This is a genomic window from Streptomonospora nanhaiensis, from assembly GCF_026642255.1.
GTDB lineage: Bacteria > Actinomycetota > Actinomycetes > Streptosporangiales > Streptosporangiaceae > Nocardiopsis > Nocardiopsis tropica.
This window is the reverse complement of record NZ_CP113264.1, coordinates 2,524,116-2,639,458: the sequence shown is the minus strand read 5'-3', so window position 1 is coordinate 2,639,458 and position 115,343 is coordinate 2,524,116. Positions and strand designations below refer to the sequence as shown.

83 protein-coding genes and 1 pseudogene (2 of these 84 cut by a window edge) are annotated in these 115,343 nt (G+C 72.2%); 52 read left to right on the top strand and 32 right to left on the bottom strand.

Annotated features, from left to right (window positions below):
* The 6 genes from OUQ99_RS11350 to OUQ99_RS11325 form a co-directional block, all read left to right on the top strand.
* Positions 1-2,187, top strand: the 3' portion of a protein-coding gene (locus tag OUQ99_RS11350) for an ADP-ribosyltransferase (RefSeq protein ID WP_267949403.1). It extends 11,202 nt beyond the left edge of the window; 2,187 of the gene's 13,389 nt are visible here — the last part of the coding sequence; its start codon lies beyond the left edge, outside the window; its stop codon occupies positions 2,185-2,187.
* Between the two features lie 13 nt (positions 2,188-2,200).
* On the top strand, positions 2,201-2,575 hold the full coding sequence (locus OUQ99_RS11345) for a hypothetical protein (protein ID WP_267949402.1): 375 nt from the start codon (positions 2,201-2,203) through the stop codon (positions 2,573-2,575).
* Between the two features lie 59 nt (positions 2,576-2,634).
* Positions 2,635-3,132, top strand: coding sequence for a hypothetical protein (locus OUQ99_RS11340; RefSeq protein WP_267949401.1), 498 nt, complete (start codon positions 2,635-2,637; stop codon positions 3,130-3,132).
* Between the two features lie 75 nt (positions 3,133-3,207).
* The gene (locus OUQ99_RS11335) at positions 3,208-3,456 is read left to right on the top strand and encodes a hypothetical protein (RefSeq protein ID WP_267949400.1); all 249 of its coding nucleotides are present in this window, start codon (positions 3,208-3,210) and stop codon (positions 3,454-3,456) included.
* Between the two features lie 82 nt (positions 3,457-3,538).
* On the top strand, positions 3,539-4,324 hold the full coding sequence (locus OUQ99_RS11330; protein ID WP_267949399.1) for an RNA ligase family protein: 786 nt from the start codon (positions 3,539-3,541) through the stop codon (positions 4,322-4,324).
* Complete coding sequence (locus tag OUQ99_RS11325) at positions 4,308-5,483, top strand: AAA family ATPase (protein ID WP_267949398.1); 1,176 nt, start codon at positions 4,308-4,310, stop codon at positions 5,481-5,483. Before OUQ99_RS11330 ends, OUQ99_RS11325 begins: the two co-directional genes overlap by 17 nt.
* Before the next feature lie 101 nt (positions 5,484-5,584).
* Here OUQ99_RS11325 and OUQ99_RS11320 read toward each other — a convergent pair whose 3' ends face one another.
* On the bottom strand, positions 5,585-6,796 hold the full coding sequence (locus OUQ99_RS11320) for a phosphatidylserine decarboxylase (protein ID WP_267949397.1): 1,212 nt from the start codon (positions 6,794-6,796) through the stop codon (positions 5,585-5,587).
* 653 nt (positions 6,797-7,449) lie between these two features.
* On the opposite strand from OUQ99_RS11320, the gene OUQ99_RS11315 reads away from it, so the two are divergent.
* Positions 7,450-9,027 carry a hypothetical protein gene (locus OUQ99_RS11315; protein WP_267949396.1) on the top strand — a complete coding sequence of 526 codons (1,578 nt, stop codon included), beginning with the start codon at positions 7,450-7,452 and terminating at the stop codon, positions 9,025-9,027.
* Positions 9,028-9,121: 94 nt separating this feature from the next.
* On the opposite strand, the gene OUQ99_RS11310 is transcribed toward OUQ99_RS11315, so the two are convergent.
* The 3 genes from OUQ99_RS11310 to OUQ99_RS11300 form a co-directional block, all read right to left on the bottom strand.
* Positions 9,122-10,213 carry an IS110 family transposase gene (locus tag OUQ99_RS11310; protein ID WP_267946180.1) on the bottom strand — a complete coding sequence of 364 codons (1,092 nt, stop codon included), beginning with the start codon at positions 10,211-10,213 and terminating at the stop codon, positions 9,122-9,124.
* 233 nt (positions 10,214-10,446) lie between these two features.
* Complete coding sequence (locus OUQ99_RS11305) at positions 10,447-10,902, bottom strand: GNAT family N-acetyltransferase (RefSeq protein WP_267950339.1); 456 nt, start codon at positions 10,900-10,902, stop codon at positions 10,447-10,449.
* 184 nt (positions 10,903-11,086) lie between these two features.
* Positions 11,087-11,917 carry a hypothetical protein gene (locus OUQ99_RS11300; RefSeq protein ID WP_267949395.1) on the bottom strand — a complete coding sequence of 277 codons (831 nt, stop codon included), beginning with the start codon at positions 11,915-11,917 and terminating at the stop codon, positions 11,087-11,089.
* Positions 11,918-12,123: 206 nt separating this feature from the next.
* Between OUQ99_RS11300 and OUQ99_RS11295 the strand changes: the two genes are divergently transcribed.
* Positions 12,124-13,896, top strand: a complete 1,773-nt coding sequence (locus OUQ99_RS11295; RefSeq protein WP_267949394.1) for a PD-(D/E)XK nuclease family protein — start codon at positions 12,124-12,126, stop codon at positions 13,894-13,896.
* 26 nt (positions 13,897-13,922) lie between these two features.
* On the opposite strand, the gene OUQ99_RS11290 is transcribed toward OUQ99_RS11295, so the two are convergent.
* The 3 genes from OUQ99_RS11290 to OUQ99_RS11280 all read right to left on the bottom strand — a co-directional run bounded on the left by OUQ99_RS11290 (position 13,923) and on the right by OUQ99_RS11280 (position 19,536).
* Positions 13,923-15,884, bottom strand: coding sequence for an ATP-binding cassette domain-containing protein (locus OUQ99_RS11290; protein WP_267949393.1), 1,962 nt, complete (start codon positions 15,882-15,884; stop codon positions 13,923-13,925).
* Between the two features lie 757 nt (positions 15,885-16,641).
* Entirely contained in the window at positions 16,642-17,862 is a 1,221-nt protein-coding gene (locus tag OUQ99_RS11285) for a CaiB/BaiF CoA transferase family protein (protein ID WP_267949392.1), read from the bottom strand.
* Positions 17,863-18,024: 162 nt separating this feature from the next.
* Positions 18,025-19,536, bottom strand: a complete 1,512-nt coding sequence (locus OUQ99_RS11280) for a carboxyl transferase domain-containing protein (protein WP_267949391.1) — start codon at positions 19,534-19,536, stop codon at positions 18,025-18,027.
* A 207-nt stretch (positions 19,537-19,743) separates the two neighbouring features.
* Here OUQ99_RS11280 and OUQ99_RS11275 point away from each other — a divergent pair, with 207 nt between their 5' ends.
* Positions 19,744-20,442, top strand: a complete 699-nt coding sequence (locus tag OUQ99_RS11275) for a FadR/GntR family transcriptional regulator (RefSeq protein ID WP_267949390.1) — start codon at positions 19,744-19,746, stop codon at positions 20,440-20,442.
* An 87-nt stretch (positions 20,443-20,529) separates the two neighbouring features.
* On the opposite strand, the gene OUQ99_RS11270 is transcribed toward OUQ99_RS11275, so the two are convergent.
* Positions 20,530-21,939 (bottom strand): SLC13 family permease, encoded by a 1,410-nt coding sequence (locus tag OUQ99_RS11270; RefSeq protein ID WP_267949389.1) that lies wholly within the window; start codon positions 21,937-21,939, stop codon positions 20,530-20,532.
* 619 nt (positions 21,940-22,558) lie between these two features.
* Here OUQ99_RS11270 and OUQ99_RS11265 point away from each other — a divergent pair.
* Positions 22,559-24,043, top strand: coding sequence for a hypothetical protein (locus OUQ99_RS11265; protein WP_267949388.1), 1,485 nt, complete (start codon positions 22,559-22,561; stop codon positions 24,041-24,043).
* A 41-nt stretch (positions 24,044-24,084) separates the two neighbouring features.
* Here OUQ99_RS11265 and OUQ99_RS11260 read toward each other — a convergent pair whose 3' ends face one another.
* Entirely contained in the window at positions 24,085-24,687 is a 603-nt protein-coding gene (locus OUQ99_RS11260) for a histidine phosphatase family protein (RefSeq protein WP_267949387.1), read from the bottom strand.
* A 122-nt stretch (positions 24,688-24,809) separates the two neighbouring features.
* Here OUQ99_RS11260 and OUQ99_RS11255 point away from each other — a divergent pair, with 122 nt between their 5' ends.
* Together OUQ99_RS11255 and OUQ99_RS11250 are read left to right on the top strand one after the other, a co-directional pair.
* Positions 24,810-26,018 carry a hypothetical protein gene (locus OUQ99_RS11255; RefSeq protein ID WP_267949386.1) on the top strand — a complete coding sequence of 403 codons (1,209 nt, stop codon included), beginning with the start codon at positions 24,810-24,812 and terminating at the stop codon, positions 26,016-26,018.
* Between the two features lie 142 nt (positions 26,019-26,160).
* Positions 26,161-26,898 (top strand): SDR family NAD(P)-dependent oxidoreductase, encoded by a 738-nt coding sequence (locus OUQ99_RS11250; protein WP_267949385.1) that lies wholly within the window; start codon positions 26,161-26,163, stop codon positions 26,896-26,898.
* A 54-nt stretch (positions 26,899-26,952) separates the two neighbouring features.
* Here OUQ99_RS11250 and OUQ99_RS11245 read toward each other — a convergent pair whose 3' ends face one another.
* From OUQ99_RS11245 to OUQ99_RS11235, 3 genes are read right to left on the bottom strand one after another with little or no spacing between them, the layout of a single operon-like run.
* Entirely contained in the window at positions 26,953-31,200 is a 4,248-nt protein-coding gene (locus OUQ99_RS11245) for an SbcC/MukB-like Walker B domain-containing protein (RefSeq protein WP_267949384.1), read from the bottom strand.
* Entirely contained in the window at positions 31,197-32,681 is a 1,485-nt protein-coding gene (locus tag OUQ99_RS11240; protein WP_267949383.1) for a DUF2398 family protein, read from the bottom strand. The genes OUQ99_RS11245 and OUQ99_RS11240 overlap by 4 nt, the downstream gene beginning before the upstream one ends.
* A complete protein-coding gene (locus OUQ99_RS11235) occupies positions 32,681-34,210 on the bottom strand; it encodes a TIGR02677 family protein (protein WP_267949382.1) in 1,530 nt (509 codons plus the stop codon). Before OUQ99_RS11235 ends, OUQ99_RS11240 begins: the two co-directional genes overlap by 1 nt.
* A gap of 274 nt (positions 34,211-34,484) precedes the next feature.
* Here OUQ99_RS11235 and OUQ99_RS11230 point away from each other — a divergent pair, with 274 nt between their 5' ends.
* The 9 genes from OUQ99_RS11230 to OUQ99_RS11190 all read left to right on the top strand — a co-directional run bounded on the left by OUQ99_RS11230 (position 34,485) and on the right by OUQ99_RS11190 (position 44,704).
* On the top strand, positions 34,485-35,849 hold the full coding sequence (locus OUQ99_RS11230) for a hypothetical protein (protein ID WP_267949381.1): 1,365 nt from the start codon (positions 34,485-34,487) through the stop codon (positions 35,847-35,849).
* Positions 35,850-36,078: 229 nt separating this feature from the next.
* Positions 36,079-36,582: a DoxX family protein gene (locus OUQ99_RS11225; protein WP_267949380.1), complete on the top strand. Its 504-nt coding sequence runs from the start codon at positions 36,079-36,081 to the stop codon at positions 36,580-36,582.
* A 177-nt stretch (positions 36,583-36,759) separates the two neighbouring features.
* Positions 36,760-37,890 (top strand): 2-keto-3-deoxygluconate permease, encoded by a 1,131-nt coding sequence (locus OUQ99_RS11220; RefSeq protein WP_267949379.1) that lies wholly within the window; start codon positions 36,760-36,762, stop codon positions 37,888-37,890.
* Entirely contained in the window at positions 37,887-39,086 is a 1,200-nt protein-coding gene (locus OUQ99_RS11215; protein WP_267949378.1) for a four-carbon acid sugar kinase family protein, read from the top strand. Before OUQ99_RS11220 ends, OUQ99_RS11215 begins: the two co-directional genes overlap by 4 nt.
* Positions 39,083-40,114: a 4-hydroxythreonine-4-phosphate dehydrogenase PdxA gene (gene pdxA, locus OUQ99_RS11210; RefSeq protein ID WP_267949377.1), complete on the top strand. Its 1,032-nt coding sequence runs from the start codon at positions 39,083-39,085 to the stop codon at positions 40,112-40,114. Before OUQ99_RS11215 ends, pdxA begins: the two co-directional genes overlap by 4 nt.
* Positions 40,115-40,352: 238 nt before the next feature.
* Positions 40,353-41,306: a GntR family transcriptional regulator gene (locus tag OUQ99_RS11205; RefSeq protein WP_267949376.1), complete on the top strand. Its 954-nt coding sequence runs from the start codon at positions 40,353-40,355 to the stop codon at positions 41,304-41,306.
* Between the two features lie 291 nt (positions 41,307-41,597).
* On the top strand, positions 41,598-41,894 hold the full coding sequence (locus OUQ99_RS11200; RefSeq protein WP_267949375.1) for a lactococcin 972 family bacteriocin: 297 nt from the start codon (positions 41,598-41,600) through the stop codon (positions 41,892-41,894).
* 69 nt (positions 41,895-41,963) lie between these two features.
* Positions 41,964-44,030 (top strand): hypothetical protein, encoded by a 2,067-nt coding sequence (locus OUQ99_RS11195; protein ID WP_267949374.1) that lies wholly within the window; start codon positions 41,964-41,966, stop codon positions 44,028-44,030.
* Between the two features lie 17 nt (positions 44,031-44,047).
* Positions 44,048-44,704, top strand: a complete 657-nt coding sequence (locus OUQ99_RS11190; RefSeq protein WP_267949373.1) for an ABC transporter ATP-binding protein — start codon at positions 44,048-44,050, stop codon at positions 44,702-44,704.
* 126 nt (positions 44,705-44,830) lie between these two features.
* Here the strand turns inward: OUQ99_RS11190 and OUQ99_RS11185 are convergent, their stop codons facing one another.
* Entirely contained in the window at positions 44,831-45,361 is a 531-nt protein-coding gene (locus OUQ99_RS11185) for a GNAT family N-acetyltransferase (RefSeq protein ID WP_267949372.1), read from the bottom strand.
* Between the two features lie 124 nt (positions 45,362-45,485).
* Between OUQ99_RS11185 and OUQ99_RS11180 the strand changes: the two genes are divergently transcribed.
* The 5 genes from OUQ99_RS11180 (at position 45,486) to OUQ99_RS11160 (ending at position 49,667) form a co-directional block, all read left to right on the top strand.
* The gene (locus OUQ99_RS11180) at positions 45,486-46,304 is read left to right on the top strand and encodes a metallophosphoesterase family protein (RefSeq protein ID WP_267949371.1); all 819 of its coding nucleotides are present in this window, start codon (positions 45,486-45,488) and stop codon (positions 46,302-46,304) included.
* A gap of 65 nt (positions 46,305-46,369) precedes the next feature.
* Positions 46,370-46,786, top strand: coding sequence for an SgcJ/EcaC family oxidoreductase (locus OUQ99_RS11175; RefSeq protein ID WP_267949370.1), 417 nt, complete (start codon positions 46,370-46,372; stop codon positions 46,784-46,786).
* A gap of 292 nt (positions 46,787-47,078) precedes the next feature.
* Positions 47,079-47,495, top strand: coding sequence for a hypothetical protein (locus OUQ99_RS11170; protein ID WP_267949369.1), 417 nt, complete (start codon positions 47,079-47,081; stop codon positions 47,493-47,495).
* A 222-nt stretch (positions 47,496-47,717) separates the two neighbouring features.
* Positions 47,718-48,032 carry a contact-dependent growth inhibition system immunity protein gene (locus OUQ99_RS11165; protein WP_267949368.1) on the top strand — a complete coding sequence of 105 codons (315 nt, stop codon included), beginning with the start codon at positions 47,718-47,720 and terminating at the stop codon, positions 48,030-48,032.
* A gap of 336 nt (positions 48,033-48,368) precedes the next feature.
* Positions 48,369-49,667, top strand: coding sequence for a purple acid phosphatase family protein (locus OUQ99_RS11160; protein ID WP_267949367.1), 1,299 nt, complete (start codon positions 48,369-48,371; stop codon positions 49,665-49,667).
* Positions 49,668-49,759: 92 nt separating this feature from the next.
* On the opposite strand, the gene OUQ99_RS11155 is transcribed toward OUQ99_RS11160, so the two are convergent.
* A complete protein-coding gene (locus OUQ99_RS11155; protein WP_267949366.1) occupies positions 49,760-53,467 on the bottom strand; it encodes a caspase, EACC1-associated type in 3,708 nt (1,235 codons plus the stop codon).
* Entirely contained in the window at positions 53,464-53,856 is a 393-nt protein-coding gene (locus OUQ99_RS11150; protein WP_267949365.1) for a hypothetical protein, read from the bottom strand. Before OUQ99_RS11150 ends, OUQ99_RS11155 begins: the two co-directional genes overlap by 4 nt.
* A gap of 262 nt (positions 53,857-54,118) precedes the next feature.
* Here OUQ99_RS11150 and OUQ99_RS11145 point away from each other — a divergent pair, with 262 nt between their 5' ends.
* Complete coding sequence (locus tag OUQ99_RS11145; protein WP_267949364.1) at positions 54,119-55,087, top strand: HNH endonuclease; 969 nt, start codon at positions 54,119-54,121, stop codon at positions 55,085-55,087.
* Positions 55,088-55,331: 244 nt separating this feature from the next.
* On the opposite strand, the gene OUQ99_RS11140 is transcribed toward OUQ99_RS11145, so the two are convergent.
* The 7 genes from OUQ99_RS11140 to OUQ99_RS11110 all read right to left on the bottom strand — a co-directional run bounded on the left by OUQ99_RS11140 (position 55,332) and on the right by OUQ99_RS11110 (position 64,583).
* Complete coding sequence (locus tag OUQ99_RS11140; RefSeq protein WP_267949363.1) at positions 55,332-56,360, bottom strand: alpha/beta hydrolase; 1,029 nt, start codon at positions 56,358-56,360, stop codon at positions 55,332-55,334.
* A gap of 303 nt (positions 56,361-56,663) precedes the next feature.
* Positions 56,664-59,231 (bottom strand): hypothetical protein, encoded by a 2,568-nt coding sequence (locus tag OUQ99_RS11135; RefSeq protein WP_267949362.1) that lies wholly within the window; start codon positions 59,229-59,231, stop codon positions 56,664-56,666.
* Positions 59,212-59,721 carry a hypothetical protein gene (locus OUQ99_RS11130; protein ID WP_267949361.1) on the bottom strand — a complete coding sequence of 170 codons (510 nt, stop codon included), beginning with the start codon at positions 59,719-59,721 and terminating at the stop codon, positions 59,212-59,214. The genes OUQ99_RS11135 and OUQ99_RS11130 overlap by 20 nt, the downstream gene beginning before the upstream one ends.
* Before the next feature lie 324 nt (positions 59,722-60,045).
* On the bottom strand, positions 60,046-60,654 hold the full coding sequence (gene idi, locus OUQ99_RS11125) for an isopentenyl-diphosphate Delta-isomerase (RefSeq protein WP_431061497.1): 609 nt from the start codon (positions 60,652-60,654) through the stop codon (positions 60,046-60,048).
* A 166-nt stretch (positions 60,655-60,820) separates the two neighbouring features.
* A complete protein-coding gene (locus OUQ99_RS11120; protein ID WP_267949360.1) occupies positions 60,821-61,681 on the bottom strand; it encodes a geranyl diphosphate 2-C-methyltransferase in 861 nt (286 codons plus the stop codon).
* An 86-nt stretch (positions 61,682-61,767) separates the two neighbouring features.
* Positions 61,768-63,144, bottom strand: a complete 1,377-nt coding sequence (locus OUQ99_RS11115) for a family 2 encapsulin nanocompartment cargo protein terpene cyclase (RefSeq protein WP_267949359.1) — start codon at positions 63,142-63,144, stop codon at positions 61,768-61,770.
* Between the two features lie 35 nt (positions 63,145-63,179).
* Entirely contained in the window at positions 63,180-64,583 is a 1,404-nt protein-coding gene (locus tag OUQ99_RS11110; protein ID WP_267949358.1) for a family 2B encapsulin nanocompartment shell protein, read from the bottom strand.
* 675 nt (positions 64,584-65,258) lie between these two features.
* Here OUQ99_RS11110 and OUQ99_RS11105 point away from each other — a divergent pair.
* The 4 genes from OUQ99_RS11105 (at position 65,259) to OUQ99_RS11090 (ending at position 72,534) form a co-directional block, all read left to right on the top strand.
* Entirely contained in the window at positions 65,259-66,491 is a 1,233-nt protein-coding gene (locus OUQ99_RS11105) for an MFS transporter (protein WP_267949357.1), read from the top strand.
* Between the two features lie 311 nt (positions 66,492-66,802).
* Positions 66,803-67,135: a hypothetical protein gene (locus OUQ99_RS11100; protein ID WP_267949356.1), complete on the top strand. Its 333-nt coding sequence runs from the start codon at positions 66,803-66,805 to the stop codon at positions 67,133-67,135.
* Between the two features lie 1,152 nt (positions 67,136-68,287).
* A complete protein-coding gene (locus OUQ99_RS11095; protein WP_267949355.1) occupies positions 68,288-71,311 on the top strand; it encodes an ATP-binding protein in 3,024 nt (1,007 codons plus the stop codon).
* Positions 71,308-72,534, top strand: a complete 1,227-nt coding sequence (locus tag OUQ99_RS11090; protein WP_267949354.1) for a response regulator — start codon at positions 71,308-71,310, stop codon at positions 72,532-72,534. The genes OUQ99_RS11095 and OUQ99_RS11090 overlap by 4 nt, the downstream gene beginning before the upstream one ends.
* Before the next feature lie 677 nt (positions 72,535-73,211).
* Here OUQ99_RS11090 and OUQ99_RS11080 read toward each other — a convergent pair.
* Both OUQ99_RS11080 and OUQ99_RS11075 read right to left on the bottom strand, forming a co-directional pair.
* Positions 73,212-73,844 carry a hypothetical protein gene (locus tag OUQ99_RS11080; RefSeq protein ID WP_267949353.1) on the bottom strand — a complete coding sequence of 211 codons (633 nt, stop codon included), beginning with the start codon at positions 73,842-73,844 and terminating at the stop codon, positions 73,212-73,214.
* A 38-nt stretch (positions 73,845-73,882) separates the two neighbouring features.
* Positions 73,883-75,005, bottom strand: a pseudogene (locus OUQ99_RS11075) (IS630 family transposase).
* A 786-nt stretch (positions 75,006-75,791) separates the two neighbouring features.
* On the opposite strand from OUQ99_RS11075, the gene OUQ99_RS11065 reads away from it, so the two are divergent.
* On the top strand, positions 75,792-76,262 hold the full coding sequence (locus tag OUQ99_RS11065; RefSeq protein ID WP_267949352.1) for a hypothetical protein: 471 nt from the start codon (positions 75,792-75,794) through the stop codon (positions 76,260-76,262).
* Between the two features lie 667 nt (positions 76,263-76,929).
* Here the strand turns inward: OUQ99_RS11065 and OUQ99_RS11060 are convergent.
* Complete coding sequence (locus tag OUQ99_RS11060; RefSeq protein WP_267949351.1) at positions 76,930-77,529, bottom strand: TetR/AcrR family transcriptional regulator; 600 nt, start codon at positions 77,527-77,529, stop codon at positions 76,930-76,932.
* Between the two features lie 231 nt (positions 77,530-77,760).
* Here OUQ99_RS11060 and OUQ99_RS11055 point away from each other — a divergent pair, with 231 nt between their 5' ends.
* From OUQ99_RS11055 to OUQ99_RS11040, 4 genes are read left to right on the top strand one after another with little or no spacing between them, the layout of a single operon-like run.
* A complete protein-coding gene (locus tag OUQ99_RS11055; RefSeq protein WP_378552506.1) occupies positions 77,761-78,471 on the top strand; it encodes an ABC transporter ATP-binding protein in 711 nt (236 codons plus the stop codon).
* A gap of 3 nt (positions 78,472-78,474) precedes the next feature.
* The gene (locus OUQ99_RS11050) at positions 78,475-81,429 is read left to right on the top strand and encodes an ABC transporter permease (RefSeq protein ID WP_267949349.1); all 2,955 of its coding nucleotides are present in this window, start codon (positions 78,475-78,477) and stop codon (positions 81,427-81,429) included.
* On the top strand, positions 81,416-82,723 hold the full coding sequence (locus OUQ99_RS11045) for an MFS transporter (RefSeq protein ID WP_267949348.1): 1,308 nt from the start codon (positions 81,416-81,418) through the stop codon (positions 82,721-82,723). The genes OUQ99_RS11050 and OUQ99_RS11045 overlap by 14 nt, the downstream gene beginning before the upstream one ends.
* Positions 82,720-83,763: a 3-oxoacyl-ACP synthase III family protein gene (locus OUQ99_RS11040; RefSeq protein WP_267949347.1), complete on the top strand. Its 1,044-nt coding sequence runs from the start codon at positions 82,720-82,722 to the stop codon at positions 83,761-83,763. Before OUQ99_RS11045 ends, OUQ99_RS11040 begins: the two co-directional genes overlap by 4 nt.
* Here OUQ99_RS11040 and OUQ99_RS11035 read toward each other — a convergent pair.
* Positions 83,752-84,030: an acyl carrier protein gene (locus tag OUQ99_RS11035; RefSeq protein ID WP_267949346.1), complete on the bottom strand. Its 279-nt coding sequence runs from the start codon at positions 84,028-84,030 to the stop codon at positions 83,752-83,754. The two genes, OUQ99_RS11040 and OUQ99_RS11035, sit on opposite strands and share 12 nt — an antisense overlap.
* A 120-nt stretch (positions 84,031-84,150) precedes the next feature.
* Between OUQ99_RS11035 and OUQ99_RS11030 the strand changes: the two genes are divergently transcribed.
* The 9 genes from OUQ99_RS11030 to OUQ99_RS10990 all read left to right on the top strand — a co-directional run bounded on the left by OUQ99_RS11030 (position 84,151) and on the right by OUQ99_RS10990 (position 93,061).
* The gene (locus OUQ99_RS11030) at positions 84,151-84,390 is read left to right on the top strand and encodes an acyl carrier protein (RefSeq protein WP_267949345.1); all 240 of its coding nucleotides are present in this window, start codon (positions 84,151-84,153) and stop codon (positions 84,388-84,390) included.
* The gene (locus OUQ99_RS11025; RefSeq protein ID WP_267949344.1) at positions 84,387-85,040 is read left to right on the top strand and encodes a GNAT family N-acetyltransferase; all 654 of its coding nucleotides are present in this window, start codon (positions 84,387-84,389) and stop codon (positions 85,038-85,040) included. The genes OUQ99_RS11030 and OUQ99_RS11025 overlap by 4 nt, the downstream gene beginning before the upstream one ends.
* 7 nt (positions 85,041-85,047) lie before the next feature.
* Positions 85,048-85,827: a 3-oxoacyl-ACP reductase family protein gene (locus OUQ99_RS11020; protein ID WP_267949343.1), complete on the top strand. Its 780-nt coding sequence runs from the start codon at positions 85,048-85,050 to the stop codon at positions 85,825-85,827.
* Complete coding sequence (locus OUQ99_RS11015; protein WP_267949342.1) at positions 85,824-86,771, top strand: ACP S-malonyltransferase; 948 nt, start codon at positions 85,824-85,826, stop codon at positions 86,769-86,771. The genes OUQ99_RS11020 and OUQ99_RS11015 overlap by 4 nt, the downstream gene beginning before the upstream one ends.
* The gene (locus OUQ99_RS11010; RefSeq protein ID WP_267949341.1) at positions 86,768-87,730 is read left to right on the top strand and encodes an ACP S-malonyltransferase; all 963 of its coding nucleotides are present in this window, start codon (positions 86,768-86,770) and stop codon (positions 87,728-87,730) included. The genes OUQ99_RS11015 and OUQ99_RS11010 overlap by 4 nt, the downstream gene beginning before the upstream one ends.
* A complete protein-coding gene (locus tag OUQ99_RS11005) occupies positions 87,727-89,097 on the top strand; it encodes a class I adenylate-forming enzyme family protein (RefSeq protein ID WP_267949340.1) in 1,371 nt (456 codons plus the stop codon). The genes OUQ99_RS11010 and OUQ99_RS11005 overlap by 4 nt, the downstream gene beginning before the upstream one ends.
* 528 nt (positions 89,098-89,625) lie before the next feature.
* Positions 89,626-90,993 (top strand): radical SAM/SPASM domain-containing protein, encoded by a 1,368-nt coding sequence (locus OUQ99_RS11000; protein WP_267949339.1) that lies wholly within the window; start codon positions 89,626-89,628, stop codon positions 90,991-90,993.
* Positions 90,990-91,976 carry a hypothetical protein gene (locus OUQ99_RS10995; protein ID WP_267949338.1) on the top strand — a complete coding sequence of 329 codons (987 nt, stop codon included), beginning with the start codon at positions 90,990-90,992 and terminating at the stop codon, positions 91,974-91,976. Before OUQ99_RS11000 ends, OUQ99_RS10995 begins: the two co-directional genes overlap by 4 nt.
* 218 nt (positions 91,977-92,194) lie before the next feature.
* Complete coding sequence (locus OUQ99_RS10990) at positions 92,195-93,061, top strand: JmjC domain-containing protein (RefSeq protein WP_267949337.1); 867 nt, start codon at positions 92,195-92,197, stop codon at positions 93,059-93,061.
* A 190-nt stretch (positions 93,062-93,251) separates the two neighbouring features.
* Here OUQ99_RS10990 and OUQ99_RS10985 read toward each other — a convergent pair whose 3' ends face one another.
* On the bottom strand, positions 93,252-96,089 hold the full coding sequence (locus tag OUQ99_RS10985; RefSeq protein ID WP_267949336.1) for an AfsR/SARP family transcriptional regulator: 2,838 nt from the start codon (positions 96,087-96,089) through the stop codon (positions 93,252-93,254).
* Between the two features lie 725 nt (positions 96,090-96,814).
* Here OUQ99_RS10985 and OUQ99_RS10980 point away from each other — a divergent pair.
* From OUQ99_RS10980 to OUQ99_RS10970, 3 genes are all read left to right on the top strand, one after another.
* Complete coding sequence (locus OUQ99_RS10980) at positions 96,815-98,635, top strand: BCCT family transporter (RefSeq protein WP_267949335.1); 1,821 nt, start codon at positions 96,815-96,817, stop codon at positions 98,633-98,635.
* 158 nt (positions 98,636-98,793) lie between these two features.
* Positions 98,794-100,446 (top strand): SWIM zinc finger family protein, encoded by a 1,653-nt coding sequence (locus OUQ99_RS10975; protein ID WP_267949334.1) that lies wholly within the window; start codon positions 98,794-98,796, stop codon positions 100,444-100,446.
* A 196-nt stretch (positions 100,447-100,642) separates the two neighbouring features.
* Positions 100,643-100,888, top strand: a complete 246-nt coding sequence (locus tag OUQ99_RS10970) for a hypothetical protein (protein WP_267949333.1) — start codon at positions 100,643-100,645, stop codon at positions 100,886-100,888.
* 171 nt (positions 100,889-101,059) lie between these two features.
* Here OUQ99_RS10970 and OUQ99_RS10965 read toward each other — a convergent pair whose 3' ends face one another.
* On the bottom strand, positions 101,060-102,436 hold the full coding sequence (locus OUQ99_RS10965) for a DUF2786 domain-containing protein (RefSeq protein ID WP_267949332.1): 1,377 nt from the start codon (positions 102,434-102,436) through the stop codon (positions 101,060-101,062).
* Between the two features lie 317 nt (positions 102,437-102,753).
* Here OUQ99_RS10965 and OUQ99_RS10960 point away from each other — a divergent pair, with 317 nt between their 5' ends.
* On the top strand, positions 102,754-104,409 hold the full coding sequence (locus OUQ99_RS10960; RefSeq protein ID WP_267949331.1) for a hypothetical protein: 1,656 nt from the start codon (positions 102,754-102,756) through the stop codon (positions 104,407-104,409).
* A gap of 26 nt (positions 104,410-104,435) precedes the next feature.
* Here the strand turns inward: OUQ99_RS10960 and OUQ99_RS10955 are convergent, their stop codons facing one another.
* The 4 genes from OUQ99_RS10955 to OUQ99_RS10940 form a co-directional block, all read right to left on the bottom strand.
* A complete protein-coding gene (locus tag OUQ99_RS10955; protein ID WP_267949330.1) occupies positions 104,436-106,070 on the bottom strand; it encodes a hypothetical protein in 1,635 nt (544 codons plus the stop codon).
* A 157-nt stretch (positions 106,071-106,227) separates the two neighbouring features.
* Positions 106,228-106,656, bottom strand: coding sequence for a YchJ family protein (locus tag OUQ99_RS10950; RefSeq protein WP_267949329.1), 429 nt, complete (start codon positions 106,654-106,656; stop codon positions 106,228-106,230).
* A gap of 102 nt (positions 106,657-106,758) precedes the next feature.
* On the bottom strand, positions 106,759-107,478 hold the full coding sequence (locus OUQ99_RS10945; RefSeq protein ID WP_267949328.1) for a DUF981 family protein: 720 nt from the start codon (positions 107,476-107,478) through the stop codon (positions 106,759-106,761).
* A gap of 175 nt (positions 107,479-107,653) precedes the next feature.
* Positions 107,654-108,508, bottom strand: a complete 855-nt coding sequence (locus tag OUQ99_RS10940) for an alpha/beta hydrolase (protein WP_267949327.1) — start codon at positions 108,506-108,508, stop codon at positions 107,654-107,656.
* A 759-nt stretch (positions 108,509-109,267) separates the two neighbouring features.
* Between OUQ99_RS10940 and OUQ99_RS10935 the strand changes: the two genes are divergently transcribed.
* The 3 genes in view from OUQ99_RS10935 to OUQ99_RS10925 are tightly spaced (at most 43 nt apart) and all read left to right on the top strand, a layout consistent with a single transcriptional unit that may run on beyond the window.
* Positions 109,268-111,583, top strand: coding sequence for a vWA domain-containing protein (locus OUQ99_RS10935; RefSeq protein WP_267949326.1), 2,316 nt, complete (start codon positions 109,268-109,270; stop codon positions 111,581-111,583).
* Positions 111,584-111,626: 43 nt separating this feature from the next.
* Positions 111,627-114,914 (top strand): tubulin-like doman-containing protein, encoded by a 3,288-nt coding sequence (locus tag OUQ99_RS10930; protein ID WP_267949325.1) that lies wholly within the window; start codon positions 111,627-111,629, stop codon positions 114,912-114,914.
* Positions 114,911-115,343, top strand: the start of a protein-coding gene (locus OUQ99_RS10925) for a hypothetical protein (protein ID WP_267949324.1). Its footprint extends 2,009 nt past the window's final position; 433 of the gene's 2,442 nt are visible here — the first part of the coding sequence; its start codon is at positions 114,911-114,913; its stop codon lies beyond the right edge, outside the window. The genes OUQ99_RS10930 and OUQ99_RS10925 overlap by 4 nt, the downstream gene beginning before the upstream one ends.

The following is a 115,343-nucleotide window of genomic DNA, read 5'->3' as shown; positions in this document are numbered from 1 at the left end:
GGCCCGCGGCCGTCGAACCACGAGATCGTCCTGCCCCGGGGAATGTCCTATCGCGTCACCGGCGCGGAGACGACCGCTCACGGCCTGCTGCTGTCCGCCGAGGCCGTCCTGCCGGAACAGGACGGCACCGCGTCCGGAGCCCGACCGCCGGCCGTGGAGAAAGCCCCTCCCGCGACCGTCGGTGAGGCCGGGCAGGACACGGCCGCTCCCGCCGGGGAGACGGGACACGCGGCCTCCGCGGACGCCTCCGCGGACGCCTCCGCGGACGCCTCCGCCACCGCCACCGGCCTCCCGGTCGGCACCGGTCCCGCCGACGACGGCAGGGGGTACGTCGACGACCAAGGCGTGCGGCGGTTCCGCTCCGTGGAGGAGGCCGACGCCTACGGCCGCTGGCTCCACGACCCGGCGAACAACCCGCACGCCTTCGACACCCTCCACGACCGGCAGCGCGACGACGTGCGCGGGTACACGGCGGACGGATGGCTCAACGTGATCGTCCGCGCCAACCTCTCGGCCGAACAGATCCAGGACAGCCTGGACGAGGTGCGGAATGAGACCCGCCTCCAGACCACCACGGACCCGATGGCGGCCCGCGGCTGGAGCCTGTACGAGCTGAACGACCTGTCCTGGCCCACCGTCGAGCGCCTTCGGGAACTCCTGGCGCAGGACCGGGTGCCCGAACACACCGCGGGTTTCGTCAGGTACATCCTCGACGCGCCGAACCCGGAGGCGGAACTGGCGGGCTGGTACGGGCACGCGGGTGGAGCCGGTGTCGTGGCGCGGTCCAACGGGAACGTGTTCCCCGCAGCGGCCGATGTGGCGGCGTTCCTGGAGCGCCTCGACCGGGCCGTCGACCGCCCCCTGCCCGAGACGGTCGAGATGGTCCGCGGCCTGTCCGAGGTCTCGTTCCTCGACGGGTTCCGGGACCTGGACCCCTACTCCCTGGTGGGCACCGTCCAGACCGAGCCCGGTTTCATGTCCATGTCCCTGGGCAACAAGCTGGCCGAACACCACCAGGCCGAATCCGGGCACGTCATCCACCTGACCGTGCCCGCGGGCAGCCGCGGCCTGTGGATCGGTGAGAGGAGCGACTACCCGGAGGAGCGCGAGGTCGTCCTCGCCCGGGGCACCACCTACCGGATCACCCGCGCGGGATGGGGCGGATCGTTCCAGCTGCCGGGCTTCTACATCGAAGCCGAGGTGGTGGTCCCGCCGCGGCCGGAGACCGTTCCGTCACCGGAGCAGCGGGTCGAGGACGCCTCGGACGTCAAGGTGTTCACCGTGCTGACCGAAACGGACACCACCGTGACCGGCCCCGAAGAAGCGGGACTCAGCAGTGGCGCCGAAGCCTTCCTGACCGCGCTCCTGGGGCTGGACACCGCCGCCGGCGCCGAAGCCGCGGCCGCCGCGGTCCACCCGGAGACCACCGCGGAGGGCTCCACCGCTCCCCCGGAGAACGGGACGCAGGCCGCCGGGCCGGACCTGCCCGACGACCGCCCCGGGCGGGTCGACCCCGACGGCGTGCGCCGGTTCGCCACCGACGGCGACGGCGCGGGATACGGGAAGCTCGTCCTCGGCGGCCGGTTCGCGTCCCTGACCCCGGAGCAGCAGGACTCCGCACGGGCCTACACGAAGAACGCGCAGTTCTACAACGACTTCTCCCGGCGGGCCAGCCCCGAGTCCCAGGTCATGCTGCTCAGCAAGCATCGGTTCTTCGGTTCATGGGTCGAGAAGTGGTTCGACGGGCACACGCCGACCCAGGAGAACGCCGAGAAGACCTGGGACCTCCTGCGCGAGGGGATGGAGCGGCTCGACCGGGCGATGGATCCGATCCCGGAAACGGTCGAGGTCCGGCGCTCGGTGTTCAGCGTGGGCTTCATGGCCCCGCCGGGGCGGCCCTTCCACGACCCCACGGACCTGATCGGCACGGAGTTCCTCGAACGGGGGTTCCTCTCGGGGTCGCTGGGGGTCGAGACCGTGAACCGGACCGCCGCCTACCAGTTCCACCTGGCCGTGCCCGCGGGGCACCCCGCCCTGTGGATCGGCGAGGACAGCGTGCAACGGTCGGAGAGGGAGCTGCTCCTGCCGCGCGGAACGCGCTTCAGGATCGACGACGCGCTCCAGGACCCCGACACCGGGCAGTGGGTCCTGCGGGTCACCGTGCTCCCGTTCACCCCGCGACCGTGACGAAGGAGGAGGGATGACCGACGAGGAGCAGGCCGCGCGGGACGAGTTCCGCCCCGAGTTCGCGGGCGCCGAGCCCCGGTTCGCCGCCGACACCGACGGGCCGGTGCTGCACGTGCCGGTGCTGCGGGAGGACGGGAGTGCGCTGGGCCGCCTCTGGGCTTCGCGGGACGGGGCCGCCGCGGGGTTCCTGCCCGTGCCCGGTCCGGCGGGGCTGAACGCCAAGGGCGCCTGGGTGCGCCGCCTGATCCTGGCCCGGGCCCAGGGGCTGGACGCCCTCGGCGCGCTGGCACGCTGGACCGGGGCCCCTCAGGACGACCGTGCCGGGGCGGTCCCGCCGGGGAGCGTGCCCGAGCACGCCGACCGCCTGGACGGGATCCCTCCCCCCTGATCCGGGCAGGACACCCGGTACCGCAGTGACAGCTGGAGACGAGAGGAAGTGGGGACGGCATGGACGGTGGGCACTCACCCGAGGACGGGTACCGAACGGACCGGGGCGGGGCGGAGCCCGATCCGTCCCGCGAGGCCGACGGCGCCGGGGACCCGGCCCGTGCGCCGGGCACGGGGCAGGGGGCGTTCGACCGGTGGAGCGACGAGGCGCTGGCCCCGGTGCTGGTCGGCCGCTCCTACGTCCCGACCACCGCGGGCCCCGTGCTGTACCTTCCCGTGCACCGGGACGATCGCCTCATCGGGTACCTGTGGGCCTCCGAGACCGAGGAGGCCAGTGACTTCCAGCCCCTCCTGCCGCCCGACACGGCGGGCAACGCCGCCCGCGGCTGGTGGACGATGGAACACGTGCGCCTGCGCGGTGAGGGGCTGACCGCGCTGGAGGCGCTCCGGTCCTGCGCCGGGAGGGTCGACGACCCCCATGGTGGAAGGGTGGACGCCGACGCCCCCGAGTCCCGTGCCCCGAGCCTGGAGGAACTGCGCGCTCTCGCCCGCGGCTGAGGCACCGGATCGACGACATCCGCACTCCGCTTCTCGTGGCCCGGTGCGGCGCCGGTCGGCACGGCCGCGTCCGGCGTGACCGGGATCTTCTCCGGACTGCTCGTCGACCGGCTCGACCGGCGCGTGGTGTCGGTGGTCTCGCACCTGCTGGGCGCGCTGTCCATGGTGGCGCCGCTGGTCGTCGAACTGGTGCGGGGCCCGGATCCGGCCGGGTTGCCGGCCCTGTCCGCGGCCGGTGCGGGCCCCTACAGCGAGGACGGCTGGGTCGAGGGGCACGCCGCGGCCGACGCCGCCTCCCCGGGCTCGCGCCGTCACCTGGCCTGAGCCCCGGCCCCGTGGCGCGCCGCGGCCGATGCCTGGGAAAACGGGTGGCGGCGCGGCGGCGCCGGCGTGTAGAACCGCACCCATGCGCAAGTACCCCCGAACCCGGCACATCCGCGGCTCCCGCCTCCAGGCGGGCGACCACGACCTGGCCGCCGTGCCCTTCGGGGAGCTGGCCGGCCGGCACCTGGTCGTGGAGGAGAAGCTCGACGGCGCCAACGCCGGCATCAGCTTCGGCCCCGGGGGCGCGCTCCTGCTGCAGAGCCGCGGCCACTACCTGACGGGCGGGCCCCGCGAGCGGCAGTTCGCCCCGTTCAAGGCGTGGGCCGCCGCCGTCGCCCACCTGCTGCGGCCGCGGCTCGGCGAGAGGTACGTGCTCTACGGCGAGTGGATGTACGCCAGGCACACCGTCTTCTACGACGCCCTCCCCCACTACTTCTGCGAGTTCGACGTGCTGGACACCCGGGAGGACGCGTTCCTGTCCACCCCGCGCCGCAGGGAGCTCCTGGAGGGGACCCCCGTGGTGTCGGTGCCCGTGCTGCACTCCGGCCCCCTGGACCGCCTGGAGGACCTGGTCTCCCTGGTGGGGGCCTCCACCTGCCGGACGGCCGGCTGGCGCGAGGCCCTGGCCCGGGCGGCGGTGGCGGGCGGCGCCGACCCGGAGCGGGCGCTGGCGGAGGGGGACGGCTCCGACCTGATGGAGGGCCTGTACGTCAAGGTAGAGGAGGGCGGCCGCACGGTCGACCGGTACAAGTGGGTGCGCCCCGGGTTCACGGCCGCCGTCCTGGACTCGGGCTCGCACTGGCTGGACCGGCCGGTGATCGCGAACGGCCTCGCCGAACCGGAGGTGCTCCATGCGGGTCTTCGCTGAGCTGTGCCCCGCTCCCCCGTACTGGGAGCTGGACTGGGACCGGGTCAGGGAGGCGTTCCCGTGGGTGCGCGACCTGGCGGGGGTGGAACAGGACCCGGTGCACCACGCCGAGGGCGACGTGGAGGTGCACACCCGGATGGCCTGCGAGGCCCTGTCCGGGCTGCCCGGCTGGCGGGCCAGGCCCGCGCCGGAGAGGGTGCGGCTGTTCGCCGCGGTCCTGCTCCACGACGTCGCCAAGCCCTACTGCACGCGCCGGGACGGGGACGGCCGGGTGACCGCGCACGGGCACTCGCGGCGCGGCGACCTGATGGTGCGCCGCCTGCTGTGGGAGGCGGGCCCGGACGGTTCGGCCCGGACGGGCCGGGCCACGGAGGCCGACAGCCTCGCCGCGGCCCGGTGGCGCGAGCACGTGGCGGCTCTGGTCCGCCACCACCAGGTGCCGTTCTGGGCGCTCGAACGCCCCGACCTGCGCCACATCGCCTTCCGGGTGAGCCTGCTCGCACGCAACGACGACCTGGTGCTGCTGGCCACGGCGGACATCCTCGGCCGGCACTGCGGCGACACCGCCGAGGTCCTGGACAGCATCGGCCTGTACGGCGAGTACTGCGCCGAGCAGCGCTGTCTGGACCGGCCGCGCGAGTTCCCCTCCGACCACGCGCGGTTCTGGTTCTTCCGCAAGCCCGACCGCGATCCGGACTACGCGGCCCACGACGACACCCGGTCGTCGGTGACCGTCATGTCGGGGCTGCCCGGGGCGGGCAAGGACACCTGGATCGCGCGCCACCTCCCGGACACACCGGTCGTGAGCCTGGACGCGCTGCGCACCGAACTGGGCGTGCGCCCGACCGCCGACCAGCGGCCGGTGGCCGTCGCCGCCCACGAGCGGGCCCGCGAGCACCTGCGCGCGGGGCGCCCGTTCGTGTGGAACGCCACCAACGTCTCCCGCCAGCTGCGCGACCAGTGCGTCGGCCTGGCCGCCGACTACCGGGCCCGTGTGGAGATCGTGTCCGTGGAGGCCCCGCCGGGGGTGCTGCGGGCGCGCCTGGACCGCAGGGAGTCCCCCGTCCCGGCCGCCGCGGTCGAAAGGCTGGTCCGCCGCTGGGAGTGCCCCGACCCCACCGAGGCGCACCGCCTCACCCTCGTCGCCTCCGGCGGGTAGCCGGGGCGCCGCGCACGCAGTGGCCGGTCCCGGCCCGGCAGCGGGCCGGGAGGGGCCGGCCCGCGGAGGCGTGGGGGCCGGTCGGGGCCGCCTCCCCGCGGTCAGGGGACGGTCCGGCGTCCGTTCGCGGGGGAGTCGGGGCGGAGCGTCCCCGGACGGCGTGCGGCAGGTCCGGTGAAGAGGGAGCGCGGCTTCCCCGGGTCCTCCATGAGCCCGATGCGCTGGCCCTGGAGCAGCTGGAGCGCGGGGAAGCAGCCCTTCTCGAACAGGAGGATGTTCAGCGAACCGCCGTACTTGAAGCATCCGACCTCCTCCCCCTTGGCGATCGCGACCGGGTTCTCCGGCCTGACGCGGGAGAGTTCGGGACGGAACTCGACGGAGGCGATCGAGTTGAGGCCGACGGGCACCATCCCGACGTGTCCGCGCGCCGCGTCCCCCGTGTCGATGACGAGGTAGCCCCGCCGGAACCTCTCGAACATGCTGTAGTCGTGGCCGTAGCCCACGTTCCCGTCGTTGAGCAGTCCGGGGAGGTCGCGCATGCCGTAGTAGACGCCGCCGATCCCGGAGTTGGACTCCACGACCTGTCCCGCGACCGGGGAGTGGTACCGGTGGTAGCCGTCGGGCATCAGGATGCAGGACACCGCGGTGCCCCCGACGAACCTGCCCGTGTACGCGGAGCCGTCGAGCAGCTCCCTGACGTTCATGGTGACCGTCTTGACCGGGATGCGCGTCTCCTCGGTCAGCTCGTTCACGATCATGTTGATGACGCAGTCGGCGGGGGCGACCACGACGGTGTCGTCCGCGGGTGCGTCGATCGGGCGTTTTCCGTCCTTCACCCTCCGGACGAAGAAGTCGTTGAAGTTCTTGAATCCACCAGGCGGCACGACATAGTCGTCCATCCTCGGCCCGAGCTGCCTCTTCCACTTCTCCACGAGCCCGAGCGATTTCTCGGAGTCCATGTAACGCCCTTGGAACTCGGTGAATAGGGCGGTCATCTCACATCCGGGACCGGAGGTGACGAAGACCATCCCGTAGTCGTTCTCGTAGTTGAGCCAGCTGAACTTCTCGATGAAGACGAGCCCGCTGTCGACCCCCGGCTCCCATTTGTCCCAGGCGCGAAAGAAGTCGCACAGGTCGTCGATCGTACTGTTTCGCCAGTCGTGCCGAACCTCGGGCCCGGTCCCCTCCGGGATCGGCTTCACGTTCTTGACCGCCGCGTCGAACATGGTGGCGAAACCCTCGTGATCCGCCACATACCAGCGCTGGAGCAGGTCGGTGAAGTCGTCGATGGTCTCGATGCGGTATTCTTTCATTTTTCCTCCCATACAGCCAATTGTCTGATTCGTGCATCTCGCACGACCGGAGGTCGGATGGGACGACTGCGCGAATTACACCTCCCGACCGGGGAAGCAACCCGAACACACGGAGAGGTGTTCGATTCTTCCGCCAATCGGCCCGGGAGGGTTCGCGGCACTCGGAATCGAGATATCCCCGCACTCCGGGACGCCCAACCGCCTCTTACCCAGCCCCTTTGCGCGCAATAAACACACCACTCCCGCAGGGGTCCCAATGGGGAAAAAGCGACTCTCTCCCGACAGAACGACACCCGGACTTCCGGAGGAGCCCGCCTTGCGGCCGCATCAGGACCTTGTGGGCAAAATGCCCCCGAAACAGAACTCCGCGTGAATTGCCGACAAAGAAAACAGGGCGGCTGCGCCGGTCGACGCGCCCCGGAGCCGACCCCTGCCGGGAGGGGCCGCGGAGCCGCGTGCGGGGCCGCGCAGCGCACCGCTCGGGCGCACACGCACCCGCCCGGCCCCGGGGCGGGCCCGACCGCGTCCCGCGCGCTGTTCCGCCGCATCCGCCCCGGCCCGTGGGCGATTTCGGCGTTCTCCCGCGCCACGACGCGCGGCACGGTTAGCCTGAGGCCCTTTCGGCGACTCACACCACTCCGGGTGATAGGGCAATGACTGATCGCATCTACTCCGCCGTGCGCGCGTGTCTGGAGTGGGCCGGGGGCGTCGACCCCCGCCCCGTCCTGGACCCCGACACCCTGCTCTTCCTCCTGACCGCGCACCTGGAGGCCGGTGCGCCCGACCCCGGCGACTGGTCCACCGCCGACGTGCACGACATCGCCCGCACCGTCCGGCACTGGGACCGGACGCCCGTCGGCCTCAGGGACACCTGGCTGACGTGGTGCGACTTCCTGGTGGAGAAGGGGGATCTGCTGTCCGCGGAGAGCCCCCGCAGGCTCCGCCGGGCCATCGCCTCGGTCGACCTCTCCCCGGGCGGGTCCTCCGGCGCCCGTGATCCGGCGGACGGGGCGGACGCGGCCCAGGACGTGCTGCCGCTCCTGGACCGGTTCGGCGTGGGGGAGGGCGGGAGTTCCGGGCCGCCGCGCCCGGTCGTGCCCGGGCGCCCGGAGGAGCTGGACGCGGCCGCGCGCCTGTGCCGCCCGCTGTCCGACGCCGTCCGCCTCACCGCCTGGGTGGGCGGCGGCAGGGACCTCCGTTCGGACGGGGACGACGATCTCACCCGGTCCGACACCGCCGGGGCCGCCGCCGCGCTGGGCCGGACGCCCGCCGAGGTGCGGTCGCTGTTCGCCGTCGCCCGCCACTGCGGCCTGCTGCGCACGACGTACACGCGCGTCCTGCCCGGGCGGGCCGCCCGGGCGCTCGCGGAGGAGGTCCCGGGCGCCCTCGCCGACGCCTGGTCGGACGCCCTGCTCACCATGGTCGGCGGGCCCGGGATGACGGCGTTCCTACTGCTCGCGGACCTGTTCTCGCACGGTGAGCCCCGTACGCCCGCCCAGCTGGCCGGGGTCCTCGTCCCCGGGGCCGCGCCCGGGGGCGAGGACCCCGGGCGCCGTTCCGCCCGGGTGCTCGACACCCTGGCAGCCCTGGGGGCCGTGGCCCCCGCCGTCGGAGGACGGTTCCGCGTGACCCGGCTCGGCGACCACTTCACGGTGCGCCAGCTGCGGCAGTCGGGGGCCGACGTCGCGGTCGCCCCGCCCCTCGACGGGATGGACGCCGAGGACGTGCTCGCGCTCGCGGACGGAGGGCGCCCCGTGGACGCCGAGGGGCTGGTGGAGGGGTGGCTAGCTGCCCGCGACACCGAGAGCGCCGTGTGCGACCTCTTGGAGGCCTGCGACGCGCCCGGCGACTGGCACCGCAGGCAGCGGGTGGCCGACGTCCTGTCGGCCCTGGACGAGGACCTCTCCCCCGTCCTCCGGCTGTACGTGCACCACCCCGTCCTGGGCGGGTGGGCGCGGGGGCTGCGCGGAGGTACGGACACCGACCCCCTGTCGCACCAGGCGGTGTGGGCCGTGCTCGACCGCTACGCGATCCGGCTCGACGCGGGCCGGCCGCTGCCGGAGTCGGACCGGGAGCGGTACGCGCGGTTCCCGGAGGAGTTCGCCCGGGCCGTGTGGCTGACCGGGCACCCGGTCTCCGACACGGTGCTGGACCGGATCTGCGGAGGGGCCCTGGGCGCGTCCCTGGCCGATGCGGCGCGCCGGGTCCGTCCCGCCCCGGCCGTCCCCTGAGGCGCCCGCCCCGCGCCTCCCCCGACGGCGGGGTCCGGGCGTCAGGTCCCCCGGCGGGACCGGACGCCCGGACAGGCGGATGCTCCTATGGATGTCAAGCAGCTTGAGCGAGGCCGCTGTCGATGGGACTTCGGTTGGTGGCCGTGTCACGCACCGACCGCGTCAGCACGCGGTAGACCTCCCGGGCCACATGGCGTTTGAGACAGCGCATGATGTCCTTCTTCGACAGGCCCTGCCCGGTGCGCCGCTCGACGTAGGCGCGGGTGCGCCCGTCCCAGCGCATCCGTACCAGCACGATGGTGTGCAGGGCGTGGTTGGCGGCCCGGTCACCGCCCCGGTTGAGCCGGTGCCGGTCCCGCCGCCCGGACGAGGCCGGCACCGGCGCGACCCCGCACAGGTGCGCGAACGCCGCTTCCGAGGCCAACCGGCCGGGGTTGTCCCCGGCCGTGGCCAACAGCTGCCCGGCCACGTCCGGCCCCACCCCCTTCAACTCCAGCAGCTCCGGGGCCGCCCGACGGGTCAGGGCCCCGAGCTCGGCGTCCAGACCGGCGAGCTCCTCCTCCAGAGCGATGATCCGCCTGCCCAGACGGCGCAGCGCGAACTTGACCGCCTGGGCGGGGTCGGCCAGATCCGCACCGGGCCGCAGTCGCGCGCACGTGGTGGCCAGCACCTTGGCCGAGAGCCCGCGCAGCCCCGCGCGCACCTGTTCAGGGGAGGTGATGACCAGTTGGCGGGCCTGGTTGATCGCCTGGGTGCGGGCCTTGACCGCCGAGCGGCGCACCACCCGCAGGGAGCGGACGGCCTCGACGACGCCGTCACGGGTCTTGGGGGTGCCGCAGGCCCGACCGGAGGCCACCGCGGTGGCGGCGGCGTAGGCGTCGATGGGGTCGGACTTGCCCTTCATCCGCCGCGTTTTGCGGTCGGGGCGGTCCACCTCCACCACTCTCAGGCCCTGGCGGGCCAGGTGACGGGAGAGCTCGGCGCCGTAGGCGCCGGTGCCCTCGACCCCGACCGCGGCCACGGTGCCGTGGGAGGACAGCCAGGACGACAGGTGGCGGTAGCCGGTGCCGGTGGCGGGGAACTCACGGTCGGCCAGGTGGCGGCCCAAGGGGTCGATCACGGCGGCGTGGTGGGTGTGGCCGTGGGTGTCCACGCCCGCTGTGACAACGAGGGGCTGATCGGTCATGCTGGTACCTGCCGTCCTGTCGCTGATCCCGGTGGGTGGCACGCGCCGGCCGGGCGGGCGGACAAGACTGTGGCGGGGCTTTTCGACCAAGCTCCTATGAGGTCACGGTCGCCCGTCCGGTCGCGTGCGGTGGCTTCCCCGGGCAGGCCGACGAATCCCCTGAAGGACAACCTGTCGGTGTCGGTCAGTCCGTGAGTCAGACCTACCGGAGAAGCCACCACACATCTTCACAGTCAGTCCTTGACCACGAGCTCGTAGGTCAGGAGTTCCACGTCCGGCAGCGGGGACAGGTCGCGGTCGGGCGCCCGCCGGAAGCCGCGCGCCCGGTAGACGTACTGTGCGGCGACCATCTCGGGCAGCGCCGACACCAGCAGCCGGGAGACCCCCTCCTCGCGCGCCCTGTCGACGAGGGCGTTCACCAGCGCCCGGCCGACCCCGAGCCCCCGGGCCCCGGGCGACACCGCGAACGCGCGCATCTCCGCCTCGTCCGCGTTGCGGGCGATCTCGCTCTCCGGTGACCACGGCTCGAACATGACCGTCCCCAGGAGCCGTTCGTCGTCCGCCGCCACCAGGACCTCGCCGCGGCCGTCCGCCCCCAGGAGCCGCAGCGCCTCGACGTGGGCCGGGTTGACGTTCACAAGGCCGTCGGCCGTGTAGGCCATCACGCGCAGTTCGCTGACGGCGTTCATCTCATCGGGAAGTACTCGACGCACGATCATGCACGTCATTCAACATGATGAGGGGGTGCCGGACGGGTCTTCGCCGCACCGCCCGGGGAGGGGAAAACGTCACCGTGAGTGACTTTTTACGGAGGTTTATCCCCAGCTTCCCCGGACGTGGAGCGGTGTTCCCCGTCCGGGGCGCCCGTCGCGCTCAGGTACCGCGGATGGCGGCGCACCCGTCGTCGCCGTCGCGGTGGGCCTCCAGGTCGTAGGCGTCCTCGACCGGACCCCGGGGTTGCTCCCCCTCGGCGAGCTCGTCCGGATAGGCGGGGACGACGTTGTACCCGTCCACGCAGTGCGCCGGTCCGGTCCCGCGCCACCAGTTCGGCCACGCCTCCAGGGCCCCGTCCCCGGTGTCGAAGAAGGACACCTCGCCGTAGTGCGTGGTGACCAGCCGCACCGACACGGGATCGCCCGGGCGCGCGACGGGGTGGACGATCGTGTACTCGGTGTTGACCGCCAGGTGGTCGGGGCCGCCCTCGGAGGACTCCTCCGCCCACATCCGGCCGTCCACCTTGACCACGTCGCCGATGGGCTCGGCGGTCCCGGGGGCGAGGTTGAAGACCACGTGCCGGCTGTCCAGGTCGCCGTTCTCGTGGCCGAGGTGGTTCATGTACCACTTCAGCGCCTGTTCGCCCAGCAGCCCGGTGAACTCGCTGTTGTCCTCGTCGAAGACCGCGTCGGGGTTCAGGTACACGGCGTCCAGGAGGTCCTGGGTGAGGCCGTAGGCCTCCTCCACCTGGGCGGCGGAGAAGGCGCCGACGGGCTCGGCCGGGGGCGGTTCGAATCCCTCGGCGTAGTCCTCGGCGGGGGTTCCCCCGAAGGGGTCGTCGCGGTCGACCTCGTCGTAGGAGCCCAGTCCGGAGACCGTCGGCGCGGGGGAGACGAACCACTCCAGGGCGTCCTGGACCTGGGCGCAGCCGGTGGCGGTGAGCAGGGCGAGCAGCGCGACCCAGCGGGTGGCGGCGGCGCGTCGTGACATGGGGGATGCCTGCGTTCTCTCCGAGTTTTCTGCGAACGATGTCCGCTTCGAGTGTTCTACCACCGCGCCCGGACAATTCGTCCACAGGCCGTTCGGCCCTGCGCCGACCGCCGGGAGCACGGCGTCTCCGAGGGCCCGGAGCGTTTGTCCACAGGCCTCCGGCGGGAGGGCCCGGATCGTGCCACCCTTCTCCCAGGGAGGACACCGTGACCGACCGGACCCGTGGCAGCGACGGCCAGGCAGCCGTCATCCGACTCTTGAGCAGTTCCGCGACCCTCGCCGCGGGCGGCTGCCCCACCTTCCGCCGCACGGAGGCCGACCACGCCGCGCGGCGGGATCCCGCCCCCCGCCCGCCGCCCCTCGCCGACTCCGCGCCCGCCGTCCTCGGCGCCGTCCTGGACCTGGTCGAACACCGGGGGCTGTCGCTCGGGGACGCGTGCTCGATGCTGCCCGCCCCCGGCGGGCGGTGCGCCGACGTGCTGGGCGAACGGGTGGCGCCGCCGCACCCGGGCCTGCTGGCCTGGGCGCGCCACGCCGCGCGGTCCTACCTCGACGGCCTGGCCGGGGACCGCGCGAGGGACGGCCTCGACCGCACTCCGGTGGCCGACTTCTGGGTGCGGCAGTACATGCCCGACCGGGGCGCCTCCCACGCCAGGCCCTACGAGGTGTGCGCGCGGGGGCGCGGGTACGCGTACCTGGACGGCGGGCAGCGGGTGCGGGAGCTGCGCGTCCCGGTCACGGGCCCGGCGGACGGCGGGAGCCTCCCCGACGCGGAGGTGGCCGTGGCCGCGTTCGTGCTGGCCACCGGCTCCGGGGTGGACCGCGACGCCTACGCGGGCCGCCCCGGACGCTACCGGGGCGGGGTCCCCTACCCCATGCGGGGGCGCCACGGCGGCCCGGCCGGTCCCCCCGACCGGGTGCGGGTGGTCCGGGCGTCGTGCCTGGACTCCTCCACCGCCGTGCTCTACGACGCCCCGGCCCGCGAGGCCGAGGGGTTCTTCTCCTCCTCCGGCAGGGAGCCCCTGCGCTCGGCCCTGGTCGGCGGGGCCCGGTCCCCGGGGGCCGACTGCCTGTCGTGCGGGGTGCGGACCGGCTGCGGACGCCTGCCCTCCGCCCCCGGGATCCTCGGCGTCCACGACCGCTCACGCCCCCGCAGGTCCTGGAGCGCAGCCGGGGGCCTGCGCTTCCGGGGCTGCCCGGCACGCGACCACTTCCACTCCCTCGGCCTCCCGGGGGACCCGCCGGAGGGCGCGCCGCCCGGGGCGGCCGGCGCCTCGGCCCGGGACCGCGCCGTCCGTGCCCGGCTGGAGCGGCTGCACGGGCGCCGACCGCGGAGGGCGTGCGGACCCGGCGACATCCCCGACGGTCCCGGGGACTGGGGTGCGGAGGGGTGGGCGCCCGGCCGCGGGGAGGCCCGCGCGGGCGCCGCCATGATCGCCGCCCACGTCGAGGTCTGCCCGCTGGACGGGCTCCGGTCCGGGAGCCATGTCCGGGTCGGGCGCACCGTGGCCGCCGACGACCCCCGAGCCGACGTCCTCGTCCTGGCCAGGCCCGACCTGCTGCTCCACCGGGACGGCGCCTGGAGCTGGCGGGACGTCGCGCCGACGACCGCGGGCCCGCCCCCGGACGAGCGCGGGCTCATGGCACGCGAGCCCGCGCTGGCCCTGGCCGTCCTGCTCTTCGCGTCCGGGGTGCTCCCCCTGGAGCCGGGGTCCGCGGTCGAACTGGAGGTCCTCACCCCCGACGGCGCCGACCTGCGCACCGTCGATCCCGGCGCCGCCCGGGTGAGGACCGAGGCGCGGGAGGTGGTCCACGGGCTCGCCGGTCCCTGGCACCGCGACCTGGAGCACGCCCCGACCCCGGGCAGGGTGTGCCGGGACTGCCCCTACCGCCGCTGGTGTCCGGCCTGGTCTGGGCACCGGCCTCCCGAACGGGTCCCGGGGGCGCGCCCCGGGGACCGCGGGCGGGAGGGGCGGTGACGGGCACGGCGCCACCGCCCCCGGGGTCAGGCGCTGTGGCGGCTCTCCGGAACGGACCACCGGTAGGCGGCGGCCTGGAGGTCCCACAGTTCCCGGTAGAGCCCGTCGGCCTCCAACAGGTCGGCGTGGGCGCCCTCCTCCACCACGCTGCCCTTGCTGAGGACGACGATGTGGTCGGCCATCCGCACGGACGCGAGGCGGTGCGTGATCAGGACGACGGCCGCCCCGGTGCGTCCGGCGTGGGCGTGCAGGGAGGCGAAGAAGGTGTGCTCGGCCCGGGCGTCGAGCGCCGCCGTGGGCTCGTCGGCGATGAGCAGGGGCGTGGCGTCGCCGTCGTCGCCCCGGTAGAAGCCCCTGGCCGCCGCCAGTCGCTGCCACTGGCCCCCGGACGGTTCGGCGCCGTCCACGAAGCGCTTGTCCAGCAGGGTGTCCCACCCGTGGGCGAGCTCCGCAACGACCGTGTCGGCACGCGCGGCGCGGGCCGCGCGCTCCAGGCGCCCGGGGTCGTCGCCGGGGCTGCTCATCACGACGTTGCGCCGGGCCGTCAGCGGCCAGTGGGTGTGGTCCTGGGCGATGACGGAGATGCGCCGCCGCAGACCGGTCCCGTCCACCCCGGCCAGGTCGGTGTCGTCCCAGCGGATCCTTCCGCTCTCCGGTGCGTACAGGCCGGACAGGAGCTTGGCCAGGGTGGTCTTGCCCGAGCCGTTCTCCCCCACGAGCGCCACGGTCCGGCCGCGCCGGAGGGTGAGGCTGACCTCGTCCAGGGCCGGCGCGTCCCCCTTCCCCCCGCTCGGGTAGGTGAAGGTGACGTTCTCGACCCGGATCTCCTCGAACCCCTCGGGGGCCGGTTCCGGTTCGGCCGGGGGCAGCCGCAGCGCGGCCTCCTCCTCGAAGGCGACGAAGTCGGAGAAGTACAGTCCGGACTCGTACACGTGCGTGAGGGAGGACAGGGCGTTGCCCAGCGCCCCCTGCGCGACCCGGATGGCGACCACGGCCGCGCCCGCGACGGCGATCTCCACGGTCCCGCCGACCAGCATCAGCCCCAGCACCGCGAACACGGCTCCGGAGGCGAGCCCGCCGGCGGCGCTGCCCGCCAGCCGGATCAGGGCCTGGCGGGTGGCCAGGCCGAGCTGGATGTCCAGCTCCCTGTCGGCGACCCTGTCGAACTCGGCGAGCAGGCGCCCCTCCATGGTGAACGAGCGGATCTCGGCCGCGTTGTCCCGGTTCACCATGATCTGTTCGAGCAGGAATTTGCGGCGGTGCCCGTCGGTGAAGGCCACGATCATCCGGTAGCGCATGCGCGCCGCCGCCGAGGAGCCCCACCACTGGGGCGCCATGGCCAGGAGCAGCAGCGGGAGGAGGGCGGGGTGCAGCACACCCAGGACGCCGACGGCGGCGGCGACCCCCACGGTCCCGGTGAGCACGTCGGCGGTGTGGCGGACCAGCGCGCCCGCCTCGTCGCTGCCGCGCGCGTAGCACCGGTAGAGGTGGTCGTGGAAGCCGCTGTCGTCGAAGGCCCGCAGCTCGACGGCGGTGCACCGGCTCAGCAGCCGCCTCTCCGCGGTGAGCACGACCTTGGGCTCCAGGCGGGCCTGGGCGCGCCCGGCGGCGGCCGAGCAGATCCCGCGCAGGGCCAGGGCCGCGGCGAGCACCAGCAGGGAGGGCAGCGCGGCCATGAGCCGGTCGGGGGTGGGCGCCGCCGCGAACAGCTCGCCGAGCACGCCGGTGGTGGCGACGAGCGCCCACGCGGTGGCCGCTCCCATGCCGATGTTGAGCGCGGTCGTCGCGAGGAGGTCCCGCGGGCTGCTCTGCCAGGCCAGCGCGGCGGCCTGGGCGGCCAGGGCCGGCATGCGGCGGGCGATCCGGGCCCAGGTGGCCTCGGCCGCCTGGGAGCCGAAGTGGCGCCAGACCGGGGTGGCCAGTTCGGGCAGGGACAGTCCCCCGCCGGTCTCGTCGTCGGTGACGGGTGGTTCCGTGGTTCGTGTCATGGAGTCCTCTGGTGGTCGGGAGCCGGTGCGCGCCCGTGTCCGGGCGCGCGGGAACGGCGGTCGCGCCGGGTGTGCGTCGCGACCTCCTCGGTGACCGGCGTCGAAGTGCTGCCGATCATGGACCCGCCGTGGGACGGTCGGAAGGGGATTTCGCGGTTGCGGTCGGACCGGATCCGGGCCCCCGCGAAGGCCCGGCGCGCACTCGCCCCGGGGGGTGGGAGACCCGGCCCGGGCACACGAATCGAAAACCTGTCGGAGGGTGCGGCCCGGATCGGCACCGGATACGGACCGCCCCGAAGCGGGCCGGTCCGTCACCGATCCAAGGCCCGCCGGTGCCCGGAACCCCGGGGGGCTCGCCGTCGGGGGCCGACCCGTGCCCGGAACCAGGGGTCCCGGGCGTCCGGGCGGTCGCCGGCCGGGGCGCACGGTGCCGCCGGGACCCGGCCACGGGACGCGGCGCACGCGGGAGAGCCGTCACGGTGCCGCCGGGACCGGCGTGGGTCCCGCGCAGAAGGCCGGGGCAGCCCGCCGGGGGCGCGCGCCGAACGGCCGCACCCGCGCCCGGAGGACGCTCGGTACGGCCGTTCGCATGGCCACCACGGTGGTCGTGGGGCCCGGGGGCAGGCCGGGGCCGGTGGAGTCGCGCTCGGCGCCCGTTCGCCGGGCGGGGGCCGTGCGCGGCGCCCGCTCCCCGGCGAGCCGGCCCGGTCGGAGGACCCGCGCCCCGTCTCCGGGGCAGTTCCGGGACCCCTCCGGGTCAGCCCACCGGCTCCGCCGCGGGCTCCCGCTCCCGCTCGACCTCGTCGAGCCAGGCCCGCACCGCGTCGTTGTGCTCGCCCAGGGCGGGGGGCGGCAGGTAGCCGCGTCCGAACTCCTCCGACTCACCGGGGTCGCGGGGGTCGAAGCGCAGGGCCGACCCGGGCAGCTCGACCTCGCCCAACACCGGGTGCTCGACCGACACCACCAGCCCCTGGGACCGCGTCTGGTCCCACTCGTAGACCTGGTCGACGGTGCGCACCGCGCCGCAGGGCACCCCGGCCCCGCCGATCCGGCTCAGCCACTCGTCGCGGGTCCCCTGGCCGAGGACCGCCTCGATCTCCGCGATCAGGGCCTCGCGGTGGGCGACGCGGGAGGCGTTGTCCCGGAACCTGGGGTCCTCGGCGTCCAGCCCGAGCAGCCCCGCGAACCGGGCCCACTGCGCCTCGCCGCCCACCGCCACCTGGAGCATCCCGTCCATGCAGGCGAAGGCGCCGTAGGGGGCGATGGAGGGGTGCTGGTTCCCCAGAGCCGAGGGCACCTCGCGCGCGACGGTCCAGCGCGTCCCCTGGAAGGCGTGCACGCCCACGATGGAGGAGAGCAGGGAGGTGCGCACCACCCGTCCGCGCCCGGTGCGGCCCCGCTCCACCAGGGCCGCGAGCACGCCCTGCGCCCCGTTCATCCCGGCCAGCACGTCGCCGATGGCCACGCCCGTCTTGGTCGGCTCCTTGGAGGAGGGGCCGGTCAGGCTCATCAGGCCGGCCTCCCCCTGGGCGATCTGGTCGTAGCCCGCCCGGCCGCCCTCGGGCCCGTCGTGCCCGAACCCGCTGATGGAGCAGACCACCAGGCGGGGGTTGAGCTCCTCCAGGCGGCCGACGGAGAAGCCGAGCCGGTCCAGGACGCCCGGCCGGAAGTTCTCCACCAGGACGTCGGCGGCGCGCACGAGCCGGGTGAGCTGCTCGACGCCGTCGTCGGACTTCAGGTCGAGTTCGATGGACTCCTTGTTGCGGTTGCAGGAGAGGAAGTAGGTGCTGATCCGCTCCTCCTCCGGTCCGACGAACGGCGGACCCCAGCCGCGGGTCTCGTCGCCCGTGCCCGGCTGCTCGACCTTGATCACCCTGGCCCCGAGGTCGCCGAGCAGCATCGCGGTGTGCGGCCCCGCGAGGGCCCGCGACAGATCCACGACCACGGTTCCCTTGAGCGGGCCTTCCGAGCGGTCCATGTTCCACCTCCGGTGTCGTTCTTCCTGTCCTGTGTCCGGCCGTCCCCGGCGGAGGGCGGGCCTGCCCGCCGGCTCCGGCCGGACACGCGTGTCGTGCGGGACGCCCCCGCGGGGGCGCGTCCCCGGCGGCCGGTCCACGCGGTCCGGCCGTCCGGTCCCGGGTCAGACACCCGCGCCGAGCAGCCGGTGGCGCCCGGTGCGTCCGGCGCCCGGGCCCTCCCCGGCGCGCGACCGCAGGGTCGAGAGTTCGTGGGCGACCGCGGCGCCGACACGGGCGCAGAGGGCCTCGCCGTCCTGGGCGGCGTCTCCCGCCTCGGCGATCACCCGGTCCACGACCCCTGTCGCCAGCAGGTCCGCGGAGCCGATGCCCTGGCTCTCGGCCAGCTCCTCCGCGCGGTCGACGGTGCGGTGCACGATCGCGCTCGCGCCCTCGGGCGGGAGGGGCGAGAGCCAGGCGTGCTGGGCGCACAGGACGCGGTCGGCGGGGAGCAGCGCGATCGCGCCCCCGCCGGTCCCCTCCCCCAGCAGCACCGACACGGTGGGGGTGGCGAGGGTGGCCATGTCCGCGAGGCAGTGGGCGATCTGGGCCGCCATGCCCCGTTCCTCGGCCTCTGCGGACAGCTCGGCGCCGGCGGTGTCGATGACGGTGACGAGCGGGAGCCGGAGCCCGGCCGCGAGGCGCATGCCCCTGCGTGCCTGGAGGAGGGCGGCCGGCCCCATCGGGGTCCGGGGGCCCTGCCTGCTGCGGTCCTGGCCGACCAGGACGCAGGGGCGTCCGCCGAACCTGGCCAGGGCCACCAGGAGGGTGGGGTCCTCGTCCCCCTCCCCGGTGCCGCGCAGGCGCACGACGTCGGTGGCGGCGTGGCGCAGCAGGTCGCGCACCCCCGGGCGCTCCTCGCGCCGGGACCGCAGGACGGAGTCCCAGGTGGGGACGCGGGAGGCGGGCGCGGCGGGCGGCGCGGCGGGGGGCGCGGCGGGGGGCCGGGCCTCGTCGGCGGTCCGGTCGAGCAGGACGTCGAGGGCCAGGACGGCGGCCCCGCGCAGCTCCTCCGGGGCCAGGACGGCGTCGACGAGGCCGTGTCGGCGGAGGTTCTCCGCGCGCTGGACCCCCTCGGGGAAGGCCTCGCCGTGGAGGGCCTCGTAGACGCGGGGGCCGAGGAAGCCGATGAGGGCGCCGGGCTCGGCCGCGGTCAGGTGCCCCAGGGAGCCCCAGGAGGCGAGTGCGCCGCCCGTGGTCGGGTGGCGCAGGTAGACGAGGTAGGGGAGCCCGGCGGCCTTGTGCGCGGTGATGGCGGCGGCGATCGGCGCCATGGACACGAAGGCGCGGGTCCCCTCCTGCATGCGGGTGCCGCCCGAGGCGGGTGCGGCCAGCAGGGGGATCCCCTCGGCGGTGGCGCGTTCGACGGCGTCCAGGAGCCGTTCGGCCGCGGCGAGCCCGACGGAGCCGGCGAGGAATCCGAACTCGCTGGCCACGACGGCGACGCGGTGTCCGCCCAGGCGGCCCTCCCCGGTGAGGACGGCCTCGTCGCACCCGCTCGCGGTGTGCGCGTCGGCCAGTGCTGCGGCGTAGGCCGGGTCGGGGCGCACGTCGGCGGGCGCGGTGTCCCAGGAGGCGTACGAGCCCGTGTCCAGGACGAGGTCGAGGAGTTCGTGAGCGGTGCGTCGGGTCCCCACAGCAACCTCCAAATGGTTCAGTGGCTAGGCCACTAGGCCTTAAAGCCAGGGTGGCACGCCCACCCCCCGTTTGTGAAGCCCTCCGCGCCCCCGATCGCCCTCCCGCGCGTCCGCCGCCACAGCCTGAGTCCCGGGGGCGCGGGGGCGGGATGCTCTAGCCTGGAAGGCCTCTGACACAGCCGGATGCGAAGACAGGAGCCACCGAGCGTGCCTGCCAAATCCCGACCCCGACCGCCGGCCCGACCCCGTCTGTACGAGCAGCTCGTGGAGCGGCTCGTCGAACACATGCGGGAGGCCGGACTGGGCGTCGGCGACCGGCTGCCGCCCGAGCGCGAGCTGGCCTCCGCGCTGGAGGTCAGCCGGGCCTCGGTGAGCCAGGCCCTGGTGGCCCTGGAGGTCCAGGGGGTCATCGAGGTCCGCCACGGCGACGGGGCGATCATCCGTCAGACCGTCTCCGAGCAGGGGGTCCTCGCCCTGCTGCGCGACCGGGCCAACCGGCGCGCGGAGATCATCGAGGCCCGCCAGGCGCTGGAGGTCAAGCTGGCCGAGCTGGCCGCCGAGCGCCGCACCCCCGAGGACCTGGCCTCCATCGACGCGGCCCTGGAGCTCATGCGCCAGGAGGTCGAGAACGGGGACCGGGGCGTCACCGGCGACGAGCGGTTCCACGCCGCGATCACCGCGGCGGCGCGTTCGCGCCTCCTGGCGCGGATGATGAACGAGCTGGCGCCGATGATCAGGGAGACCCGCCTGGAGTCCCTGTCCCAGCCCGACCGCCCCCAGGCCTCGCTCGACGGCCACGAGCGGATCGGCGCCGCCATCCACGCGGGGGACCCCAAGGCCGCCGCGGACGCGATGCGCGACCACCTCGTGCTGGTCTCCCGGGTGGTCGCACCGGTCACCCCGTGAGACTTCACCGGACCACAGGCCGAGCCTGTGGTCCGGTGGTCGGCCGCGGTGCGGCCCCGCACCGCGCCTCCGCCGGCGCGGGCCCGGTCACAGCAGGCCGGGCACGACCAGCACTCCCCAGGCGATCATCGGTCCCACCAGCACCACGATGGCGCTGTAGACGAGGATCTGCCGGTAGAACTTGTCCGGGTCCACCCCGGAGGCGTTGGCCAGCACCAGGGCGCCGTTGGTCGAGAAGGGGCTGACGTCGACGATGGTGGAGGAGACCGCCAGCGCCACGATCACGCCGGTCGCGCTGATCTCGCCCATCATGAGGAACGGGATCGCCAGCGGGATGGTCGCCCCCAGGATCGCGGTCGAGGACGCGAACGCCGACACGACGGCGCCGATGTAGCAGAGCACGAGCGCGACCAGGAGCGGCGCTCCCAGACTCGCCGCGGCGTCGCCGACGTAGTCGATGGTCCCGGCGCTCTCCATGACGCCGACGAACGTGAGCATGCCGGTGATCAGCAGCACCGTGGGCCAGCTGATCTGGGACAGCGCGTTCTTCTGGGCCTTGGGCGAGATCAGCGCCAGCACGACCGTCACGGACAGCGCGACGAAACCGACGTCGAGGCCGAAGCCCAGGGCGAGCACGCCGAGGACGACGATGCCGGCGATGGTGGCGAGCTGGTCGAACCGCACGGGCCCGCCCGCCGGACCGTCCGCGGACGCTTCGGCGGGGCCGTCCTCAGGCGGGTCCGCGGGTGCGCCGGCGGCAGAGGTCCCGGAGGGGCCTCCGGTGGCCACGGCGACGGAGCCGCCGACCGCGTCCGCGCCGGAGCCGGAGACCGCGGCGGCGCCCGTGCGCGCCGCGGCGTGCCCGGCGGCCTCGAACTCCTGCGCCCGCGCGCCGACCAGGCGGTTGCCGCCCAGGGAGACGAAGAGGACCAGCGCGATGCACAGGTTGAAGACGAGGTTGCCGAGGAAGAGGGTGAGCGGCGAGACCGCGAGCCCGCTGTCGGCGACGATGCCGTTGACCGTCGCGCCGTAGACGCTGACCGGGGAGAACCCGCCCCCCTGCGCGCCGTGGATCACCATCATGCCCATGAGCAGGGGGTTGATCCGGTACTTGACGGCGAAGCCCAGGGCGATGGGTGCGACGATGGCCACCGCCGCGGGGCTGAGGGCGCCCACGCCGGTCAGCAGGGCGCTGATGCCGAACATGATCCACGGGATGGCGACGACCCTGCCGCCGACCAGCCGCGTGGCGGCGCGTACGAGGAGGTCGATCGTCCCGTTGTTCTTGGCGATGGCGAAGAGGTAGGTGACGCCGACCAGTGTGAGGAAGAGGTCGGCGGGGAAACCGCCCAGGATGGCGTCGGTGTCCATGCCCAGGGCGAGGACGCCGACGAGGAAGGCCCCGACGAAGGCGAGGGCGCCGATGTTGATCGGCAGGACCGTGGCGATGACGAACATCGCCAGGAGGGCGAGGATGGTGAGGAGTTGCGGGGTCATGTCGTGTACCGATCAGACGAAAAGCAGGGCTGTGATCTGGCTCATACGGCTCAGTGGCCTAGCCAATATGCCTTTTGCCGACATGTCAACCCCCCGGTAGGACACTCCCGGGTCCGGGCGCCCCGTCCTCCCCGCGCGCGAAAGGTACGGTTGTTCCCCAGGTGGCGGCGGAACGTCCCCGGTGTCCACGCCATCGGACCCGCCGAATGTGGAACCGGTGACCCCAGGGACACGTCGTAACCCATGCCTGGTTCCCGCGACATGAGCGGGGCCAGATCCGGTCCGTCGAGCCCCGAGTTTCCCCTGCTCAACCCTCAATGACGGGACCGTCCCCCTCGCGGGGGAACAGCGTCGGCGCTGGTCGGCCACGCGCCGCACCGACCCGGTCCTGCCGCCGGTGGGAGAACCGTCCCTCCCCCGTCCCGGCCGGACCCGTGCCACGGGCCGCGGGTCCGGCGACCGCCCCGGTCCGCTCCCGAGGACCGCGGCGCCCCGATGCCGACCAACGCCCCGCGCCTCGCGTTCCCCGCCGCCGTTGTTCTCCGAAACGCCCCACGGGGCGACCCCGGAACGGTAGAAGGGGAAGGTCGGACAGCACGAGAGAGAACCGGGAGCGGACATGGCGTCGAACGAGACCTCGCACCTGGACCGCCGCGGCCCCGGCCGGGCCGCGGTCCGGCCGGTGTCACTGCTGCGACCGCAGGTGCTCGCCCAGGTCGCCCTGGGCACACCCCTGCTGTGCGACGCCCTGCGCCTGGCCCGGTGGAGCGCCCCGGCCACCCCCGTGTCCGGGCCCGGGGTGCCGAGCCCGGAGAGCGCCCGCGCCGCGATCGAGCGGTTCGGCCTGTGGCCGTACGGGCTCGTGCGCGACCGCGGCGCACGCGTGGCCTGGCTGCGGGGCCTGGGCTCGGCCTCGGACGCAGCGGAGTTCATGGCCCCCTGGCAGGCGGCCGTGGTCCTGGGCATGATCGAGGTCGACACCGCCCGGGCGCGCCCCGCTCCGGGGCTGGAGGACCGCGTCCACGACCCCGAGGAGGTCCTGGACTGGTGGATGCGGCTGTTCGAGGACGCCGTGCGGTACGCGCGCGCCGACCTCCTCGACCCGGATCCGCCGAGGGGGCACCGACCGGAGCTGCTGCCCGCGGTCCTGCTCCGCCTCTACGAGGGGCAGGACGGGGCCCGTGTCCCGCTGGCCTCGCTCGCCACGAGCGCACCGCCCTTCCCGGGAGCACCCCCGCTCCCCGCCGGCCCCGAACCGGACCCGGACCTGGTGCTCCACCTGCTGTGGCAGCTCTCCGACACCGGGGCGGTCATCCTCGGCACGGAGCAGGAGGCCCCGCCACCCGCGGATCGCGCGGCGGGCGGGGACCCCGGTCGCGGGGAGTGCGCGGACGGCCCTCCCGCCTCCCCCTCCGCGCAGGCGTCCGGCCCGCCGGCGCACCCCGACGTCGAACTGACCGACCTGGGCCGCTACGGCGTGCGCAGGCTGCTGCTCCGGCGCGGTGTCCGCGCCCCGCTGGCCGAGGACCTCGCCGTGACGGACGCCGCGGAGTTCCTGGACTCCCTGGCCCGCGTCCGCCCTGCCGACCAGGGCGCGCTGGTCGACCCCTGGCTGGCCCGGCGCTCCCCGGAGGAGGCGCTGGAGGAGATCGTCCGGGCGGTCGCCGATCCCCGCCTGACCCTGCGCAGGCGGACCGGGGCCTCGGTCCTGCACATGGTCAGCTCGCGCCTCGCGGGAAGGCTGCGGGCCATGCTGCGCGCCCCCGACCGGGTCGCGGCGGGCCTGGCCGCCCTCGTGCTCCTGTCCTCCCGGATGCTCCCCCAGGAGGAGATCGACGCGGTCCTGGACCGGTTCGGCCCGTGGCTCGTGCTGGACCTGGCCTCCGCGGCCGGGACCGGGGCGGACGACCTCGCCGCCGCGCTCGACTTCGCCTTCCCCTCCGGCCTCGACGCCTCCCTCCTGGAGAGCGCCGACCGCCTGTGGCTGTGCGGGCACCCGGACACCGTCCCCGCGCTGGAGGCGATCGGCCGCCTGCACCGGGACCCGCGGGTGGCCCGCGCCGCGCGCGGGGCCGCGGGCCGGACCCGGCTCCGGGGCCTGTGACGGGCCGGGCCCGCCGTCGGACGGCGCCCGGCGGGGCCGGGTCAGGCGGACGGCGCCAGGTTCCAGGAGGTGACCACCGGTCGGCCGTGCTCACGGCCGAGCGTGCCCACCGAGCCCGTGCCCAGGGCGAACAGCGCCCCCGCCCCCGGCTCCAGCCCCAGCCAGCGGGCGGTGAGCACGCGCAGGACGTGCCCGTGCGCCACCAGGGCCACGTCCGGGGCACCCTCCTCCCCCACCGACCGCGCGACCCCCTCCAGGACGCGGTCCACGCGCGCGCCGACCGCTTCCACGGCCTCCCCCGGGTGGTCCGGCCCGCCGGGGACGACGCCGTCGCGCCACAGGTCCCACCCGGGGCGCCCTCGCCGGATCTCGGCGGTGGTGATCCCCTCGTAGCCCCCGTAGTCCCACTCCCTCAGGTCCGGGTCGGCCGCGCCGCCGCCCAGCCCCGCCAGCTCGGCGGTGCGGACGGCGCGCGCCAGCGGGCTGACCACCGCCCTTCCGATGTCGCGGGCCTCCAGCAGGGGCCGCAGCCCCTCCGCCTGCCGTACGCCCTCCTCCGTGAGGGGGACGTCGGTCCACCCGGTGTGCCGGCGGTCCCGGCTCCACTCGGTCTGCCCGTGCCTGATCAGCACCAGTTCACCCATGCCGGGTTCCTGCCCCGCCGGACCCCGTCGGACTCCCCCGGGCGGAACCGCTCTGGCGCGCCGCCCGGTCACATTCGCCAGATGCCGGACACCGGCGCAGATTCGTCGCTACCCTCCTGACCATGACGCAGCACACCGCCACCAGTGACGCGCGGGACCCGTCCCCCGTGCCCCACGAGATCGCGCAGCCCCACTTCTTCCGGCCCAACGAGGACCTGGCCGCGGCCATGGAGTGCGCGCGCTGCGAGGAGCAGGGCATCACCACCCCGCCGGGAGGGGCGCCCCGGAGGCTGTCCAACGCGGAGCTGCGGGCGTTCAAGAAGGAGCGCAAGCGCGCACGGGAGGAGGCGCTGGCCAAGCCCCAGGCCAAGGTGCCGGTCGACCGCAAGCGCACCCTGCCGATCGGCCCCCACCACGCGGCGCTCCTGCGCGGGCTGTGGGCACGCCTGGCCGCGGAGGGCGTCGGCGCCACCCCCGACGGCCGCCTCCTGGGACTGACCTTCGCGGTGCGGGGCGCCGTCACGGGCCGGGCCAACTTCACCGGCCAGGACCTGCGGATGCTGCGCCTGGAGGACGCGCACGCCGCGCTCGTCGAGCTGACCTCGACCGGGTGGCTGGCCTCCACGCCGGAGGCGGTGATCGGGGCGGACGCCGCCAACCCCGCCCTGTGCGAGCTGCCGGGCCTGCGGGGCGACCTGTGGACGGTCGGCAACGGCGTGCGGTCCCGCGCCTCGGGATGGCTCTCCCAGGCGCTCGCCCACAAGAAGCTCCGCAAGAAGCCCAACCGGCTCCGGCTGGTCGCCGCCCACCTGGCCCTCCACGCGGACCCCTGCGGCTCCGTGTCCCTGCCCGCCGGGGACGTCGTGGCGGCCTGCGCCCTCTCCGGGGACGAAGAGCTGTCCGAACTCCTCACGTGGCTGGCCGAGGTGTCGTGGATCGAGGACGCCTCGGCCTCCGGCGGCGTCGTGGCCGCGCGGCTGACCGAGCTGACGCAGCCCCTGGCCGTGCGGCCCGAGCCGCCGAGGACCCCTCCCAAGCAGGTCCCGGCGACCACGCCGCTCGACGTGCCCGTCGCCGACCGTGCGCGCGACCTCCTCTCCGGTCGTGAGGCGGAGGTGGCCCGGTGGGTGGACGCCTACCGGGGCGAGCACGGGCACGGGCCCAGCTGGTCCGCGATCGGGGAGGCCTTCGGCTGGCCGCCGCGCCAGGCGCCGGACCACGACGTCACCCACGAGGTGTTCCGCCTGCTCCGCGCGGGGGGCTGGCTGACCGGCTTCGGCCTGCCCTTCGGCCTGCGTGCCGGGGAGGGGCGGGCGGGGAACGGATCCTGACACCCCGGCGCCGGGCCCCCCGGCCGCGCGGCCCCGTCCCCGGCCCCCGCCCGCGGAAGGACCCGGGGGCGGGGGCTAGGATGCCGCCCATGCCTCATCATCCGACGTCCGCCGCGCCCGCCCCGACCCCGGGGAGGGGCCGGTGAACCGGAACGTGCTGGTCACCGGGGCGGCCCGGGGCATCGGCCGGGCCGTCGCCCGGGCCTTCGCCGGGGCGGGCGACCGTGTGGCCGTCCACTGCGGGAACAGCGTGGAGGAGGCCGAGCGCACCCTCGCCGGCCTGCCCGGCGAGGGGCACGCGCTGTTCCGCGCCGACCTGCGCGACCCCGCGGCCACCGCCGACCTCGTCTCGGGGGTGGTCGCGGCCCTGGGCGGGATCGACGTGGTGGTCAACAACGCGGCCGTCAACACGGCCCACCCGGTCGCCGGTGTCTCCTACGAGGAGTGGCAGGAGGCCTGGCGGGCCACCCTGGACGTGAACGTGGTGGCCGCCGCCAACATCGGCTACCTCGCCGCCCGGCACATGATCGACCGCGGGGCCCCGGGGCACATCGTCAACGTCGGCTCGCGCGGCGCCTACAAGGGGGAGCCCGACCACCCGGCCTACGGGGCGAGCAAGGCCGCGCTGCACTCCCTGGGGCAGTCACTGGCCGCGGCCCTGGCCCCGCACGGCATCGCCGTCGCCTCCGTGGCCCCGGGGTTCGTGGCGACCGAGCGCGTCGCCGACCGGGTCACCGACGAGGTCCGCGCGCAGAGCCCGTTCGGGCGGGTGGCCGCGCCCGAGGAGGTGGCGGCGGCCGTCCTGTACCTGGCCTCGCCGGAGGCGGTGTGGTCCTCCGGCGCCGTCCTGGACGTCAACGGCGCCTCCCACCTGCGCTGACCGCCCCCGCCGCGCACCCCTCGGCGCACGGCGGCGCGGAACCGCTCCACCGCCTCACCCGCCGGTGTCCTCCAGGAGGGTCCCGGCTGCCGACAGCGGGGCGTAGCGGCTGGGGGTGAACCCGAGGAGCTCGGCCGCGAGCTCCTCGTTCCCGGCGAACCCCGCGTCGGCGTCGATCGTCTGGGTACCGTCCCAGAGCATGAACAGCGCCGAGACGGTGTGCGAGCCCTTGTCGTGGTGCATGTCGTAGTGGGAGGCCATGGGCACGCTGTCGTAGTGCACCCACAGGTCGTGCCCGGTCATGAACATGTCCAGGTCGAACGTGACCGTCAGCCCCATGAGCTCCGGCTTGTACCGGTCGTCGATCCCGGCGAACGCCTCGTCCAGCGCCACCATCCGCGGGCAGGTGGGGGACGCCGAGGTGTAGAGGGCGTTGGCGGCGGCGAACAGGGGCAGGTGGATCGCCGCGGACTTCTCGCCGCCGGACATCTGCTCGTGCTTGTTCTTGGTGAGGCGGACCTCGTCCTGGCCGGGGACGGCCATGCGCAGCTCGAACCGGTACCAGGCCCGGTAGTCCAGCACCGCGGCCAGGACCTGCTTGTAGGTGGCGCGGGGGTGCGCGGCGTGGTGGGCCCGGATCATCTGCCGCAGGACCTCCCGCAGACGTGTCAGGCCCGCCTGTCCCAGACCGGCGGCGTCGCGTTTGAGCAGCTGCGCCGCGAGGGCCTGGTCCTCGGTGAGGCGGTCCGACCGGCTCCAGCGGATGCCGATGCGCGTGCCCGAGGACATGGGCCGCGAGCGGGTGTCGCGGTCCATGCCGGCGACCAGGTCGCGGGCGACGCGCACGCGCTCGTGGATCTGCTGCGCGATACCGCTGAGCAGCTCGTCCTCCAGGACGCCGCGCTCCTCCTCCCGCAGGAGCGCGCCCTGGTCCTCGACGCGGTCGGCGATGGTGCGCGCGAAGGCGGAGACCGGGTTGCGGCCCGTCTCGTCGTTGACGAACACGGTGATGATCCCGCTCGTGCCGAAGTCGTGGTCGACGCGGTAGCCCTCCGCGTCGCCGCCCAGGGCGTCCTGGAAGGCGCGCAGGGCGTTGGAGACGCGGGTGGAGGCGGACTTGAGGTCGCCGTCGGTCACGGCGCGGCCCGGGTCGACCGCTTGCGCGAAGGCGTCGCTCAGCGCCACCGCGGCCGGCGGCAGGACGGCGCGGACGGCGTCCCGGGGGTCCGCGTCCCCCTCCGCGAGCACCTTCTCGGCGGCCTGTTCCGGCTCGGGCCACAGCCCCCGGTCCGGCCAGGCGGGCCCGGGCTCCACACCCAGGGTGGCGCGCAGGTCGGGGTGGGTCAGGGCCGCGAAGGCGTCGGCGTGCTCGAACAGGGCCGTGAAGGCGTCGGTGAGGGCCTTCTGCCCGTGTTCGAGGTCGCGGTCGGCGCGGATCATCGTCTCGTGCGCGGAGGACGCCCGCGCCCGGACCTCGCGCTGCTCCGCCTCGGCCCCGCGCAAGGACCCCCGCACGGCCTCCAGCTCGGCCATGATCTCGCGCACCGGGGCGCTGATGCCCTCCTCGCGGGCGGCGAGCTCCGCGACGGCCCGCTCGTGCTCGCGCAGGCGCTCCTCATGGCGTTCGCGGTCCTCCTCCAGCCGACCGCCCAGCCGGGCGATGGTCTCCCGGCGCCCGTCCAGGTCGGCGGTGTGCCGGGCGGCCTCGGCGCGGGCGGTGTGGAGGTCGCGGGCGGCAGCTGCGAAGTCGTCCACGGCCGAGGCCACGGCCTCGACGGCCTCCGGGCGCACGGGCAGGGCGCGTTCGGCGGCCACGGCGCGCACCTGGTGGCGGTGGGCGTCCACCTCGGCGACGGCGGAGTCGAGGGCGCGGCGCCGCTCCTCGCTCTCGCCGCGCGCGGAGGCCAGGAGGGTGGAGTGGTGCTCGACGCGGCGCACGGCGCGGTCGACCGGGGCGGTGTCGGGCAGGGCCGACCTCGCCCGGGTGAAGGCCTTGAGGAGTTCGCCCGCGCGGTCGAGGTCGTCGGAGAGCAGGGCGCCCTGCTCGGCGAGTTCGGCCAGGCGCGCGTCGCAGGCGGCGAGGCGCTCGCGGCGGCGGTGGGCCCGGTTGGTGGCGCCGATGAACTCGGGGACGTCCTTGGGGCAGGATCCCACGAGGAGGCCCTGGGCGAACCCGGCCCGGGCGGTGACGGTGTGCTCCGCCGGGGCGGCCCCCGAGGGCCCGGGGGCGTCCGCGCCGCCCGCGGCGCCGTCCAGGCGGACCGAGGCCAGGACGCGGGCGATCACGTCCTGGGGCACCAGGTCCTGCTGCTCGGGGACGAGCACCTCGGCGAGGGTGCGGCCCCCGTCCGCGACCGTCTCGCCGGCGGGCAGGAGGTAGGCGTCGGCCTCCCCCGCCTCCAGGGCCGCGCGGGTGGCGTCGGCGTCCGGGTGGACCCACGCGGTGAGCAGCCCGGCCCCGTCCAGCGCGCCCTCGACCGCCGCCGCGTCGGCGTCCGCGACGGTGTCGGCGAACCGGACGAGCCGCCACAGCGGGGCGCCGGGGCGGCCCTCCCGGGACGCGGTGCGCCGGTGGTCGGCGGGCGGGGCGTCGTCGCGCTCGGCGGCGATGTCCGCGCGTTCGCGGGTGAGGCGCGCGGTCTCCCCGTCCAGCCGCTCCCTTCGGTCCTCCAGGGTGCGCACGCGGCCGGCCGCGTCGAGGCGCTGCTGGTCGGTGTGCTCGCCGTAGACCTCGGCCAGGGCGGGGGTGCCGGGTTCGCCGAACCGTTCCAGCGCCTGCTCCAGGGCCTGGACGCAGGCGGCGCCGGTGACCGGGGAGGGGCCCTGCGCCCAGTGCCCGGCCCAGGCGGCGAGGGCGTCGGCGGCGGCGGCGCGCGCGGCGGCCAGGGCCTCGTCCGCCTCCCCGCACTCCTGCTCGCGCTGCTGTAGCCGCTCGTCTGCGCGGGCGGCGGCCCGGTCGGCCGCGGCGCGGGCGGTCTCCGCCCCGGCGAGCCCGCGGAGGCGTTCGCGCACCGCGTCCACGTCGGCGCGGCGGGCGGTGGCGCGGGCCCGTGCCGCGGAGGGCAGGTCGTCGCCGCTGTCGGCGGGCCCCTCCCCGTCGTGGGCCAGGCCGGCCCGGTCCGCGGCCTCGGCCAGTTCCGCGGCGAGTTCACCGGTGCGGGCGCGTACCCGTTCGAGGTCGTCGGCGACCTGGTCGGCCTCACGGCGCAGGGCGCCCACCTCGCCCGCCTGGACGTCCAGGCGGGCCTGCTGTTCGCGGAGTTCGCGGGCGGTCTCCGCGCTGTGGGCGCGCTCGACCTCCAGGGCGGCGTGGCTGCGGAACGCGTCGTCGGCCTCCAGCCCGCTCCTGCGCGCGGCCAGCTCGCGGACGCGGGCGTCGAGCTCCTCGGACCTCGCGGAGGCGGCGGCGTGCTCGACTGAGGCCCGTTCCCGGGTCCCGCGCGCCTCGGTGACGGCCGCCGCCCGCTCGGCGGCGTGGCCGGTGGCGGTGCGCAGGCGCGCGAGCCGGTGGCGGGCGTGCACGTCCAGGTAGGAGGCGTACTCGCCGGCGAAGGCGGTGGTCGCGGCGTGGGCGGTGGTCGCCTGGTCGAACCGGCGCTGGACGGCGGCCAGGTTGGTGAAGTCGCGGGCGGCCTGGTCCAGGAGGGTCTCGTCGAGGGGGCTCAGTCCGCTGGTGAGGGTCTCGGAGACCTTGTCGGGGTCCAGGTCCTTGGCCAGCAGGGGCCGGCGCAGCGCCAGGAGCAGGTCCAGGAGCTGGGTGTAGCGCTCGCCGAGCCCGAAGAGGCGTGCGTCCACGGCCTTGCGGTAGTCCGCGGCGGTGGCGTGCCAGGCGGCGTCGCCCAGGACGCCCTTGAGCTGGCGTTCGGTGAGCGGGCGCCCGTCGGAGGCGAGCAGGCCGAAGTCGACGCCCAGGCGCCGGTCGGTGACGAAGAACGAGGGGTTGACGCCGTCGCGGTGCTTGTGCGCGCGCAGTCCGATGACCAGCGTGGCGGTCTCGGTGCGGTCGCCGTCGGGGCGGGCGAACTCCATCCACACGTACCCGTACGCGGAGTCCTCACCCCGGTAGAGCAGGTTGGACTTCATGGTGCGGTTCTGGCCGCTGAAGGGGTCGAGGCGGCGTGCGTCGGTGTACCCGTCGAGCACGAACGGGAAGAGCACCTCCAGGGCCTTGGTCTTGCCCGAGCCGTTGTGCCCGCGCAGCACCAGGCGGCCGTCGGCGAACACGAACTCCTCGTCGACGTAGTCCCAGACGTTGATGACGCCGGCGCGGCTGGGCCGGAAGCGGTCGCTCCTGGAGGTCATCGGTTTCCTTCCGCGGGGGCGTGGGCGGCCGTGGGTTCGGGGGCCGGCCCGGGATCGTCGGGGGGTGCGGTCTCGGAGGGGGGCTGGTCGGCGGGGGCGGCCTCCGCGGGCGCCGGGTCCGCCAGCCCCAGGGGGAGCTGGCCGCTGTCGGCGCGCTCGGGCAGCGCGCCCTGGAGGTTGCGGTAGCGGGAGGCGGCGGGGAGCACCAGGGCCCCGCCCGGGACCGGCCGGACCAGGGAGAGCTCGGCGAGCAGCGCCAGGGCGGCGTCCAGGAGGCCGTAGGGGTCCTGCTGCCAGGCGCCGCCGAAGGAGGCCGCGCCGAACTCGGCGAAGAGCTCGTGGATCATCGTCTCCCACCGGGAGCGTTCGACCAGGGGGGCCTCCAGCCGCTCCGGCGGCCCCGCGCCGTCGTCCGCCCCGGGGGGCTCCGGCGTCCAGGCGAGTCCGGCGACGACCCCGTCGCGGGGCAGGCCCGCGTCGACCAGGCGGACCAGGGCGGCCTGGTCGGCGGGGAGCGGGGGCACGGGCAGCACCACCAGCGCCGCCAGGGACGTCTCCAGGAGGTCGGCGACCTTGGCGAGCAGGAGCCCGGCGGTGCGGTTGACCGCGCCGCCGCGCCCGGGGAAGGGGCGGTCGGTGAAGGTGCCCGCCGGGTCGGCGAGCAGGACCCCCTCCGCGCGGCGCTCCACCTTCAGGCCGGTGGCGCGGGCCAGCTCCTCGGCCGCGCCCCGCCCGCGCAGGACGTCGGCGACCTCGGGTTCGACGTCGGCGAAGTAGACGACGGGGCGCTCCACCAGGAGGCGCCGGGCCCGGCGGGCCGCCTGCTCGCGGGGGGAGGCCGCGGTCAGCGGTTCGGCGAGCAGTCCCGCCGCGCTGCCCAGGTGCTGGACCGGGCGGGCCGGCCGGAACAGCACCTCGCAGACCTCGTGGTCGATGTCGAAGAGCGCGTCTCCCTGGTCGCCGGTGGCCGCCCACGCCTCCAGCGAGCCGTCGGACAGGTGCAGGGCGCCCCGGTCGAGGAGCCAGTGGGCGGCGTCCACCAGCGCGGCCTTGTGCGATCCGTCGGTGGGGTCGTAGCCCAGGCCCTGGACCGCGTTGGCGGCGGGGGTGAGGCGGGCGACCAGGTCGGCGAGGCTGATCTCGATCTGGGAGCGCTGGAAGGAGGCCAGCAGCAGGCACAGGTAGGCGAGCCTGCGCCGGTCGAAGGGCCTGCCCCGGCGGGAGAAGGCCTGGGTCTGGGTGGGGTCCAGGGCGTCCAGCTCGCGGACCAGGCGCACGTGGTCGGTCGTGGCGATCAGGGTGTAGCCGAAGAGCCGGTGGAGGTCGGCGGCGAGCTCGTCGGCCCAGCGCAGCACCTGGTCGAGGACGCCGGGGCGGGGCCGCGAGGCGGTGATGAGGTCGCAGGTGAGGACGCGCCGCACGGCCTGCTGGTAGGAGCCGAGGTCGGCGGGGGCGACCGCGGGGGCGGAGGTTCGGGGCATCAGGGGTTCTTCGTTCGTGTCCGGTGGGCGGTCGCCTCCAGGCGCAGGCCCGGGAGGTGGATCCGGCCCTGGCTGGTGCGCACGGTGCTGCCCGCCGGGTCGGGGACCAGGCGGACCATGGTGCCGTCGCCCTCGCCGGAGGCCGAGGAGAGGCGTCCGGCGACGACGGTGCGCGCCTCCAGGGCGCGGGTGACCAGGCGCAGCAGGATACGCGTGTCGGTCTCGTCCAGCACACGGCCGTGGACGCCCTCCTCGACCAGGCGTTCGGCCGACCTGCGCTCGGACCCGCGGTCGGCGGCCTGCTTGCCGCGCAGGCGCGCCTGGGCCCCGGGGTTGCGCCGCACCGGCCTGGGCACGCCGGCCGTGGGCGCGGTGCCGCTGCGGAACAGGGTGACCGAGACCTCGACCCCGGGGGCGTCCCACCAGGTCAGGCCGGGGGAGATCTGTTCCTCGTCGTCGTGGGCGACGCCGAGGTGGCGGGCGGAGCGGACGTTGAACGCCGCTCCCATGAGGGCGTGGGCGGCGCCGTCGTCGGGGGTGTTGAACACCCAGGTGGCGAGGTGGCGCAGCTGGCTGGAGCGGTTGACGCCGCCGCGCTGGGCCTCGGTGATCTGCCGGAGCAGGGCGATCACGCCGGAGACGGCCGTCCTGGTGGCCGCGTGCAGTTCGGCGGCGCGCGCGGGGACGGCGTCGTCGGAGGAGAACCAGGCGCGCAGGGCCTGCCAGCGGCGCTCCCAGTCGGCGCGGCGCTCGGCGCGCTCCATGAAGGGGCGCTCGTCGGCGTCGGCGGCGCGGGAGAGGAGGGTGGCCAGACCGGTCTCCTCGACCTCGCGGACGGCGCGGTCCAGGCGGGGCAGGTGGCGGTCGAGCTCGGCCGTGAAGTCGGACATGTGCACCAGCAGGGCGTTCTTGTGGCGCAGGAAGACGTCCGGGGAGGCGTCGGTGGAGCGCAGGATCTCACCCAGGGTGACGTGGAACTGCGCCGATCGGCGCCCCATGTCCTCCATGGCCGAGTCCAGGCGGGCGAGCCTGCGGTGGACGTGCTCGGCCCGGCCGGTGCGGTTGGCCTCCGCGAGGGCGCGCAGGTCGTCCAGGACCTCGGAGAAGACCAGGCGGGACAGGTTGACGTCCTCGATGCGCGCGCCGAGCAGGTTCTCCACCGCCTGGTAGGCCCAGTAGCCCAGCTCGCTGAACTGGTAGACCGACTGGCGGTTGCGGTAGCGCACCAGGTTCCCGGCCCGGGAGGCGTCGTCGAAGCGGTGCACGACGCGGTCGGCGTGGAGCTCGTCCAGCCGGTCGCGCAGGCCGCGGTCGGGCGTGGGCACCTGGTCGTGCGCGGCGGCGAGCTCGCGCAGGGCCGCGGCGACGTCGTCGGGGGACACCTGCACCTGGTGGACCTCGCGCAGCCGGTCCATGGCGCGCAGGATCCACAGGTAGGTGACGTGGTCGTCGCGCCGGGTGAAGTTGAACAGCCGGAACCGGTCGCTGACCGCGAGGGAGTCCATGTCCAGGGCTCTGCGTTCGACCACGGGCCGCCCTTTCGGTGATGTGGGAGTGGTGCCGCCGGGGCGGAGGGGGTTCCGCCACACCATGACGCTACGTGACTGCGGGGGCAGGTGCGGACGTCCGGGCCGCTGTCCGCGGTCGACGGGGCCCGGTTCCCCGCGTCCGCCTCCGTGGGGCGTGAGGGGCCGGTGTGCCGGGCGCCACGGGGCGAACTTGGCGAATCCGCCACAACGCGTCCCACCGGCACGGTAGAAGAAGAGGAATCACGGTCCACACAAGAGAATCCATGAGCTCACCATGCCCTCCGACGAACCGGCGTCCCCGGACAGCCTGCGGCTCCCGGCCCGCCCCGTCTCGCTCCCTCCCCCGGAGGACCTCGCCCTCGCCGCACTCGCGTCCCCGCCCCTGCGCGACGCCCTCGGCCTGGCCCGCTGGTGCGGGCCGGCGACCCCCGTCTGCCCCAGGGGCCTGCCCGGGACCGCCGACGTGCGCGACGCCGTCCGGGAGTGCGGGCTGTGGCCCCGCGGCCTGGAGGACCACCCCCGCCGGCGCCGCAGATGGCTGGAGGGACTCGGCCCGGCGCCCGACGTGGAGGAGTTCGTCCGGCCGTGGCGGACCGCCGTCCGGCTCGGCCTGGTCGAGCTGGGGGCCGGGAACGCCCACCCCGCGCGGCGCCTGGAGCAGCACGCACGCTCCCCGGACCGGATCCTCGGCTGGTGGTCGCAGGTGTTCGAGGACGGTGTCGGGCAGGACCAGGACCCCCTCTCCCCCGCCGGCGCCGACGCCCTCCTCCCCCGGGCCCTGAGACTCCTCTACGAGGCCCCGGACGGCGCCCGCACCCCCCTGGAGACCCTGACCGGCGCGGGCCGGCCGGACCCCGGCGCGGTGCGGGAGGGCTCCGATCCCGCTGCCGACCGGCTCCTGCGCTCGCTGTGGCGGCTCACCGGCACCGGGGCGGTGGTCGTGGGGCGCCACGGCCACGGGAGCGGGGACGGCTCCCGCCCCTTCTGGGCGCGGCTGACGGGTCTGGGCCGGTTCGGGGTCAGACGGATCCTGCTCGCGGTGGGCGCTCCCGCCCCGCTGGCGGAGGACCTGGCGGGGGCGGGGGAACTCCTCGACGCCCTCGGCGCCCTGTCCCCGGAGGGCCGGCTGTGCTCGTTCGACGCGTGGCTGGAGCAGCGCACCCCCGCGCTCGCCCTGCGGGAGATCGCCGAGGCGGTGCGGGGACCGGGCCGCGCACAGCGCCGGTGGACGGGGGCGAAGGTCCTGGACACGACCAGTTCCGAGCTGGTGCCGGACCTGTGGTCCCTCCTCGGCTCCGGTGAGCCCACCGCCGTCGGCCTGGCCGCCTCCGTCCTCCTCTCCTCCGGCATGCTCGCCCGGCACGAGGTCGACCGGATCATGGACAGGCACGGAGCCCTGGTCGTCATCGACATGCTCGCGGCGGCGCTGGACCCCGACGAGGCCAACCTGCGCGCCTTCCTGACCGCCGAGTGCACGGAGGGCATCGAGGAGCTGATCCTCGACGACGTCGACCGCCTCCGGGCGGACCGCCACCCCGACACCGTCCCCGTCCTGGAGGCGATCGGCCGCCAGCACCCGGACCCGGGCGTCGCGGCCACCGCCCGCAGGGCCGTGGAGAGGCTGGCCTCCCCCTCCTGAGCCCGCGCCGGCCCCGGCCGCCGCTCCCGCCCGCCCTCCGCACCGTGGCCCGCGCCGCCCTCCGTCCGGACGGGCCCGGGCCCGCCTCTCCCACGGCCCGGCCCCCACCGCAGGTTCCGCCGCACGCCAAATATCGTTTTGCCTCCATCTTTCCATTGACAAGTTGGGGCGCCGCGAGGCAATCTTTCCAGTAGAAAGATTTCGGGACACCACCCACCGGAGGCCCGCCATGGAACCGCTCATCACCCTGATCGGCACCAACACCGCACTGCTCGCGCTGGGCGTGCTCGGCGTGCGGCCCCTGCGCTCCTGGTCGCGCGCCCTGCGCGGCGGACTCGCGGCCATGTTCACCCTGACCGGCGTGGCGCACTTCGTCGGGCTGCGCGAGGAGCTGGTCGCCATGGTCCCGCCCCTGCTGCCCGCGCCCGAGCTGCTGGTCACCGTCACCGGGGTGCTGGAGCTCGCCGGGGCCGCGGGCCTGCTGTGGGCGCGCACCTCGCCCTGGGCGGCGGCCGGACTCGGCGCGCTCATGGTCGCGATGTTCCCCGCGAACGTCTACTCGATCATGACCGGCGCGAGCGCGGGGTTCAGCGAGAGCCTGCCGGTCCGGACCGCCATGCAGGTGGTGTTCATCGCGGCGACCGTCGCCGTGGTCGTCCACCACCTGCGCGCCCGCCGGGCGGCGGCCGCCGCCGGAGACCGCGCCGAGACCCGGGAGGCCGTGCTGTCCTGACGGGCACGAACACCGACACGCGCCCTGTCACGCAGGGGATACGGCCGGGGCCACTGTGAAATCTTGTGGCCCCGGCTGACATCATCCCAAATTGTACGTACACTCTGTACGGACAAGATGAGTCCCGGTCCGGATCCTCCGAGGTCCCCGCCGGGACACCCCTGCGAACGGACACTCATGCGCGACGCCCACGGGAGCCTGGTGCCCCTCTACCACTGGATGAACAAGATCCCCGGCGGAGCCATGCTGGTCCCGCTGGTCCTGGGGTCGCTCATCGGAACCTTCGCCCCCGGGGCGCTGGACATCGGCAGCTTCACCACCGCGCTGTTCAAGGACAGCGCCCTGCCGCTGATCGCCCTCCTCATCTTCGCCACCGGCACACAGGTGACGCTCCGGACCGGCGGCCCCGTCCTGGCCGCCACCGGCGTGGTCCTGCTCGGCAAGAGCCTCATCCCCGGCCTGCTGATCGTCGGACTCGCCGTCTTCACCGGCCCGGACGGCATCCTCGGGGTGTCGATCCTGGCGCTGCTCGCCGCCACCACCAACGCCAACGGCGGACTGTGGCTCGCGATCACCGGCCAGTACGGACGCTCCCGCGACCGGGGCGCCTACATCGCGGGAGCCATCAACGACGGCCCGTTCATCGCCCTCCTGTTCATCGGCGCCTCGGGCCTGGGCCAGATCCCGGTGATGGCCCTCGTCGCCGCGATCATCCCGTTCCTGCTCGGCGTGGTCGTCGGCAACGTGGACGCGCAGTGGCGCGAGGTCCTCAAGCCCGTGCCCTCCATCGTGATCCCGTTCTTCGCCTTCGCGCTCGGCGCGGGCATCGACCTCGCCGACGTCGCCCGGGGCGGGCTGACCGGCATCCTGCTGGGCGTGGCCATCACCCTGTTCACCGGCGGCCTGGTCTACCTCGGCTACAAGCTGATCCTGCGCCGCGGCAAGGAGTCGGGCATCGGCTTCGCCGCCGGCACCGTCTCCGGCAACGCCGTCGCGACCCCCGCCATCGTGGCCGCCGCCGACCCGTCCTTCGCCGCCTACATGGGCACGGCGACCTCCCAGATCGCGGCCAGCGTGCTGGTCACCGCGATCCTGGCGCCGCTCGTGACCACCTGGGTCCTGCGCCGCGCCGGGGCCTCCCCCGCCGAGGCGGAGAAGGCCGAGGAGGCGGCCGAGGCCGAGAGGGCCCCGGCCGGCGGGGAGACCGCCGCCGGGGCGGAGACGGCGGCCACCGGCGCCGGCCGGGCGTCCGCCGCGGCACCCGCCGCCGGTACCGACACCACCGAGCAGAAGGAGTCCGACTCGTGAGCACCCCCGTCACACCGCGCGTCGCCGTCGTCGCGGACGACCTGACGGGCGCGGGCGACACCGCCGTGCAGTTCCTGCGGGCCGGGTGGAGCACGGAGCTCCAGCTCGACGCCGCGACCCCGAACGCCGAGGTCGTCGCCGTCAGCACCGACTCCCGCGCGTTGCCCGCCGACCTCGCCGCCGCTGCCGCGGCGGAGGCGGTCCGCCGCCTGCGCGACGCCGGGGCGGCCCGCCTGTACAAGAAGGTCGACTCCACGCTGCGCGGCCCCATCCGCGCGGAGATCGACGCCGTCCTCGACGCGTGGTCGCCGGACGCGGTCGCCGTGGTCTGCCCGGCCTTCCCGGCCAACGGCCGCACCGTCCGCGACGGGGTCCTCCTCGTCGACGGGGTCGAGGTGCACCGCACCGCGGTCGGCACAGACCCGGTGACCCCGGTGTCGGAGAGCCGCGTCGCGGTCCTGCTCGGCGCCGGCCACGTCCGGCTCACCGGCGTCGACGCCGCCGCCGACGCGGCACTGCTGCGCGCCGCCGGACCGATCGTGGTCGCCGACGCCGAGACCGACGAGGACCTGGCGCGCCTGGCCGCCGCCGTCACCGCGCTCGGCCCCGACGCCGTGCCGGTCGGCTCGGCCGGGCTCGCCGCCCGGCTGGCCGACTCCTGGGCCGCGGAGGCCGAACCGGCCCCCGCCCTCGTCGTGGTCACCTCGCTCCACCAGACGGCCCGGGGCCAGGTCGAGGAGCTGGCCGCCGACGACCGGACCCGGATCGAGCAGCCCGCGCCGCGCGACCTCGCCGACGACGCGGCCTGGCGCGCCTGGTCCGCCGGGGTCCTGGACCGGTTCGACCCGGCCGCGGCCCACACCGCGCTGGTCGCGCCCGAGGACCGCGACGGGGCGCTCGACCCCGCGTCGGTCGCCCGCCGCTTCGGCGCGCTCGCCGCCGACCTGGCCGCGCGCCACGAGCTGTCCGGCTTCGTGGTCACCGGCGGCGACGGGGCCCGCGCCCTCACCGCCGCCCTGGACGCGCGCGCCATCGCCCTGACCGGCGAGGTCGCCCCGGGCATCCCGCTCGGCACGCTGTCCGGCGGACCCCGGCACGGCCGCGCCATCGTCACCAAGGCCGGGGGATTCGGATCCCCCACCGCACTACTGGAGGCCGCCGACGCGGTCCGCCACACGAAAGGCAGGAACGCATGAGCCGCCCCACCCTGGCAGTCACCCTCGGCGACGTCGCGGGCATCGGCCCCGAGATCACCGCCAAGTCCCTGCTGAACCACCCCGAGGTCCGGGAGTACTCCCGCCCCGTGGTGATCGGTGACGCCGACGCCCTGCGCAACGCGGTCGCCGCCGTCGGCGGCGACCCGGCCGCGGTCAACCCCGTCGAGTCCCCGGCCGACGCGGCCGACGACCCCGCCGTGATCGACGTCGTGCAGACCGGCCCCTCCCTCGGCCACGTGCCGCCGGGCGAGCTGAGCGCGGAGGCCGGCGACGGCGCGGCGCGGTTCGTGATCGCCGCGGTCGACCTGGCCAAGCGCGGCCTGGTGGACGGCATCGTCACCCCGCCGCTGAACAAGGCCGCCATGCACCTGGGCGGCCACGCCTGGCCGGGCCACACCGAACTGCTCGCCCACGAGTTCGGGGTGCGGGACTACAGCCTGGTGCTCTCCGCCGGGGAGCTGTCCTTCTTCCACCTGACGACGCACGTGTCCCTGCGCAACGCGATCGAGGGCATCACCCAGGAGCGCACCCTGGAGGTGCTGCGCCTGATGAGCGCGTTCGCCCGCGCCCAGGGAAGCCCGGACGAGCCGATCGGGGTGGCCGGGCTCAACCCGCACGCCGGGGAGAACCGCCTGTTCGGCGACGAGGACGCCGACGTCCTCGCGCCCGCGATCGCCCTGGCCCGCGAGGAGGGCATCAACGCCCACGGCCCGCTCCCCGCGGACGCCCTGATCCCGGCCGCGGTGAACGGCAAGTGGAAGCTGGTCGCGGTCTGCTACCACGACCAGGGGCACGCGCCCTTCAAGGCCGTCTACGGCGACGACGGCGTCAACATCACCGCCGGCCTCCCCGTGGTGCGGGTCTCGGTCGACCACGGCACCGCGTTCGACATCGCGGGCCGCGGGATCGCCCGCGAGGCCAGCCTCGTCCTGGCACTGCGCCGGGCCGCGGAGCTCGCCCCCGGCTGGGGGCACGTCTGGCAGGCGTCCCGCTCCGACGCGCGGTAGCGGCGCGAAGGACCGCTCGGCAGTGTCCGCTCCGCGCGGCGCCGCCGGGCGGTCGGGGCGGCCCCGCCCGCCCTCGGCCGCCCCTCCCTCCGGAGCACCCGTGAACGGTGTGCCCGCGTCCCCGTCGGGGCGCGGGCACACCGCCGTTCCGGCGCCCGGTTCCGTGCGGGGGTCGGGCGACCCGGATCCGCAGCGTGCCGTACACGGGCACGCCCCCGCCCGCACGCCCGGCCCTAGAATGGCGCCCATGCCCGTCGACCGCACCGACCCCCGCCCCCTGCACGCCCAGGTCGCCGGCGTGCTGCGCGCCGAGATCCGCGACCGCTCGATCGCCCCCGGCGACACCCTGCCCAGCGAGGCGGCCCTGCGCGAGCGGTTCGGGGTCTCCCGCAGCGTGGTCCGGCAGGCGCTGGCCACCCTGGAGGACGAGGGCTCGGTCAGGAGGACCCGCGGCCGCGCCCCGGTCGCCGCGGTCCCCACCGAGCACCACCGGCTCGTCCAGCGCGTCACCGGGCTCTTCGACCAGTTCTCCTCCGAGGGGCTGAGCCTGTCCACGGCGGTGCTGTCGCTGGAGCCCTCCCTCTCCGGGGGCCCCGCAGCGGTCGGGCACCTGGGCACCCGGGACCTGCTCCGCCTGGAGCGCGTGCGCTCGGTCGGCGGCGACCCGCTGTCCTACGTGCGCACCTGGCTCCCCGCCGAGCGCTTCCCCGGCCTGGAGGCCGCGATGCTGCGCGACGCCTCCCTGCACCGCCTCATGGAGGAGCGGTTCGGGGCCGTGCCCACGAGCGGGCGCCGGCAGATCCGGGCCGTGCCCGCCGACCCGCGCATCGCCCTGGAGCTCGGGGTGGCGGCCGAGGCCCCGCTCCTGCTGCTGGAGGGCGGGACGTTCGACCGGGACGGCACCCCGCTGGAGTGGTTCGAGAGCTGGCACCGGTCGGACCGGGTGGTGTTCGACATCGAGGCCGAGGGCGCCTCGGAACAGGTGCGCATCGCCCCCGACCCCTCCCTGCTGGACCGGCCAGCCCCGGAGCGGCCCGCCGCCGAACCCGTCCCCGGGCCGGCGGACGCGGCCCCCGCGCCCGGCCTGGACCGCGCCGTCGAACTGGCCGACGGACTCCGGGCCGAGCTGGCACGCCTGCGCGACGGCCTCACCGGCGGTGACGCAGAGCAAGGCCCGGGCGCCGCCCGCTAGACCGGAACGCACGGAGAACCCTGCTACGGGCGAATTCCTGTCCGATAGTGGCCACAAAGAGTTACCGAAGCACTCCGTGCGGTACTTTTTTCTTGCGTCGGCACGAGCGGGACGGCAGTGAGGAAAACGCCCCGCCCCGCGGAACGCGCCGCCGCCCCCGTCGTCCGTCCCCGACACGGAGCCCCCCGGCGCGCGGCCGGGAGGCCCGCCCGACCGCACCCTCCGCGCACCGTCCCCGCACGACGAAGGCCTCCGCCGACAACCGTGCCGGAGGCCGTGAGAGGGAACGACATGCCCCACCCCCTGAAGCGCGCCGCCGCGTCCCTGGTCTTCGCCGCCGGGCTCACCGCGGCGACGGCCGGTGTCGCCGACGCGGCCATCAGCTACGTCGGCGGCGGTACCTGGTACCACGGCCTCACCACCGGAAGGGTGTACTCGAACTACTTCCACGCGACGCTCTGCCACGGGTCGACGGCGGTCGGCACGTACACCGTCACGTCCGCCGCGATGCTGCCCGGCAAGACGTCCGAGGCCTCCGCCCCGCGCGCCGTCAACCACAACGAGACCTACTGGAGGCACTGCGGGTAGCGCCTCCCGCAGCCACGGGGCCGCCCCTCCGCCGGGGCGCACGGCTCCCCGACCACGCGCAGGGACACGATGCCCAACCGCACCATCGCCTTCGCCCACACCGCGCTCCTGGTCTCCGCCGCGCTCATCGCCGCACTGCTGCTGGCCACGTGGGAGGCGACGATCCCCACGGCGCAGCACTCGGCTTCGGTGTGGATCGTCGAGGACGACGGCGCCTCCGACGGCGGCGAGGTCGCGCGGACCGTCGAACGCGTCGCGGCGGAGCAGCGGATCTCCGTCGGCCTCGTCGTCCCGGACGTGCGCTCGCCCGAGTCGCTGTGGCACATGTACCTCGCGGTCGGGGACCCCGGCTCGGCCCAGGCCGACTGGCTCACCGACGGATACCCCTCCTTCGGCCGCACGATGGAACTGCGCGTGCACCCCGTGCGGGACATGGCCGACCGCAGCCCCCGCGGCAACTACCTCGTCTTCGGACCGCCGGAGAACGCGCGGGTGCTCGCCGACGCCCTCGCCGCGCACGGGCTGGGCGCGGACCCCGGCGCGGGCCAGGCCCGCCTGTGGCAGTCGTTCCTCGGCGGCCCCCTCTTCCACGTCCTGGCCACGGCGCTGCTGGTGGGCACCACCTCGATCGGCGCGGGCGTCCTGCTCGACTCCCGGGACCACGGCGTCCGGCGCCTCCACGGGCACTCCTACACCCGGATCCTCCTGGGCGACCTGGGGCGGGTCGCACGGCTGTGGGGCGTCGCCCTGCCCGCCGTGTGCGCCCTCACCCTGTTCCTCCTCGGCCTCTACAACGGGTGGAACCAGCTCGGCCTGTACTCCCTGACCGCCTTGGCCCTGCTCGGCGTCCTCGCCGCCGCGGCCCTGGTGACGCACGCGGCGGCGCTGGGCCTGGTGCACGCCACCGGGGTCCTGCCGGCGCTCCGGGGGCGCCTGCCCGTCCGGAGCACCCGGGCCGCCGTCTACCTGGTGCGCGTGCCCGTCCTGCTCCTCCTGCTCGGCGTCCTGGCGAGCACGCTCCACCTCGCGCAGGCCGCGCGGGAGCAGCGCGCCGCGCTGGAGGCGTTCGAGCGCACCGGGGAGACCTCGCACGCCACGCTCAACGGCAGCACGGCCTTCGACGACCCGGGGACCGCCGAGCGCCTCCTCGGCCCCTGGCTGCGCCGCGCCGACCTCGACGGGGAGCTCGTCGTCGCCGAGCGGCATCCCCCCGCGTCGCTCGTGCCGGTCGGCGCCCCCCGACCCGGCTTCGACGTGCTCGTGGTCAACGACACCTACCTCGCGCGGCAGGAGGTCCTGTCCCCCACCGGCGCACGCTACGGCGCCGCCCCCTCCGACGACCGGGTCCGGGTCCTGCTGCCGCCCGCGCACGCCGCCCACCGGGAGGCCGTCGAGGGCGAGCTGCCCGACTGGTACGCGCTCCAGGCCGGGAGCACGGGAACCGCGGCCGACATCGAGGTCCTGCCGCTGGCCGGCGGCCAGCGGGTGTTCACCTACGGGTCGAGGGACCCGGGCGGGACCGACGCCTCACCCTTCCTGCGGGACCCGGTGATCGTCGCCCTGCCCAACGGCTCCGCGCTCTCCGACCGGACCTACGTCACCTACCTGACGCACGAGGCCCTGCTCTTCCCCGACCCGGACGTGGTGCTGGAGGCCCGCGCCGACCCGCGGGTGGCCGAGTACGTCAACACGGTCCAGCCGATCCTCGACAAGGCCAGGAGCGCCCACGCCGCCCAGGTCGCCGCGGTGCGCGTCGAACTGCTGGCCCTGGCCGCCGGCACCGCCGTCCTGCTGACGACCGGCGTCGCCGCGTGCGTCATCCACGTGCGCACGCACGCCCAGACCGTCTTCGCCCGGCACATCAGCGGGTGGGGGTTCCTCTCCGCGCACCGCCGTTTCCTCGCCGTGGAGGCCGTGGTCGCGCTCGGCTTCACGGGCTGGGCCGCCTGGGACACCCTCGCCGCGCTGCGGGCCCTGGACGACCCCCTGCGGCCCCTGCCGCCGCAACCGGTGCCGACCAGCGGGTTGGAGCCCCTCTACGCCGCTGCCGTCACGGCGGCCGGGCTCGCCCTGACCCTCGGCGCCCTCGCCCTCTTCCACCGCCGCATCGTCCGCGAAGGCCCCTCGCGGGCCTGACACCACCGGGAAGCACCATGATCACCGCCGAGAACCTCGCCAAGTCCTTCGGGGACCGTGTCCTGTGGCAGGGCCTGGACCTGACCGTCGAGGCCGGGCAGACGGTCGCCCTCGTCGGGGCCAGCGGCTCGGGCAAGACCACCCTGCTCAACTGCCTGGGCCTGCTCGACAGGCCCAGCGGCGGCCGGATCCTCTACGAGGGCGCCGACCTGACCCGCCTGGGGTCGGGAGGGCGGCGGCGCTTCCGGCGCGACAGGCTCGGCTACCTCTTCCAGGACTACGCGCTCATCGAGAACGCCACGGTCCGGACCAACCTGGACGTGGCACGGCGGCGCGGCGCCCGGCCCGGCCACGCCGCGGCGCTGGAGCGGGTCGGCCTGGCCGGGCGGGAGGGCGAGGTGGTGCACCGCCTGTCCGGCGGCGAGCGGCAGCGCGTCGCCCTGGCCCGCCTGCTCGTCAAGCGGCCGTCCCTGGTGCTGGCCGACGAGCCGACGGGGGCTCTGGACGCGGACAACGCGGCGATGGTGGTGGAGGTCCTGCGGCAACTGGGCCGCGAGGGGTGCGCGGTGGTGGTCGCCACCCACAACGACGGGGTGCGGGCGGCGTGCGACAGGGCCTTCGACGTGGGGACGGGGCGGGAGGCGGCGCCGTCCGGCCCCGCCTCTCCCCCGTGATCTTGTACTTATAGACGGTGTGGGCGCCCACACCGTCTATAAGTACAAGATCATCCAGGTCAGGGCCCCTCACGTCCCACCAGATACCGTTCCGGTCAGCCCACTATCGGAACCGGAGGGCGCCGCTCAGCCCTGGGCGACCGCCTGCGGAGCGGAGGGCGCGGAGGCCGCCCGGTCCGGCAGCGCGAGCGCGTAGGTCAGCAGGTCGACCCCGGGCACCGGGGTCCAGTCGCGTTCGGGCGTGCGGACGAACCCGTGGGCCCGGTAGAGGGACTGCGCCGCGAGCATCGGGGGCTGCGTGGACAGGACCACCCGGGACGCCCCCCGCTCCGAGGCCAGGGCGACCACCGCGCGCACCAGGGCGCGGCCCACACCGCGGCCCTGGGCGTCGGGCACCACCGCGAACGCCCGTACCTCCGCCTCCTCGGGCCCGCGAGCGATCTCGCTGGACTCCGACCACGGGACGAGCAGGACGGTGCCCACGACCCGATCCCCCTCGACGGCCACGAGCACCTCGCCCCGGCCGTCGGACCCCAGCGCCCGGAGCGAGTCCGTGTAGGGGTCCCCCTCCTCCAGCAGCCCCAGGTCCCGGTAGGCCGCGACCCGCAGTTCCCCGACCGCCGCCATCTCCTCCGGCAGCGCCTCACGCACGTTCATGGGAGCAGTCAAGCAGAGGCCGGGGACAGTCCTTTGCCCGGCCCGGGTCCGGGCCGCCCGCCCGAAAGACCGCCCGGGTGTGTAGGGTGTCGCCGATCCACGACCACCGAAGGGGACGGTGACGATGAGCCTGGTCGCCATCAGTGACCTGCACGTCCGGCACGCCGACAACCGCGCCTTCACCGAGGCCCTGCGGCCCGCGTCCGACGACGACTGGCTCCTGGTCGCCGGCGACGTCGCCGAGACCTCGGACGACATCCTGTGGGCCATGGAGCTGCTGAGCGGGCGCTTCTCCACGGTGGTGTGGACCCCCGGCAACCACGAGCTGTGGACCTCCCCGCGCGACCCGGTCCAGCTGCGCGGCGAAGCCCGCTACCTGCACCTCGTCGAGGCGCTGCGCGGCCTGGGCGTGCACACCCCCGAAGACCCCTACCCGGTGTGGCCGGGCCCCGACGGGCCGGTCGTCGTCGCCCCGCTGTTCGTCCTGTACGACTACACCTTCCGTCCCGAGGGCGCCCGCACCAAGGAGGAGGCGCTCGCCGTCGCCCACGCGTCCGGGGTCGTGTGCACCGACGAGTACCTGCTGCACCCCGACCCCCACCCGAGCCGCGACGAGTGGTGCCGCGCCCGGCTGGACTACACGCGCAAGCGCCTCGACGCCCTCGACCCCGCCGCCCCCACCGTCCTGGTCAACCACTTCCCCCTGGTCCGCGAACCCACCCGCGTCCTGCACTACCCCGAGTTCGCCCAGTGGTGCGGCACCGAGGCCACCGCCGACTGGCACACGCGCTACCGCGCCCGCGCCGTCGTCTACGGCCACCTGCACATCCCGCGCACCATCGTCGTGGACGGCGTGCCCCACATCGAGGTCTCCCTCGGCTACCCCCGCGAGTGGGGACCGCGCCCGAAGCCTCCGGAGGGGCCCCGGCCGGTCCTGCCCTGAGGCGGGGGGCGGGGGCGGGGCGGGCTCCTTGACATGAACAAAAGTTGAGCTTCTAGGTTCGCCCCATGGACACCACGAGCACGACCCTCCCCGACCGCGACACCGACGAGCGGCGCATCCGCGACCTCGTCGCCCGGGCGGACCTGGCCCAGAACGACCCCGTCGCACTCCCTGCGCTGCACACCTCCGACGTCGTGATCGTCAACTTCGGCGGGCGGCGGCTCTTCGGCCTGGAGGCCTTCACCTCCGCCATGACCGAAGCCCTCGCCACACCCCTCAAGGACGTCCGGACGGCCCTGCGGGTCGACGACATCCGCTTCGTCGCGCGAGACGTCGCCCACGTCAGCCTGACCAAGACCGTCTTCGACGGGCGCCCCGAGGCGGAGTCCTCCGCTCCCCTGGAAGGCGTCATGTCCTACCTCCTGGTCCGCGAGGGCGACGACTGGCGCATCTCCCTCGCCCAGACCACGCCGGTGGTCTGAGGGTTCGGTCGGGCGGGCGGGCCGGGTGCCGGTGAGCGGCGGACTGCCGAAGGTCCGAACGGACCACTCCACTCCTGGCGGAGAGGCTCGCGGCGAACCACCCACCACCCCCTTCGGGCCGAAGAACATACGGCCCTGACCGGTCAGGTCACCGGCTCCCCGCTCCTGGTCTGCGTCGAGATGAAATGCCGCCTCAGGGAAAAATTCCTATCATCGATCTCGGCAAGGGAAGCACACAGGACTTCGACGCCTCAAGCTCGAGGCAGACAACCGAAAACCGAGACGAGTAGCCGTGGTGAGCAACCAGCCGGACCCGGCCCATGCCATGTCTCGCGGAGAGGCATGGGAAGACCTTGGCCTGGAAAGATCCGGATCGAGGCCGAAGTTCGACCGTCTGACAGACACAGCCGTACTTTACTTTCCGATACACAAGGAAGGAGTCGCGATCGGCTACCTCTGGGCCTCTGTGGACGGGAAGGCAGCAAATTTCCTTAGCCTTCAGTCAGCCGACACAGAAGCAAGGAATGAAAAAAGTGTGTGGGTACGCCGACTCCTCCAGGCAAAAAGGGATGGTCTGACATCCATCGAAGCCCTCGAGAGATGGCTTAGAAACCCCTCGGGCAAGCAAGGTGGAAGAATACCTCCGGACAGCCACCCCCAAAAAGCCAAAAACCTCCAGGAACTCCAGGACACAGCAAACTCACAATGAGAAGCGGGCACGCGATCCACGGCAGCCGGCCAAGCAACACAGCATGCAGTCATGCTTCCATTGTCAAACAATGAAGGACCGACCGAAAAGTTCTTGGTCGATCAAACTTCGGCCCGACACGCGCCACCGCGGGGGTCGGCCATGTTCCGAGATGAAGCATCTCCCCCGAAAACCCCAGATCCCGCCACCACATTTTTCCCACTCCAAGCCGCCAGGAGTTCCATGGAAACCCCAGAAGAAAAATATAAGAATCTCAGCTATCTCTTCAACTGCTATCTACACCAAGACTGGACCATCGAGGGAGAGAATCTATCCGAAGTATTCGATAGCAGCCAGGCCCTCCAGAATCTCTCAGGTGGAATCCAGAGAGAAGCAGAAACCCTCTTGGCAGAAGAGTACGACAACCAGTTCTTGGACGATATATTCTTCGGACAGTGGGGAGCAGGTTACGAACCCGAGGCGGACGGGCTCGATGACTGGCAGCACGTCCTGAAGGAGATCGTCCGCTACTGCGACCGCTACACCGAAGTCGAATAACGCCTGTTCTCAGCATTCCGAGCTGATGCGCTCCGTCCCGAACGGTTGCCGTCTCCGGAACGCGCAGGTCGCCCCACGGCTCGGGCCTGATGCACGCCCTGGTCACGCCCGACCCGGCGCTGCACGTGCGTCTCGCCTCCGACGGAGCGTTGAACGAACGCCGGACACGGGGCGACGCCCGGCAAGCGGCGCCGGTGATCGAGTTCCGTATGTCCGCCGCGACGGATTTCCGCCTCTCACCTGGGTAGGGGCCGGATACGACGCCCCTCCCCGGACCGGCCCGCCGCCTCCCCGCCCCGCGGTCCCGGACCGCCGGAAGAAAGGACAGGTACCTCCATGCCCACCGCTCCACCCCGCCCCGCTCCGGGCCGCGTGCCGACGGCCCTGTGCGGGACCCTTCTCGTGACAGGGCTGTGCGCCTGTACCCCCCAGGCCACGGCCGAACAGCCCGTCGACCGCGTCCTCCTCTCCCCCACAGCCGATCCCGGCACCTCCCAGACGGTGACCTGGCACGCGTCCGGAGCGGAGGAGTCCTTCCTGGAGATCGGGCCCGACGACGGTTCGGAGGAGACCGTGCGAGTCGACGGCAGCCCGACCGGAGGCGACGAACCGGGTTCCACCTTCGCGGCCACGGCCACCGGCCTCGAACCGGACACCGCCTACCGCTACCGGATCGGCGCGATCGGCGCCGGTGAGGGCTCGGAGGAGGAGACCGGGGACTGGCGCACCTTCACCACCGCGGCGGAGGGGGCGGAGCCCTTCAGCTTCCTGTACTTCGGCGACATCCAGAACGACATCACCGAGGACGCGGCCCCCGTCGTCCGGGCCGGGCTGGAGGCGGCGCCCGACGCCGAGCTGGCCGTGCACTCCGGGGACCTCATCGACGACGCCGACAGCACTTCCCAGTGGGACGAGTGGTTCGACGCCTTCGGGGAGGCGTCCGGGAGCATGAACCACGTGGCCACGCCGGGCAACCACGAGTACGACGACGGTCTGAGCCGGCACTGGGGCCCGCAGTTCCCCGGCGCCGGCAACGGCCCTGAACAGGGCGCGGACCTGGCCGGAACCGCCTATCACACCGACTACCAGGGGGTGCGGTTCGTGGTGCTCAACTCCAACTACCGGGAGGCCGCCCCGGAGGCCCCCGAGCGGTGGCTGGAGACGCAGCGGGACTGGCTGGACCGGGTGCTGACCGACAACCCCCACCCGTGGACCGTGGTCACCTTCCACCACCCGGTCTTCTCCAGCGACCCCGAACGCGACAACGGGCCGCTGCGCGAGGCGTGGCTGCCGGTCCTGGAGGAGCACGACGTGGACCTGGTCCTGCAGGGCCACGACCACTCCTACACCCGGGGCGTCCTGGCCGAGGGCGAGGACGGCGGCTCCGGCGCTCACACCGGCCCGGTCTACGTGGTCTCGGTGGCCGGACCCAAGACCTACGACGCCGGCGAGGACAACTGGACCGACAACGGCGCCCGGGTCCAGGTGCAGCGTGAGGACACCCAGACCTTCCAGCACGTCGCGGTGGACGGCGACACCCTGGAGTACCGGGCCCGCACCGCCGACGGCGAGACGGTGGACGCCTTCACCATCGTCCAGGACGGGGACGGCAAGCGCGTCACCGACGGTTCCTGAGCGGAGATGAGACCTTCTCCGCCCCAGGGGCACACACTCTTCGGACACACCCGTGCGCACCGCCCTGGCCGGGCGCCGCCCGGCTGAATCCGCTATAAGGCCATGAGCTCCCCGGCCACCACCTCGGGCTCCGCCAGGCACCGCCACTCCGGAACGCGTACGGTGCGCAGACCGGACACCGACGCGAACAGGGCCGCCCTGTCCAAGGTGCGTTGCAGCGTGCGCCCCGGTGCGGGCGTGGCGGTGGCGCCGGGCCTGGGGCGGTCGATCACCACGGCGATGTCCCCGTCCTTCCCTGGCACCAGCAGATCACAGGCATAACCCTCGACGCGGTGGCCGGCCCTGGGCGAGGACGCACTGTTGGTGAGGGCCTCGAACAGCAGGCCCGCAGCCTCGTCCAGGCCAGGAGCGGTTCCGCTCGCAGCCTCTGTCACCAGGTCGGACAGCAGTCCTCCCTGTTCGGCCCAGTACCCCCGGTCGCCCACGACGTAGAGGCGCGAGCGCGCCCGGGTGACCGCGACGTTCCACAGGTTCTGCTGCTGTAGCGCCCACCTCCCGCTGTGCCGGTTCACGCCCTCGGCCGCGGCGGGCGAGACCACGACCACGTCCCGCTCCCCGCCCTGGAAGCGGTGCGCCGTGCCCACCCTGATCCTCTCGGCTGCCTCTTCCCCCAGCTTCTTCTCGATCCAGCGGACCTGGGCGGTGAAGGGTGAGACCACGCCGATGGTCGCCTCCGGCGGGAGCGTCCGCCAGAGCCGGCGCAGCAGGGCGAGTACCTCCTCCGCCTCGTCCCGGTTGAGGCAGGAGCGCCCGCCCGGCCGCTCGCAGGCGCCCCGCACGTCGATCCACTGGACAGCCCGGTCGCCGGGGGCGGCCAGAGCGGTGGTGTCGGTGCGCACCGCGAGCCGGTCACCGTAGAAGCGCCGGTTCACCGGAGCGACGATGTCGGGGTGGCAGCGGTAGTGCTCGTCGAGCCAGAGCACCTCGCCTCCGCCCGCCACCAGTGCGGAGGCGGCAGCGTGGTAGGCGGAGGAGCCGGTGAAGGCCAGGGAGCGCTCCCCCATCTCGGCCTCGGGGAGCCCGTGGACCGCCTGGATCCTGCGGTCTTCCTGACCGGTCATGGGGTTGACCGGCTGGAGCTGGTGCGGGTCACCGATCACCAGTGCCCGCCGGGACCGGTACAGCAGTGGAACGAGATCGGCGACGGTGCACTGGCTGGCCTCGTCGACCACCACCAGGTCGAACAACTTCGGTTCCGGCGGGAAGACCCCGCGCACCGATCGGGACGTGGTGGCCCAGGCCGGTACGGTGCGCACCAGCTTTTTCATGCCCTTCCAGCCGTTCTGCCCCGAGGCGAGGTCGCGCAGCCTGCCCTCCACGACGGTGTGGCCCCTGCGCAGCGACTCGGCGACCCGGCCCAGCAGGAACTCCCTGCTCGCCTCGCGCCGCTCTTCTCGTAGGCCGTTGATCCGGGCTACCGCTGCCTCAGGACGCACCCCCTCCCCCACCCGCTCGCGCAGCTCCCGCCACTCCCCCTCCGTGGTGAGGAAGGCAAGGATCTCCGAGAGTTCCCCGTCCGTCCCCGCGATACGGAGCCCCCGCCTGGTCAGCAGGCGGTGCCACCAGCCGGTCCACCGGGACTCCAGCGCCGCCTCGGTGCGGCGGGTCCACCGGCGCAGTTCCCGGGGCCCGCCGAAGACGTCCGGACCGACCCCGCCGGGCAGGTCCCGCACCTGCCGGTTGCGCGTGCCCGCCAGCGCCGCAAGCCTCCGCTCCGCTTCCTCCGCGACGGCCAGCTCGTGCTGGGCCGTCCCCACTCCGCGATGGTGGACCACGAGTCGGGCCTGCGCGGTGGCCGTGTCGGCGGGTTCCCATTCGGCGGCCAGGAGCCCGTTGAGGATCTCCGGCTCGGCGGCCCGGCGCTCCTGGTTCCCGGTGCGCACGACCAGGTCGGCACCGGGAGCGAGTCGGTTGACCCTCTCGACCACCTCGTCCACGGCCGTGTTGTTGGTGGAGGCCACCAGGACCGACTGCCCGGCCGCGACGGCGGTGGTGACCACGGACGTGATGAGTTCGCTCTTCCCCGTGCCTGGGGCGCCTGTGGCCACGGTCATGACCTGCCCCATGGCCGAGGCCAGGATCTCCTCCTGTGCGGCGTTGCTGCGACCGGTGACCACGGGCAGAGCGGTCCCGGAACCGCTGACCGCGTGGCGGAAATCGGACAGGGCCGCAAGCGCCGTACCCGCGAGGGCATCAACCCGGATCCCCTTGCCCCGGTGGTCGAGATCGCCGACGAGCTGTTTGACGGCCGCTCCCGCGGGGTCGCCGCGGTAGAGGACGGCGGCGTTCTGCGCTCCGCGCCGCGCACCGCGGCGCACGTCCAGCGAACTGCGCAGTTCACCGGCGACGAGGTCGTCCACACGGGCCAGCCGGAGCCGGTCGCAGACCGTGCGCGCCTTGTCTGCGAGGCCGGAGACCTCTCCCCCGTCCCAGTCGACCTCGAACCAGGTGACCAGTTCCTCGATGTCGCTCTCGTCCAGGCCGGCCGCGGAGATCAAGAGTTCGCGGTTCAGCTCCGGCTCGCCGACGGGCACCAGGTAGTGCCCGTCGGACTCCTCAGCCATCTCCACGTCCATCACGAACAGCGGGGCGAGCTTGGCCTTCCTGCCGCTGCCGCGGTCGGACCGCACGGGGTCGAAGAGCACCGCCGGGTAGCCGTAGCGCAGCGGACGGCCCTCCTTCACCGCTTCCCGCGCAAGGGTCTCGGCGCGGCCGGTCAGCCGCCACCGGCCCTCCGCCCGGCTGAGAAGGACCTCCGAGTCCATCTCACAGACGGCCGCGTCCCGGCCGCTGGCGTCGGGCAGCTGCTGCAGGACGCTCTGCCGGACCAGGCAGTCGCGCAGATAGTCCAGGTAGCCCGACCAGGTCCATTCGGCGGGCCGCTCACCACGGGCCCGCGGCTGTTCCGCGCCGGCCCCGCGCGCCTCGGCCCCCTCCGCACCCGCCGCGCCGACCCGGTCGGTCCTGCCGGAGGCCCCCGGCAGGTCGGCCGCGGTGGCCGATCCCGTGTGCCGGGCCAGAACCAGCGATCCGCGTACACCGAGGGAGGACACGGTGACACGCTGGCCGTCCACGTGGTCCACCTCGCGGTGCGCGTACTGGTAGAGGTCGACCGCGTCGATCCACCCGTCGCCGTTGGCGTCCGACGCGGCGCCGCCGAGGCCCCGCACGACCGCCTCGCTGAAGGGCGAGGGCCGTGTCCCCGACGCGTTGTCGCCCTCCCTCGCCAGTTCCAGGGCCCCGGACGCGGCGATGACGTAGGTGCCCGCGCCATCGCTGAGCTGACGCTCCAGGTCGAGCGGTTCCGCCTCCTCACCGGCGGAGCGGGTGGCGAACCCGTCGGCGAAGGCACCGCCGTGGCAGCAGTCGAGCAGCAGCACCTTGCTCCGCATACGGGAGTCCTCCAGCAAGCGCTTGAGGACCTCGGCGGAGAGCGCGGTGGTCTCCAGCCTCTTGCGGCGGGTGTCCCGCAGGGCCAGGTGCAGCCGACCCCTCTTGTCCTTGACCCCGTGCCCGGAGAAGGAGATGAGCAGGAGGTCGTCGGGCTTGCCCTCCGACAGCGCCGCCTCCAGCACCTCCATCGCCTCGTCGCGCGTCGGGTCGAGGAGCGCCTCGACCCTGGTGTAGTGGCCGTTGTGCTTCAGGACCCGTTCGAGCGCCCGGACGTCCTCGTACGGCGAACGCAGGTCGTCGAGGTCCTCGTAGCGGTTGACGCCCAGGAGAATCGCGGTACGCCTCACGCGTCGCCCTTCCCGGATTCGACAGCGGGGGCGGACCCACCGTCGCGCAGGGCCCGGACGTAGCCCTCCACCTCGCCGGGCGCCACCCTCCCCTGCACGGTGACCTTGGCTCCCTCGACCTCCACCGTCACCGACCGCTGGCCGCTCTGTTCCAACCAGGTCCCGACGAGCGAGACGACCGCCGTGAGCACGGGTTTGAGCAGCATCCCGGTGACCAGCACGGCGCCGGCCACGGCAGCGGGGTCCGCCGACCGGGTCCCGGAGACGGCCCCTCCCTCCAGCGGCCGGACCTCGTCGACGTCCAGGTCCTCGAGCAGGAGCACCAGGTCACGTGTGTGCCGGTCCGCCTCCTCCGCCGTGACGTCGTCCTCGAAGCCGACCCTGGCCACCAACGCACTCTGCCGCACCCGCACACGCTCCCGTCCCCCGGAGAGGACCGCTCGGTCACGGCCCGCTGCCACTCCGCCACGCACGTTCTACCAGCAGAGGCCCGGCCGTGACCGGGACTTCGGTCCCCTGGCCGCTTCCGGCCATCCGGAGCCGATCCGCGCGGCCGTCTTCCAGGGCCTTCGCACACGCACTTCCGCCACCGGATGCGGCAACCCCGCTCACCGGCACACGCCGGTAAATACCTGCTCCACAATGTCGGACATGAAGGCTTTTGTCGGAGTCACTGACAAGTCCTGGGCCGATTTCCTCGCCCAGCGCCCCCACCTGGAGGAGATCAACTTCTGGCGCCCCTCAGGGAAGAGTTTCAAAGCGCTCTCCCCCGGTGACCTGTTCCTGTTCAAGACCCACAAGCCGCACGACCGGATCGTGGGCGGCGCCCTCCTCAGCGGGTTCGCGCTCGTCCCCCTGTCCGAGGCATGGGCGGCCTTCGGCGAAGGCAACGGCAGGAGCAGCCTGTCCGCGGTGCGCGAGGCGATCAACGTGTACCGAGCGAAGAACAAGATGCCGCCCATCCTCCCCGGGGAAGACCCGCTCATCGGCTGCATCATGCTGCGCGCCCCGGTGTTCCTGCCGGAAGACGAGACCTTCGGCCCTCCCCCGGACTGGTCCTACGGTCTCGTTCAGGGAAAGACCTACAAGGACATCACCAGCTCCGAGCACACCGACTACTTCGCCCCCATCGTCGACCGTGTTTTCGCGCGGAGCCCCGCGGAGACCCTCGTCGACGACGAGACCACCGTGACGACCACTTGGGAACACCACGGCCCCATGTTCGGCGAAGCCCGCCCCACCCGCCGTCGCATGGGTCAGGGAGCGTTCAAGCTGGCGTTGTTGGACGCCTATGAAGGCCAGTGCGCCATCTCCGGCCGACGCGTACGTCCGGTGCTGGAGGCCGCTCACATCCACCCGGTCTCCCAGGGAGGACTGCACCGGCTCGACAACGGAATGCTCCTGAGATCTGATGTGCACACCCTCTTCGACCTGGGGTACATCGGCATCAGTCCGAAGATGCAGGTGCGAGTGAGCCCCCGCCTGCACAAGGACTTTCCGGACACCGAGGAGTACACGGAGCTGGCAGACAAGGCCGTCTTCCTTCCCAGGGAAAAGACGGACCGCCCCGCCCCTGACGCCCTTGCCTGGCACCTGGACAAGGTCTTCAAAGCAGCCTGATACTCAGAGTCCACCGCGACCTCCGCTCCCCTCGTCGATCGTGTGGACCACCGCGGCAGAACCACCGGTCGGCAGTCACCCCGTGAGAAGGAACGCCGTTGGTTCCGGCCGCTCTGGTCCGCACCTGTACAACCTCGGTCAGAGACCCGGAAGCACCTCGTGGTCGTGGCCGGACGGGTCTGTGGAGATGTATCCGCGGGTGCCCGGCCAGTGGCCGGTGCCCCGTACGGCGTTGGCGCGCGGTTCACCGACGCCCACGGCGACCCGTGGTGGTCACCGCTGGCCGAATGAGGTGCCTGCGCAGGAATTCGTCCACGGTCGCGAATCCGAAGGTGGTCCGCACCGCCCCGGCGTCGGGCTCGGCCGTACGGCGCCGCACGGCTCGGGCCGCCCCTTCCAGCTCCAGGCGGCCGTCGTCCATCACCGCCGCGGGCTGTCCGTCGAGACCGCCCGCCTCGTTGAGGAACCCGTGCTTGTAGCCGTCGAGGAGGTAGAGCTCGCTCGACGCGCCCGCAGCGGCCAGGGCCTCGTGCAGGAGTTCGCTCTGCCTGTACGAGACCAGGTCGTCGACGGTCCCGTGGGAGAGCTGGAACGGTGGTGCGTCGACGTGGACCCACGTCAGAGGGCAGGCGTACCGCGCCGCGTCCACCAGCTCGGCCGGATCTCCGCCCAGCAGCCGACCCTCCGGAGAGGATGCGGCGTCCGTGTCCGGGCGCCCGGACTGGGCCTCGGCGACCACGACGGCCAGGTCCACGGGGGCGTAGGAGGCGACGACGGCCTGCACCGACGGGTCGCCGCCGGTGTCCTCCTCGTCGACCAGGGCAGCAATGTGGCCGGTCAGGCCCGCCAGCGCGGCCAGATGGCCGCCGGCGGAGCCGCCCCACACCCCGATCGCCCACAGGTCGAGTCCGAGTCTTTCCGCGTGCGTGCGCAGGAAGCGGATCGCGGCCCGCACGTCGTGCAGCTGGGCGGGGAAGGACGCCTGATCGGAGAGCCGGTAGTCGATGCTCGCGAAGGCGTATCCGCTGGCGCGCACCCTGCGTACGAGATCCGGTGCCTGGGTGCGGTCACCGGCGTACCAACCGCCCCCGTGCACCCAGAGCACGACCGGCACGGGACGTTCGGCGGAGGCCGACCGGTACAGGTCGAGCAGGAGGTCGCCGGTGTCGCGCCGCGCGAAGACGAATCCGGTGTCGACCGCGACCCGGCAGGAGGACGTCGAGGCGGTGTCGGGGGCAGAGTCCGCAGAAGGGGGCGTGGAAGCATGGCTCATACCGTCCATGGTGCTGTGTGCGAGGACCTGTGACACCACGGGCAGGGCACGACTTCCCGCCGAACCGTGATCGCCCTCGAAGGGGACCGCTGTCCTCAACCGCCCTGTCCTGAACGGTGAACAGGCAGGTTCACGGGGCCACGGACGTCGTCTCCCCCACTGCGGGCCCCGAGCCGGATACGGTTTTCTCCGCGGATGACCGGCGCTGAGCCGAACGGTCCCTCGAACTCCGCGACCGACGGTGCGGCCGCGTTCCCGGGGGGTGTGAATCGGGGCCGTGCCGGAGGGCACCGGGAGCCCGGTTCAGTTCCGGTAGCAATAGGAGTTCAGCGCGGCGAAGACCCGTGTGTGGGGCACACCGGGCTCGTCGAGCACGACCCGCCCGAATGCGGCCAGGACGGGGTCGCGGCTCGAGGCCAGAATGACGGCCCCGGCCTCGACATCGTGGGAGATCAGCGCGGGATCAGTGTCGTCCGCTGTCAGGTTCTGGCTCTCCAAGCCCTGCTCGCACGCCTGCTCCCGACCCACCGTCGAGGACTCCACCTGCGCCAGCAGAGGGGGCTTGCGTTCTGCTGCGATGGGCGTGATCTCGTTGGGCAGGCTCTCGACCACGGCCGACCCGAGAACGGTCACCGTGGCCACGACCGCCGCCAAGACTCCGATGACGTGCCGTCTCCTCCGGGGAGCGGCGATATCCGGCTCCTCGGAGGTCGGTCTGCGCCGTTCGATCGCCGAGCGCACCCGTGAACCCGCGGCGGCCCCTCCCCCACACAGCGCCAGGAGCACGGGGAGGCCCCACAGGAGGAACACCGGTTCGGCGTACCCGGTGAGCACGGCTCCTCCCACGGCAGCCGCGCACTCGGAGGGTGACCTGGTCGCCAGGCACAGCAAGCCCTCGAAAACAGTGCCGTAGACGAGCGGCTCCAACGCCAGCACGGTGAAGACGAGGACGGCGGCCACGCACGGGCCCGCGCCCCGCAGGCGCGGACCTCCGGACCAGGCTCCCAGCGCGACGCTCACGGCCACGGCCGCCAGCCAGACAGGGAGCAGGAATACGAAGCGGAGCGCGTACCCGCCGTCGGCAGCCAAGACGACCCCCAAAGGAAGCAGGACACCGTACACGGCGGAGAGAGCGCATCCGGCGACGACCGGCACCAAGGGGTGCCGGGCGATCCCCCGGAGACGCGCCCTGCGCACCAGGCCGCCGAAAGCGAACAGCATCGCGCATCCCACCGCCACGTGGAAGCGCACGTCGGTGACGAGCGCGACCAGCGGAAGGACGACCGGTGCGAGCCCGCCTCCCTCGAACGCCATGGGGATGCCCGCGTGGAGGTAGACCCACACCCCGAATCCGCAGCCGAAGACGACCGCACCGCAGGCCATCCCGAGTAGGCACAGCATCCGCTCCCGGCCCTCGGCGGCCAGCCATGCCCTACCGCTCAGGGCCGCCCACCTCAGGAACAGCAGACACACGCACCACAGCACCAAGCCCGACACCAGAGCCGCCAGAGGGTTGCTCAGGAGCAGGTAGACCCACCAGGTCCCGGGTTGGGCGGGTGGCAGGTGAGCGATGAGCACTCCACCGGCCAGTGCCGCGGCCGACCCCGCCCACCGGTGCCGGGCCTCCGGGGCTGCGCGGACCACGTTCCAGACCATCGCCGTCACCAGGGCCCCCACCGGCAGACCCAACACCACGCTGGTGGAGGAGATGCCTCCCAGCCCTCCGGCGGAGGCCATGAACGCCGCGATGCTCAGATGCAGGTGTGCAGCCCCCAGGACGATCCCGGCCGTGACCAGATCCGCGCCGCTGATCGAGGCGGTGAGCCGTCGCGGATCGTCCAGGATGTCCCCTCGGGCACGGTGTGAGGGGTGGTAGTCACGCAGCCCGCGCCACCTGCGCCGTATCAGTGAGCCTTCCCCCGACCATTGCGACTGGGCCAGCAGATGACGCAGGCTTGCACCGATGTGTCCGGCTCCCGCCGCACGAACGTCGGCGTAGTGCTCGCGTGAGCGCAGGACGCGGGCACGCGCCGTCTGCACCAGTACGAGCGTGGCGGCGGTGAGGAGCAGTCCCTGCACGGCGGCGCCGGCCAGTAGGTACCCGCCGGAGGCACTGAAGAAGGTCTCGTAGAGGAAGGCGATCCCGTACAGCGCGAGGGGCCCCGTGTTGACAAGGACGAAGCCCCACCACGAGGACATCGTCAGGTAGGTGATGTCGACGTCCCGGTTGCGCAGATGAGCGGCCTCGTGCCGGATCACCGCCCGAGCACTCTGATCGAGTTCTCCGTCCTTGCGTGGGACCAGCAGGGAGCCGTCAACGGCCATGCGGTACCGTCCGAACGCTCCGAACACGCGTGCGCCGCCCGCGGTCCCCGGAGTGACGAGGATCCTGACGCGTTGACGGGTATTTCCCAGAGCGGCCTCCACCTCTCGCAAAACCGCCCGGGCTCCGCTCTCATCCGGGAGTTCGCCGGGGCGCAGTCGCTTCTCCAGCCGTCGGGGATAGAGCGCGTAGACCAGGACGGTCAGGGCGGCCCACAGCAGTCCGGGGATGACCATCCACAGGGCCGCTGCGCGATCCGCGGCCGCTATACAGTCGGCGTACCCCTCGAAGAGCACCTGGTCGGAGAGTCGGCCGGCGTCAGTGCGTGCCTGCTCGGCACAGACCGCCGCAGCCTCGGTGCCGGTGGGGTCGACACCGAGGACCGGCACGGTCGGCAGGTAGAAGAACCCGATGTACATGGAGCCCACGGCGGCGAGCAGGATGATCAGGAAGAACCGAATACTCGTCGCGCTGGGAAGCAGGAACGGGTCGAACGCCCGGGACGGAGGAGGATCGGTTTCCCGCTCCTCAGCCAGAGGAATCTGCACAGGCACCGTCGTCAGGCCGTTCCGGGGAGGTGAGTTCGGCGATGATGGCCTGCGCCAGGAGTTCGGCCTGCTGCGGTGGCAGGCCCGCTTTCCGGACGTGGTCGTTGACAGAAGCGATGACCGCGGGAACCTGCTCCGGGGAGGGGGCGCGCGCGACGGTGCCGGGTTCGACCTTCGGGCGCCTGCGCACCCGCAGGAGCTGCCCTATTCGCTGCCAACCGCGCTTCCACCACGGTCGGGCCGCGTCGGTGAGCGACTCGACCGCCAGGTCGTGGAGCACGGTGAGCACGATACCGGTGACCACGCCAACGACGATCTCACCGAACCCGAGGGGATTGTCCTCGGACCGGTTGGCCCTGCCGCGTACGAAGTACTCGTCACGGACGCGCGGGTAGGCGTCGATCTCGTCCGGAGCGACACGAGCGACCACGGACCTGGCCACGTCGTCAATGGTGGTGGATCGCCCCGTGGGGGCGGGAATCTCGGGCACCGAGCGTGTCCTCTCCGCCTCGAATGTGGAATCGGATGCTCAGGCTACGCCGCGAACACCGGCTGTATCCGGAAAACTCCCTTCTGTGGCACGATCCGGCCACACGATCACGCCGCACAGCAGGCGTTCAAGTCCGGCTCGGGGCACGCTCCTGTACTCGACGGACCCTGAGACGCAGGAGTTCCTGTCCGGGTTGACGTCAAAGGCGAACTGAGCAGATTCCGGGGCGTCTCCGGGGTCGTCGGCGGTTCGCTCGTGAGCCGTCCCGCCGACGTCCCCGGAGCGCACTCGTGTCCGGTGGTTTCCCGAGCCGCCCCGGAACGGTTACCAGCCGGCTACCGGCGCCAGTTCGCGCAGTCCCGGCCGTGCCGCGTCGAGCACCGTCGTGAACCACACCGAGAACGGGTCCGCTCCCACCAGCTTCGCCAGCTCCCCCGGGTCGGCGAAGGCCGTCTCGGCGATCTCGTCGGGGTCGGGGCGCAGGGCGCCGTCCACCAGGCCGACGAACAGGTGGTTGAACTCCTGCTCGACCAGGCCGGAGTCCGGGTCAGGGTGGTGGTAGCGCACGGTGCCGGCCTCGCGCATCAGCGCGGGCGCCACGCCCAGCTCCTCGCCGACGCGGCGGGCCGCGGCCGCGAACGGCGGCTCGCCGGGGTAGGGGTGGCCGCAGCAGGTGTTCGACCACACGCCGGGCGAGTGGTACTTGCCCAGGGCGCGGCGCTGGAGGAGGAGGCGGCCGTGCTCGTCGAGGAGGAAGACGGAGAAGGCGCGGTGGAGCCGTCCGGGTGCCTGGTGCGCGGAGAGCTTCTCGGCCGTGCCGATGGTCGTCCCCGCCTCGTCGACCAGTTCGAGCATGATCCGGCCGTCCGGGCGGTCTCCGGGCGGGACGGTGGCGGAGGTTCCGGGGCGGTCGGCGGCGGGGTGCGTGCTCATGTGGGTCCTTCGGTCGGGCGGACGGGAAGGGGTGACGGGCCCGCGTCGCGGGCCCGTCGTCCCCGTCCGCGGTTGCGGTGCCCGGGCTGTGGGCTACGGGGGGTCTGGAAGATCGGTGCGGGCGCTCGGTGCGAGACCGGTGAGCGCCCGCGCGCCGGGCCTGGGGTCAGACCTTGTCGGCGGCGATGAGCAGGTAGTGGAAGCTGCCCTCCTTGTAGGCGGTCAGGAACGGGTCCTCCACACCGGTGGCGACCGAGGACTGCGCGCGCAGCTCCCAGTAGGGGATCGTGTCGGCGGTGAGGTCGACGACGCTGATGGGGACGAGGTTGTTGGCCGCCATCGCCTTGAAGTAGGCGCTGCGGGGGTGCACGTTGCACGTGTAGTGCTCGTCGATGCGGCTGACCGCCTTGGAGCGTCCGCCGGTCACGTCGTTGTAGCACCCGGTGATGGTGACGTAGCGGCCGCCGTACCGGAGCAGGCGGGCGTGCTCGCTGAAGAGCTCGTAGAGGTCGACGTACATGGTCGACTCGTTGTTCCAGCTGGCGCGCATGGACCCCGTCTCGAAGCCGGTGTCCAGCATGTTGCGGAAGTGGAAGCGGACCTTGTCGTCCACGCCCCGGTCGCGCGCCTGCTCGTTGGAGAAGTCGACCTGCTGCTGGGAGATCGAGACGCCGTCCACGTAGCAGCCGAACCGCTGGTTGGCCATGAAGCTGGTACCGCCCCGGCCGGAGCCGGTGTCCTGGATGCGGTCCTCGGGCCTGATGTCGCCGAGGTGGTCGATGAGCACCTGGGCCTGGGCGGACTCCAGGCGGTGCAGTTCCTCGATGATGCGCGCCTCGCGGGTCTCCTCCGGTCCCTGCAGGACGGAGGGGTCGTAGTCGCCGATCCCGTAGTGGTGGTGGAAGAAGCCGTCGACCTCGCCCAGGCGGATGTTGACGGGGTCCTTCTCCGCGTTCCAGTACGCGGCGACGGACTTCTGGTAGTCGGTGCGCAGCACGTTGTCCGAGGAGGGCATGGTGGTGGTCATCGCGTGTACTCCTTGTGGTGGTTTCCGGAGGCGGCCCGGGCAGGGCCCGGGCCGCGGTGGTGACGTGCAGGGGGCCGTGATCCCCCTCAGGCGGTGCCCGTCCCGTGGTAGCGGGCGGTGCGGGCGTGCCATTCGCGGCTGCCGCCGCACCAGGCCCACACGCCTGCCAGGAACCGGCGCAGCTCGGGTGAGCCGGTGAGGGCGAGGGCGGAGGCCTCCGCCTCGTAGGTGTGCATCAGCTCGTCGTGGAGCACGACGGTGCGCTCGATCGCCTCGCGCTCGGAGCACCCGTCCTCGGTGGCGATCAGCCGGGGGACGCTGAAGTCGGAGGGGTCCTCCTTACCCATCGAGTACAGGTCGTTCACGATCACGGTTGCCGATCCGGCCATGGTGAACAGGCGACGCACCCTGGGGTCGGAGAACTCCTCCGCGGGGAGCTCGTAGCCGGCGACCGTGTCGATGAGCGCCATGCAGGGCACGAAACTGTTCTCGTGCCGGTGCATGAGGAACTCCCAGACCGGCGGCCGCTGCCCCGTCGCCGCCCAGACGCCCTCCTGGTTGTAGGCCACGAACATGATGGCCAGCTCGTGGCGGAGCCTGCGCACCTGGGTTGACGAGCCGTAGCGGGCGAGGTTCTTCAGGCTGGAGCGCAGGGCGACCATCACCGGGTCGCTCTGGACGACCTCCTCCAGCTGGGGCGCGTAGCTCAGCGGGAGGTGGGCCTGGTCGATCACCGAGTGGGCGATGGCCAGGCGTTGGCCGAGCAGTTCGGGCTGCGCCTCCTCGACCTCGCCGTCGACGTAGTGGTCGTCCACGGACCACTCCGCCAGGGCGCACTTGGCGGCGGCCAGCAGCCGGTCGGGGTCGTCCGTCTCTGGGTGGGCGAGCATGATGAGGCGTCCGAACCCGGTCGCCCTGACCCGGTCGAGCTGGCCGGGGTAGACCCCCACCTCCTCGGCCCACTCGACGAGCCGGTCGTCGACCTCGTCGCCCAGGGCGGGGTCGTCGCGAAGGGCCGGCGGGCAGTACAACACGGGCACGGCGGACGCGCTGTCCGCCGGCGGGCGTCGGGACTCCGCCGGGCGGGCGGTGTCCGGAGAACCCCCGCCCCCGTGGGAGCCGACGCTCCCGGCGCCGGGCGGCGTCGCGGGGATCCGCGGGACGGTCCGCGCTCCGACGCCGGTACGGCCCGGTGCCGGGGCCCCGAGGGGGACCGCGGCGCGCTGCCGGGCGGGCGGCGCCGGGAGCCGGATCGTGGCCGCCGAGACGCCGAGCCCCGTGGGCCCGCCGGGGAGGCGCGGAGCGGCAGGACCCTCCGGTGCGGCCGCCTGCGGTACCGGTACCGCAGGGGACACCAGCAGGTCCGGTCTTCCGGGTCGGTTGGAGTCGCGGAGCAGGGCCTCCACCAGGTCCGCCGCCTTGTGGGTGGCGGTGGAGGCGGACATCCGGGCCATCAGTGACACCGTCTCAGTCCTCCTTCCCTGACAGTGTCGGGCGCTCAGGCACGGGGCCGGACCTCGGCGTTCTCCAGGATGCCGATGGCGTCGGGGACCAGGACCGCGGCGGAGAAGTAGGTGCTGACCAGGTAGGAGATGATCGCCTTGTCGTCGATGCCCATGAACCGGGCGTTGAGGCCGGGCTCGACCTCGTCGGGGAGGCCGGTCTGGTGGAGCCCGATGACGCCCTCGTTGTCCTCGCCGGTGCGGATGGCGATGATCGACGAGGTGTGGTGCTCCGAGACCGGGATCTTGCCGCACGGCAGGAGCGGCACGCCGCGCCAGGCGGGGAGGTGGTGGCCGTTGACGTCGACCGTGCCGATGTTCAGCCCCCGCTTGTTGCACTCCTTGCCGAAGGCGGCGATGGCCCGGGGGTGGGCGAACATGAACTGGGTGTTGCGGCGCATGCTCAGCAGGTCGTCGAGGTCGTCCGGGGTGGGCGGGCCCTCGTGGGTCTGGATGCGCTGCTTGAAGTCGGCGTTGTGGAGCAGGCCGAAGTCGCGGTTGTTGACCAGCTCGGACTCCTGGCGCTCGCGGAGCGCCTCGATGGTCAGCCGCAGCTGCTGCTCGGTCTGGTTCATCGGCTTGTTGTAGAGGTCCGCGACCCTGGTGTGCACCCGGAGCACCGTCTGGGCCACGCTCAGCTCGTACTCGCGGGGCTTGAGCTCGTAGTCCACGAAGGTGCCGGGCAGCTCGGTCTCGCCGACGTGTCCGGAGGACAGGGCGATCTCGGCCTCACCGTGCTTGTTCTGCCGGTGCTCGGGCACGGACAGGAACTGCTGCACCTGGGCCTGGAGGCTGGGCGAGTCGTCCAGGAGGGCGATGAACTCACGGCGGGGCAGCGCCAGCAGGACACCGGAGGACGCCGCCTTGACGGTGAAGTCCCAGACCGGCTCGGTGTCGAGGAGGTAGCGGTCCCCGAACTTGTCGCCGTCGGCCAAGACGCCGAGGCGGTTGACCTCGCCGTAGTGGCCGTTGCTGGTCTTGTGCACGCGACCGTGCGCCAGGAGGTAGAGGTGGTCGGCCGGGGTTCCCTCCTGCGCCAGCACCTGCCCGGCTTCGAACTCCTGTTGGACGAAGCGCCCGGCCAGGGCCTGCAGCACCTCCATGTCCTCGTAGCCGCGCAGTACGGGGAGCTCGCCGAGCTCGGCCGGGATGACGCGGACCTCGGAGCCGGTCTGGTCGAAGTCGATCCGGCCGTCACCGATGGTGTAGGTCAGGCGCCGGTTGACGCGGTAGGCGCCGCCGTCGGCCTGGACCCACGGGAGCATCTTCAGCAGCCAGCGGGAGCTGATGCCCTGCATCTGCGGCGCGGACTTGGTCGTGGTGGCGAGGTTGCGCGCCGCCGCGGTCGCCAGGCTCTGCTGCTCGCTGGTTCGTACCTCGGGGGCTGAGTCGATCGACATCCGCGGAGTCTCTCCTCGTGGTGGTCGTTGTACCCGTCCCGTGGGTCCTCGGGGAGCCCACGGGACGGGCGAGGGGAAGGAGGGTTGGCTGAACGCCTACGTGAGCCGCCCGACCCTGGTGGCCCCAGAGCCCGCGTCCCGTAAACCGCTGATCACCCTAGGAGAGCGCCGCCGGACATCGCAGCGGAATCGCGTTTTTCCCACTCTGAACAGGGGTTACCAAAACCCACTGCCCATGCTCGACCTTTCATGAAGAACCCGAGAGAATCCTCCGTTCTCCCCCTTCGACCCTAGCTCAAACCACCCTCGTAACGTGACAAAGGATGACGAAAAACCCCACAGTATTGACGGCTCCACACGCGAGGCACTGCTATCCCTTTTGACCGGAAGGCGATGACATAACACGACATGAATACCTCTTGAAAAAGAGGACCCCGGCGCGTCCTCCGAACTCCAAAGGTGGTGTTTTCGGACAACCGGTTACAGCTTCCCGTGTGTTCCCAAAGCGGATTTCCCGTCCGGGCGGATCGGACTCGGACCCGCTTCGAGGGCCGGAACAGGGGCCGGGCTAGGATCGGCCGCGACTGCGTCTCTCCCCCCGGGCCCTGGGGCCCGGCCCACGAGGAGACCGGCCGGTCCCGGAGCGGGCCGGAACACGACAAGCGAAGAGTGGGCATGTCCGGCTACCTGCGTTTCCTGCACTCGAACCGGCGATGGCTCCTCGGCGGCTTCGCGCTCTTCCTCATGTCCTCCTTCGGACAGACCTTCTTCGTCTCGCTGTCCGCCGGCGACATCCGGGCGGAGTACGGCCTCTCCCACGGCGAGTTCGGCTCGCTCTTCATGCTCGCGACCCTGGCGAGCGCCTTGGCCCTGACACAGATCGGTTCGGTCGTCGACCGCTTCGGCGCCGCGGGGGTCGTCCTGGGGGTCTTCGCGTTCCTGGCCGCGGGCGCGGCGGCGATGGCGCTGTCGTCACACGTCGTCGCCCTCTTCGGGGCGCTGTTCCTCCTGCGCCTGTTCGGCCAGGGGATGATGACGCACACCTCGTTCACGCTCATGGGCCGGTGGTTCGGCCGCGAGCGGGGACGCGCCACCTCGGTGGCGACGCTGGGGCTGAACACCGGAGAAGCGCTCCTGCCCCTGGCCGTGGTCGCACTCGCCGCCCTGGCCGGATGGCGCGGGACCTGGTGGGCGGCCGCGGTGCTCCTGCTCGTCCTCGTCTGGCAGGTCACGGCGCTCATGAGCGCCGAGCGCGAACCCGCCCCCGTACCGGAGGGAGGCCGGGAGTTGCGGGCACGGGACTGGACCCGCCGCCAGACCCTGCGCGACCCCTGCTTCTACCTGGTCGCGGCGGCGATGGCGGCTCCCGCCCTGATCGGCAACACCGTGTTCTTCCACCAGGTGTATCTGGTGGAGTCGCGCGGGTGGGCGCCCGCCGCGTTCGCCGCGGCGTTCACCGTGTACGCGGTGACCACCGTCGTGTTCAACCTGGTCGGAGGACAGCTGGTCGACCGGTTCAGCGCGATGAGGCTGGTGCCCGTCTACCTGCTGCCGCTCGGGTTCGGTCTGGTCGTGCTGGCCTCGGTGGCCGGCCAGTGGGGCGCGTTCGCCTTCATGGCGCTGTACGGCGTCACCAACGGCCTCTCCCTGAGCCTGTTCGGCGCGGTGTGGCCGGAGGTCTACGGGACCGCACACCTGGGCTCGATCCGGTCGGTGGTCGTGGCGGTCATGGTGTTCGCCTCCGCCGCCGGTCCCGGCGTGGCGGGTCTGCTCATCGACGCGGGGGTCCCCTACTCCGCCCAGCTGGCCGCGCTGGGCGGCTACTGCCTCGCGGTGTCCGCGGTGATGGCCAGGGTTGTACCGCTGTTGCGGGCACGTGTGCTCTCGCAGAGCGTTCCCGCGGACTGACGCCCCGCTCCGTGTGGCGACGGTCGGAGGGCCCTGGCGGATCTCCCGACCGCCGGGCCGCGTTCAGGGTCTGGGGGCCGGACCGTGGAATCCGTCCGTCTCACGGGGTTCGACGAGTGGTGAGGGGTGGGCCCGCCCCGTGCGCCCGGCGCGTCCTTCGGGGGATGAAGCGTTCGTTCCCCCGGCACCTTCTCTTCCGGAAGTGGCCGTATCCGGCCATGCCTTCCGGACCAGGCAACACGTTGGCGGCCTCCCGCGCAGGACGTGCGCCTCACGCCCGATGGTCACAGGGGTCGCGCAGGATGGGGCCCATGGAACGCTGTGATTTCTGCGAACTCCCCGTCGGCGGCGGCTGCGCCTGTTCCCTCGGCAAGGACGACGGAACCGCTCGGGCCCGTACCGGCGCCGTGTCGGCGGGCTCCGTCTTCCCCGCCGGCGCCGTCCTCGTCTCACCGCGTGGCGTGGCCCACCGCCCTGGCTGCATGCACCAGAACGACAACGAGGTCACAGCACCGCAGTGGGGGTGGATCCCCGAACCCGACCCTCAGCTGTGGAGACGCATCAGCGAGGGGAGCCCCGCTCAGGCCACGCACGGCAACACGGCGCGAGTCGCCACGCGCCGCTGCCAGAGCTGCGACATCTGAGTTCCCCGGGGCCACCTGCACCGTCTCGACAACGGACTTCCCATCCGATGGCCGCAGGTTCGAATCCTGCCAGGTGCACCACAAAACCCCAGTTCATACGGGGTGTTCGAGGACTCCGCGAGGTGTCCTCGTCGTGTTCGGGGCCCTGACGTGCTCCGTGCGTGCTCCCCGGTACAGGGTCCGGTCCAGGTGGAAGGCCGCCTCGCGGAGCACTTTACCGTTCCGTGACCGCGAGGGCCGTGCCCAGGGTCGCTCGCGTCCGCCCACCAGCGCCCCACAGCCGCGCCAACGCCGTCACGTGGCACACCCTGGGCTGCCATGCCGCGTCAGCCGCCACACGCCCCCTGTCCCAGCCGAACAGGCCCGTCCTCGATTCACCCACACGACCGCACACGGCCATTTCCCCAAAACCCCTTACCTTGCAAGGCTTCGCGCGTCACAATCGGTGACATGACCAAGGCAAGGCGGACCCAGGCAGGACTTCCTGGTTTCAAAAGTCATCCGAGTCCGCACCCGGGCCCTGGAGCAGGTCCCGGAGGCGGCCAAGACCAAACTTCTGGCGGGGGGACGGGGCCGGGGCCACCCACGAATTCCTCGCTCACCTGCGGAGGCTGAAAACCACGCGCCGCACGGTCCGCTACACGAGGGGGTGGAAGTTCACCCCCGCCGACGAGGCCGTCATCGAAACGCTGCCCGAAAACACGTGGGAGCCTCCCTGGGTCAGAACGGACAGGTGCGGGAGGGGTACCAGATCGCAAAGCTGACCGGGCTGAGCCCTCGCACCGGCTGGCCTCGCATGCTCGTCAACGGTTTCTTCGGATCGATTGGTCTTTGCTTTGGGCTGGGGCATTCACCACCTGCTGGCGGAGATTGACCAGGCTGCCAGTCCTGACCTGAGGGCTGGGTCCTGACCAGACATGCAGCAGAAGAGGAGGGGCACACACGTCCGGTCCTGCGGAACCCGGCGCATCCGTGGCGTCGCGCGAGGGCCTGTTCCTGCAGGGAAAGTACCGGATCAGAAGAGGAGCTCAGCACTCTGACAAATCGGGATAATGGTGGATTTTATACCGGAAAGGCCACAAAAGCAACGTAGCCTTTGCCTCCGACATACTGTTCTGCTTGGAACATGAGAAACCCGACGAGGATGGATGCATGACTGCGACTGAGAATGGGACCAGCTGGGGCCAACTGGACAGGCTTGAGTTTCCTGTAGAGACGAAAGCCAGTAAGGCCACCTCTGCTTTCGAGCACCTGGGTTCGCTTGGGCTCACCTCGCCCAGAAGCGGTTTGCGCAACGCGATTTCCGTGGCGCTGGTGCACAGATCGTACTACCACGAGCACCAGGACACGCTGCCGGGCATCACGCAAGTCTCGTTGGAAGCGCTTAACCGCCTGGGGGATGCGTTCCTGCAGAAAACAGCAACTGCGGAGATCTACCGCAGTGCCGTGGATCCTACGTCGGGAACCATGAGCAGTGGCGTTGCCCGGGTCGCTTCCACGTTCTCAGGATGGACCACAAAGCAGAAATGGCTCTGTGAATCTGCGGCACTAGCAACCGGACTTGACCGGGAAAAGCTTTCTCCGAAAATAACTTCATCCCTATTTAGACAGCTCATCGGCGTCCTGTGCCTTGAAGGAGAAGAAGAGGTCGCCAAGCAGCTATTAATGGAACACATAACCACCCAGCGCCAAGAATTTGAATCTGGAATCAATGACCCAAAGAGCTTTATTTACGAGGCATTGGGCTATGATTCTTTGACGTATGAGCACGAGCGCGAGGGACCCGACCATGCCCTCACATTCCGATCCACTGTCACGGAAAAGCACCAACGCCAACGCACAGGCCAAGGAGTTGGAAGAAGCAAGAAGGCTGCCGACCAGGAGGCGGCACTTGATTTCCTTCAGCGACACATGCCACAGGCCTTCACTACACAAAATAGGACCGGCGTACGACGCAGAACTTCAAAGGAAATACCTGCACCTAATTCCCATGTTCAAGCCGTGCGCCGGTTGCAAAATATATTTTCACTACCCGAAGCATCACGCCCGCTGCTATCTCAAGCACTCGTACATGCGTCTTGGGCCTATGAAAACCGCAGTCTGATGTCGAGGTGCCATCAGCAAGACTACCAGGTTCTTGCTTATTTGGGGTCCCAGGTACTTATCTATGAGCATCTTCTCTCTGCCGCACGCCACATAGTCTCAGACCCTCCCCATAAACTCATATTCATTACGCTCCCAAATGATGTCTACAACATTGCTTTCCAGCGTGCCAGCTTGAAAGACGGACTACTTCTCGGATCAGGACAGCGATCACTTGGCATACCTGTAGAGATTGGCTCCAATACCTTTCAAGCCGTCATCGGAGCAGTTTCTGCCTCACGGGATTTCCAGGGGACATTGGCCGATCGATGGCCGAAAGAATGGGCACAGGTATGGCAACTCGTGGCACCGACCATGCCGCGACCAGTAGATCCCACGACACGCTTGGGGCGCGTGGCCAGTGTCATGAAGCTTCACATAACCTACGAGTTTCGCGAATCGGGACCCGATCATGCACGACGGTCCACGGCCGTGGCCGTTCTCGACAGTGCAGCGCTGGGTATTCGCTTCAGGGTGGAGGGTGAACCTATCGTCGGCAGGACACCGGCGAAACACAGCGCTTCGCTGGCTGTCCTGGATGTTCTGGACCGACTTGCTGATGGATCGCCAGCGCAATCCTTCGACAGCGCTGACGAGCGGGATCGGTCTCTGGCCAGGTTCCTGCTCGCCCAGCAAACACTCGTGCTCAACAATTCGCCCGTTCCAACGGAACGGTGGATCGACGCGCGACTTTTCGGACTTCATCTTGCCTCGGATACTTCCGCTCTGCTCAAGTGGGCTACTGACATAGATGATTTCCTAGGCCTCGGTCTTCCCCTTCAGCCAGGTAGTCACCTTCGAGACACGTTCCAGAAGACCATAGAAAGGTCGGTTGATCCTGACCACACGCTCGACACAGCCCTGACGCGTGTCCTGGACACCTTGGAGCAGGTCGAGACTCCAGAACAATTATCCCAAGAAAACATTCAGCGCCTAGTCCAGCAGTTGTGCGATGTCTACCGATGTCTTGGCGCTGATGATTCTGACGTCTCTCTGCCCAATCTCATCGACGACTGGCGTATTCTTTATCGCAACAGAATCAAAATGACGACACTTCTACCTTCTACACAACTCTCCGGGCGAGAACGAGCGGTTGTTGATGCCGCACTGTCTGCCCTAATGATAGGTAAAAGGGAGGCTTCTGTAGAGTTTCTCGATACCCGGCCGCTCTACTTTAGAATCCAGTCGTCTCAACCACCATCACAGGCCAGCATTGAGGAAATCTGTGCGCTTTGGTCCAAAGTGAGCAGAACAACCACCGCCAAGGCGACCGAACACGGCATCGATGTGATCATTACCATTCCTAACTCACCAACTGAGCCGGGTCCAATCACCGAGGCCGTCATAGCCGCTCTCCATCCCAGCCCCGAGCCGTACCGGGCAGCCGTCGCGGACCTCTTGCACGACCTGAAAAATCAGCTCGTCGCTGCCCGCCTCGCCGAATTCCAGCCTGCTGAAAGCCGCACAGCACGGCTACAGCAGCAGCTCAATGCCAGCCGCCATCTTGACCAGGCACATGCCATTGCTCTACGCATACGAGCGGCAACCTCTATTCTCTTTCCAGCTAGCTCCGAAAGCATCGAGCTGGGCGGATTCCTCCGCCAATATGCAGGAACCGTCCTCGCTCGTCTTCCCTCCAACATCTCTCTGCAAATCCCGGAGGCTAGGAGTACTGTCCACGTTGCACTGGATGCACGGTCCCTGAGCGCCGTCCTCGATAACCTTGTGGGCAACGCGATCGAAGTGCTCAGTGACGGTGGGGACATCACCTTGGCTTGGACAGCCGACGAATATGAAGCTGTCGTCGAAATCGCAGATAATGGACCCGGTCTCCCCTCGGACGTCGCCGCTGCTCTGAACGCGGGCAAGCGAGTTCGCAGCACAAAACCTCAGGGGAACGGCCTCGGCCTCCTTGGAGCCCGCTCGATTCTTGCCGGAGTCGGAGGACAAATCAGTCCAGCCTCCACAACCTCTGGTACTGCTTGGCTCATCACCCTTCCTCTCACCCCATCCACGACATTGGAGCCTGCATGACTCAGCAATTGGCCGATCTACGTATTCTTGTCACCGACGACCAGATCGACGTAGCGCGCACGCTGTGTCGCCCACTTCATAAATCCGGTGCACGCCTACACTGGGCCACAGATGGCAACACCGCTCTTCAGAAGATCGCTACCTATCCATTCGACCTCATTCTGATCGACATGAAGATGCCTCCAGATGAATGGGGCGGCTTGTGGCTGCTCCAGCAACTCAAGGATGGTGGATGGCGAATTCCCAGCCTCGTACTGTCAGGCGAGGGATCCAAGCAACAAGTCGTTGAGGCACTCCGCCTTGACGCAACAAACTGGGTCGACAAGGATAATGCTGGAGAGGAGCTGTTGGAGCAGTGTTCAACAACCCTCTCCGACCGCCTGAGGGAATCTCTGGAGTTCGTTTCCCACAGTCTGCCGACACCTCTGGCCCACCGTTTTTCTAGGTACTCCCGCATCACCGATCCCGACAAGAAGTTCATAGAGGGGCTCCACACTCTGGAAACAATATTGCGCTTCACTGCCGTTCTGGGGCTTAGCAGTGCCTCACCTACGCCCCTGCGAGGGATCAGGCCAGACCAGCTCACAGCACCGAGCATGGGTACTTGGTTTGCTCTTTGCGTAGCTCTTGCGGACCTGCCTGACACAGGAGACGAATTCACTCGGATGTTCTCTTGGCTCGTGCCTGAACGTTCCAACCATCAGCAGGTACAGGGCCTCATATCCGCTCGCAATGACCTCATGCACGGCAGAGATACCCCCACGCCGGCCCAAGCCGATCAACTCGACGGCCTTCTGCGCCGTTTCGCGCACCGCGCCGCTTCTTCCTGGCGTGCAGACCTAGCAGTTCCCATTTCTATGACTTATGACGGCACGGTTTATTCTATTGATGTACTCAATCTTAGGGGAGCTGGAAAGCCTGCCCCAGGCAAGGCAATTTTCCAAGATCCGATAGTCACGCAACAGCCCTTCCTCATATCTCGCGATTCTAATCCACTGCCCTTGTCGCCATGGCTATTGACACACACAGAACTTAACACTGGCACCGTGCGCTGCCTGCAATTCGACGGACTCCAGCACGCCAAGCGGGATCGCGCGCCCAGCACCCCTTTCAAGTACGCAAAAGCAGACGAGGGCAATGAGGTGCCGACGATCAGCCATCCACAAGCACGGTGGCAGACACTTTCTCAGTGGACCACGGCCCCAGCATCGTCGACATCTTGACAAGAAGCCCGCTTACAATCGAATCGAGCGATTATTTACCTCACTTTTCGGCTATCGCCGACTCGCCATCCGAGACGAAAAGACGAAAGAAAGAGCGCCCACTTCCTCGTCCTCCTCTGCTTGGCCCCTGCGCTGATCTGCTACAAAAAGCTTGCCACAATCACCAAATGAGGCATCCCTTTAACCATGCTTCCGATCTGCACCTCCATGTGCTTCTCAACACACCTGGGGCTTGTTCTGGACTTCGTCCGCCGGTAGGTGCTGTAAATCTGGCAGAACGGGCGGCCGAAGAATGACCAGTCCAGGGGACCTTCGATCCGATAGTCGAACGGCCCTTGGAGTGAGGGAACCCCAGGCCAGCGGGCATGAACCCTTTCGCTGACCTGGGGTCGTCGGTGCCGTGTGGCTCCTGGTGTGCTCTCCGGTACCGGCTACCGCACCGGAACCAGCCTTCCGCTCCGGGCCGGGGTTCCGCGCAGGTGCGTGGCGGTGGCCTCGGCCGCGGCTTTGGCCATGTCGGGGAACCCCGTCTGGTAGGTGTCCTGGGTGAAGTGGGTGGTGAAGTGGCCCAGTTCGACGGACTTTGCCTTCTACGAGCGCGCCCGCCCCGGCAGGGGGCGGGTTGGTGAACACGAGTGCGTCCTCATGCTGGGTCACCGCGAGGGCCGGCCCTCCTTTCACAGCCAGCGGGTCTCGACCTGCTGGAAGAACGAGGTCCGGCCGACCACCCGGCCCCCGAGGACCGCGCACAGCAGCGCCGCGCACCGGTCCACCTGCACCAGCCCCGCCCGCCGGCCCGCCTGGGCCACCTGTCCGGGAAAGTCCACGAGCCTGCCCCGGGTGCGGTAGGGGCGCGTGGTCACCACGACCACCCCGCCCGGAGCGAGCAGCACACGGCAGGCGGCCATCATCCTGGTGAAGGAGTCCATCAGCTTCTCGGGACGCTGGTAGGCGAGGTTGGCCGTACGCCGGTCCCGGTCGCGCGAGTAGCGGTGTGCGTGCTTTTCCACCGCCCGGGCACCGTCGCGGCGTGAGCGGACCTGGCCGTGGGTCATGGCCCCGTACGGGGGCGAAGTCAGCACCAAAGAGACCCGGCCCGCCAACGAGGTCAGGGCCAGGCGGGCGGCGACTTCGGCCCCCTCTCCGGTGTGCACCACCCCGGTGCCGTGCGCGCCCTGGATGGCAGCGGTCTCCAGGTTCAGCCGGGCGATAGAGGCCCACTTGGGCTCCAGCTCGATACCGACTGCGTCCCTGCCCAGGTGGACGGCCTCGACCAGAGTGGTACCGATCCCGCACATCGGGTCCAGCACGACCTAGTGCGGTGACTGAAAAGGTTCGCCGGTTGGGGTCATGCCGCGGTGGCCAGCGGTCGCCCTCCCCAGCGCAGGCCTTTCTCGCTGCGCACCCGGGCACGTTCGCGGCGCTGGGCTGCGAGCACGTGCGGGTCGCGGGCGTTGGCGTTGCGCCACCGCAGATAGGCGTGCAGAGCCCGGGTCTGGACCGTGTGGTTGGGGTGGTGGGAGTTGGCGATGGTGAACTGGCGCAAAGGTCCGAAGTGCGCCTCGATCGGGTTGGCCCAGGAGGCGTAGGTCGGGGTGAAGCACAACTCGACCTTGTTGCGCCGGGCCCAGGCGCGGATCTTGGGGCCCTTGTGCGCGGACAGGTTGTCCATGATCACGTAGACGGGTGCGCCGTCCGGGCGTGCGGTGCGTATCGATTTCAGGGCCTTCAGCGTGTTCGCTCCGCCTTTGCGCCGGTGGTTGATGCCCCACACAGTGTCGGAACCCACCGAGTAACAGCCGTGGAAGTAAGTGATGCCCTGGGTGCGCCGGTAGGTGGCCGGGATCCGGTCCGGGCGTCTTCGCGGGGCCCAGCCCGCGCCGTGGGCTGGGCGGATACCGAGCGGCCCGAACTCGTCGAAGGCGAAGACCCGGTCGGGGAAGTAGGTGGTGACGTGCTCGATCCGGTCCAGCTTGGCATCGGCCTCGGGATCGGGTGAGTCCTTCCAGGTCCGGGTGCGCTGAAAGGTGATGCCGTGGCGGTGCAGGAGGCATCGCAGCGTTTCACGGCTGATGCGTAGTGGTCGGTCGGGGTCCTGGCGCAGGTGGTCGGCGAGTTTTCGGATCGACCAGCGGGTGAAGGGTTTGCCGAGTGCGGTGGGGCGGGTGGTGGCCGTCTGGGCGACGTGTTCTTCCTGGTCGTGGGTGAGTAGGCGGGGACTCCCCTCCCGCCCAGTTAGGGTCCAGGCAGTCCAGGCCGATCCGGTTGAAGCGGTGGATCACGTCGCGGACGGTGTCCTCGTCCGCGGCGACCAGGCGGGCGATCGCGGGGACGGTGTTGCCGCTGGAGGAGGCCAGGATCATCATCGCCCGCCGGTAGCGGACGGTGTTGGTGCTGCCCCGGCGGACGATGCGTTGGAGTTTTTGGCCCTCGGGCGGGGTGAGTCTGCGTGCTCGGACGGGTTCGGCCACCGGGTGCCTTCCAGGGTGGGGCGAGTTTTCACCTGCCACCCTGTCAGGCCTGAACTAACCCGGTGAACCTTTTCAGTCACCGCACTAGCCGGGGCGGGTGTAAGCGGTGATGGCGTAGCGGGCGATGGCCGGGAGCATCTTGCCGGGGTGTTCCACCGACAGGCTCGAGTACCTCTCGCCCCGCTGCTAGCGGGCCTGCTGCTGGCCGGCGGCCCACACCGACACGTTCAGGTGAGCGAGCGAGGTGATCGTGGCCGTCGCCTCGGCCGCCGAGGCCGTCAGTGCCGACACTCAGCGATCGGCTGGCTGACACCCGTAGAGTTCGAAAACGGACAACCGAGCACCGTGGCCAGAGAGTCCAAAAACACGGCCTCATCAAAGCCGGTACATGCCAGAGCCTCCAATAACACCGGCACGAGACACTTTAACCTGATGACCGAAGGTTAGAATATTTCTGAGCGCTCCATACGTGCTCTGCAGCACCAGGACCAGTACAGGCGGGCGAGCAAGCTCTCCTCACGTCCAGCGAAGGGAAGCATCCACCACATTCCCATACGAAACCTCTAGGAGCTGCAACGCTCTTACAGCGACACGACAGCACTCGCACCCGTGGGAGAATGATGTGTGATCGACCCCAAGACCATTGATCTGACAGACCTCCTTGCCACTTGGTACGGTGCCCCCGTTAGAAGCGCAACACCTCTCCCTGATTCCTGCATTTGACTCCCCGAGTCGCTTAAGGATTGGCATGCACTAGCCAGGCGATGGGACACCCGAATCAACCACATGACGTCGATGATTTCACCTGAACAGATCCGCACCACCGGGGGCAAAGCCATTTTCATGGTGGATGCAACAGGCGACTGGCGCTGGTGCATTGACCCAAACGAACCAGACAGCGTTTTCGACGCTGAACTCTACGAACCTTGGGAGAGGAGCACTGAACAGCTTCCAGAATTCCTTGTACACAATACCGTGAAAGAATTTATTTACGGAGCATCCGCAAAAATGTGGACCCTCAACGCTCCCGGCGAGGCAGTGAAAGAAATCCTCTCTCCCCTGGAAGAAGTTGCGTTCGGCGCCTGGAATTGGCCAGCACCGGGATGCCGAATCTTCATGGGAGGTGACACACTCGCACAGATCAGCCCAACTCACCACAAGGACTTTTGGGAAGTCGACGTGGCCGCCCCGAACTTCGCCGACCTATCCCCTTTTGAAAAAACTTCTGGAGTAGACTGGCAGAAAAGAGAAGCATGACAGCACACCAAAAAGGGTCGGGTCTAGGAAATCCGAGCTCGGCCTTATTTTGGAACTTCAATTTTTACGTTAGAGCTCAACTCAAAAGCCCCGCGGCGTGCACCCGCGTCTGACATGACCACACCCGGTGAGTTACGTGTTGCCCGACGGGCTCTGGGATATCGTCCAACCGCTACTGCCTCCTGGGAAGACCTCACTGTCGCCTCACATTTCCCAGGTCGACGGCTTCTACGTCGATCCACACCTTGGTATCACCCGGGACAGTGATCTCAGCTGCCGCTGCCCTCCTCTGGACACGGACGGCGTCTCACGGAATGACGCTGCACCAAAGGGCCGTGCCCACCCAGCGAGCCCGGCTGTTCGGGGCGGCCCGCCGTGCACGTTCTCGGGGAGGTGCGCCGGCACCCGGGCCGCATACACCCGCCCGAACCCCGTTCAAGGTTCGCGCAAGGAACGCGCAAGGCGTCGCTGGAAGATTGCTTACATGCTCGCGAACAGGCGGTAGACCACGGCGTCTCCTGTGCCCGTCCACACGGCCGCAGGTCCCGTGGAGAGAGTGAGGAGTTGCCCTGATGGAGGCCATCCCCCCGGCGCGCTTAGGCGCCCGCCACCTCCGACCCGCCTCAGGACGCCCGGGGGTCGCGCACGCCGAGGACGGTCGGCGGCGTCACCGGGCCAGCCAGGACACCGCGGCCTCGACCGCGGCCAGCTGGCGGTCCGGGCGGTCGCCCTCGGACAGCCTCGCGCACCCCGCCCACAGTCCGTCGACGGTCACCAGGAGCAGCTCGGCGACGGCCTCCGGGTCCTTCACGGAGGACAGCTCGCCCTCGACGCGCGCGTGCTCCAGGGCCCGCAGGAAGCCGGCGCGGAGCCTGTCGTCCAGCACCGAGAGCACCTCCCCGAACGCGGGATCGACCACGGCGCGCGCGTAGAGGACGTTCCAGGCCCGCACCTGGGCCAGCCGCCGCTCGTCGGTGGGCAGCAGATCCACGAGCACCTGTCGCAGGACCTCCGGAAAAGCAGGACGCCCGACCCCGTCCTGGAAGACCCCGAAGCACGCAGTGATCTCGTCCGCGATCACCTGGAAAGCGAAGTGGAGCAGCTCCTCCTTGGTGCCGAACTCTCTCTGGACCGCACCCGCCGATAACTGCGCCTCCGCTGCGACAGCGCGAATACTGACCCCCTCCACACCCTTCTCAGCGGCGATCCTGTACAGCGCGTCGACGATCCGGCGGCGTCTTTCCTCTTTGTCCACAACTTTTGGCATCCGCCCATCATGGCACAGCGGAGCGGATTATCAATACACCCGCGAGAGCACATTGACAACAGGACCACGGAATCGAATCCACGAAGTCACGGAGAGCAAAGTCCGACTGCCAGAAAGCCTGTCACCTGCGAGAGCGCCGCTGATACACGCGACAAAGTAATTCATTCCACGGCAATACTCATACCGAACGCGACGACCGCGAGGCGATCTGTGACCACCCCAGTCATTCATGTGAAGGACATAACGAAAACGTACGGAGAGGGGCAGGCCTCCTCCTCCGCGCTCAGAAACGTCTCGCTGACGGTCGCCGAAGGCGAATGGGTGTCGATCATGGGTCCCTCCGGGTGCGGAAAGTCGACGTTGCTGAACTGCGCCTCCGGTTTGGACGGTATCGACGGCGGCACGGTGCTCGTCGAGGGCGAGGACATCCACGCCCTCTCCGAGCGCAAGCGGACCGTCCGGCGAGCGCGCCGGATGGGGTTCGTCTTCCAGGGGTACAACCTGATCCCGGTGCTCTCGGCGCTGGAGAACGTGGAGATGCCGCTCCTCCTCGGCGGCGCCCGTCCCGGCAACGCGCGTTCCAGGGCGCTCGCCGCCCTGGAGCGGGTGGGTCTGGCCGACCGCTCCCGCCACCTCCCCTCCCAGTTGAGCGGCGGCCAGCAGCAGCGGGTGGCGATCGCCCGCGGGATCGTGCACGATCCGGCCATCGTGTGGGCGGACGAGCCGACCGGCGCCCTGGACTCCGCCTCGACCTCGGAGGTGCTGCGCCTGCTGCGCGAGCTCCACGCCGACGGCCTCACGCTGATCATGGTCACGCACGACCCCGACGTGGCCGCCTACGGGGACCGCGAGGTCCACATGGCCGACGGCCGGGTGGACCGCGTCGAGGACAACTCCGCGCGCCCGGCCTCCGGCCCCTCCGACGCCTCGCCGGGGGTGTGACGGATGAGCGACGCACTCACCCTCGTGGTCGCGGTGGCCTCTCCGCTGCTGCTGATCGCCCTGGTGGCGCTCACCCCGCGAGGCCGGCTGAGCGTGCGCATCGCCATGCGCAACGCCTTCCGCCGACCGGCCCAGACCCTTCTCGTGGCGTTGGGCCTCTCCCTCGCCGCCCTGCTGTTCTCCGCCTCCTTCACCCTGGAGGCCGCACTCCACCAGGCGATGCGGGCCCAGCAGACCGCGGACCTGGGCGGGGTCGACGCGGTCGTGACCCCGGTGGAGGCGGACGACCGGGAGGAGCCGGAGCAGCCGGAGGAGGCGGGTGAGGCCGCCGACACCGGGCCGCCCGCCCTGGACTCCGACGACGTCCGCTCCATCGAGGACGCCCTGGACGAACCCGGCACCACGGTCTCCTCCCTGCTCAGCCTCCCCGTCCCCGTGGAGCACGAGCGCACCGAGCGCGGCGAACCGGGGCTCACCGTGGTCGGGGCCGCGAACAACGACGACGCGGTCCGGCTCGTGGACTCGTCGGGCGAACCGCTGGCACGCGACGGCCTCCGCGAGGACGACATCCTGATCAGCGGGGCCGCCTCCCGCGACCTGCGCGCGGAACGAGGGGATGTCCTCACCGTCGCCGACCGCACCATGCGCGTCGTCGGCGTGTACGAGACCGGCGCCCCCCTGGCGCCTCCCGCATCCGCGGTCGTGTCCCTGCGCGAACTCCAGGAGATCGCCGACCTCCCCAACCGGGTCAACGCCGTCACCCTGGCCTACGACCGCGAGGTCACCTGGGAGGAGCGGGAGGACCCCGTCCACGGCGAACTGTCCTCCCTCGCCCGCGCCAACGACTGGGAGGCCGAACCCCTGCGCGCCTCCGCGCACGAGAGCGCGGACCGGCTCACGACCGAACTGTCGACCCTGTTCCTGCTGTTCAGCCAGCTGTCCATGGTGGCGGGCGTGCTCCTGATCGTCCTCGTCGTGATGATGCTGGCCGGCGAGCGCCACGCGGAGTTCGGCGTCCTGCGGGCCATGGGCATGAAACGCGGGCGGCTCGCCTTCGTCCTGGCCCTGGAGGGGCTGGGGTACGCGGTCCTGGCGTCCGCGGCCGGAACCCTCCTGGGCTGGGCGGTCGGGGCGGGCGCGTCGCGTGTGCTCAGCGACCGGGTCACGGACCCGGCCCTGCCTCCGCCGCGCCTGGAGTTCGGGTTCGACCCCGTGGCCATGGCCACCGCCTACCTCATCGGCGTGGGCGTCATCGCGGTGGTCTTCGCGCTCGTGGCCCTGCGGGCCTCGAAGGTGGACATCGTTGCGGCGCTGCGCGGGGCCGAGGCTCCGCCCCGGTCCCGGCGCCGGGCCGTGGTCCTGCCGGTCCTGGCCCTGCTCGCCGGACTCGCGACCGCGGCCCTGGGCGTGCGGAACGGGACCGCGACCGAGACGCTCACCGGGCTCACCCTGGTGTGCGGGGCGCTGGGCGCCGGGCTTCCGCGCCTGCGGGTCCCGCAGCGCCTCGCCCACTCCGCGGGGGCGGTGGCGGTCATCGTCCTGTGGTCGCTGCCGAGCGAGCTGTTCGGCGAGACCGGGTCCGGCATCACGATCTTCTTCCTCTCCGGCATCGCCCTGGTGGGCGCGGGCGTCTGGCTGTTCGTGTCCAACGACGACCTCGTGCAGCGGGCCCTGCGGCGCCTCCTGGCACCGCTGCCGAGGATGACCTCGGTCGTCCCCATCGCGGTGGCCTACTCCGTCCGGAACCGGCTCCGTTCGGGGATGACGATCGCGATGCTGAGCATCGTGGTCCTGACGATCACCCTCAGCGGCTTCGTCACCGCGGCCGTCAACCAGATCTACGCCGACCACCGGTCGGTGACGGGCGGGTTCGACCTCCAGGCGTCCTGGGTCTCCCCGGGCGGGGCGCCTCCGGACCTGCGGAGCGTGTTCGAGGAGAGCCCGCACATCGACACCTCGGAGGTGGGCCGGATCGGCGGGTACGCCGACGTCTCCGTGCGGGCCCGCCAGATCGACGCCGAGGCGGGCGCGGAGGAGGTCGGGGTCTGGGGGGCCGACGAGGACTACCTCCTCGGCAACCGCTACCCGGTATTCCTCCGGGCCCCGGGCCTGGACTCCTCCGAGGAGGTCTGGGACGAGCTGCGCCGCTCCCCGAACACCGCCGTCGTCTCCGGGACCATGATCCCCAGCGACTCGGCGGCCTTCGTGGGCGGCGGGAGCGACCTGGAGCTGGAGGGCGTGGACGTCCTGGACGAGGAGCTGCCGGGGGACCTGCGCCTGGAGGTGGCCGGTCCCGACGGCGGCACCACCACGCTGCGCGTCATCGGGGTCGTGGACCGCAGCGCCGAGTACCTCGGGGACGTCGTGACCTCGACCGAGGGGCTGGCCAGGATCACCGGTGAGGACGCCTCCCCCACGCACTGGTTCGTCGCCGCCGAGGACCGGGAGGAGGTCGGGGAGGTCGCGCTCGCCGCCCGTCGCGCCCTGCTGGACCACGGGGTCACGGTCACGCCGCTCCAGGAGGAGGTGGAGTTCCGTGCCTCCTCCAACGGGGTCGTGCAGTGGCTTTTGATGGCCTTCATGGGCTTCGGGCTCGTCGTCGGGTGCTCGGCCCTGGGCGTGGTGAGCATCAGGTCGATCACCGAGCGCCGCAACCAGATCGGGGTGCTGCGTGCCATCGGCATGCAGCGCTCCGGGATCCGCCGGCTCTTCCTCATCGAGTCGCTGGTGGTCACGGTGAGCGGCATCGCGCTCGGCGTGGGGCTGGGCTTCGCCGTGTCCCCGGGCCTCGTGGACTCGCTGCGGGTCGACCTGCCGGGGGTGACCTACACGGTCCCCGTGGCCGTGCTCGTCGTGATCATCGGGGCCACCCTCGTGTTCTCCACGCTGGTGTCCGTGCTCGCGTCGCGGCGCGCGGGCGACGTCCCACCCGCGGAGGCGCTCCGTGACCGGACCTGAGACCCGGCCGGTCCCCCTGCGCCGCAACCGGTCCTTCCGCATCCTGTGGACCGGCCAGTTCGTCGCGCAGTTCGGCCCCGGGATGGGGGCCGTGGCCTACCCCCTCATCCTGCTGGACTCGGGGGGCACCCCGGCCCTGGTCGGCACGGTGACCTTCGCCCTGGGGGTCGCCGCCATCGCGGCCAGGCTTCCCGGCGGAGCCGCGGCCGACCGGTTCGACCGGCGCGCCCTGATGATCGGCGCGCAGGGGTCCCGGGCGCTGGCCATGGGGTTCCTGGTCCTGGTGCTGGTCGTGGTCGGCGACTCCACGCTGCTGCTGTGGGCGGTGGTGGCGGTGGCACTGGTCGACGTGGTGGGGCACGAGGGCTACCGCTTCGCCGAACGGGCGGCGCTGCGGCACATCGTGCCCTCCTCCCAGCTGTCCGCCGCGGTGGGCCAGAACGAGGCGCGCAACCAGATCGCGTCGATCCTCGGGCCGGTCGCGGGCGGGTGGCTGATGGCGGTCTCGCGGGTCCTGCCGTTCGGCGCCGCCGCCGCGGGCCACGCGGTCGCGGCGATCGGGCTGGTGTTCGTCCGGGAGAGGTTGCAGGGTCCCCGCGAGCCGGCGGCGTCCGTGGAGGGGCCGCGGCACCGGCGCTGGACGGAGGCGTTCTCCTGGATCGGGGAGCGCCCCCCGCTCCAGGTCCTGCTGCTCGCCGGCGCCGCCCCGAACCTGGTGATCAACGGGGTGATGCTGACGGTCGTCATGGTCGGCGCCGACGCGGGGGTCGGGAGCGCGGCGATCGGCGCCGTGCTGGGCACGGTCGGCCTCGGGGGGATCTGCGGGGCGCTGGGGGCCTCCGCCCTCCTCCGGCGCTTCTCCCCCAGGACCCTGGTCCTGGTCACCCTCTGGGTGCTCCCCCTGACGGTGGTGGCGGCCATCCCGCTCGTCGACCACTGGAGCGTGGTGTTCCCCCTGGCCGTGGCCGTGGCCATGGCCCCCTTGCTCTCCATCATCCTCGGCACCTACCAGCTGCTGACCACACCCGACCGCCTCCAGGCCCGGGTGGGCAGCGCGTGCACGTTCATCTCCGGGGTGGTGGCACCGCTCGGTCCGCTGGTGGCCGGGTTCGGTGTGCAGTACACCGGCACCCCTCTGCTGTTCTCGGGTTTCGCCCTGCTCCTGCTCGGCGTGGCCGCGCTCGTCACCGCGCTGCCCGCCACCCGTGAGCTGACCTCCTTCCCCCGACAGCCGGACCGCCCGGCTGGGAAGTCCTCCGACGAAGCGCCCCCCAGCGCGAAGGAAGCGCCATGAGACCAGATGAGAACATCTCGACCACCTCCGGCAACACCCTGCTGAACAAGGTCCCCGTCGGCATCCTGGGCGTGGGCTCCTACGTGCCCGGGGTGGTCGTCACCAACGAGGACCTGGGCCGCCACCTGGACACGAGCGACGAGTGGATCGTGTCCAGGACGGGCATCCGGGAGCGCCGCTTCCTGCCCGAGGGCGAGAACACGTCCGACATGTGCGTGGCCGCGGCGCTGCGCGCCCTGGAGGACTCCGGGACGGGCGCCGACGAGATCGACTGCGTCATCGTCGCGACGTTCACCTTCGACCAGCTGCTCCCCTCCACTGCGCTGACGGTGGCGGACCGGATCGGCGCGCGCGGGGCGGTGTCGCTCGACATGAACCAGGCTGCCTGCTCCGGCGGGCTGTACGGCATGTGGACGGCGGTGCACCTGCTCCAGAACGGCCACTTCCGACGCGTCCTGGTCATCGGGGCCGAGGCCCTGTCCCGCATCACGGACCCGGCGGACCGCACCACCCGGGTGTTCTTCGGGGACGCCGCGGGGGCCGCGGTCCTCGGACCCGTGGAGGAGGGCAGCGGGGTGCTGTCGTGGAGCCTGGGGGGAACGCTGTCCCACGCGGTGGAGGTCCCCGCGGGGGGCGCGCGCGAGCCGTTCGGGCCGGAGGTGGTCGGCACGGGCCGGCAGTTCCTCCAGATGGACGGGCCCGAGGTGTGGCGGCAGGTCATGACCCAGATCCCCCCGAACATGGAGGAGACCCTGAAGCTGGCGGGCCTCACCGCGGACGAGATCGACCACTTCGTGTTCCACCAGGCCAACAAGAACCTCGTGACCGGGCTGATGGACGCGCTGGGGCAGCCGATGGACAAGGCCGTGACCACCATCGAGGAGTACGGGAACACGGGCGCCGCGACGATCTTCACCGTGCTGGACCGGTTGAGGGGGGACGGGCGCCCCCGACCCGGCGAACACACGGTGTTCGCCGTGATCGGGGCCGGCTTCCTGTGGGGAAGCATGTGCCTGCGCCAGCAGGGCTCAGGCGTCTAGCGCGGTCCCCCGCCCCGCCGGCGCACCTCCCCGGCACCGGAGCAAATCCAGCAGGTCCCCCACACTGCGCAGCCCGTCGAACTCCTCCTCGGACACCTGCGCACCGCACCGTTCCCGGATCAGCAGGCGAATTTCGTACCCGGCGATGGAGTCCACCCCCACATCCTGGAGGAGTTCCTCCCTCCCGGGATATCCCCCCTCACCGTCAACGGCCTCCCGAATGATTTCCAGGACCATTGTCTCCGTCACGACGGATTCCTTTGCCATCGCCCGCTCCAAGCTTTTCCGACCATGAACAGCAACCAGCAGAAGAATACACACCGAGCCAAAGCTCTCCAGAACGACAGGGGTTTGAAAATGCGCACGACCGAGTCCTACGAAAGCGAAGTGAAGAAGGTCTACGTCGAGCTCTTCGAGATCGACGCCGCGCCGGAGTCCATCGGCGGCGACGAGGAGCTGTTCGGCCCGCAGTGCGTCCACGGCATCGACTCGATGGACGTCCTGCGCTTCCTCGCCGTCCTCCGGAAGCGCTACGACCTGGACGTCTCGGAGATCGCGACCGAGACCTTCCGCACCCCCGCCTCCATCGCGGCGTTCCTCGCGGGGCGCGAGGGGGGCTCCGAGTGAGGGGCGCCCTGGTCAGCGTGTCCGCGATCGAGGACGACGAGTACCCCCTCGTCGCGCAGTGGTTCCGCAAGGGCCTGGTCGGCGCCCTCAGCACCGGCAGCTCCCAGCGGTTCACCAGCACGTCCGGCATCCGCGCGGCCATCGAGTCCGGGCCCGAGAAGTTCGCCATGGTCCGCACCCACGAGGGCGTCCCGGTCGGCCTGGTGCAGTGGCGCCAGCGCAAGTACCCGGGGAGCTACACCGTCGGCGGCGTCATCGGCGACAGCGAGCTGTGGGACTCCGGGTGCGGCGGAGAGGCGTCCTGGCTGCTGGTCCACGAACTGTTCCACGCGCACAACGCGCACCGGATCGAGTTCATCACGGCCGCCTTCAACGCCCGGGTGATCCGGATGCTGGTCAAGTCCGGAATGGTCATCGAAGGGGTCCTCCGCGACTACCTGTTCCTCGACGGCCGGTACCACGACGCGATCGTCACCTCGTACCTGCGGGACGAGTACTACGGCGCGGACGAGAGCGGCATGACCGGCGACGCCTTCTTCGGCGACACCGTGCCGGCCTCGGACAAGGCCGAGGCCCGCGCGCTGCTGCGGGACTACATGCAGAACCGGCGGTTCGACGACATCACCAGGTCCTACACGAAGGAGCCGTGAGAAGCACATGGAACTCGACTCGAAATTCGCCCTGGTCACGGGCGGCGGCAGCGGCCTCGGCCGCGCGGTGTGCCTGCGCCTGGCCGAGCTCGGCGCGGGCGTCGCCGTCGGCTACCTCTCGCGCTCCGAGGTCGCGGAGAAGACCGCCGAGGAGATCCGCGCCTTCGGCGGCACGGCCCAGGCGGTGAAGATCGACGTCCGCGACTACGCGGAGGTCACCGAGGCCGTGCAGGGCCTGGTCCGGGAGCACAAGAGCATCGACATCCTGGTCAACAACGCCGGGATCTGCACCGCGAGCACCATCGTCTCGACCGAGTCCACCGACGGGTGGAACGACGTCATCCAGACCAACCTCGTGGGCGCCTACAACTGCATCAAGGCCTGTGCCCTGCCGATGATGCTCCAGCGGTCCGGCGCCATCGTCAACGTCTCCTCCATCCTCGGCCTCGTCGGCAAGGGCGGGCTGAGCGCCTACTGCGCGAGCAAGGCCGGCCTCTCCGGCCTGACCGCCTCCCTGGCCGCCGAGTTCGCCATGCACGGCGTCCGGGTCAACGCGGTCGCCCCCGGCCTCTCCGGCGGCACGGGCATGATCCAGGAGTTCCCGCAGGACCAGCTGGAGATCATCGTCAACGAGCGCATCCCCCTGCAGCGTCCCGCCGAGCCGGAGGAGATCGCCGAGGCCGTCGTGTTCCTGGCGCGCGAGGGCTCCAGCTACATGACCGGGCAGACCATGGTCGTGGACGGCGGGCTCACGTCGGTGATCCGGGGGATGGCGAAGACCAGATGACACAGAGGACGGCCGTCCTGTTCAACCCCCAGGTGGCCATGCGCCCCGGGGACTACCGGGACCTGTACGAGGCCCTCCCCCGGGTCCGCCGACGGCTGGAGGACGCCTCCGAGGCGATCGGCGCCGACCTGGTCGGGGCCTTCCACTCCGCCGACGCGGACCTGGTCAACCAGGGTCCGCTCATCCGGCCCATGTCGGTCGCCCTGGGCATCGCCCTGTACGAGTCCCTGCCCGCGCGGCTCAGGGAGGGGGCCGCGTACACGGCCGGGCTCAGCCTGGGGCAGATCACCGCCGCCGCGGCCGCCGGGGCGCTGGAGTTCACCGACGCCGTCCGCACCGTGCGGACCATGGCCGCCATCGAGGAGGAGGTCTTCGCCGGACGCGACTACGGGAGCACGTTCTGCTACTGCGTGGACCTCCAGGCCGTGCACGCGAAGATCGGGGAGCTCACCGGGCAGGGGTTCGAGGTGGCGCCCTGCGCCGTCACCGGCGACGACCAGATGGTGGTGTCCGGCGAGGGCCGGGCCCTCACCGCCGTCAACGAGCTGGCGGCGGAGACGGGCGGGGTCGGCGTGCGCATCCCGCACGGCCCGCCGGGCCACTCCCCCATGCTGGCGGAAGCCGAGCGCCGCTTCGCCGCCGAGTGGAAACAGGCCGACCTGGTGCGCGCCCCGGGGGTCCCCCTCATCTGCAACATGGGCGCCCACCCGCTGACCACGGCGCAGGAGGTGCGCGAGGCCCTGATCACCCAGTACACGCGGACCGTGTACTGGGCCGAGGGCATCGAGCACCTCCTCGCGCTGGGAATCACCCGGTTCGTCGTGGTGGGCCCCGGCCACTTCATCGCCAAGTCCTTCACGTTCATCGGCAGGGCGAAGGGGGCGGACGTGATCCGCTTCGACCAGGCGCCGTCCTTCCTCCGAGAAATGGCAAAGCACCGATGAGCGCGGTCCTCTTCGGCGGAACGGTCCCGCCGCTGCACGCCAAGACCGGCGACTTCCTGGAGACCGACCCCTACGCCCGTGCCCGGCTGGAGGAGGCCGAGGAGGTGCTGGGCGCGGGCATCCTCCCGCGGTTCGCACGGACCTCGGAGTCCTACTCCCGCGAGGCCCGGCAGGCCTATCTGGTCACGTGCGCCGCCCTCGCCGACCGCATCAGGTCGGAGGAGGGGGACGCCCGCCTCTGCACGGCGGCGAGCATCGGCCACCTCCCCGCGCTGCACTACGTGGGAGCGCTGTCCTTCGCGGACATGATGCGGATGGGCGAGGCCGTGGCCGCGTCCGAGGAGGTGTGGAACGCGGCCGACCACGGCAGGGTGTCCCACTTCGTGTACCGGGTCGGGCGCGACCGCCTCGAGGAGCTGCGGGCCCGGGTCGAGTCCGAGGGCGGATGGGCCGAGGTCGCCGGCCACTTCAGCGACACCATCCACCTGCTCAACGTGTCGGCGGAGCACCTGCCCCTCCTCGAACGCGAGGTCAGGGCCGGGGGCGGGGTCTCCGTCCTCACCTTCCCCCAGGCCGAGCACAGTCCGTCCAACGCCGGGCTCCGGGACCGGACGGCCGAGGGCACCGCGGCGTTCCGCTTCCGGGACGCGGGGGTCCCCTTCGTCCGCGGTTCCGACGGCGTCCTGGTGGACAGCGCCGAGGACCTGCGCGACACGCTGCTCCAGGACTGCGTCACCCCGGTCGACTTCCCGCTCGTGGTGGGCCGGCTCCGGGAGCTGGGCGTGCGGCGGGTGCACGTGATCGGTCCCGGCAACCTGTTCGAGCGGCTGACCAGGGACCACTTCGACGTCACGGTCCTGGCGCCCGACGGCCGCGCCCGGGGTCTGACGACGGCCGGCGCGGGCCCGGCCCGGGTGGGCGGCCGGTCCGCGGCATCCCCGGAAAGGAGTCGGACATGACGGGCACGCTCTTCATCGACGGGGAGGAGGTGCCCGGGCCCCGTCTCGCAGAGGACGCCGGGGCGCTGACGCGGGCGCTGTCCTCCGCCGGCGCGGGCCCCGGGCACGGTGTGGTCCTCGGCCGCGACGACGCCTACACCGCGGTGCTCACGGCCCTGGCCGCCGAGTCCCTGGGGTCTCCGGTGCTCTGCCAGGGCGAGCGGTGGCGCCGCATGGGGTGCACCCGGCGCGTGGCCGCCGTCGTCGCGCCCGGGGCGGGCGGCGGGCCGACGGCCGTCACGGCCGTCGCCGACGACGGCCGGCCCGCGTTCGCCGAGACCACGCACACCCTGCTCTACACCTCCGGGAGCAGCGGTGAGCCCAAGGCCGTGGAGCTGTCGCGCGGTGCGATCGACTACCACCGGCACACGGTGGCCGCCCATGCCGGGGTCGGTCCCGGGGACCGGATGCTGGTGCCGATGTCGCTGCTCAACTCCTACGGGTGGGGTGTGGTCCAGTACTGGCTGGCGCACGGGTTCGCGCTGCACGTGGAGTCGCGACTGAGCATGGACCGGGTGGCCGGCCTGCTCCGCGGCGGCGCGTTCACCACCCTCGACGGCGTCGGCTCGATGTACGCCGCCCTGCTCGCGGCGGCCCGCGAGGACCGGGACCTGGCCTCCGCCCTGGGCGGCCTGCGGTTCCGGGGGTGCGGCGGAGACGTGCTCCCGGTCTCCCTGGTCGAGGGCTACGTGGACGTGGTCGGCGGCCCGATCCACGACGGGTACGGGCTCTCGGAGACGGTCGCGTGGGTCACCCAGTCGGTCCCGGACGACTGGCGGCCGGGCACCGTGGGCCCCCTCGTCAAGGGCTCCTCCGCCCGGATCGACCCGGACACGGGGGAGGTCCACCTCCGCGGCCCGGGCCTGATGGACGGGTACCTGGACGATCCCGGGGCGAACTCCGACGCCTTCACCGGGGACGGGTGGCTGCGCACGGGGGATCGCGGTTCCCTCGCCGGGGACGGCCACCTGACCATCGAGGGCAGGATCAAGGAGTCCCTGGTCGTGCACGGGGAGACCTTCCCCCCGCGGTTCGTCGAGGACGTCATGGCCGCCTGCCCGGCCGTGAGGGAGGCCGCCGTGGTGGGGGTGCCCACCGGGAAGGCCAGGGGCGACCGGCTCGTCGCGTTCGCGGTGGCCGATCCGGGGCACGGCGGGGCGGCGCTCGCCCAGGTGCGCGCGGCGCTGCGCGACCACCTCCCCGTGCACCTGAGGCCGCGGGAGATCCACCTGCTCGACGAGTTCCCCCGCACGAGGACCGACAAGCCCGACCGCCGCGCGCTGCGCTCGTCGGTCACGGCGGGGGAAACACCGGGAACGGCTCGCTGAAAAACCGCGAAGAGTAACACGGGGAACACGTAGGACAATAAAAAGGCGAGATACAGCAGGAGGAATTACAGAAGCGATATACCAGGAGCCCAGAAAGCCGAAACCGAGAGAGGCCGTTCGGCTTGTTCAGCCTGCCCAAAAAAGACCCCGAACCCCAATCGGAAAACACCCAGAAAAGGGTTGACAGGAAAAAATATGCCGTCCTAATATGAGCACTGTTCGCGAACCCGCCCCGCAAAGGCAAAAGCTTCACCCGGGAAAGACAGCGCCGGCCACATTGGACTTCCCGAGTCAATTTCGCTGAATCTCAGAGAGGAATGGTTCCCATGCAGGAGTTCGAGGAGATCATCACCGAGTCCGCCGCTGACGAAGAGGTCTCGTTCATCGACTTCAACTGCTAGCAGGCGTCTCTGGCCCGGCCCGAACGGCCGGCGACCGAAGCACCACAGGCCCCGTGGCGGGGCCGGAAGATCCCGAGACCCCGCCGCGGGGCCCTGCTCGTACGACTCTCCGAACAGAGGATCGACCATGCCCGACAAGGCTCCCGACGGCACGTTCCGTCCCTCCCGATTCAACGTGGTCACCAAGGCCGAGGACATCGGCGCGGTCGTCCTCTACAACTCCATGCGGGGAAGCGTCTTCAAGGTCGGGTCCCCGCTCGGCGAGCGCGTCCACGCCCTGCTCCACAACCGCAAGAGCGTGCTCTCCCAACCGGATCCGGACTCGGAGGAGAGGGTCCTGTTCGACACGCTGGTGGCCAAGGGCTTCCTCGTCTCCTCCTCCCACGACGAGCTGGCCGCCGCCGACGACCTGCGCGACCGGCGCAAGAACCGGACCGACCGCCTGGAACTGATCATCATGCCGACGGAGGCGTGCAACTTCCGCTGCACCTACTGCTACGAGGACTTCGCGCTGGGCCGCATGGCGACCCATGTGCGCGAGGGCGTCAAGGCCCTGGTCAGGCGCTACCGCCGCGAACACGGCATCGAGAAGCTCACCGTCTCCTGGTTCGGCGGCGAACCGCTCGTCGCCTTCGACGTGATCGAGGAGCTCAGCACGTTCTTCCTCGACTTCTGCGCCGAGGAGGGGGTCGAGTACAGCGCGGGCATCACCACCAACGGCCTGCTCCTGACCCCCGAGGTGGCGGCCCGCTGCATCGAACTCGGCATCAGCAGCTACCAGATCACCCTGGACGGGCCGGCGCACACCCACGACTCCTCGCGCTTCCTCATGGGCGGCGGCAAGACCTTCGACGAGATCGTCGCCAACCTGACGGAGATGTCGCGCACGGACAAGGTCTTCCGCGCCCTCATCCGCACGAACTTCACCGAGGAGAACAGCGTCCACGTGCCCGAGCTCATCGAGGAGATGAGCCGGCTGTACGCGCACGACAAGCGGTTCCGGGTCATCTACCGGCCGGTCGGCGACTGGGGCGGCCCCCAGGGCGAGGACTCGGAGGCCTTCTCCGGCAAGCAGGCGGAGATGACCAAGCTCGGCCTGTGCACGAGCGCCCTGGACGCGGGCCTGGACCCCGCCGACGACGTGTTCCTGAAGCCGAACGGATCCGTCTGCTACGCCGCCTCGCCGTGGTCCTTCGTGATCCGCCCCAACGGCCTGGTCAACAAGTGCACCGTGGCCCTGCGCGACCCGCGCAACGCGGTGGGACAGCTCGGCGCCGACGGCGACCTGGGTCTGGACCCGGAGCTGATGAGCCTGTGGGTGGACAACGACGACGCCAAGGACTCCGGCTGCCGCTCGTGCTTCTTCCGGCCCTCCTGCCAGGGCGCGCACTGCCCCCTCGTGCGCATCCAGGAGGGTGAGCGGCCCTGCCCGCCCCAGAAGGTCTGGATCGGTCCCACCATCACGACCGTGGCCGCCAGCAGGGGGGCCCGATGACCGGCCGGGCCGGCATCGCGGTGGACGACGACAGCACCTGGTGCGCCTGGACCACGGCGGGGGGCCTGGTCCGCGCCATGGAGCTGGGGGCCGACCGCTCCGGGGAGATCGTCGACGCGGGACGGGGGACCGCCGTTCACGCCGGGTCCGGAACGGGACGCTTCCTGGTCCACGACGGGGAGGACGTCCGGTCGTGGAGTCCGGACGCGGGGACCCGGAGCGTGTGCTCGGCCGAACCCGGCTCACTGCTCCTCGAACCCGGGGGAGCCGCCGGCCACGAGGCCACCCTCGTCGCCGCCGCCTCGGAGTCGGAACTGGCGCTGCTCTCGGCGGCCGGGACCGTGTCGTCCCAGCGGCTCGGCGCCCCTCCCCTGGTCCTGGCCTGGCAGCACCGCCGCCGCCGGATCCTGTGCGTCCTCGCGGACGGCACCGTCCACAAGCTCGACCCCCGCACGGCGCGGACCGACACCTCGTCCCTGTCCTTCACGGGCAACCACCGGCTGGCGTGCTACGACGAGGTGCTCGGCGGGGTCTGGTCCGTCCCCGAGCAGTCACCCGACACCGCGCACTTCCACCGGACCGAGGCCGACCGGCCCGGCACGCTCTACACGCTGGGGCTCGGCACGGTCCCGGCGGCGATCCGCTCCTCGCACAGCGGTGAATGGCTGATCGCCGCGACCCCCGGGCGGCCCACCATGCTCACCAACGTCAACAGCGGGCGCTCCTTCACCGTTCCGGGCGAACTGGCCGCGCGGGGGGCGCCCGGCGTGTTCTCCTTCGACAACCGGCTGGTGAGCGTCGAGGGCGATGCCTTCGAGGTCCTCCCCGTTCCGGCCCGCGCCGACGTCCGGTCGCGTGACGGCTCCCTCCCCATCGAGACGTTCTGGTCGGCGCCGCCGCAGATGCACCGCGCCACCAGGCGGCCCAAGGAGGAGCGCACCCGGGGAGAGGGGGGAGGGGCCCGTGTCGGCGCCGGTTCCTGACCCGCCGCTCCGCGGAGGCCCCCGGGAACCGGCTGCCCGGGTCGTCGGCCGCGGCGAGGGAGGCCCCCTCCCCCGCGGCCGGCAGCGGTCACGCCCCGTCAGGGCCCGGGCCGGCTCCCCCGCCCCTCCCTTCTGTGACCGGCGAACCACGACCCCCGCGCCCGACGACCCGCCGAGGTCGACGCCGGGGCGCGTCCGACCCTTCCACTGGAGAGCGCATGACACCCACGACAACCACCGATCGGCAGGAGCTCAGGAGCCACGGCCCCACCCTGGGCCGCCTGGTCGGTGACACCGACGCCTTCCTCGAACACTGGGAACACGCACCCGCGGTCGCGGAGGCGTCCGCGGACGTGGCGCGGGCCTTCCCCCTGGACAGGGCCTTCTCCCTGCTGGGGACCCCGGGCCTTCCCGTCTCGTGCTTCCGGCTGCTCCGGGACGGCGCGCCGGTACCGCAGCAGGAGTACTCCGCGGCCCGTGAGCGCCCCGGCCCCGGCCGGGAGCCCTTCGCGGACGGTGCGGCCCTGCTGAGGGCCTACGAGGACGGCGCGACGATCATCTTCGAGGAGGTGCGCCTGCTCGTGCCCGAGGTGGCCGCACTGGCCTCCGGCCTCGAGGAGGACCTGGGGTTCGGGATCTACTGCGCGGCCTTCCTGACCCCCGCGGGGAACTCGGGTGCGCGCCCGCACTACGACCTGGCCAGCGGCCTGCTGTGCCAGATCCACGGGTCCAAGGTCTGGTCGGTCGGCGATCCCTCCGAGCGGTGGCCGGCCACGCCCTGCGGCGACGCCCGGCCCGAGTTCGACCCCGTGCTGGAGACGGTCCTGCGGCCGGGGCAGACCCTCTACATCCCCCGCGGCCACCCGCACGCCGGGGCCGCGACGGACGAGCCGTCGCTGCACCTGTCGTTCGCGATCAAACCCCGGACGTGGAGGGACGTCCTCCAGTCGTACATCAGGCTCGGGGGGACGCCGGAGCCCCTGCGGGAGCTCCTGCCCCTCGACCACGCCGGACGCTCCCCCGAGGAGCTGGCGGCCGAGGCCGTCGACCGGCTGCGCGCGGTGCTGCGGTCCCCGGCGGAGTGACCGCGCCGCCGGAAGCGGCGGCGCGCAGGGCCGCGGGGGGACGGACCCGCGGCCCGGCGCCGGTCCCCTCCGCCGCGACGTGAGGGGCGGGCCCCTGCCGGTCCGCCCCGCGTCCGGCGAGGGGACCGGGCCCGCAGCGGGAGCCCGGGCGTTCCGCGCCCCGGGCACGGGAACGGGCGGCCCGGGAGGATCACCGCAGTTCGCGGAGCCTCTCCTCGATCTCCAGCACCTGTTCCGTGCGGTGCTGTTCGCGGTAGAGCTTCAGCGCCTGTGTCCATGCCTCGCGTGCGGGGCCCGGTTCGCCGAGGGCCAGGTGCGCCTTCGCCAGGCCGCTGAGGGTGTTCGCCTCCTCGTAGGAGTCCCGCAGGACGCGGTGCACCGGAAGGGATTCGTGGTAGTGCTCGACGGCTTCTTCGTGGCGGCCCGCCCGGGTGGCGATGTAGCCCAGGCTGTCCAGGCAGGCCGCCTCCCCCACCTTGTAGCCGAGGTCGCGGCTGGCCTTGAGCGCGTCCTGGCAGTGGGACCGGGCACTCTCGTAATGGCCGAACTGGGCCAGGGTCCAGCCCAGGTTGTTGAGCGCACTGGTCTCCCACGTGGCGTTGCCGACACGGCGGTAGAGCTCCAGGGAGCGTTCCGCGTTCTCCAGCGCCATCTCCTCGTCGCGGATGTGCAGCCCGAAGCGTGTGTAGATCTGGTGCGTGTGGGCCTGGTTGAGCAGGTCCCCGGACTCCTCGAACTGGGCGACGGCCCGCGCGAGGTGCTCCAAGGGCTCCTCCCCCCGGTGGTCCGCCTGGATGAGGGCGGTCGCCAGGCCCCGGTGGGCCATCGCCCGCAGGGTCGGGGCGTCCGGCCCCTCGACCCTGGTGGCCGCGTCCAGGCCGACACGCCTGTTGCCGACGAAGTCGTCGACGTCCCCCCAGCGCCGCAGGAAGGTGTGCGTGTCCCATGCGAGCCGCCACACCTCGCGGTGGAGGCCGAGGTCCTGTGCGAGGCGCATGACAGCGGGCAGCAGGGAGCGCTCGGTGGTGAACCACGCCAGTGCGTCGGCCTCCCCCGTCAGCCCGTAGGCGGTCGCGCGTTCCTCGGTCGGCTCCACGACCGCGTCCGACAGGATCTCCTGGGGCGCCAGCAGGTGCTTCCCGAGAGCCGCGGTGCGGACGAAGAAGTCGACCAGCGCGGACAGGCCCTCGCGGCGTTCCTCCTCGGACCGGTCCTGTTCGGTCCGCTCCCTGCCGTGGAGGCGGACGAGGTCGTGGAGTTGGTAGCGTCCGGGCATCGGCTGCTCGACGAGATGGGCCGACCCCAGGGTGCGCAGCAGCTGCCTGGTCCGGGCGGGTGTGAGCCCGGCGAGCGCCGCCGCGGCCGGAACCCCCATGTCCTGCGCCGGCGCCGCGCTGAGCAGGCCCAGCAGCCGTGCCGCGGGTTCGGGGAGGGCCCGGTAGGAGGCGTCGAGGACGCTGCGCAGGGACGTGGCGAAATCGCCCGTGTCCAGGGCGTCGAGCGTGCTCTCGGCCTCCCTCAGCTCGGAGGCGAGTTCGGCGAGCGGCAGGTGGGGGCTGCCGGCGGCGTGGGCGGCGGTGATGGACAGGGCGAGGGGCAGCCGCCCGCAGCCGGCGACGATGGTGTCCACCGCCTCCGGTTCCCTGGCCACTCGGCGCTCCCCGACACGGGCCGTCAGCAGTTGGCGCGCCTCGGCGGAGGTGAGCGGGTCGAGGGCGACGACGCGGACGCCCCCGGTGGTGAGCAGGCCGCTGAGCCGCTCGCGGCTGGTGACCACGACGGTGCAGGAGGCCGACCCGGGGATCAGGGGGCGGACCTGTTCGGCATCGCGTGCGTTGTCCAGCAGGATCAGCATCCGTTTGTGGGCGACGATGCTGCGGTAGAGGCCGAACCGCGCCTCGGCGCTGGACGGGACGGCCTGCTGGTCCACCCCGAGGGCCGTGAGGAAGTCGTGGACGGCGGTCTGCGGTTTCGTGGCGGGCGCGCTCGGGGCGAAGCCGTGCAGGTTCACGTACAGCTGGCCGTCGGGGAAGCGGTCGAGGTTGTCGTGCGCCCAGCGCAGCGCCAGCGAGGTCTTGCCGACCCCGCCGAGACCGCAGACCACGGTGACCGGCAGCGCCCCGGGGGCCTGCGTGTCGTCGAGGAAGGCCATCTCCCTCCGGCGCCCGGCCAGCAGCGGCGGAGGAGGCGGCAACTGCATGGGCAGGGGCGGGGGTGCCGGAGCCGGCCGTGCATCGGGGTCCGGCGCGGACGCGTCCGACACGTCGTGCGCGTCCAGGGCCGGGTCCGCGTGCAGGATCTTGCGGTGCAGTTCCTTGAGCTCCGCGCCGGGGTCGGTCCCCATCGCCTCGGAGAGCATCCTCCTGATGCGCTCGTAGTGTTCCAGCGCCTGCGCGGCGCGCCCCTCCCGGTACAGGGTGAGCATGAGCTGGCCGACCAGGCGCTCGTCGAGCGGGTGCCGCTGTGCGAGGTCGGAGAGGTCGCCCAGGAGTTCGGCCTGCCTTCCGTGGCGGAGGAGCAGGTCGTTGCGGTCCAATTCGGCCCGGAAGCGTTCGAGCCGGAGCCTTTCCCGGAACTCGTTGACCCACGTACTGTCCAGGGTCCCGAACGCGTCGGCCCGCCAAAGGCCCAGCGCCTCCTCGAACAGGGCCAGTGCGGATTCGCCGTTCGCCGAATTGCGCGCCCTCGCGACAATCTCACGGAAACGGTACAGGTCGATTACGGAAGTGGCATCGTCGTCGAGTTTGAGGATGTAGCCGCCGGGCCTCCGATCGACCGTGATCCCGTCGACCGCGCCCAGTGCGGAGCGGAGCCGCGAGACGTAGCTGTACAGCGAGGAGCGGGCCCCGTCGGGAGGGCGTGGGCCCCAGACCCGGTCGATGAGCTGGTCGACCGTGACCAGGCGGTCGGCGTCGACCAGCAGCCCGACGAACACGAATTGCCGCCTCATGTGCCCGAGATCGACGGGGCGCCCGTCGATCCGCATCTCGATGTCGCCGAGTACAGAGATCTCGACCGTCAACGCCACTCCCGGATTGGAACGAAAGGGGACGACCCATACCCGTGGTATGCGGGAGCACAGCAGTACCTTGGACCCCAGGAGTGTACTCCCGGAAGATCGCTCCAAAACCCTTTGCGGAAGGCACTTTTTCCACGGATTTCCCGGCGGGGATTGATCGTGGTTCCCGGCGAACAGGCCGACTGCCGCGGCCATGGCCCGACCAGCAGAAAGGGTCACCGGTGAGAAAATCCCAAGGTGTCCTTTGATCCGATGACCGGCCGTTCTCTTCGGGCCTTCCCCGCCGAATGCCCCGCTCGCTTCTCGGAGTCGGTCGAAGGCGGAGGCGTCGTCAGGTCCCGGGTTCATGCTTCCGCCTCCCCGTGTGATCCCGCGGTAGCTGTGCGTCCCCGCCGGGACAGCCGGACCACCGACACGTTCGGGTGGACGGGCGAGGTGCCCGCGCCCGCCCGCCGGCACCGTCCCGGCACCCCGACACACGGCACCAGGCGTCGGGTGTCCCTGCGCCACGGTCGACGCAACAGCGCGTACACGCCACTGCGCGTCGGGCGACCCTGGCCGCACCGTCGTCGTTAGGGTGTGCACAGATCTCCGGACGTTCCGGTTCTTCTCGGTTGATGAGCCCTGTGTCGGAGACCTCCATCTTTTCGGGCTCGGACATGCCGAACAACGCTCAGGCGGGGTAGGAGACACATCCGGCTTCGATACAAGCCTTGGTTCAAAGAAAGGATCACATGCTGACCCGTTTGCACGACGTCCTACGGTTGCGGACCTCGCCGCCGATTTTTTTCGGCTCGGCCGGTGTGATCATCGCGTTCGTGCTCGTCACGATCGTCTTCACCGAGCCGCTGGACGCAGCCGTCACCGTCGCCTCGGAGTGGCTGTACACCAACCTGGGCTGGTTCTACATCCTCGGTCTCACCCTGTTCCTCGTTTTTCTGATCTATATCGCCCTCGGCAGATTCGGGCGGGTGAAACTGGGCCCCCACGACGAGGTTCCCGAGCACTCCGGACCGGCCTGGTTCGCCATGCTCTTCGCCGCCGGCATCGGCAGCATCCTGATGTTCTGGGGTGTGGCCGAACCCATCAGCCATTTCGGCGATCCGCCCCGGGGGCCCTCTCTGGGCATCGAACCGGGAACGGCAGATGCCGCCGCTGATGCGATGAACTTCACGTTCTACCATTTCACCCTGCACACCTGGACGATCTTCACCCTGCCGGCCCTGTGCTTCGCCTACTTCATCCACAAGCGGAATCTGCCGCCGCGTGTCAGCTCGATCTTCCAGCCGATTCTCGGCGAGCGGATCCACGGTCCCATCGGCGTCTTCATCGACGTCGTCTCCATCGTCGGCACGGTCTTCGGCGTCGCGGTCTCCCTCGGCCTGGGCGCCCTGCAGATCAACAGCGGGATCCACCGCGTGCTGGGCGTCCCGGAGAGCGCCGTCTGGCAACTGGTCATCATCGGTGTCGTCGGCGGGGTCGCGATGATCTCCGTCGCGTTGGGCCTGGACCGCGGTATCAAGGTCCTGTCCAATGTGAACATCTGGATGGCCGTGGGCGTACTGGCGTTCATCCTGTTCACGGGTTCCACCCTGTTCGTGCTCCGGGGCACCATCGAGTCGCTGGGCCGTTACGTGATGAACCTGCCCGAGTTGGCCCTGTGGAACGACACCTTCGCCAACACCGGATGGCAGACCGAGTGGACGGTGTTCTACTGGGCCTGGACGATCAGCTGGTCACCGTTCGTGGGAATCTTCATCGCCCGGATCTCCAAGGGCCGCACCATCCGCCAGTTCGTCTCCGGGGTGCTGCTCGTTCCGGCCGGCTTCTCGGTGCTGTGGTTCGGCATCTTCGGGTTCTCCGCCTTCGACATCGAGCTCAACCGCGGGGGCGGCCTGGTCGAAAGCGTTGTGGACCAGGGAGACGTCCCCGGGGCGCTGTTCGCGTTCCTGGAGCACTACCCGGCCCCGACGCTCCTCTCGGTCGTCGCCATCATCCTGGTGGTGGTCTTCTTCATCACCTCGGTGGACTCCGCGGCACTGGTGACCGACACGATGGCCAACGGCCACGAGGACTTCAACCCGCTGGGCCAGCGCATCTTCTGGGCCGTCGCCATCGCCGTGGTGACCGCCACCCTGCTGGTGTTCTCCGGGTCCGGCGGCCTGGAAGCGCTCGAGAAGATCATCGTCCTCGTCGGCCTCCCGTTCTTCGTGATGGGCTACTTCCAGATGTACGCGATGCACCGGGCCCTGCGTGAGGACGCCGGAGAGCTGCCCGCGATGCGGACGCGCACGTGGAAGAAGGTCCTGCCCCCGGAGGAGTACGAACGCCGCCAGGACGAGGACGAGCACGACACCTCGGAGACCGTCGTCGAGCCCGAAGCCCTCGACGAACCGCCCGTGCTGCGCGATCCCTACGTCGACCAGGACCATCCGACCGGGACGCCCGGCACGCTGCCGGCACGCACCGGTTCAGCGAAGCTCCCCGGCCGCCGGTCGAAACGGACCACCCGGCCGCCGCAGTCCGACCGCCAGGACCGGGAGGACCCCGAGTAGAGGGGAGTTCCGGAGGCCGTCCCGCGCCGGTGGTCCGTACGCGGACGCCGGGCGGGGGCCGTCCGGAGATGCCGGCCCCGGCGCGCGGCTCCGGTGGGGGCGACCACAGCGGAGGCGGTTCGCGGGACCGTGCGCCGGGTCCGGTGTTCAATGGGCGGATGCGTGCCTTCTCCCGTGAAGAACTCCTCGAACTGGCCGGACGGAAGTCCTACGACCGCGGCGCCTCCTACGTCCCCGCCGTGCAGGGCCTGTCCACCGACAGGGCGACCGTGCGCGGCACGGTCACCGGAACCCATGTCTACCGGGTGGAACTCACGCCCGGCCGGTCCCGGATGTCCTGGGAGTGCGACTGCCCGTGGGCGGAGGAGGGCAACTTCTGCAAGCACTGCGTGGCGCTCGGCCTGGTGTACCTCTCCGCGGTGGAGCGCGGGACGTCCGTCCCCGCCGCCGCGGCCCTGCCGGACATCCGGGCCTACCTGGAGTCGCTCGCCCACGCCGACCTGGTCGACCTGCTGGTGTCGGCGGCCGGGACCGACGAGTCGCTCGAACGCCGACTGGAGGTGCGCGCGGCCTCGGCTGCCGTCACCGGCTCAGGCCGCGGTGTGGACACAAGTGCTCTGCGCGCCTTCGTCGACCGGGCCCTGCGCATCGACGACCTCGTGGAGTACCGCGAGGCCCCGGCGTACGCGGAAACGGTGTCCGACGTCGCCGAACAGCTGCAACGGCTCCTGGAGGACGACCTGCACGACACGGCCGAGGAGCTCTCCCGGTACGCGGTCGAGCGGCTCGGCGAGTACCTGCCCCTCGCCGACGACTCCGACGGTGAGGTGGGAGAGGCCGCCCTCCGCGTCGTGGAGGCGCACGTCGAGGCGTGCGCCAACGCGGACCCGGATCCGGTGGAACTGGCGGAGTGGCTCCTGGACCGGCAGCTCAACGGATCGGGCGTCCCCGAACTCCTGCTGGAGTCCTACGCCGGAGTCCTGGGGAAAGCGGGGCTGGAGCACTACGGGAACAGGCTGGCCGACATCGGGGCGGACCGCCCCGCCGACGACTGGGATTCGCGCTTCCTGATGGCCGAGTTCGCGCGGGCCAGCGGAGACGTGGACCTGCTCGTGCGCGTGTACTCCCAGGGCCGGGAGGGGGTGTACCACGCGGGGATCGTCGACGCCCTGCTCTCCGCCGGGCGCGACAGCGAGGCCCTGGAACGGGCCGAGCAGGGGCTGGCCGAGAAGGAGGGGCACCCCGACGGGCGGCTCGTGGAGCACGTCGTGTGCGCCTACCGCGCCGCGGAGAGGTGGAAGGACCTGCGTCGGGTGCGCTGGGAGGTGTTCGAGCGCTCGCCCGACGTGGAGAGCTACCGCGCGCTGCGCGACGACGAGGCGCCGGGGGAATGGCCCCGTGTCCGCGGCCAGGCCCTGGCCGTGCTGCGGAGGTCGGCTGCCCGGCGGAACACCCGGCACTTCCCGTGCCCCCTGGTGGAGGTGCTGCTCTGGGAGGGCAGCGGGGACGAGGCGTGGGAGGCCGCCACGGCACACGGTTGCGATGACAAGCAGTGGTTGAGGCTCGCGGAACTGAGGGAGGACGAGCATCCGGGTGACTCCCTCGACGTGTACGCGCGGGAGGTCTCCCGGCTGGTCGCGCTGACCAGTACGGTGCTCTACCCGCGGGCGGCCGAGCTGGCCCGCAGGGTTCACGGACTGTACGGGCGCCTCGGGCGGCCGGAGGACGCCGTGGAGTTCGTGGCCGGGCTGCGCCGGGAGCACCGGCGCAAGCGGCGGTTCCTCGCGGGGTTGGACCGGGCGGGCCTGTAGGGGGCCGCGGCGCAGGGGGCGAGCGCACCTCCGGGCCGGCGCTCCCTGCCCTCTGTCCGGTTGTCCGCGCGGCGCCCCTCCCGGTCCGCCACGAGGCCGTGTCCCGCACCGGCTGTCGGGGACGGTCACGGACGCCATGGAAGAAGAGGACCTTGGTCCTGGGTCAGACCCCGCGGACGATCGACATCATGTCGACATGGACACCCTTCCGTTCGGACCGAACGCCATCCTGATCTCCCCGACCGACATGGCCCACAAGGTCGGGTGCTGGCACAACGACGAGCCCCGTATCCGCTCCGGTGAGCACCCCGGATGGGGTTGGATACCCGAGGCCGCCGCCGAGCAGTGGCTGCGGATCGGTGAGGGCCAGCCGCTCCAGGCGACGGAGGGCGACACCTCTCGCTCGGCGCAGAGGCGGTGCAAGACCTGCCCCAGCGACTGACGCGCCCCCTCCACAGGGTGGCTGGAGGAGGCCGGACCCTGTCCGGAAGACCCGGGGGCGGAGCAGGCGCCGGCTCCGCCCCTGCCTCACCAGGGCCGGTGAGCACGAAGCAGGCCGCCCGAGGAGCCGCGATCCCCACCGCACGGGCCCCCGGCCCGGAAACCGTCGGGTTCACCCGCCCAACCGGTCCCGCACGCCGAAGTCGGCGGCGTCGGCCGCCGCCCGGCCCGCCGTCCAACCCTGGGCGTTGGAGGAGCTGGCCACGGGCACCTCCACCAGCTCGGGGAAGGCCTCGGCGAACGCCTCCTCCACCTCGCGCTCCCTGCGGGCCAGGACGGGGACCAGGTCGGTTCCCGACTCGGCGTACTCGTCGACGGCCCGGTCGCGTCCGGTGACGGCGGCCTCCGCCAGCCGCTCGCCGATGCGCGCTGTGAAGGCGGTCAGGAACGAGGTGCGGAACGAGCGGGTGGTGGAGCGGCCGTAGGCGTCGCGGGTGGCGCCGGCCTGGCGCATGGCCCTGGTGGCCTGGAGCAGCAGCGAGGTGAAGAGGAGCTCGACGGCGTCGACGTCCCCGGCGGCGCCCATGACGGTGCACATGCCGAGGTCCTTGTGCCACACCGAGCGGCAGTGGTTGGCCTCCGAGACCACGGAGAGCAGGGAGGCCTTGTGCTGTTCGTAGGGCGCCTCCACCGGCAGGCGGCGGCCCCGGGTGTCGCCCGTGGTCCCCGCCTGGGCGGCCAGCGCGGCGTGGTCGATGCTGTGCCGGGCCATCATCTCCTGGGCGCGGGCGGAGAGGGCCTCGGCCTCCTCGGGGAACTCGGTGGCCTCGGCCTTGGCCAGGAGTGCGCGGATACGCGTGAGCTTGGCCGGGTCGGCCCGGGTGACGGCGCCCGCGGACGCGGTGCGGGCGTGGCCCGGCAGGGGGCAGAGCACCTGCAGCGCGGGCACGGCGTACAGGAAGGTGAGGACGCGCAGCGCGGTGTCCACGGCCGCGGGGCGCCGCAGCCTGTGGCGTTCGGCGAACCGCTGCGGGTGGTCGGCGTCCCGTCCCCACCAGGGCTCGCCCAGGGCGCGGACCTGTTCGGCCCATTCCGGGGCGACGCGGGCGGCGGCGTAGCTGCGGTACTGGGCCACCACCAGGTCGGCGGTGAGGTCGGAGCCCACGGTCCCGGTCTCCCGGCGGGCGCCGCGGACCAGTTCGGCGGGCTGCCAGCCTCGGGGCCACACCTGGGCCACGGCCTGTTGGAGTTCGGCGAACAGGATCCGGTCGACCGTCGTACGCCACCCGGCGGGGCCGTCCGCGAGGAGGCCGACGACGCGCTGGGCGGGTCCGGGGCGCCCGTGGTGGAAGGCCTGGACGGCCTGGCCGACCAGCGCGAGGACCTGCTCCGCGTCGCCGGGCCGGTACTGCCCGGACGGCGGCGGCCCCGTCCGGGGCCCCGGCTGGGAACCCGTGGCCGATCCGGTCTGTGCCGCCGAGCGGTGGCGCCTGTGTTCACGCTCCTTCCTGCGCTCGGCCTGACGGCGGTTCCTGTTGTCCGTGCCCATCCGTACCTCCCCGGACATGGTGGCAGACCCGGCCGGGTACCGCTCAACCCCTGGGGAAAACCCCTCCCGAGTCGTGACGCGGCGCTCGTGCGCCCGGACCGGACCGGGAATGCCCGGCCGGGCGGCGGCCGGGCGCCGCGGACCGGTGGTTCCACGCCTCACCAGCGCCTTTGGGGGTCCGCGATCCCGGTTCCCGGGCGGCGGTGGCGTCCGCGGCCGTGAAACCGGGTCGACCGTGTTCGTGAAACCGCCCCACGGCCGTGCCCCGGAGGGGTAGAAGGGATGTCCGCGCACCACCAGGAGACCCGGGAGCGAACATGCCCTCTCATGACCGGTCGGCCCCGGGCCGGGAGCCCTCCTCCGCGAGGCCCGTGTCACTCCTCCCCGCGGACGTCCTCGCGTGTGCCGCCCTGACCACCCCCCTGCTCCGCGACGCCCTGCGCCTGGCGCGCTGGAGCGCTCCCGCCACCCCGCTCACCCCGGAGGGCCTCCCGTACGCGACGGACATCCGCGCGGCGGACGAGGCGCTGGGGCTGTGGTCGCACGGCCTCGACGCGGAGGCCGCCTCCGAGGGGCCGGACTGGGTCGACGCCGAGGCCGTCGAGGCCGCGCGCTTCGCGCTCCCGTGGCGGACCGCCGTGCGGCTGGGCCTGCTGGAGGCGACCGCCGACTGGGCCGGGCCGGAACCGGGGCTGGAGGAGCGGGTCCGCGACCCGGACCAGGTCCTGCGCTGGTGGACCGGGGTGTTCGAGGCCTCCGTCGGCCGCGCGCGGGACGACCTCTCGGCGGGGACCCCCTGGCCGGGCGTCGACGACCCCTGCCTCGTCACCGCCGTCCTGCGCTTCCTCTACGAGGCGCCGGACGGGTTCCGGGTCCCGCTCCCGGTGCTGGTCGGGGCGGTTCTGCGGGAACCGGCCGAGGGGCCGGGCCCCGATCTCCCCCTTCCCTCGCGGGACCGGCGGCGGGCGACCGGCAGGGTCGTGCGCACCCTGCGTCAACTACTCGGAACGGGCGCCGTTGCCCTGGTCACCGCGGAGGACGCGGGCCCCGACGGGGCCGCCCCCCGGTGCGCCGGACACGGTCACCCGGCGGTGGAGCTGACGCCCCTGGGCCGGTACGGGGTGCGCGGTTTCCTGGAGGAGGAGGGCGTCGAGGCGCCGCTCGTCGGCAGCCTCGCCGGGGCGGGGGCGGCGGGGTTCCTCGACGCCCTGGGGACGCTGCCGCCCGAGCGCCTGATCGCCGAGGTCCTGCCGTGGCTGGACGAGCGGACCCCCGTCGCGGCCCTGCGCCAGATCGTCGCGGTGACCGACGGCCCCGGCCGGGCGCTGCGCCGCTGGACGGGGACGAAGGTGCTGGACGCGACCAGTTCGGAGATCGGGCCCGAGCTCCGCGCGCTCCTGTCCTCCGACCGCCCGTCCGTGGTCAGCCTGGCCGCCGTCGTCCTGCTCACCTCCGGGACGCTCTCCCCGGAGGACGTGGACGGGGTCATGGCCGGGCACGGGCACTGGGTCGTCATCGACATGATCGCGGCGGCCGCGGAGCGCAGCCCCGAGGACCTGCCCGGGTTCTTGTCCGCCGACGGGGTTCCGGACATCGAGCAGCTCGTCCTGGACGACACAGACCGCCTCTGGAGCCCCGAGCACCCCGACACGCTCCCCGTCCTGGACGCGGTCGGCCGCCACCATCCCGACGCGTCCACCGCCGCCCGGGCCCGCGAGGCCGTCCGCGCCCGGGCGGCGGCCCAGCTGCGGAGGCGGCCCGGGCTCTCTCCTCCCGCCCACCGCAACCCGTTCCGTCCCTGGTCGAGAGGGGCGGCGGACCCCGGGTACGAGGGCGGCGCCGCGGAGGCCCCCGATACGGGGCGGGAGGACGGGAGGGGGCGGTTCCGGGTCCGGAACTGGTTCCGACGGCGCCCCCGGAACCCGTGGCGCGTTCGCGGCAGGCACCGGTCCCAGGACCGCGACCGACCCTGAGGCCGTCCGCGCCCGGGCGGCGCGGGCTAACCGAGCAGGGAGTCGAGCACGGGGCCGAACTCCTCGTCGGAGGTGCGGACGGAGACCGACTTCGCCTCGTGGTCGACCTCGATCCCCACGGCCCGCAGGTCGGGCACGGCCTCCTGTCCCGCGGCGAGCGAGCCGGGGTGCCACCAGTAGAGCTGCGCGCCGATGGGCTTGGCGGCGTCGGCGGCGAACTTCCCGGCGATCTCCTGCAGGTTCTCCATCGCCGCGAGGGGGTGCCCCTGGCCGAGCGGGTGGGCGATGAGCACCTCGGGGACGGGGAAGGCCACGAGGGCTCCGTGCGGGGCCTCGCCGATGTGTCGTCCGAGGGCGTGCGCCTGCGCGGCCACGTAGGGGTGCGGTCCGCCGATGTGTACGAGGCGGACCCCGTCGAGGTCGTGCTCGCTCACCTCGACGGGTTCGTCCAGGGAGCCGGCCACGGCCTCGGCGAAGACCTCGTCGTCGGGGCGGCCGGTGTCCTCGTGCGCCTTGCGGGAGAGGGGCTGCAGGCTCTGGGGGCTGTCGACCACGACGGTCTGCCACAGGCCGGGGGCGATCTCCCGGGCGAGGAGTTCCTCCAGGATCCCCTCGGGGAAGGCCGAGGCGGGGTAGAGGCGGACCCGGAGCCGTCCGGCCCCGTCCGCCCCGGGGTCGCCGTCGGGCGCCGGGGCCCCGGTGGCGCCGTCCGGCCGGGTGGCCTTTGCCAGCTGGTCGACGGCCGCGCGGGCGAACCCGGCCGCGTGGTGCGCGAGCTGGTCGGGGGCGGCGTCGGCCAGTGCGGAGCGGAACCCGCTGATGTCGGTGGTGGCCCGGTTGCCGTCGGGGAGCGGCACGACCAGCGTGTCCGCCTCCTCGAAGGAGACCTCGACGCCCTCCTCGCGGAAGGCGGCGACGAGGGCGTTCGCGACCGCGTCGTCCGCGCCGGAGTCCGCCGCGGGGGCTCCGCCGGGGGCCCCGCGCTCCCCTGCCGCGCGGGCCATGTACCCCCCGAAGTGGGTGGCCAGGCCGAGGCGCTGCTCCGGGGGCAGGACGGCCGCCTGGTCGAACGTGTCCTTGAGGTCGTTGTCCATGAGGACCCCGCCGTCGGGGAGGGAGACCCGCAGGCCGGTCGGCGGCAGGTACTCGGCGCGCAGCCCCTCGGCGGCGCACGCCTCGACCAGCGCCGCGCCGAAGTCCGCCGTGATCTGTTCGGTCGGCAGCTCCCGCGCCTCCGCGAGCCTGGCGCGCAGCCATGCGGGGACCGCCTCCTCGTCGCGGGGGAAGCGCTCCAGCTCCTGGGCGTAGGCGAGGGGGGCGGCTCCGGGGGCCAGTTCGGGTTCGGTGTCGTGGTTGTACTCGACGTTGAGCTGGTGGGTGTGGTGCACCGAGACGATCATGGAGAGCCAGGTCCCCCTGCCCTCCTGGTACCCGGCGCGCTTGAGGGCGCCGACGAGCTCGCCGACCCCCTCGGGGACCTCCACCTGGCTCACCTGGCCGTCGGTGTCCTGGACGGCGAGGGTCTCGTCCGTGTGGGCGCCGATGACCCTGGTCAGGTAGGTGAGCTGCTGCCATCCCTCGGGCACGGCCGAGACCAGCCGGCCCGCGAGGTCCTGCAGGAGGGGGCCCTGTTCCAGCGGGCCGGGCGTCGAGGCGTTCATGGTGCTCTCCGTGTCCGTTCGGCGACGTTCGCGCACCCTTCCTACCGTGCCGGGGCGGCGGCGCGCACCGCGGGGCGCGCCCGTCGCCGGGGGTTCACCGGTCGCCGGGCCCGCCGTCCGGTGCGCAGGGGCCTCCGGCCCGCCCGGCCCCGCGGGGTCACTCCGGGAGGGCGTCGAGGTAGACCCAGGCCCCGTCGTGGCGCAGGAAGCGGCTGTGTTCGACGAGCTCGCCCTCCCGGCCGTTCTCCCGGTACACGGCGCGGAAGGCGACCGTGCCCTCGTTGTGGAAGGGCGTGCCCTCGCCGGTGGACAGGATCTCCAGCCGCACCCACTGCGTGCGGGCGTCGAGGTCGAGGTCGGAGGGCCGGGTTCGGGGGTGCCAGCTCCGCAGGAGGTAGTCGCGGTCGCCGACGGCGAAGGCGCTGTAGCGCGAGCGCATCAGCTGCTCGGCGGTGGAGGCCGCCGCCGTCCCGCTGTGCAGGCGGCCGCAGCAGTCCCCGTAGGACTCCGGCCTCCCGCAGGGGCAGGGGGAGCCTGCTGCCATGGTGCGCGGTCGGGGGCTGGTGCGTGGGTTTCGCTGCGACATCCCCCCATTGTGGCCGGTCCGGGCCGTGGGCGGTCCCGGACGCGCGGGCTCCGGCACGGCGACCGAAGGGCCCCGGCCACGGGCGCCCGGCGGGCCGACAGGTCACATGGTGTTGATGACCAGACCGATGTGCGTGTAGTAGTTCAACGCCCCGAACAGCAGGAACGCCGCCCCGGCGACGCCCCACGCGACACCGATCACCGTCCACAGCCCCGATCCCAGGGACCTGAGTCCGAACGGGAACAGGACCGCGCCGACCCCCACGAGTACGTAGAGGCCGGAGATGAAGGTGGCCTCCAGCCAGGGGTAGGCGCCGAACACCCCGGAGATGGGCTCCTGCGGAGGGGCCGCGAAGAGCATGAACGCCCACCCCGCCGCGGCGATGCCGAACGCCGCGAGGCCGATGCCGAACACCAGGACGGAGAGGGGGCCCGCGACCCGCGCCGCGTGCGCGGCGGGGTTCTCGTGCCCGTTCAGGGCCTCGCCGCGCTTCCACAGGTACAGGGACGCCGCCAGGAGCAGGACGCCGAACACGAGGCTCGGCTCCCCGAAGACGATGTTGTCGAACGGGAACCCGCCCGCAGCGAGCGGCCAGGTCAGGGTCATGTGCAGGCCCGTGGTCGCCAGGAGCAGGCCGAGTGCCCCGAAGGCCAGCGCCCATCCGTCGGGCACGATCCGCCCGCCCCGCAGCAGCGCGCGGCCCAGGGCGACCACCAGCAGCAGTCCGGCGCCCGCGGCGACGGACATCACGGTGTTGTACGTGGGCATGGTCGCCCAGTCGATCGTCAGGCCGCCCTCGACCCCGGTCAGGAAGTCCCCCATGTACCCGCCCCCGTTCGAGAACCGGCCCGCGGGAAGAGCGCGGGCCGGTTCCGTAAAATTCGCACAGTGTGACGGCGGAGTCACGCATCGCCGCAGCTCTCGGGGCGACGAGCCGGGGTTCCGGCCGGGGCCGGCGGGCGACGGGGCACGGGGCTCCGTACGGCCGGCTCCCCGTCTACGAGAGGTTGCGCTGACGGACGTCCCACTCGGTGGAGCACAGGCCGCAGTCCTCGCCGGCGAACTCGCCCCCCGCCTCCTCGTCCCCCTTGAGCCGCCACTTCAGCCACGCGGTCCCGACCCTGCCGTACTCGCCGCCGTTGGGTTCGGCGAAGGTCCCGAAGTGCCCGACGTCGAGGTTGCCCATGAACGCGGGCAGGTCCGAGGGGATCCGCTCCCAGTCGTCGAGGGCGTTCTCGTAGGCGATGTCGGTCGGCCCGCCGGCGAAGTAGGCGATCGGGGCGTGCAGGTCGTCGAGCAGGTGGTTGTCGGAGTCGCTCAGCAGCCCGCTGTTCCAGAGCACGGTGGTGGTGATCCGGGGGTCGTCGGCCACCTCGTAGGTCTCCAGCCCGCCGCAGGACTGGCCCATGACGGCGATGTTCTCCGTGTCGATCCTCCCCCGGTACTCGCTGAACAGGCGGCTGTTCTCCGCGATCGCCCAGTCGACGGCCTCGGTGAGCATCTCGGGGTCGGTCCTGCCGGTCCCGCCCGGGCGGCCGTTGGCGATGACCAGGAACCCGTGCGAGGCGAACTCGGTGAGGATGTTCTCGAACCACGTCCCGTCCGCGCGGCAGGCGCCGTTGCCCCAGGCGACGACGGGCAGCGTCTCGTCCCCGGGCAGGTCGACGGGCCGGTAGATGGTGTGGTCGCGCAGGCGGAGGGTGGTGACGTACCCGGCGTCGTAGGGGCCCGTTCCGCCGGCGGCCTCCACGCGGTCGGCGGCGGCCGTGCCGGGGGCCGAAGGGAGGAGGGCGGCGGCCAGCAGGGCGACGAGGACGGCTGCCGTCCGGCGGCCGGGTTTGCGCGGTTCCATCTCGTGTCTCCTCAGGGGGTGCGGGGACAGCGGCCTCAGGCGCGCTGTCCCCCGAATATTCGACACCGAAAATCGGCTGTCAATCGCACTGGGGCAGGACCGGTCGATCCACCGATGAAGCCGCGCCCGCCCCGGCGAGCCCTCGGGAAAGGGGTGGGAAATCCGCCGCCCGATCCCTCTCCTTCCTTCACCCCGCCCCCTGCGACGGGTTCCCGTGTGCGGGGCGCGGGACGAATCCACCCGCGTGGGCGCCTCCGTGGCGTCGACCGCCCGTCGCCCCCTTTCCCTTTGGGACGAAGGACCTGAAACGCCCCTGACGCCTGGACGCCGCCGCCCCCGGTCGGCCTCCCGCACCGGACCGCGACGTCGCACCCCCACCGAAGAGCAGATGGGCGGCGTTCGGCCACCGCCGGCGCACACGGAACCCGACCCCGCGGGGGGAACACCCCAGAGGGGCCACCGAGACCCGATCGAGAAGGAAACCGAACCCCCCGTCGGAAAACACCGAACAAGCCACAACCCCGATAAAAATGACCACCACGACCCCAGAGACACACCCGAACACCACAAAGAAAGAAACACCCCAGAGATCCCATCGGCCACATATATGGAACAGAAAACCGCACCGGAATCCGTTGAAGCACCTCTCGGAAAGCAGTACAGTATGCCTCCCCTATATTTTTCCGATGACAAGCATCTTGTTCACGTGAAAAAAGGATCGCTTTCTCTCACCACCTCGACGAGAAGGGAACAGGTGGCTTGGCCACGACCCCCCGCGTGAAGCCGGCCGGGAGCCGCACGGCCCTCGTCGCGACACTTCTCCTGCTCCTCGGACCGGCTGTCCCGCTCCCCGCCCACGCCGGGGCACGCGCGCCGCAGCCCGGGGAGAGCGCCCCGGTCCCCCTCGACATCGTGGTCCTGGTGGACGAGTCCGGCTCCCTGGACCGGGACGACGTCGAGGCGGAGGCCAACGCGGCCTCGACCATCGCGCAGAGCGTCCTGGACCCCGGATCGCGCGTCACCGTGGTCGGCTTCGGCAGCAACAACGGCGAGTCGGGCCAGATCGCCGCCCGGGAGGTGTGCCGCCCCACCCTCGTCGACGAGGACGGGGGCCGCCAGTACCTGGCCGACTGCGTCGACGGCCTGGAGCGCCGCGAGGACTCCGAGGGCGACGACACCGACCACGCCGAGGCGCTGGGAGCGGCGCTGGGCCACCTGACCGGCACGGACTCACCGGACGGATCGTCCAAGATCGTCTTCCTGCTCACCGACGGCGCACTCGACGTACGCGACAGCCCCCAGTACGGCGCGGCCGAGCGCCGCAACGACAACGCCGCCGCCCTGGTCGGGGAGCACCTGGAACAGGCGGCGGAGCACGGCGTGCGGATCTGGCCCCTGGGGTTCGGGAGCGCCATCGACAGGGACCAGCTCGACGCGTTCGCCGCGGGCGGCTCGCAGGACACCTGCAACGACCTCGAGGTGTCCGCCCCGGTGGCCCGCGTGGCCGACGACTCCTCCGACGTGGCGCGCTCCCTCCAGGAGGCCCTGGCCGCGGCCTCCTGCTCCCAGGTGGGGGAGCCCGCGGACGAGACCCTGGCGGGCGGGGGCCGGGCCACGCTGGAGGTCGACATCCCGCTCGTGGCGACCGACGGCGCACTCATGGTCACCAAGAACAACCCGGCCATCCGCGTGGAGTACCTCGACCCCGAGGGCGAGACGGTGGACACCGGCGCCGCCGAGCACCGCGGCTCCCCGATCACCGTCAGCGGTGAGAACAGCCCCGTCGAGGTGCTGCGCCTCGTCGACCCGATGCCCGGCACCTGGAGCGTCCGGCTCACCTCGCCCGAGGGGACCCCCGAGGAGCTGGTGACGGCGCGCGCCCAGTGGAAGGGCTTCATCAACACCTTCCTCCGGGTGGAAGGAGGGCAGGACCCCGGAGAGCTGGTGGTCCGGGTGGACATCCGCACCCGCCGCGGCCCGATCACCTCCCCCGAGGCCCTCGCCGACCTCGAATTCTCCGCCGAGGCGGCCTTCCCCGACGGCTCCTCCACCCCCGTGGAGATCGGCGACGGGGGCGAGGCCCCCGACTCCGCGGCCGGGGACGGGCAGTACGCCGGCACGGTCTCCGTCCCCGAGGGGACGGACGAGGTGACCTTCACCAGCCGGGTCCAGGGGCCCGGCGTGCCCGACGACGTGCACGAGTACGTGTACACCTTCGACCCCGGGGGCAGCAGCCTCCGGCCCAGCGTCTCCTTCGGGGAACTCCCCGAACAGGTCTGGTCCGGCCAGGAGGTGGCCGGAACCCTGACCGTCACCAACCAGGGGCCGCGGGAGGAGACCGTCGAGCTGGTGCTCGCCCCCTCGGAGGGCCTGCTCGCCACCATCGCGCAGGACACCTCCGGCTTCGCGCCCGGGAGCAGCCGCAGCGACTTCACGGTCCGCTTCGGAGAGGGCTCCGCACTGGGCCCGGCGACCCTCAACGTCCTGGCGGTCGACGCCCGGGGCGAGGTCCTGCACACCTCCCCCACGATCGCGACGACCGTGCGCTCCGCCCCCGGCGTCCTGGAGCGGTACTGGTGGATCTGGGCCCCGCTGGCCGCCCTGGTCCTCCTCGGCGGGGGCTCGCTCCTGCTGGGCCTGAAGAAGGCACGGGAGAGACGGGACGTCGGGGGGATCGTCGTCACGCTCCACCGGGACGGCGGCGCCCTCCTCCCGCCCCTGACGGCCCCTGCCAGGCGGAGCACGGTCTTCGCCTTCACCGTCCGCGAGGAGGCGGGGGCCGACCCTCGGCTCGACCACGCCCGCGGTCCCGGTCCGGCCCGCGTCCACGAGGTCCGGCGGCACCGCTCGGGCGGTGTGCTGCTGCGCACCGCCGACGGCCGGGAGCGGCTCCTGCGCTTCGGCCAGGCCGACGAGCCGCTGTCCGGCGGCCTGACCGTCTCCTTCGAGGACGGCCGAACACGCCGGAGGGAACCCTCCCCTCCCCCCGCGCAGCACGCGCACCCCCGGTCCCCGGGTCCTGGTGCGGCCGCCCCCGAGCAGGGACCGCCGACCGACGGCATCCACATCGACTGACCCCTCCCGAGGAACGACGCACAGCCGAAGGGTTCCCCTCTCCATGACGATGAAGCTCTACCAGCCGCTTCTGTACGTCGGTCTCGGCGGCACCGGCTGCCGTATCGGCGCCGAGCTCGAACGCCGTATGCGCGAGGAGTTCTGCGGCCCCGACGGGACCGAGTTCCAGAGGCGCCGCCCGGGCGCCGACCTCCTCCCCTACCAGCTGCCGTCCTGCGTGCAGTTCGTCTACGCCGACGTCAGCCGCAGCCAGCTGGACGCCATGCCCTCGAGCGTGGTGCCCGGACGCCAGTACTTCCCCGCGGTCGAGCGCACCGCCCACTACGTGCGCGACCTGCTGCCCGAGGTCCGCACCTACCCGGAGGCCGCGCGCAGCCTGCGGCTGAGCGCGGGCGAGACGGTGGGGCACTGGCTCCCGCCCGAGGCGGGCGAACCCCGGGTGGCGCCGCTGGACCACGGGGCCGGGCAGTTCCCCACGGTGGGCCGGGCCGCCCTGTTCGAGACCTTCCGGGGCGGCGTGGGGCCGGCCGTCGCCCCCCTGCACGAGGCGATCAACCGGCTCGCCACCTCGGCCGGGGACCTGGCCGCGCTGGGCGGCGCGCTGCCCCGCGCGTGCGACGTGTTCGTCTCGTTCTCCGTCGCGGGCGGCACGGGGGCCGGGATCTTCTACGACTACCTGCACCTGATCGCCCGGGCCTTCGAGCGCTCGGGCATGCGCATCCAGATCTACCCCCTGGTCCTCATGCCCTCGTCCTTCGACGAGGGGTTCGGCGGCGGGCGCAACGCCCGGCTCAACGCGGGCCGCGCCCTACTGGACCTGTTCCGCCTCGTCGACGACCAGAACGGGCGCGAGGCCTCCCTGGAGCTGGCCGACGACACCCGTCCCTCGCTCCGCAGCCGCGAGGAGGCCTGCGTCCACTACCCGGTGGAGGGCCGCGTCCAGATGGCGTCCTCCACGATGCAGACGGCGTTCCTGTTCAACAGGCCGACCGGGACCGACCGCGAGGACCTGCACCGCTCGGTGGTCTCCCTGATGCTGTCCCTGGCCGGGACCGACCCCGACGACAAGGCCGAGGAGGCCCCCGCTGCGCAGCAGGAGTACCAGTCCTTCGCGGACAGCTTCATCAACGGGGACAGCAAGCGCGGTTCCTCGGCCGAGACGGGCATCGGCAACCAGGGCGTGTCGACCGCCCTGGTCGCCTCCATGACCGTGCCCGTCGACGAGATCGCCGACATCATCGGCTCCCGGCTGCTGCGCTCGGCGGTGGAGGACATGCAGGCGCCGATGCGCGCGCTCCCCCCGGAGCAGATCCAGGAGGCGCTGCGGAACTTCTTCTCCGAGGCCCAGCTGCACCCGCTCCTGGCCCGGACCGGCATCGGCTTCGCCGAACCGCAGCCCGCGGACGGCGCCAAGGAGGTCGCGGGGGCCCTGTACGACCGCGGCGAGGCCATGAAGCACAGCCTGGCGGCCCTGCGCTCCCGCCTCGCCCGCGAGGCTCCCGACCTGGCCCGGAGCTTCGACCACCGGGCCGGGGTACGCGCGCTGCTCTCCGGCCTGGACCCCTTCCAGGCGCTGCGCGTGCTCTCGGGCGACCCCCGGAGCAGCGATCCGACGGCGCAGCTGGGGGTCCTCGGCCTGCTCCAGCGGCGCCGCGACGCACCCCCGCCCCCGGAGGGCATGAACGGGTTCCCGGCCCTGCCCGAGATGCGGGACCGGCTGGGCGGCCTGCGCAGGATCCGCTTCGCCGACCCCGAGCCCTCCGCAGCCCGGGCGCGCCAGGACGCCTGGTACGACTGGCAGACACGGACCGCCTGGAGCGAGGCCTGGGCGGCGGCCGAGCCCCGCTGGAAGCAGCAGACCGCGCAGATGGCGCGGGACCTGCCCGCGCTCGTCCAGCAGCTGGACGAGCACGCCCGGGCCGACCGCCCCCGCTTCGAACGGCTCTCCCGCGAGCTCTACCGGCAGCGCACCGGGGTCTCCTACCTCCTCCCCCCGTCCGGCGGCGACCTCGAACCGTTCTTCGCGCGGGTCCGGGAGCAGGTGGTTCGGGACCTGCACGAGTCGGGGCAGCTGCACGCCTCCCCCACCGACGCCGAACTGGTCCAGACGCTCCTCGGACCGCACATCTGGGCGGAGGCCTTCGGCGCCGCCCTGGAGAGCGGTCCGGCCGAGGCCGTGGCCTTCCTTCGCGAACGGCTCAAGACCTGGGTCAAGAGTTTTTTGCGAGACCCGGAGTCCCCCAGGGCCCACCTCCTGCCCCGGCTGGCGGACCTGCTCTCCCACGCCGCGGGGCAGACGGCGGGCAGGATCGCCGAGGAGGACCTGGCCCGCTTCCGCGCCCAGGTGGCCGGCCTGCTCCCGGTGGGGTACGACCCCCAGGGAAACGGCCCGCTCAAGATCCTGATCTCCTACGACTCCCCGACCAAGAACGCCGCTGTCGAGCAGTGCCTGAGGGAGATGCTCAACCTGCCGCGGGGCGCCGGGCACAGGTTCGAGTACCGGGTGACCGGCGCCGAGAGCATCAGCGTGGTCCTCTTCCGCAGTTCCATGGGCATCACCGAGGTCCCCGAGGTCCGGGAGGTCATGCGGCTGTGGTCCGACGCGCTCATCCGCCACGAGCCCGGCGACCACCTGCCCTGGCGCCAGCGGCTCGGGTACGACTTCAGCCACCTGGCCACGACGGAGCGGCACCGGGTCCGCATCCTGCAGCGGCTGCTCAGCGCCCTGTGGAACGGGAGGGCGTCCGTGGTCGGCGACCCGTCGGCCCCGGACGAGGTCCGCTTCACCCTGGGCGGCGGGGTCACCATGCCGCTGCGGCTGGCGCCCCTGGGCCGCACCTCCTCCTGGGGCAGCCTGCTCCAGGCCTACGAGCGCTGGGCCTTCACCGGCGAGGACGGCATCACGGGGCAGTTCAGCACCCAGCTCATGCGGGAGGTGCCGTTCGGCGTCGACAGCAGGCCGGAGCCCCCGCACCCGGTCTTCGAGGCCTTCTGCCGCCTGGCCGACGACCGGAGCGAGGCGCGGCGGCTGGAACGGATGGCGCAGGGCCTGCCCGGCAGCTCGCGCGGCAGACTGCTCCAGGCACGGGACTTCTGGGAGCTCACCGTGCCCGCCGCCATGGACCTGGACTTCACGGGGGTGCACATGCCGCTGTTCTCCAACCTGGGGCAGCTGCGCTCGGAGGCGTCGGCCTCGGGCGGCGGGGCGGGACACGGGTACCGGACCGCGGGCCCCGGGGAGCCCGGTCCCGACCGCATGGACTTCGGCGGGGACGGGGTCGGTAACGGCCCCGGACGGCCCGGCGGCCGGGAGGGTGACCCGCTGCGATGAGCGTACGCCTGTTCGACCTGCGTGGGAGCAGCCCGGAGGAGGCCCTGGGGGCCGTCCTCGGCGAGCTCGGGGAGGGCACCCCCCTCACCGGGGCCGACCGGGTCGTCCTCCTGGACGGGACCCGGCTGCTGGCCGGACACGCGGCCGCCTACGAGGCGGTGTTCACCAGCGGCCGCGTCCGCTCCGCGGTGTGCGTCGCCGTGGGCCCCCCGACCGCGGACGCCGGGCGCCGGTTCCTGGACCGCCCCGGCCAGCTGGGCCCCGGGCGCGGTGTGGCCACCCTGTGGGTCGGTGACACCACGGGGGTGGACTGGGGCATCCGGCCACCGGGGCCGCCCCGGCCCCGGCCCGGTGTCCCCGCCGGTTCCGGGGCCGGCCTGGAGCACCTGCTCGCCGCGCTGGGGCAGGTGGAGGTGTTCGACCGCGTCG

Coding starts and splice junctions, on each gene's coding strand:
- OUQ99_RS11325 (WP_267949398.1), top strand. CDS start 4,308: ATGCGGGTCTTCGCTGAGCTGTGCCCCGCTCCCCCGTACTGGGAGCTG.
- OUQ99_RS10960 (WP_267949331.1), top strand. CDS start 102,754: ATGCCCTCTCATGACCGGTCGGCCCCGGGCCGGGAGCCCTCCTCCGCG.
- OUQ99_RS11320 (WP_267949397.1), bottom strand. CDS start 6,796: ATGAAAGAATACCGCATCGAGACCATCGACGACTTCACCGACCTGCTC.
- OUQ99_RS11090 (WP_267949354.1), top strand. CDS start 71,308: ATGACTCAGCAATTGGCCGATCTACGTATTCTTGTCACCGACGACCAG.
- OUQ99_RS11185 (WP_267949372.1), bottom strand. CDS start 45,361: ATGAACGTGCGTGAGGCGCTGCCGGAGGAGATGGCGGCGGTCGGGGAA.
- OUQ99_RS11290 (WP_267949393.1), bottom strand. CDS start 15,884: ATGACACGAACCACGGAACCACCCGTCACCGACGACGAGACCGGCGGG.
- OUQ99_RS10940 (WP_267949327.1), bottom strand. CDS start 108,508: ATGGAACCGCGCAAACCCGGCCGCCGGACGGCAGCCGTCCTCGTCGCC.
- OUQ99_RS11265 (WP_267949388.1), top strand. CDS start 22,559: ATGGCGTCGAACGAGACCTCGCACCTGGACCGCCGCGGCCCCGGCCGG.
- OUQ99_RS11000 (WP_267949339.1), top strand. CDS start 89,626: ATGCCCGACAAGGCTCCCGACGGCACGTTCCGTCCCTCCCGATTCAAC.
- idi (WP_431061497.1), bottom strand. CDS start 60,654: ATGAGCACGCACCCCGCCGCCGACCGCCCCGGAACCTCCGCCACCGTC.
- OUQ99_RS11035 (WP_267949346.1), bottom strand. CDS start 84,030: ATGGCAAAGGAATCCGTCGTGACGGAGACAATGGTCCTGGAAATCATT.
- OUQ99_RS11270 (WP_267949389.1), bottom strand. CDS start 21,939: ATGACCCCGCAACTCCTCACCATCCTCGCCCTCCTGGCGATGTTCGTC.
- OUQ99_RS11345 (WP_267949402.1), top strand. CDS start 2,201: ATGACCGACGAGGAGCAGGCCGCGCGGGACGAGTTCCGCCCCGAGTTC.
- OUQ99_RS11255 (WP_267949386.1), top strand. CDS start 24,810: ATGACGCAGCACACCGCCACCAGTGACGCGCGGGACCCGTCCCCCGTG.
- OUQ99_RS11225 (WP_267949380.1), top strand. CDS start 36,079: ATGGAACCGCTCATCACCCTGATCGGCACCAACACCGCACTGCTCGCG.
- OUQ99_RS11060 (WP_267949351.1), bottom strand. CDS start 77,529: ATGCCAAAAGTTGTGGACAAAGAGGAAAGACGCCGCCGGATCGTCGAC.
- OUQ99_RS11180 (WP_267949371.1), top strand. CDS start 45,486: ATGAGCCTGGTCGCCATCAGTGACCTGCACGTCCGGCACGCCGACAAC.
- OUQ99_RS11095 (WP_267949355.1), top strand. CDS start 68,288: ATGACTGCGACTGAGAATGGGACCAGCTGGGGCCAACTGGACAGGCTT.
- OUQ99_RS10980 (WP_267949335.1), top strand. CDS start 96,815: ATGCTGACCCGTTTGCACGACGTCCTACGGTTGCGGACCTCGCCGCCG.
- OUQ99_RS11145 (WP_267949364.1), top strand. CDS start 54,119: ATGAAGGCTTTTGTCGGAGTCACTGACAAGTCCTGGGCCGATTTCCTC.
- OUQ99_RS10970 (WP_267949333.1), top strand. CDS start 100,643: ATGGACACCCTTCCGTTCGGACCGAACGCCATCCTGATCTCCCCGACC.
- OUQ99_RS11165 (WP_267949368.1), top strand. CDS start 47,718: ATGGAAACCCCAGAAGAAAAATATAAGAATCTCAGCTATCTCTTCAAC.
- OUQ99_RS10965 (WP_267949332.1), bottom strand. CDS start 102,436: ATGGGCACGGACAACAGGAACCGCCGTCAGGCCGAGCGCAGGAAGGAG.
- OUQ99_RS11100 (WP_267949356.1), top strand. CDS start 66,803: ATGGAACGCTGTGATTTCTGCGAACTCCCCGTCGGCGGCGGCTGCGCC.
- OUQ99_RS11245 (WP_267949384.1), bottom strand. CDS start 31,200: ATGACCTCCAGGAGCGACCGCTTCCGGCCCAGCCGCGCCGGCGTCATC.
- OUQ99_RS11190 (WP_267949373.1), top strand. CDS start 44,048: ATGATCACCGCCGAGAACCTCGCCAAGTCCTTCGGGGACCGTGTCCTG.
- OUQ99_RS11015 (WP_267949342.1), top strand. CDS start 85,824: ATGACACAGAGGACGGCCGTCCTGTTCAACCCCCAGGTGGCCATGCGC.
- OUQ99_RS11200 (WP_267949375.1), top strand. CDS start 41,598: ATGCCCCACCCCCTGAAGCGCGCCGCCGCGTCCCTGGTCTTCGCCGCC.
- OUQ99_RS11110 (WP_267949358.1), bottom strand. CDS start 64,583: ATGTCGATCGACTCAGCCCCCGAGGTACGAACCAGCGAGCAGCAGAGC.
- OUQ99_RS11230 (WP_267949381.1), top strand. CDS start 34,485: ATGCCCTCCGACGAACCGGCGTCCCCGGACAGCCTGCGGCTCCCGGCC.
- OUQ99_RS11040 (WP_267949347.1), top strand. CDS start 82,720: ATGAGACCAGATGAGAACATCTCGACCACCTCCGGCAACACCCTGCTG.
- OUQ99_RS11305 (WP_267950339.1), bottom strand. CDS start 10,902: ATGAACGCCGTCAGCGAACTGCGCGTGATGGCCTACACGGCCGACGGC.
- OUQ99_RS11315 (WP_267949396.1), top strand. CDS start 7,450: ATGACTGATCGCATCTACTCCGCCGTGCGCGCGTGTCTGGAGTGGGCC.
- OUQ99_RS11005 (WP_267949340.1), top strand. CDS start 87,727: ATGACGGGCACGCTCTTCATCGACGGGGAGGAGGTGCCCGGGCCCCGT.
- OUQ99_RS10990 (WP_267949337.1), top strand. CDS start 92,195: ATGACACCCACGACAACCACCGATCGGCAGGAGCTCAGGAGCCACGGC.
- OUQ99_RS11340 (WP_267949401.1), top strand. CDS start 2,635: ATGGACGGTGGGCACTCACCCGAGGACGGGTACCGAACGGACCGGGGC.
- OUQ99_RS11310 (WP_267946180.1), bottom strand. CDS start 10,213: ATGACCGATCAGCCCCTCGTTGTCACAGCGGGCGTGGACACCCACGGC.
- OUQ99_RS11205 (WP_267949376.1), top strand. CDS start 40,353: ATGGCGCCCATGCCCGTCGACCGCACCGACCCCCGCCCCCTGCACGCC.
- OUQ99_RS11065 (WP_267949352.1), top strand. CDS start 75,792: ATGACGTCGATGATTTCACCTGAACAGATCCGCACCACCGGGGGCAAA.
- OUQ99_RS10955 (WP_267949330.1), bottom strand. CDS start 106,070: ATGAACGCCTCGACGCCCGGCCCGCTGGAACAGGGCCCCCTCCTGCAG.
- OUQ99_RS11240 (WP_267949383.1), bottom strand. CDS start 32,681: ATGCCCCGAACCTCCGCCCCCGCGGTCGCCCCCGCCGACCTCGGCTCC.
- OUQ99_RS11260 (WP_267949387.1), bottom strand. CDS start 24,687: ATGGGTGAACTGGTGCTGATCAGGCACGGGCAGACCGAGTGGAGCCGG.
- OUQ99_RS10945 (WP_267949328.1), bottom strand. CDS start 107,478: ATGGGGGACTTCCTGACCGGGGTCGAGGGCGGCCTGACGATCGACTGG.
- OUQ99_RS10975 (WP_267949334.1), top strand. CDS start 98,794: ATGCGTGCCTTCTCCCGTGAAGAACTCCTCGAACTGGCCGGACGGAAG.
- OUQ99_RS11010 (WP_267949341.1), top strand. CDS start 86,768: ATGAGCGCGGTCCTCTTCGGCGGAACGGTCCCGCCGCTGCACGCCAAG.
- OUQ99_RS11300 (WP_267949395.1), bottom strand. CDS start 11,917: ATGTCACGACGCGCCGCCGCCACCCGCTGGGTCGCGCTGCTCGCCCTG.
- OUQ99_RS11020 (WP_267949343.1), top strand. CDS start 85,048: ATGGAACTCGACTCGAAATTCGCCCTGGTCACGGGCGGCGGCAGCGGC.
- OUQ99_RS10950 (WP_267949329.1), bottom strand. CDS start 106,656: ATGTCGCAGCGAAACCCACGCACCAGCCCCCGACCGCGCACCATGGCA.
- OUQ99_RS11220 (WP_267949379.1), top strand. CDS start 36,760: ATGCGCGACGCCCACGGGAGCCTGGTGCCCCTCTACCACTGGATGAAC.
- OUQ99_RS11285 (WP_267949392.1), bottom strand. CDS start 17,862: ATGGACCGCTCGGAAGGCCCGCTCAAGGGAACCGTGGTCGTGGATCTG.
- OUQ99_RS11105 (WP_267949357.1), top strand. CDS start 65,259: ATGTCCGGCTACCTGCGTTTCCTGCACTCGAACCGGCGATGGCTCCTC.
- OUQ99_RS11120 (WP_267949360.1), bottom strand. CDS start 61,681: ATGACCACCACCATGCCCTCCTCGGACAACGTGCTGCGCACCGACTAC.
- OUQ99_RS11050 (WP_267949349.1), top strand. CDS start 78,475: ATGAGCGACGCACTCACCCTCGTGGTCGCGGTGGCCTCTCCGCTGCTG.
- OUQ99_RS11195 (WP_267949374.1), top strand. CDS start 41,964: ATGCCCAACCGCACCATCGCCTTCGCCCACACCGCGCTCCTGGTCTCC.
- OUQ99_RS11160 (WP_267949367.1), top strand. CDS start 48,369: ATGCCCACCGCTCCACCCCGCCCCGCTCCGGGCCGCGTGCCGACGGCC.
- OUQ99_RS11175 (WP_267949370.1), top strand. CDS start 46,370: ATGGACACCACGAGCACGACCCTCCCCGACCGCGACACCGACGAGCGG.
- OUQ99_RS10995 (WP_267949338.1), top strand. CDS start 90,990: ATGACCGGCCGGGCCGGCATCGCGGTGGACGACGACAGCACCTGGTGC.
- OUQ99_RS11140 (WP_267949363.1), bottom strand. CDS start 56,360: ATGAGCCATGCTTCCACGCCCCCTTCTGCGGACTCTGCCCCCGACACC.
- OUQ99_RS11330 (WP_267949399.1), top strand. CDS start 3,539: ATGCGCAAGTACCCCCGAACCCGGCACATCCGCGGCTCCCGCCTCCAG.
- pdxA (WP_267949377.1), top strand. CDS start 39,083: ATGAGCCGCCCCACCCTGGCAGTCACCCTCGGCGACGTCGCGGGCATC.
- OUQ99_RS10930 (WP_267949325.1), top strand. CDS start 111,627: ATGACGATGAAGCTCTACCAGCCGCTTCTGTACGTCGGTCTCGGCGGC.